Source organism: Nocardia bhagyanarayanae (assembly GCF_006716565.1).
Classification (GTDB): domain Bacteria; phylum Actinomycetota; class Actinomycetes; order Mycobacteriales; family Mycobacteriaceae; genus Nocardia; species Nocardia bhagyanarayanae.
In genome coordinates this window covers 4,077,309-4,192,651 of the sequence record NZ_VFPG01000001.1, presented here as the reverse complement: position 1 = coordinate 4,192,651, position 115,343 = coordinate 4,077,309, and the positions used below count along the sequence as shown (strand labels likewise).

General features: G+C 69.1%; 107 protein-coding genes (2 of these 107 cut by a window edge). 47 read left to right on the top strand and 60 right to left on the bottom strand.

All coding sequences use genetic code 11. The annotated features are described in order from the left end of the window. From tkt to FB390_RS17915, 7 genes are all read left to right on the top strand, one after another. Positions 1–2,108: the 3' portion of a transketolase gene (gene tkt, locus FB390_RS17945; protein WP_141809964.1), read on the top strand. It extends 34 nt beyond the left edge of the window; only the last 2,108 of its 2,142 coding nucleotides appear in the window; the start codon falls outside the window, past its left edge; the stop codon is at positions 2,106–2,108. Between the two features lie 6 nt (positions 2,109–2,114). Further along, entirely contained in the window at positions 2,115–3,254 is a 1,140-nt protein-coding gene (gene tal, locus FB390_RS17940) for a transaldolase (protein WP_141809963.1), read from the top strand. 5 nt (positions 3,255–3,259) lie between these two features. Continuing rightward, entirely contained in the window at positions 3,260–4,825 is a 1,566-nt protein-coding gene (zwf, locus tag FB390_RS17935) for a glucose-6-phosphate dehydrogenase (protein ID WP_141809962.1), read from the top strand. Continuing rightward, positions 4,822–5,730, top strand: a complete 909-nt coding sequence (opcA, locus tag FB390_RS17930) for a glucose-6-phosphate dehydrogenase assembly protein OpcA (protein ID WP_141809961.1) — start codon at positions 4,822–4,824, stop codon at positions 5,728–5,730. Before zwf ends, opcA begins: the two co-directional genes overlap by 4 nt. Next, positions 5,723–6,463, top strand: a complete 741-nt coding sequence (gene pgl, locus FB390_RS17925; RefSeq protein WP_141809960.1) for a 6-phosphogluconolactonase — start codon at positions 5,723–5,725, stop codon at positions 6,461–6,463. Before opcA ends, pgl begins: the two co-directional genes overlap by 8 nt. Before the next feature lie 178 nt (positions 6,464–6,641). Further along, positions 6,642–8,981 (top strand): thiamine pyrophosphate-dependent enzyme, encoded by a 2,340-nt coding sequence (locus FB390_RS17920; protein ID WP_141809959.1) that lies wholly within the window; start codon positions 6,642–6,644, stop codon positions 8,979–8,981. A gap of 96 nt (positions 8,982–9,077) precedes the next feature. Further along, complete coding sequence (locus FB390_RS17915) at positions 9,078–9,557, top strand: SRPBCC family protein (protein WP_141809958.1); 480 nt, start codon at positions 9,078–9,080, stop codon at positions 9,555–9,557. A gap of 34 nt (positions 9,558–9,591) precedes the next feature. Here FB390_RS17915 and FB390_RS17910 read toward each other — a convergent pair whose 3' ends face one another. Further along, entirely contained in the window at positions 9,592–10,143 is a 552-nt protein-coding gene (locus FB390_RS17910) for a hypothetical protein (RefSeq protein ID WP_141809957.1), read from the bottom strand. A gap of 216 nt (positions 10,144–10,359) precedes the next feature. On the opposite strand from FB390_RS17910, the gene FB390_RS17905 reads away from it, so the two are divergent. Further along, positions 10,360–11,181 (top strand): bestrophin-like domain, encoded by an 822-nt coding sequence (locus FB390_RS17905; RefSeq protein ID WP_141809956.1) that lies wholly within the window; start codon positions 10,360–10,362, stop codon positions 11,179–11,181. A gap of 73 nt (positions 11,182–11,254) precedes the next feature. Beyond that, positions 11,255–12,268, top strand: coding sequence for a hypothetical protein (locus FB390_RS17900; protein WP_141809955.1), 1,014 nt, complete (start codon positions 11,255–11,257; stop codon positions 12,266–12,268). Between the two features lie 10 nt (positions 12,269–12,278). Here FB390_RS17900 and FB390_RS17895 read toward each other — a convergent pair whose 3' ends face one another. Beyond that, positions 12,279–13,271 (bottom strand): alpha/beta fold hydrolase, encoded by a 993-nt coding sequence (locus FB390_RS17895; protein ID WP_425465911.1) that lies wholly within the window; start codon positions 13,269–13,271, stop codon positions 12,279–12,281. Between the two features lie 51 nt (positions 13,272–13,322). On the opposite strand from FB390_RS17895, the gene FB390_RS17890 reads away from it, so the two are divergent. Further along, positions 13,323–14,171 carry an SDR family NAD(P)-dependent oxidoreductase gene (locus FB390_RS17890; RefSeq protein ID WP_141809954.1) on the top strand — a complete coding sequence of 283 codons (849 nt, stop codon included), beginning with the start codon at positions 13,323–13,325 and terminating at the stop codon, positions 14,169–14,171. 25 nt (positions 14,172–14,196) lie between these two features. Continuing rightward, complete coding sequence (locus FB390_RS17885; RefSeq protein WP_342780412.1) at positions 14,197–15,375, top strand: YbfB/YjiJ family MFS transporter; 1,179 nt, start codon at positions 14,197–14,199, stop codon at positions 15,373–15,375. Here FB390_RS17885 and FB390_RS17880 read toward each other — a convergent pair. Then, a complete protein-coding gene (locus FB390_RS17880) occupies positions 15,350–16,039 on the bottom strand; it encodes a DUF8020 domain-containing protein (RefSeq protein ID WP_141809953.1) in 690 nt (229 codons plus the stop codon). The genes FB390_RS17885 and FB390_RS17880 overlap by 26 nt on opposite strands. 192 nt (positions 16,040–16,231) lie before the next feature. On the opposite strand from FB390_RS17880, the gene FB390_RS17875 reads away from it, so the two are divergent. Genes FB390_RS17875 through FB390_RS17855 form a run of 5 tightly spaced genes read left to right on the top strand, consistent with a single transcriptional unit; the run spans position 16,232 to position 21,360 of the window. Next, on the top strand, positions 16,232–17,353 hold the full coding sequence (locus tag FB390_RS17875) for an ABC transporter ATP-binding protein (RefSeq protein ID WP_141809952.1): 1,122 nt from the start codon (positions 16,232–16,234) through the stop codon (positions 17,351–17,353). 40 nt (positions 17,354–17,393) lie between these two features. Beyond that, complete coding sequence (locus FB390_RS17870) at positions 17,394–18,758, top strand: ABC transporter substrate-binding protein (RefSeq protein ID WP_141811858.1); 1,365 nt, start codon at positions 17,394–17,396, stop codon at positions 18,756–18,758. Beyond that, the gene (locus FB390_RS17865) at positions 18,755–19,603 is read left to right on the top strand and encodes a metallophosphoesterase (RefSeq protein ID WP_141809951.1); all 849 of its coding nucleotides are present in this window, start codon (positions 18,755–18,757) and stop codon (positions 19,601–19,603) included. The genes FB390_RS17870 and FB390_RS17865 overlap by 4 nt, the downstream gene beginning before the upstream one ends. Before the next feature lie 4 nt (positions 19,604–19,607). Further along, positions 19,608–20,558, top strand: coding sequence for a carbohydrate ABC transporter permease (locus FB390_RS17860; protein WP_141809950.1), 951 nt, complete (start codon positions 19,608–19,610; stop codon positions 20,556–20,558). After that, the gene (locus tag FB390_RS17855) at positions 20,551–21,360 is read left to right on the top strand and encodes a carbohydrate ABC transporter permease (protein ID WP_141809949.1); all 810 of its coding nucleotides are present in this window, start codon (positions 20,551–20,553) and stop codon (positions 21,358–21,360) included. Before FB390_RS17860 ends, FB390_RS17855 begins: the two co-directional genes overlap by 8 nt. Position 21,361: 1 nt before the next feature. Here the strand turns inward: FB390_RS17855 and FB390_RS17850 are convergent, their stop codons facing one another. The 4 genes from FB390_RS17850 to FB390_RS17835 form a co-directional block, all read right to left on the bottom strand. Beyond that, positions 21,362–22,270 (bottom strand): LysR family transcriptional regulator, encoded by a 909-nt coding sequence (locus FB390_RS17850; RefSeq protein WP_141809948.1) that lies wholly within the window; start codon positions 22,268–22,270, stop codon positions 21,362–21,364. Positions 22,271–22,372: 102 nt separating this feature from the next. Continuing rightward, positions 22,373–22,606, bottom strand: a complete 234-nt coding sequence (gene secG / locus FB390_RS17845; protein WP_141809947.1) for a preprotein translocase subunit SecG — start codon at positions 22,604–22,606, stop codon at positions 22,373–22,375. An 81-nt stretch (positions 22,607–22,687) separates the two neighbouring features. After that, positions 22,688–24,298, bottom strand: a complete 1,611-nt coding sequence (locus tag FB390_RS17840) for an MFS transporter (protein WP_141809946.1) — start codon at positions 24,296–24,298, stop codon at positions 22,688–22,690. A 140-nt stretch (positions 24,299–24,438) separates the two neighbouring features. After that, positions 24,439–25,008, bottom strand: coding sequence for a DUF3841 domain-containing protein (locus tag FB390_RS17835; RefSeq protein WP_246124078.1), 570 nt, complete (start codon positions 25,006–25,008; stop codon positions 24,439–24,441). A 212-nt stretch (positions 25,009–25,220) separates the two neighbouring features. Between FB390_RS17835 and FB390_RS17830 the strand changes: the two genes are divergently transcribed. After that, positions 25,221–26,015 (top strand): META domain-containing protein, encoded by a 795-nt coding sequence (locus FB390_RS17830; RefSeq protein ID WP_141809945.1) that lies wholly within the window; start codon positions 25,221–25,223, stop codon positions 26,013–26,015. Here FB390_RS17830 and FB390_RS17825 read toward each other — a convergent pair whose 3' ends face one another. From FB390_RS17825 to gap, 4 genes are all read right to left on the bottom strand, one after another. Further along, the gene (locus FB390_RS17825; RefSeq protein ID WP_185757071.1) at positions 26,016–26,657 is read right to left on the bottom strand and encodes a DUF1579 family protein; all 642 of its coding nucleotides are present in this window, start codon (positions 26,655–26,657) and stop codon (positions 26,016–26,018) included. It abuts the gene before it with no gap. Between the two features lie 180 nt (positions 26,658–26,837). Next, positions 26,838–27,623, bottom strand: coding sequence for a triose-phosphate isomerase (gene tpiA / locus FB390_RS17820; RefSeq protein WP_097244446.1), 786 nt, complete (start codon positions 27,621–27,623; stop codon positions 26,838–26,840). 3 nt (positions 27,624–27,626) lie between these two features. Beyond that, complete coding sequence (locus FB390_RS17815; RefSeq protein ID WP_141809943.1) at positions 27,627–28,841, bottom strand: phosphoglycerate kinase; 1,215 nt, start codon at positions 28,839–28,841, stop codon at positions 27,627–27,629. 5 nt (positions 28,842–28,846) lie between these two features. After that, a complete protein-coding gene (gene gap / locus FB390_RS17810) occupies positions 28,847–29,866 on the bottom strand; it encodes a type I glyceraldehyde-3-phosphate dehydrogenase (protein ID WP_141809942.1) in 1,020 nt (339 codons plus the stop codon). Between the two features lie 388 nt (positions 29,867–30,254). On the opposite strand from gap, the gene FB390_RS17805 reads away from it, so the two are divergent. Next, on the top strand, positions 30,255–30,881 hold the full coding sequence (locus FB390_RS17805) for a GNAT family N-acetyltransferase (protein ID WP_141809941.1): 627 nt from the start codon (positions 30,255–30,257) through the stop codon (positions 30,879–30,881). A 100-nt stretch (positions 30,882–30,981) separates the two neighbouring features. Here the strand turns inward: FB390_RS17805 and whiA are convergent, their stop codons facing one another. From whiA to FB390_RS17780, 5 genes are all read right to left on the bottom strand, one after another. After that, the gene (whiA, locus tag FB390_RS17800; RefSeq protein WP_174555562.1) at positions 30,982–31,959 is read right to left on the bottom strand and encodes a DNA-binding protein WhiA; all 978 of its coding nucleotides are present in this window, start codon (positions 31,957–31,959) and stop codon (positions 30,982–30,984) included. Beyond that, positions 31,956–33,002 (bottom strand): gluconeogenesis factor YvcK family protein, encoded by a 1,047-nt coding sequence (locus tag FB390_RS17795; protein WP_141809940.1) that lies wholly within the window; start codon positions 33,000–33,002, stop codon positions 31,956–31,958. The genes whiA and FB390_RS17795 overlap by 4 nt, the downstream gene beginning before the upstream one ends. Next, the gene (gene rapZ / locus FB390_RS17790; protein ID WP_246124077.1) at positions 32,999–33,940 is read right to left on the bottom strand and encodes an RNase adapter RapZ; all 942 of its coding nucleotides are present in this window, start codon (positions 33,938–33,940) and stop codon (positions 32,999–33,001) included. The genes FB390_RS17795 and rapZ overlap by 4 nt, the downstream gene beginning before the upstream one ends. Positions 33,941–34,106: 166 nt before the next feature. Continuing rightward, the gene (uvrC, locus tag FB390_RS17785; protein ID WP_141809939.1) at positions 34,107–36,245 is read right to left on the bottom strand and encodes an excinuclease ABC subunit UvrC; all 2,139 of its coding nucleotides are present in this window, start codon (positions 36,243–36,245) and stop codon (positions 34,107–34,109) included. A gap of 185 nt (positions 36,246–36,430) precedes the next feature. Further along, the gene (locus tag FB390_RS17780) at positions 36,431–37,126 is read right to left on the bottom strand and encodes an HAD family hydrolase (RefSeq protein WP_141809938.1); all 696 of its coding nucleotides are present in this window, start codon (positions 37,124–37,126) and stop codon (positions 36,431–36,433) included. Between the two features lie 271 nt (positions 37,127–37,397). Between FB390_RS17780 and ggt the strand changes: the two genes are divergently transcribed. Then, positions 37,398–39,350, top strand: a complete 1,953-nt coding sequence (gene ggt, locus FB390_RS17775) for a gamma-glutamyltransferase (protein WP_141809937.1) — start codon at positions 37,398–37,400, stop codon at positions 39,348–39,350. Between the two features lie 26 nt (positions 39,351–39,376). Here ggt and FB390_RS17770 read toward each other — a convergent pair whose 3' ends face one another. The 5 genes from FB390_RS17770 to FB390_RS17750 all read right to left on the bottom strand — a co-directional run bounded on the left by FB390_RS17770 (position 39,377) and on the right by FB390_RS17750 (position 42,947). After that, complete coding sequence (locus tag FB390_RS17770) at positions 39,377–39,916, bottom strand: GNAT family N-acetyltransferase (protein ID WP_141809936.1); 540 nt, start codon at positions 39,914–39,916, stop codon at positions 39,377–39,379. A gap of 46 nt (positions 39,917–39,962) precedes the next feature. After that, positions 39,963–40,481: a PH domain-containing protein gene (locus FB390_RS17765; RefSeq protein ID WP_141809935.1), complete on the bottom strand. Its 519-nt coding sequence runs from the start codon at positions 40,479–40,481 to the stop codon at positions 39,963–39,965. A gap of 2 nt (positions 40,482–40,483) precedes the next feature. After that, positions 40,484–40,963, bottom strand: coding sequence for a 6,7-dimethyl-8-ribityllumazine synthase (gene ribH, locus FB390_RS17760; RefSeq protein ID WP_141809934.1), 480 nt, complete (start codon positions 40,961–40,963; stop codon positions 40,484–40,486). A gap of 28 nt (positions 40,964–40,991) precedes the next feature. Beyond that, positions 40,992–42,236, bottom strand: a complete 1,245-nt coding sequence (locus FB390_RS17755) for a bifunctional 3,4-dihydroxy-2-butanone-4-phosphate synthase/GTP cyclohydrolase II (protein WP_141809933.1) — start codon at positions 42,234–42,236, stop codon at positions 40,992–40,994. Between the two features lie 87 nt (positions 42,237–42,323). Then, complete coding sequence (locus tag FB390_RS17750; protein ID WP_141809932.1) at positions 42,324–42,947, bottom strand: riboflavin synthase; 624 nt, start codon at positions 42,945–42,947, stop codon at positions 42,324–42,326. 692 nt (positions 42,948–43,639) lie between these two features. Here FB390_RS17750 and FB390_RS17745 point away from each other — a divergent pair. Beyond that, the gene (locus tag FB390_RS17745) at positions 43,640–44,110 is read left to right on the top strand and encodes a hypothetical protein (RefSeq protein WP_141809931.1); all 471 of its coding nucleotides are present in this window, start codon (positions 43,640–43,642) and stop codon (positions 44,108–44,110) included. A gap of 58 nt (positions 44,111–44,168) precedes the next feature. Here the strand turns inward: FB390_RS17745 and rpe are convergent, their stop codons facing one another. Further along, positions 44,169–44,822 (bottom strand): ribulose-phosphate 3-epimerase, encoded by a 654-nt coding sequence (gene rpe, locus FB390_RS17740; protein ID WP_141809930.1) that lies wholly within the window; start codon positions 44,820–44,822, stop codon positions 44,169–44,171. 124 nt (positions 44,823–44,946) lie between these two features. On the opposite strand from rpe, the gene FB390_RS17735 reads away from it, so the two are divergent. Continuing rightward, entirely contained in the window at positions 44,947–45,369 is a 423-nt protein-coding gene (locus tag FB390_RS17735) for an ATP-binding protein (RefSeq protein ID WP_141809929.1), read from the top strand. Then, positions 45,369–46,229 (top strand): RNA polymerase sigma factor SigF, encoded by an 861-nt coding sequence (locus FB390_RS17730; protein ID WP_141809928.1) that lies wholly within the window; start codon positions 45,369–45,371, stop codon positions 46,227–46,229. Before FB390_RS17735 ends, FB390_RS17730 begins: the two co-directional genes overlap by 1 nt. Before the next feature lie 3 nt (positions 46,230–46,232). Here the strand turns inward: FB390_RS17730 and FB390_RS17725 are convergent, their stop codons facing one another. The 6 genes from FB390_RS17725 to FB390_RS17700 form a co-directional block, all read right to left on the bottom strand. Further along, positions 46,233–46,577: an MmcQ/YjbR family DNA-binding protein gene (locus FB390_RS17725; RefSeq protein ID WP_141809927.1), complete on the bottom strand. Its 345-nt coding sequence runs from the start codon at positions 46,575–46,577 to the stop codon at positions 46,233–46,235. Positions 46,578–47,185: 608 nt separating this feature from the next. Then, positions 47,186–48,481, bottom strand: a complete 1,296-nt coding sequence (locus FB390_RS33560) for an RsmB/NOP family class I SAM-dependent RNA methyltransferase (protein ID WP_185757255.1) — start codon at positions 48,479–48,481, stop codon at positions 47,186–47,188. A gap of 725 nt (positions 48,482–49,206) precedes the next feature. After that, positions 49,207–50,130 carry a methionyl-tRNA formyltransferase gene (fmt, locus tag FB390_RS17715; RefSeq protein ID WP_141809925.1) on the bottom strand — a complete coding sequence of 308 codons (924 nt, stop codon included), beginning with the start codon at positions 50,128–50,130 and terminating at the stop codon, positions 49,207–49,209. Beyond that, positions 50,130–50,687 carry a peptide deformylase gene (gene def, locus FB390_RS17710; protein WP_141809924.1) on the bottom strand — a complete coding sequence of 186 codons (558 nt, stop codon included), beginning with the start codon at positions 50,685–50,687 and terminating at the stop codon, positions 50,130–50,132. Before def ends, fmt begins: the two co-directional genes overlap by 1 nt. Positions 50,688–51,265: 578 nt before the next feature. Further along, positions 51,266–53,065 (bottom strand): NACHT domain-containing protein, encoded by a 1,800-nt coding sequence (locus FB390_RS17705; RefSeq protein ID WP_141809923.1) that lies wholly within the window; start codon positions 53,063–53,065, stop codon positions 51,266–51,268. A gap of 640 nt (positions 53,066–53,705) precedes the next feature. Further along, positions 53,706–53,942: a hypothetical protein gene (locus FB390_RS17700; protein WP_141809922.1), complete on the bottom strand. Its 237-nt coding sequence runs from the start codon at positions 53,940–53,942 to the stop codon at positions 53,706–53,708. An 18-nt stretch (positions 53,943–53,960) separates the two neighbouring features. Here FB390_RS17700 and FB390_RS17695 point away from each other — a divergent pair, with 18 nt between their 5' ends. Both FB390_RS17695 and FB390_RS17690 read left to right on the top strand, forming a co-directional pair. Next, positions 53,961–54,608: a hypothetical protein gene (locus tag FB390_RS17695; RefSeq protein WP_141809921.1), complete on the top strand. Its 648-nt coding sequence runs from the start codon at positions 53,961–53,963 to the stop codon at positions 54,606–54,608. 167 nt (positions 54,609–54,775) lie between these two features. Continuing rightward, entirely contained in the window at positions 54,776–55,648 is an 873-nt protein-coding gene (locus FB390_RS17690) for an alpha/beta hydrolase (RefSeq protein ID WP_141809920.1), read from the top strand. A gap of 161 nt (positions 55,649–55,809) precedes the next feature. On the opposite strand, the gene FB390_RS17685 is transcribed toward FB390_RS17690, so the two are convergent. The 5 genes from FB390_RS17685 to FB390_RS17665 all read right to left on the bottom strand — a co-directional run bounded on the left by FB390_RS17685 (position 55,810) and on the right by FB390_RS17665 (position 64,554). Then, on the bottom strand, positions 55,810–56,034 hold the full coding sequence (locus FB390_RS17685; protein ID WP_141809919.1) for a hypothetical protein: 225 nt from the start codon (positions 56,032–56,034) through the stop codon (positions 55,810–55,812). A 203-nt stretch (positions 56,035–56,237) separates the two neighbouring features. Next, entirely contained in the window at positions 56,238–57,167 is a 930-nt protein-coding gene (locus FB390_RS17680; RefSeq protein ID WP_141809918.1) for an anti-sigma factor RsbA family regulatory protein, read from the bottom strand. After that, entirely contained in the window at positions 57,164–57,520 is a 357-nt protein-coding gene (locus FB390_RS17675; protein ID WP_221639289.1) for an STAS domain-containing protein, read from the bottom strand. The genes FB390_RS17680 and FB390_RS17675 overlap by 4 nt, the downstream gene beginning before the upstream one ends. 129 nt (positions 57,521–57,649) lie before the next feature. Further along, on the bottom strand, positions 57,650–60,025 hold the full coding sequence (locus FB390_RS17670) for a SpoIIE family protein phosphatase (protein ID WP_141809917.1): 2,376 nt from the start codon (positions 60,023–60,025) through the stop codon (positions 57,650–57,652). Continuing rightward, positions 60,025–64,554, bottom strand: coding sequence for a HAMP domain-containing protein (locus tag FB390_RS17665; RefSeq protein WP_141809916.1), 4,530 nt, complete (start codon positions 64,552–64,554; stop codon positions 60,025–60,027). The genes FB390_RS17670 and FB390_RS17665 overlap by 1 nt, the downstream gene beginning before the upstream one ends. Before the next feature lie 301 nt (positions 64,555–64,855). Here FB390_RS17665 and FB390_RS17660 point away from each other — a divergent pair, with 301 nt between their 5' ends. After that, positions 64,856–66,208, top strand: a complete 1,353-nt coding sequence (locus FB390_RS17660; RefSeq protein ID WP_185757070.1) for an aminotransferase class I/II-fold pyridoxal phosphate-dependent enzyme — start codon at positions 64,856–64,858, stop codon at positions 66,206–66,208. 45 nt (positions 66,209–66,253) lie between these two features. Here FB390_RS17660 and FB390_RS17655 read toward each other — a convergent pair whose 3' ends face one another. The 3 genes from FB390_RS17655 to FB390_RS17645 are packed head-to-tail and all read right to left on the bottom strand — an operon-like array spanning position 66,254 to position 69,394. Beyond that, the gene (locus FB390_RS17655) at positions 66,254–67,222 is read right to left on the bottom strand and encodes an LLM class flavin-dependent oxidoreductase (protein WP_141809914.1); all 969 of its coding nucleotides are present in this window, start codon (positions 67,220–67,222) and stop codon (positions 66,254–66,256) included. Further along, positions 67,219–68,523: an NtaA/DmoA family FMN-dependent monooxygenase gene (locus FB390_RS17650; protein ID WP_141809913.1), complete on the bottom strand. Its 1,305-nt coding sequence runs from the start codon at positions 68,521–68,523 to the stop codon at positions 67,219–67,221. Before FB390_RS17650 ends, FB390_RS17655 begins: the two co-directional genes overlap by 4 nt. A 16-nt stretch (positions 68,524–68,539) precedes the next feature. Continuing rightward, positions 68,540–69,394 carry a sulfurtransferase gene (locus FB390_RS17645; RefSeq protein ID WP_141809912.1) on the bottom strand — a complete coding sequence of 285 codons (855 nt, stop codon included), beginning with the start codon at positions 69,392–69,394 and terminating at the stop codon, positions 68,540–68,542. A 181-nt stretch (positions 69,395–69,575) separates the two neighbouring features. On the opposite strand from FB390_RS17645, the gene FB390_RS17640 reads away from it, so the two are divergent. Genes FB390_RS17640 through FB390_RS17610 form a run of 7 tightly spaced genes read left to right on the top strand, consistent with a single transcriptional unit; the run spans position 69,576 to position 77,230 of the window. Then, entirely contained in the window at positions 69,576–70,424 is an 849-nt protein-coding gene (locus FB390_RS17640) for a sulfurtransferase (RefSeq protein WP_185757069.1), read from the top strand. 3 nt (positions 70,425–70,427) lie between these two features. Next, positions 70,428–71,375, top strand: a complete 948-nt coding sequence (locus tag FB390_RS17635; protein WP_246124076.1) for an ABC transporter permease — start codon at positions 70,428–70,430, stop codon at positions 71,373–71,375. Further along, positions 71,372–72,226, top strand: coding sequence for an ABC transporter permease (locus FB390_RS17630; RefSeq protein WP_141809910.1), 855 nt, complete (start codon positions 71,372–71,374; stop codon positions 72,224–72,226). The genes FB390_RS17635 and FB390_RS17630 overlap by 4 nt, the downstream gene beginning before the upstream one ends. Next, positions 72,223–73,836 carry an ATP-binding cassette domain-containing protein gene (locus FB390_RS17625; protein WP_141809909.1) on the top strand — a complete coding sequence of 538 codons (1,614 nt, stop codon included), beginning with the start codon at positions 72,223–72,225 and terminating at the stop codon, positions 73,834–73,836. The genes FB390_RS17630 and FB390_RS17625 overlap by 4 nt, the downstream gene beginning before the upstream one ends. Then, positions 73,829–75,532 (top strand): ABC transporter substrate-binding protein, encoded by a 1,704-nt coding sequence (locus FB390_RS17620; protein WP_141809908.1) that lies wholly within the window; start codon positions 73,829–73,831, stop codon positions 75,530–75,532. The genes FB390_RS17625 and FB390_RS17620 overlap by 8 nt, the downstream gene beginning before the upstream one ends. A 40-nt stretch (positions 75,533–75,572) precedes the next feature. Further along, on the top strand, positions 75,573–76,568 hold the full coding sequence (locus FB390_RS17615) for an AfsA-related hotdog domain-containing protein (RefSeq protein ID WP_141809907.1): 996 nt from the start codon (positions 75,573–75,575) through the stop codon (positions 76,566–76,568). Continuing rightward, entirely contained in the window at positions 76,565–77,230 is a 666-nt protein-coding gene (locus tag FB390_RS17610) for an HAD family hydrolase (protein ID WP_141809906.1), read from the top strand. Before FB390_RS17615 ends, FB390_RS17610 begins: the two co-directional genes overlap by 4 nt. An 8-nt stretch (positions 77,231–77,238) precedes the next feature. Here FB390_RS17610 and FB390_RS17605 read toward each other — a convergent pair whose 3' ends face one another. Next, positions 77,239–78,660, bottom strand: coding sequence for an FAD-dependent monooxygenase (locus tag FB390_RS17605; RefSeq protein WP_141809905.1), 1,422 nt, complete (start codon positions 78,658–78,660; stop codon positions 77,239–77,241). Between the two features lie 144 nt (positions 78,661–78,804). On the opposite strand from FB390_RS17605, the gene FB390_RS17600 reads away from it, so the two are divergent. Together FB390_RS17600 and FB390_RS17595 are read left to right on the top strand one after the other, a co-directional pair. Beyond that, complete coding sequence (locus FB390_RS17600) at positions 78,805–80,133, top strand: MFS transporter (RefSeq protein WP_141809904.1); 1,329 nt, start codon at positions 78,805–78,807, stop codon at positions 80,131–80,133. Then, positions 80,130–81,341, top strand: coding sequence for a cytochrome P450 (locus FB390_RS17595; RefSeq protein WP_141809903.1), 1,212 nt, complete (start codon positions 80,130–80,132; stop codon positions 81,339–81,341). The genes FB390_RS17600 and FB390_RS17595 overlap by 4 nt, the downstream gene beginning before the upstream one ends. Here the strand turns inward: FB390_RS17595 and FB390_RS17590 are convergent. Together FB390_RS17590 and FB390_RS17585 are read right to left on the bottom strand one after the other, a co-directional pair. Next, positions 81,331–81,675 (bottom strand): ArsR/SmtB family transcription factor, encoded by a 345-nt coding sequence (locus FB390_RS17590; RefSeq protein ID WP_141809902.1) that lies wholly within the window; start codon positions 81,673–81,675, stop codon positions 81,331–81,333. The two genes, FB390_RS17595 and FB390_RS17590, sit on opposite strands and share 11 nt — an antisense overlap. A 117-nt stretch (positions 81,676–81,792) precedes the next feature. Beyond that, a complete protein-coding gene (locus FB390_RS17585) occupies positions 81,793–82,260 on the bottom strand; it encodes a hypothetical protein (RefSeq protein ID WP_141809901.1) in 468 nt (155 codons plus the stop codon). A 337-nt stretch (positions 82,261–82,597) separates the two neighbouring features. On the opposite strand from FB390_RS17585, the gene FB390_RS17580 reads away from it, so the two are divergent. Then, positions 82,598–83,455, top strand: a complete 858-nt coding sequence (locus FB390_RS17580; RefSeq protein ID WP_141809900.1) for a helix-turn-helix domain-containing protein — start codon at positions 82,598–82,600, stop codon at positions 83,453–83,455. A gap of 45 nt (positions 83,456–83,500) precedes the next feature. Then, positions 83,501–83,902 (top strand): hypothetical protein, encoded by a 402-nt coding sequence (locus tag FB390_RS17575; RefSeq protein WP_141809899.1) that lies wholly within the window; start codon positions 83,501–83,503, stop codon positions 83,900–83,902. A 25-nt stretch (positions 83,903–83,927) separates the two neighbouring features. On the opposite strand, the gene FB390_RS17570 is transcribed toward FB390_RS17575, so the two are convergent. Continuing rightward, a complete protein-coding gene (locus FB390_RS17570) occupies positions 83,928–85,175 on the bottom strand; it encodes a PucR family transcriptional regulator (RefSeq protein ID WP_246124075.1) in 1,248 nt (415 codons plus the stop codon). Positions 85,176–85,511: 336 nt separating this feature from the next. Here FB390_RS17570 and FB390_RS17565 point away from each other — a divergent pair, with 336 nt between their 5' ends. The 4 genes from FB390_RS17565 to FB390_RS17550 all read left to right on the top strand — a co-directional run bounded on the left by FB390_RS17565 (position 85,512) and on the right by FB390_RS17550 (position 89,144). Beyond that, positions 85,512–87,479, top strand: coding sequence for a TerD family protein (locus FB390_RS17565; RefSeq protein WP_141809898.1), 1,968 nt, complete (start codon positions 85,512–85,514; stop codon positions 87,477–87,479). A gap of 221 nt (positions 87,480–87,700) precedes the next feature. Continuing rightward, positions 87,701–88,048 (top strand): DoxX family protein, encoded by a 348-nt coding sequence (locus FB390_RS17560; RefSeq protein ID WP_141809897.1) that lies wholly within the window; start codon positions 87,701–87,703, stop codon positions 88,046–88,048. Positions 88,049–88,160: 112 nt separating this feature from the next. Further along, positions 88,161–88,787 (top strand): TetR/AcrR family transcriptional regulator, encoded by a 627-nt coding sequence (locus FB390_RS17555; RefSeq protein WP_141809896.1) that lies wholly within the window; start codon positions 88,161–88,163, stop codon positions 88,785–88,787. Positions 88,788–88,835: 48 nt separating this feature from the next. Beyond that, positions 88,836–89,144: an antibiotic biosynthesis monooxygenase family protein gene (locus FB390_RS17550; RefSeq protein ID WP_141809895.1), complete on the top strand. Its 309-nt coding sequence runs from the start codon at positions 88,836–88,838 to the stop codon at positions 89,142–89,144. Positions 89,145–89,146: 2 nt separating this feature from the next. Here the strand turns inward: FB390_RS17550 and FB390_RS17545 are convergent, their stop codons facing one another. Next, entirely contained in the window at positions 89,147–89,545 is a 399-nt protein-coding gene (locus FB390_RS17545; protein ID WP_141809894.1) for a MerR family transcriptional regulator, read from the bottom strand. A gap of 50 nt (positions 89,546–89,595) precedes the next feature. On the opposite strand from FB390_RS17545, the gene FB390_RS17540 reads away from it, so the two are divergent. Both FB390_RS17540 and FB390_RS17535 read left to right on the top strand, forming a co-directional pair. Beyond that, complete coding sequence (locus tag FB390_RS17540) at positions 89,596–90,519, top strand: NAD(P)-dependent oxidoreductase (protein WP_141809893.1); 924 nt, start codon at positions 89,596–89,598, stop codon at positions 90,517–90,519. After that, complete coding sequence (locus tag FB390_RS17535) at positions 90,516–90,947, top strand: PPOX class F420-dependent oxidoreductase (RefSeq protein ID WP_141809892.1); 432 nt, start codon at positions 90,516–90,518, stop codon at positions 90,945–90,947. Before FB390_RS17540 ends, FB390_RS17535 begins: the two co-directional genes overlap by 4 nt. A gap of 38 nt (positions 90,948–90,985) precedes the next feature. Here the strand turns inward: FB390_RS17535 and FB390_RS17530 are convergent, their stop codons facing one another. From FB390_RS17530 to FB390_RS17520, 3 genes are all read right to left on the bottom strand, one after another. Beyond that, positions 90,986–91,972, bottom strand: a complete 987-nt coding sequence (locus FB390_RS17530) for an esterase/lipase family protein (protein WP_141811852.1) — start codon at positions 91,970–91,972, stop codon at positions 90,986–90,988. Between the two features lie 120 nt (positions 91,973–92,092). Next, positions 92,093–92,755 carry a PadR family transcriptional regulator gene (locus tag FB390_RS17525; protein WP_141809891.1) on the bottom strand — a complete coding sequence of 221 codons (663 nt, stop codon included), beginning with the start codon at positions 92,753–92,755 and terminating at the stop codon, positions 92,093–92,095. Positions 92,756–92,900: 145 nt separating this feature from the next. Further along, positions 92,901–93,467 (bottom strand): TetR/AcrR family transcriptional regulator, encoded by a 567-nt coding sequence (locus tag FB390_RS17520; RefSeq protein ID WP_221639288.1) that lies wholly within the window; start codon positions 93,465–93,467, stop codon positions 92,901–92,903. 72 nt (positions 93,468–93,539) lie between these two features. Here FB390_RS17520 and FB390_RS17515 point away from each other — a divergent pair, with 72 nt between their 5' ends. Next, on the top strand, positions 93,540–94,385 hold the full coding sequence (locus FB390_RS17515) for an SDR family oxidoreductase (protein WP_141809890.1): 846 nt from the start codon (positions 93,540–93,542) through the stop codon (positions 94,383–94,385). Positions 94,386–94,486: 101 nt separating this feature from the next. On the opposite strand, the gene FB390_RS17510 is transcribed toward FB390_RS17515, so the two are convergent. The 15 genes from FB390_RS17510 to FB390_RS17440 form a co-directional block, all read right to left on the bottom strand. Next, positions 94,487–95,290 (bottom strand): tachylectin-related carbohydrate-binding protein, encoded by an 804-nt coding sequence (locus tag FB390_RS17510; RefSeq protein ID WP_141809889.1) that lies wholly within the window; start codon positions 95,288–95,290, stop codon positions 94,487–94,489. 213 nt (positions 95,291–95,503) lie between these two features. Further along, entirely contained in the window at positions 95,504–97,882 is a 2,379-nt protein-coding gene (locus tag FB390_RS17505; protein WP_484213832.1) for a primosomal protein N', read from the bottom strand. 66 nt (positions 97,883–97,948) lie between these two features. After that, positions 97,949–99,160 (bottom strand): methionine adenosyltransferase, encoded by a 1,212-nt coding sequence (metK, locus tag FB390_RS17500; RefSeq protein ID WP_141809888.1) that lies wholly within the window; start codon positions 99,158–99,160, stop codon positions 97,949–97,951. A 256-nt stretch (positions 99,161–99,416) separates the two neighbouring features. Then, positions 99,417–100,646, bottom strand: coding sequence for a bifunctional phosphopantothenoylcysteine decarboxylase/phosphopantothenate--cysteine ligase CoaBC (gene coaBC, locus FB390_RS17495; RefSeq protein ID WP_067780293.1), 1,230 nt, complete (start codon positions 100,644–100,646; stop codon positions 99,417–99,419). Between the two features lie 74 nt (positions 100,647–100,720). Continuing rightward, entirely contained in the window at positions 100,721–100,996 is a 276-nt protein-coding gene (gene rpoZ, locus FB390_RS17490) for a DNA-directed RNA polymerase subunit omega (protein WP_067780290.1), read from the bottom strand. A gap of 106 nt (positions 100,997–101,102) precedes the next feature. Next, complete coding sequence (gmk, locus tag FB390_RS17485; RefSeq protein ID WP_141809887.1) at positions 101,103–101,684, bottom strand: guanylate kinase; 582 nt, start codon at positions 101,682–101,684, stop codon at positions 101,103–101,105. Between the two features lie 8 nt (positions 101,685–101,692). Then, positions 101,693–102,013, bottom strand: a complete 321-nt coding sequence (gene mihF, locus FB390_RS17480) for an integration host factor, actinobacterial type (RefSeq protein WP_040708330.1) — start codon at positions 102,011–102,013, stop codon at positions 101,693–101,695. 634 nt (positions 102,014–102,647) lie between these two features. After that, a complete protein-coding gene (gene pyrF / locus FB390_RS17475; protein ID WP_141809886.1) occupies positions 102,648–103,472 on the bottom strand; it encodes an orotidine-5'-phosphate decarboxylase in 825 nt (274 codons plus the stop codon). A gap of 117 nt (positions 103,473–103,589) precedes the next feature. Further along, positions 103,590–106,922: a carbamoyl-phosphate synthase large subunit gene (gene carB / locus FB390_RS17470; RefSeq protein ID WP_141809885.1), complete on the bottom strand. Its 3,333-nt coding sequence runs from the start codon at positions 106,920–106,922 to the stop codon at positions 103,590–103,592. Continuing rightward, positions 106,922–108,034: a glutamine-hydrolyzing carbamoyl-phosphate synthase small subunit gene (gene carA / locus FB390_RS17465; RefSeq protein WP_141809884.1), complete on the bottom strand. Its 1,113-nt coding sequence runs from the start codon at positions 108,032–108,034 to the stop codon at positions 106,922–106,924. Before carA ends, carB begins: the two co-directional genes overlap by 1 nt. Then, positions 108,031–108,528 carry a PH-like domain-containing protein gene (locus FB390_RS17460; RefSeq protein ID WP_141809883.1) on the bottom strand — a complete coding sequence of 166 codons (498 nt, stop codon included), beginning with the start codon at positions 108,526–108,528 and terminating at the stop codon, positions 108,031–108,033. Before FB390_RS17460 ends, carA begins: the two co-directional genes overlap by 4 nt. Next, positions 108,529–109,836 carry a dihydroorotase gene (locus tag FB390_RS17455; RefSeq protein ID WP_141809882.1) on the bottom strand — a complete coding sequence of 436 codons (1,308 nt, stop codon included), beginning with the start codon at positions 109,834–109,836 and terminating at the stop codon, positions 108,529–108,531. Between the two features lie 25 nt (positions 109,837–109,861). Further along, entirely contained in the window at positions 109,862–110,821 is a 960-nt protein-coding gene (locus FB390_RS17450) for an aspartate carbamoyltransferase catalytic subunit (protein ID WP_141809881.1), read from the bottom strand. Further along, on the bottom strand, positions 110,818–111,459 hold the full coding sequence (gene pyrR, locus FB390_RS17445; protein WP_246124073.1) for a bifunctional pyr operon transcriptional regulator/uracil phosphoribosyltransferase PyrR: 642 nt from the start codon (positions 111,457–111,459) through the stop codon (positions 110,818–110,820). Before pyrR ends, FB390_RS17450 begins: the two co-directional genes overlap by 4 nt. 348 nt (positions 111,460–111,807) lie before the next feature. Beyond that, positions 111,808–112,179 carry a winged helix-turn-helix transcriptional regulator gene (locus FB390_RS17440; RefSeq protein WP_246124072.1) on the bottom strand — a complete coding sequence of 124 codons (372 nt, stop codon included), beginning with the start codon at positions 112,177–112,179 and terminating at the stop codon, positions 111,808–111,810. Between the two features lie 49 nt (positions 112,180–112,228). Between FB390_RS17440 and FB390_RS17435 the strand changes: the two genes are divergently transcribed. The 3 genes from FB390_RS17435 to FB390_RS17425 all read left to right on the top strand — a co-directional run bounded on the left by FB390_RS17435 (position 112,229) and on the right by FB390_RS17425 (position 114,386). Continuing rightward, positions 112,229–112,585, top strand: coding sequence for a DoxX family protein (locus tag FB390_RS17435; protein WP_185757068.1), 357 nt, complete (start codon positions 112,229–112,231; stop codon positions 112,583–112,585). A gap of 167 nt (positions 112,586–112,752) precedes the next feature. Beyond that, the gene (locus FB390_RS17430; RefSeq protein WP_141809878.1) at positions 112,753–113,379 is read left to right on the top strand and encodes an alpha-ketoglutarate-dependent dioxygenase AlkB; all 627 of its coding nucleotides are present in this window, start codon (positions 112,753–112,755) and stop codon (positions 113,377–113,379) included. A 293-nt stretch (positions 113,380–113,672) separates the two neighbouring features. Continuing rightward, complete coding sequence (locus FB390_RS17425; protein WP_141809877.1) at positions 113,673–114,386, top strand: HD domain-containing protein; 714 nt, start codon at positions 113,673–113,675, stop codon at positions 114,384–114,386. Positions 114,387–114,404: 18 nt separating this feature from the next. Here FB390_RS17425 and FB390_RS17420 read toward each other — a convergent pair whose 3' ends face one another. Further along, positions 114,405–114,992: a TetR/AcrR family transcriptional regulator gene (locus FB390_RS17420; RefSeq protein ID WP_141809876.1), complete on the bottom strand. Its 588-nt coding sequence runs from the start codon at positions 114,990–114,992 to the stop codon at positions 114,405–114,407. 88 nt (positions 114,993–115,080) lie between these two features. Here FB390_RS17420 and FB390_RS17415 point away from each other — a divergent pair, with 88 nt between their 5' ends. Further along, positions 115,081–115,343, top strand: partial view of a quinone oxidoreductase family protein gene (locus FB390_RS17415; RefSeq protein WP_246124071.1) — the 5' portion only. Its footprint extends 712 nt past the window's final position; only the first 263 of its 975 coding nucleotides appear in the window; it begins with the start codon at positions 115,081–115,083; its stop codon lies off the right edge, out of view.

The window sequence follows — 115,343 nt, the reverse complement described above, 5'->3', positions numbered from 1 at the left end:
AGCCGAACTACCCGGACGACTGGACGGATCTGGACACCAAGGCCGTCGACACCGTCCGCGTCCTAGCCGCCGACGCGGTGCAGAACACGGGCAACGGTCACCCGGGCACCGCCATGAGCCTGGCCCCGCTGGCCTACACCCTGTACCAGCGCGTGCTGCGCCACGACCCGAGCGACCCGAGCTGGGTCGGCCGGGACCGTTTCGTGCTGTCGTGCGGCCACTCCAGCCTCACCCAGTACATCCAGCTCTACCTGACCGGCTTCGGTCTGGAACTGGACGACCTGAAGAACCTGCGCAAGTGGGGCTCGCTCACCCCGGGCCACCCGGAGTTCCGGCACACCGACGGCGTCGAGATCACCACCGGCCCGCTTGGCCAGGGTCTGGCCTCCGCGGTCGGCATGGCGATGGCGGCCCGCCGCGAGCGCGGCCTGTTCGATCCGGCCGCCGCGCCGGGCACCAGCCCCTTCGACCACTTCATCTACGTGGTGGCCTCCGACGGCGACCTCGAGGAAGGCGTCACCTCCGAGGCGTCCTCGCTCGCGGGCACCCAGCAGCTGGGCAACCTCGTGGTGATCTACGACGACAACCGGATCTCCATCGAGGACGACACCACCATCGCCTTCACCGAGGATGTTGCCGCGCGCTACGAGGCCTACGGCTGGCACGTGCAGACCGTGCAGGGCGGCGAGGACGTCGTCGCGATCGAGGCCGCCATCGAGGCCGCCAAGGCCGAGACCGGCAAGCCCTCGATCATCGTGCTGCGCACCGTGATCGGCTACCCGGCCCCGAACAAGATGAACACCGGCGCCTCGCACGGCGCGGCGCTCGGCGCGGACGAGGTGGCCGCCACCAAGAAGATCCTCGGCTTCGATCCCGAGCAGAGCTTCCAGGTGGACGATGCCGTCATCGCGCACACCCGCAAGGCCGTCGAGCGCGGCAAGGCGGCGCACGCGGCCTGGCAGCAGCAGTTCGACGCCTGGGCCGCCGCCAACCCGGAGAACAAGGCGCTGTTCGACCGCCTCGTCGAGCGCAGGCTGCCGGAAGGCTGGACCGCCCACCTGCCGGTGCACGAGCCCGACCCCAAGGGCATGGCGACCCGCAAGGCGTCCGGCAAGGTGCTCGCCGCGCTGGCCGACGTGCTTCCCGAGCTGTGGGGCGGCTCGGCCGACCTCGCCGAGTCCAACAACACCACCATGCCCGGCCAGCCGAGCTTCGGCCCCGAGTCGATCTCGACCGGCATGTGGAAGGCCAACCCGTTCGGCCGCACCCTGCACTTCGGTGTGCGCGAGCACGCGATGGGTTCGATCCTCAACGGCATCGCGCTGCACGGCCCGACTCGCCCCTACGGCGGCACCTTCTTGGTGTTCAGCGACTACATGCGCCCGGCGGTCCGCCTCGCGGCGCTGATGCGGGTGCCCGCGATCTACGTGTGGACCCACGACTCCATCGGCCTCGGCGAGGACGGCCCGACCCACCAGCCGATCGAGCACCTCGCCGCGCTGCGCGCGATTCCGGGCCTGAACGTGGTGCGTCCCGGTGACGCCAACGAGACCACCTACGCCTGGCGCACCATCCTCGAGCGTGAATCGGCCGAGAACGCCTCGCACTTCTCGGTGTCGGAGATGCCGCACCAGGACGGCCCTTCCGCGTTGGCGTTGACCCGTCAGGATCTGCCGATCCAGGAGGGCACCAGCTACGAGGGCGTCGCCAAGGGCGGCTACATCCTGGCCGAGGCGTCCACCGGAACCCCGCAGGTGATCCTGATCGCCACGGGCTCGGAGCTGCAGCTCGCCGTGGCCGCGCGCACTACGCTGGAGGCGCAGGGCATCGGCACCCGGGTGGTCTCGATGCCGTGTGTGGAGTGGTTCGACGCGCAGGACAAGGCTTACCGGGACGAGGTGCTTCCGCCCGCGATCCGCGCGCGCGTCGTCGTCGAGGCCGGTATCGCGATGCCGTGGCACCGGTTCGCCGGTGACGCGGGCGAGATCGTGTCCATCGAGCACTTCGGCGCCTCGGCCGATTACAAGACCCTGTTCCGCGAGTTCGGTATCACCGAAGACGCGGTCGTTGCCGCCGCGCAGCGCACGCTCGACAACGTGAAGGGATAAGACCTCATGGCACAGAACGAAAACCTCGCCGCGCTGGCCGCGGCGGGCGTCTCGGTGTGGCTCGACGATCTGTCGCGGGACCGGATCCAGTCCGGCAACCTGGCCGAACTGGTCGCGACCCGCAGCGTCGTCGGCGTCACCACCAACCCGACGATCTTCCAGGGCGCGCTCAGCCAGGGCCACGCCTACGACGCGCAGGTGAAAGCGCTTGCCGCGCAGGGCGCGGACGCCGACGCGGCGATCCGCACCATCACCACCGACGACGTGCGCGCGGCCTGCGACGTGCTGGCCGGGGTGTACGAGTCCTCCGGCGGCGTGGACGGCCGGGTCTCCATCGAGGTCGACCCGCGGCTGGCCTTCGACGCCGAGAAGACCGTCGCACAGGCCATCGACCTGTGGAAGACGGTGGACCGCCCCAACCTGTTCATCAAGATCCCCGCGACCGAGGCGGGCCTGCCCGCCATCACCGCGGTGATCGCCGAGGGCATCAGCGTGAACGTCACGCTGATCTTCTCGGTGGCGCGCTACCGCTCGGTGATGGGCGCCTACCTGGACGGTCTGCGCAAGGCCAAGGGCGCGGGCTACGACCTGGCCAAGATCCATTCCGTCGCTTCGTTCTTCGTGTCCCGGGTGGACACCGAGATCGACAAGCGGCTGGAGGCGATCGGCTCCGAGGAGGCGCTGGCGCTGCGCGGCAAGGCCGGTGTGGCCAACGCCCGCCTGGCCTACGCCGAGTACCAGGACGTGTTCGCCGGCGGCAAGCACACCTCCACCTACTCGCACCTGGCCTCGGTCGGCGCGAACCGGCAGCGGCCGCTGTGGGCGTCGACCGGCGTCAAGAACCCGGACTACCCCGACACCCTCTACGTCACCGAGCTGGTCGCCCCGAACACCGTGAACACCTTGCCGGAGAAGACGCTCGAGGCGGTCGCCGACCACGGCGAGGTCCGCGGCGACACCGTCAGCGGCACCGCGGCGGAGGCCAAGGAGGTCTTCGACAAGCTCGCCGCGGTGGGCGTCGACCTGGACGACGTGTTCGACGTGCTCGAGCGCGAGGGCGTCGACAAGTTCGAGAAGTCCTGGGAGGAACTGCTTTCCGCCACCGCCGAGGAGTTGGGCGCAGCGTCGTCGGCCGGGGGCAACTGAATCCCATGGCAGGCACGGCCACAACGTCGGCAGTCTGGAAGAACCCACTCCGCGACGAGCGGGACAAGCGGGTGCCGCGGATCGCGGGACCCTGCAGCATGGTCATCTTCGGTGTCACCGGTGACCTGTCCCGCAAGAAACTGATGCCCGCCATCTACGACCTGGCGAACCGGGGGCTGCTGCCCCCGGGTTTCGCGCTGGTCGGTTTCGCGCGGCGCGACTACGCGGACGAGGACTTCGCCGCGGTCGTGCTCGACGCGGTGAAGGCGCACGCCCGCACGCCCTTCCGCCAGGAGGTCTGGGACCACCTGGCGGAGGGAATCCGGTTCGTGCAGGGCACCTTCGACGACGACGCCGCCTTCGCCAAGCTCGCCGACACCCTCGGCAGGCTGGACAAGGAGCGCGGCACCGGCGGCAATCACGCCTTCTACCTGTCGATTCCGCCGAACATGTTCCCGGTGGTGCTCGACCAACTCTCCGAGCACAAGCTCGCGCAGCCGACCACCACCGACATCGCCGGGCGCAAGCCGTGGCGGCGGGTGGTGATCGAGAAGCCGTTCGGGCACGACCTGGACAGTGCCGTCGAGCTCAACGCGCTGGTCAACCGGGTGTTCCCGGAGGAGACGGTGTTCCGCATCGATCACTATCTCGGCAAGGAGACGGTGCAGAACATCCTGGCGCTGCGCTTCGCCAACCAGCTGTTCGACCCGATCTGGAACGCCAACTACGTCGACCACGTCCAGATCACCATGGCCGAGGACATCGGCCTCGGCGGCCGCGCGGGCTACTACGACGGCATCGGCGCGGCCCGCGACGTCATCCAGAACCATCTGCTGCAACTGCTCGCGCTCACCGCCATGGAGGAGCCGATCAGCTTCGAGCCCAAGCAGTTGCAGACCGAGAAGATCAAGGTGCTCTCGGCGACCAAACTGGTGGAGCCGCTGGAGGAGACCACGGCGCGCGGGCAGTACTCGGAGGGCTGGCAGGGCGGCGAGCACGTCGTCGGCCTGCTCGACGAGGAGGGTTTCGACCCGCAGTCCAAGACCGAGACCTACGCGGCGATCACCCTCGAGGTCGACACCCGGCGCTGGGCGGGCGTGCCGTTCTACCTGCGCACCGGAAAGCGCTTGGGCCGCAGGGTGACCGAGATCGCGGTGGTCTTCAAGCGGGCGCCGCACCTGCCCTTCGATCAGACCATGACCGAGGAACTGGGTCAAAATGCACTCGTGATCCGTGTGCAGCCGGACGAGGGCATCACCATGCGCTTCGGCTCGAAGGTGCCGGGCTCGGGCATGGAAGTGCGCGACGTCAACATGGATTTCAGTTACGGCGAGGCGTTCACCGAGTCCTCCCCCGAGGCCTACGAACGCCTGATCCTCGACGTGCTGCTCGGGGTGCCGTCGCTGTTCCCGGTGAACGCGGAGGTCGAATTGTCCTGGCGCATCCTGGATCCGGTGCTCGAGCGGTGGGCGGCGGACGGCACACCCGATCCGTATCCCGCGGGCACGTGGGGTCCGGCCTCGGCCGACGAGATGCTCGAGCGCACCGGCCGGGAATGGCGGCGCCCGTGATCATCGACATGCCCGACACCACGACCGGCGCGGTCACCAAGCGCCTGGTGCAGCTGCGCGAGAGCAACGGCGTCATCACCATGGGCCGGGTGCTCACCCTGGTGGTGTGCACGCTGGACAGCTCCGAAGCCGAGGACGCCATCGACGCGGCCAACGACGCCAGCCGCGAACACCCTTGTCGCGTGGTGGTTCTCGCGCGCGGCGACCGCGAGGCCGAGACCAAGCTCGACGCCCAGATCCGGGTGGGCGGTGACGCGGGCGCGGCCGAGGTGATCGTGTTGCGTCTGCAGGGCGAGCTGGTGAGCCACGAGAGCAGCGTCGTCATCCCGTTCCTGCTGCCCGACACCCCGGTGGTGGCGTGGTGGCCGCGGGGCGCGCCGGAGTTCCCGTCCAAGGACTCGGTGGGACGACTGGCGACCCGGCGCATCACCGACGCCACTTTCGCCGCCGACCCGCAGGCGACGATCAAGAAGCGGCGCGGCTCCTACGCCTCGGGCGACACCGACCTGGCGTGGAGCCGGATCACCTACTGGCGGGCGCTGCTCGCCGCCTCGCTGGACGAGCCGCCCTTCGAACCGGTCGAGTCGGTGACCGTGTCGGGGCTGCGCGACGAGCCCGCGCTGGACATGCTCGCCGGCTGGCTGGCCGCCCGGCTGGGCTGCCCGGTGCGCAGGCGCACGGGCGCCCTGCGGGTGGAGGTGAACCGACCGTCGGTGTCCATGGCCATCGAACGCCCGCAGACCGGGCGCACCGCGACGCTCACCCGCACCGGTGATCCCGATCAGCGAATCGCCTTGGCGCGGCGGGAGACTCGCGACTGCCTCGCCGAGGAACTGCGTCGGCTCGACGCCGACGAGATCTATCACGAAGCCCTCGCCGGAATCGAGAAGGTGACCTATGAGTGAGACTCCCAGCGACACCGTAGAGGTCCACCCAGACGCCGACACGCTCGTCGCCGCGGCGGCCGCCCGCTTCGTGCAGGTGGTGACGGCCGCGCAGGCCGAGCGCGGCTCCGCGTCGGTGGTGCTGACCGGTGGCGGCACCGGCATCGCGATGCTCGAGCAGGTGCGCAAGTCGCCCGGCGACATCGACTGGTCGCGGCTCGACATCTTCTGGGGGGACGAGCGTTTCGTTCCCGCGGGTGATCCCGAGCGCAACGAGTTGCAGGCCAGGCAGGCGCTGCTCGACCATGTGCCGGTCGATCACGCCAGGGTGCACCCGGTGGCGACGTCCGACGGCGAGTACCCCGATCCGGTCGAGGCCGCGGCCGAGTACTCGGCGGCGGTGCACGCCCACCTCGCCGAGCACGGCGCGTTCGACGTGCACCTGCTCGGCATGGGCCCCGACGCGCACATCAACTCGCTGTTCCCGGGCACCGACGCGGTGCGCGAGGAGCACGAACTCGTTGTCGCCGTGACGAATTCCCCCAAGCCGCCGCCGGTCCGCGTCACGCTGACGCTGCCCGCCGTGCGGCGCTCGCGGCACGTGATGCTGGTCGTCGCCGGGGCCGGCAAGGCCGAAGCGGTCGCCGCGGCGGTCGGCGGCGCCGAGCCGATCGACATTCCCGCCGCGGGCGCGGCCGGGCAGGAATCCACCACGTGGTTACTGGATAGAGAAGCCGCGAGCGCGCTGCGCTGAGTACATTCGAACGCTGAGTACGTCGAACGCCGAGCGCGTTCATCGCACTCAGCGCTTTCGACAACGGAGGTCGGGTGCCGCACCTGCTCGTCGACGACCCCACCGGTGGCTCGACGCACCGGCGGCGTGGCCGCGCGGCCCGCGCCGGTCACCCCTGCTCGCCGCGCACGGGGCAGCGATGAGCGGGGTGTCGCCGGAATCCGGCGCGAATCCGGCACGAGCTTTGGACGAGCGGTTCCGCGCCGAGATCGGCACGCTGGCGCCGCGGCATGTTCGCGACGAGAACCTCGGACCCGGCATCTCCCCGGACATGCTGTGGGAGCTCTTCGACGCGCAGGCCACGAGCAGGCATCTCGATCTGGCGGCGCGCGCGCTCGGCGTGGCCAAGCGCGGCTACTACAGCATCGGCTCGTCCGGCCACGAGGGCAACGCGGCGCTCTCGGTCGCCACGCGGGCCACCGATCCGGCGCTGCTGCACTATCGGTCGGGCGCGTTCTTCGTGCACCGCGCGCGCCGGGTGCCGGGGCTGGATCCGATCCGCGACGTGCTGCTCGGCGTTGTCGCCGCGGCGGTCGACCCCATCTCCGGCGGCAGGCACAAGGTCTTCGGCAGCAAACCGGCGCACGTGATCCCGCAGACCTCCACCATCGCCTCACATCTGCCGCGGGCGGTCGGGCTGGCCTTCGCGATCGACCGGGCGGCGCGGCTCGGCATCCCCTCGGAATGGCCGCGGGACTCGGTGGTGCTCTGCACTTTCGGCGATGCCTCGGCCAACCACTCGACGGCCGCGGGAGCCGTCAACACCGCGATGCACACCGCGCACCAAGGGATTCCGGTGCCGATCCTGTTCGTCTGCGAGGACAACGGTATCGGCATCAGCGTGCCGACGCCGCCGGAGTGGATCGAGCACGCGTACGGTACACGACCCGGCCTGGCCTACTTCGACGCCGACGGCTGCGATCCGATCGACGCGCTGACCGCGTCCGAACGCGCCGTGCGCTGGGTGCGCGAGCAGCGCAAGCCCGCGTTCCTGCGGCTGCGCACGGTGCGGTTGCTCGGCCACGCCGGTTCGGACATGGAGACCGCGTATCGCCGTCCCGCCGACATCGCGGCCGATCTGGTGCGTGACCCGGTCGTCGCGACGGCCCGGGTGCTCGTCGAACGGGGGCTGTCCAAGCCGGACGAGGTCGTCGCGCTCTACGACGAAATCGGGCACCGGGTGACCGCCATGGCCGAATTGGTCTGGCGCGAACCCAAACTGACGTCCGCGGCGGCCGTCACCGCGCCCTTGGCGCCCGCGCACCCGGAGGCGGTCCGGGCCGACGTGCTGCGCGCCGGGACGTCCGGGGCGCCGCAGCGCGCCGACCACGCTTCCGATGCACCCCCTGGCCGGACGGCGGTGCACGACCAGGCGGATTCGCGGTCCGAGGCGCCCGGCACGGCATCCCGGTACGGCGCGCGTCTCACGGGTCCGGACCGTCGCACGACCCGCACCACCGCGTCCGCGAGCGAACCCGCGACGACCGTCGCGCAGGCGATCAATCACACCCTGGCGGACCTGCTCGCGCGCGACCCCGACGTGCTGGTGTTCGGCGAGGACGTCGGCCGCAAAGGCGGCGTGTACGGCGTCACCAAGTGCTTGCAGAAGCGTTTCGGCGCGCGCCGCGTCTTCGACACGCTGCTCGACGAACAGAGTGTGCTCGGCACCGCGCTCGGCGCCGGGCTCGCCGGTTTCGTCCCGATTCCGGAGATCCAGTACCTCGCCTACCTGCACAACGCGGCCGACCAGTTGCGCGGCGAGGCGGCCACCCTCCAGTTCTTCTCGCACGGCCGCTACCGCAATCCGATGGTGGTGCGGATCGCGGGGCTCGCCTACCAGAAGGGCTTCGGCGGACACTTCCACAACGACAATTCCGTTGCGGCGCTGCGTGACATCCCCGGGCTGGTGATCGCGGTGCCGTCTCGCGCCGACGACGCGGCGGCGCTGCTGCGCACCTGCGTCTCGGCGGCGCGGGTGGACGGACGGGTGTGCGTGTACCTCGAACCCATCGCGCTGTACCACACCAAGGACCTGCATCCTGGAGACGGTGCGTGGTCGGCCCCCGCCGCCGGGCCGCACGTGGAGATCGGCCGCGCCCGCGTCTACGGCGACGGCGGCGACCTCACGATCGTGAGCTTCGGCAACGGCGTACCGATGAGCCTGCGGGTGGCGGACCGGCTCGCGTCGCGCGGTGTCCGAGCCCGCGTGCTCGACCTGCGTTGGCTGAGCCCGCTGCCGGTCGCCGATCTGCTCGCGCACGCCCGCGCGACCGGCCGCGTCCTCGTCGCCGACGAAACCCGCCACAGCGGCGGCGTTTCGGAATCGGTGTGCACCGCGCTGATCGACGCCGGTTTCGCCGGTCGCGTCGCGCGGGTGACCAGCACGGACAGCTTCGTCCCGCTCGGGCCCGCGGCGGACACCGTCCTGCTGGACGAGACCGGCATCGAGAAGGCCGCGGCGGAGCTGCTCGCCGACTAGACAGGTTCCGGGCGGATCCGCGTGTTCGCGGTTCGACTGGCGGCGGCGGGAAATACCCTGGACAAAGCAATGGTGACCGCGGCGAAAGGCAGGACGATGACCACGATGTCCATCCTGGGCGAGGTGCGACCCGAGCACGACGCGACCGAGGGCGACGATCGCGTGCTGCTGCACTACCTGCGGTCCTACCGTCAGCCGGTGCTGGACGTGTGGTCGGCGTGCACGTCGCGGAGCCAGCTCGAGCGTTGGCTGGGCGCGGTGTCGGGCGGCAACGGCAACTACACGATCGAGCCGGTGGACGGTCCCGTCGCTGGTCCGATCGCGGTCCGTGTCGAGCACTGCGTGGCGCCCCACGAACTCGTCGTGCACATCGACGGCTGCATCGTCGAGCTGCGCCTGACCCAGGTCGGCGTCGTCACCAATCTGGAACTCGTCCGCCGCCACCTCTGTCACCCCGAAGCGAGTTCCGTCGGGCCGCGCTGGCAGTACCTGCTGGACCGGCTCACCGCCTACCTGGAGTACCGGCCGCTGCCGAACTGGGCGGACTATCCGGAACTCGCGGCGGAATACCGCTGAACGACCTGCCGTTCCCCAACGCCGGACCGCTGATTCAGTACCGGTACCACGGACCGTCGTACGGTTCGAAGCGATAGTCGTACTCGCCCTTCGGCTGCGGCGCTCCGTTCGGCATGTAGGCGAAGCCCTTCTTGGTGAGCCAGCCGCGCCCCGTGCTGAACAGGCAACCGCCTTCGTACGGCTCGACGCTGACGACCGTGTACGTGCCATAGCGCGCGCTCGTTTCGGATGGGACGCATTCCGTGGCCGCCCGGTCGAGGCTGCCCTTCGACAGCCACCACCCGAGGTGTGCCGGTAGCTCCCCCCAGAACAGCGCGACCGCGAGAGCGACAACCAGCGGCGCGATCAGGCTCAGTCGCGCGTTGTCGTAGGCGATCAATCCGATCACGCCGCAGACCATCCACAGCACTCCGGCCGTGAGCAGCCCCAACAGTAGAAGCATCGTGCCGTCGTCGCTGTCGCTGTCGGTCACCTCCTGGACGACCAGACCGAGACAGCAGACCGCGGCGAGCCCCGCGGTGCCGAGCGCCGTGACGACCCACCACCGTGGCGCCCCACGCCGCCAATCGATTCCCCCGATTCTCATGAGGCCACAGTACCGACCGCTCGGCCCGGTCGGTGAGCGGACGACATTCCGAAAACCCGGTCGCCACACCGCGACTCACCGAATGCGCGACACGCCAAGGGATCTCATCCTTCCGGAGCACCGCCCCGAATCACTGACGATCGCTGCTGTCCGCGATCACGCCACACGCCGGGGTGTCACCCCGGCGGCCCAGTTGTGCGGAAGGCGGTGCCCGATATGGCCTTGGAATTGATCTTTCCGGTTGCCGCGGCGGTCTCGGCGCTGACGGTGTTCGTGGTGGGCGACCGTCTTCGCCCGGAATCGTGGCGGCAGACCAGCGACGAGGCGTCCGGAACCCTGGTGCTCGACCTCATCAAGACGTTCTTCACCGCTGTCGTCGCGTTCGTCGTGGTGATCTGCTGGCAGCAGTACCAGAACGCGCACAATCACACCGTCGCGGAATCGAAAGCGCTGGTGGACACCTACCTGGCCGCGGAGGGGCTGCCCGACGACGACCGGCAGCGCGTCCAGGGTCTGGTGCGCGCGTACACCGAACAGGTCGTCACCGGGGAGTGGGCGGTGATGGACGCCGAACGCAAGCTGAGTCCGGTCACCCAGGATACTTTCGACACGCTGCGCGCCAGCGTCACCGCGGTGCCCTCGAGCGATACCGCGACGAGCGATACGCGCGCGGCGGCGCTCGCCGGACTCGACCAGGTCGCCCAGTCACGGCACGACCGGGCCGTCGACGCCGACCGCAGCGTCCCTCGATTCCTCTATGTCGCATTGTTTTTCGGCACGGTTCTGCTGCTGCTCAGCCCGGTGCTGTCGGGCCTGCGGGTGACCAGGCGCAGCGTCGCGATGACCGTGCTGCTCGGCGTGGTGGTCGGCGCCGCTGTGCTCGCCATCCACAATCTGGACCGCCCGTTCTCCGGCGGCAACGTCGTCCCGAGGGACGCCTACGAATACGCGCAGTCCCGCTTCGAGCAGATCGGTGATCGATCGGCGAGTTCCGCACCGGCCACGGCGATCGGCGCAGGCGATGTTCCGCACCGGTAGATCGGGTCGCGCCGGCGCGACAGGGAACGATCCCGGCGCGAAAAGGCGTTGCGCGAGGGCAGGACTCGCCATTGTGCCGGTAGCCGCGGCACTGTTGACACAACCGGTCCCGGCGCTCGCCGAGCCGCTGGTGCCGCCCGGCATCGCCACCGGCAGCACAGGCGGAGCGCTTCGCGTCGGCGAACAGCCCGCAGTCGAGCCCGATCAGCCGCTCGTGCCGCTGGGCCTCGGCGCCGGTGGCACCGCGGGCGGATCGCCGATCGGCAGCGGCAGCGCCTCTGCCGGGCCGCTCGCGGCGCCGAGGACCCACTCGGGTAGCGCCATCACGGATCTGACGGCGATCGATACCGGAAGCGCTTACGCCGCAATACCTTTGGCTCTCACGCCGAAGGACTCGCGCGAGTCCGCTGCTGTCGCGGGCGCGCCGGGCCACGAGCCGGAGCCGGTTTCCGGCACGGACACCGACTTGGCCCTCGAACCGGCCGCCACCACCCCCGCGGAAGCCCTCGGCCTCGACGTCGGAAGCGTCCGCACGGCCTGCACCGGCAGCGCGGCGGCGGGCAGCGCGGCACTCGCACTGGGCAGCGCGACAGGAAGTGGTCTGCTCGGTCCCGGCTCGAGCGGGTCCGCTCTGGGCAGCGGTCTGGTGGGCCCCGGTCTCCTCGGCTCCGGCTCGGCGCTCGGCAGCGCCACGGGCAGCGGCCTCGTCGGACCAGGTTCCAGCGGTTCGGCCCTCGGCAGCGCCGCGGGCTCGGCACTCGGTGGCAGCGCACTGCTCACCTGCCTCCTGCTGCTCCCGATGACACCCCCGACGCCCGGCATTCCGCTGCGACTCGAGCCGCCGCTGCCCGCCCCGTCACCGCAGGCCGCGCCCGAACCCCTTCCGGCGCAAGCCCGTACACCGGAGCCCGTGCCGCAGCCGCTCCCCGCGCGACCACCGAAAGCGGCGGATCCGCAGCCCGTCGAACCCACCGTCGACCCGCTCGCCTGGAACCTCCTGGAGCTCATGACGGTCTTGGTGATCACGGTGCTCGCCGCCGTCCGCACCCGGGTCGTCGCGACTCGCGTCCCGAGGCTGCCGGGATGACGTCGCGGTGTCAGACCGGGACGTCGGCGGTGGCCGACGTCAGGTCGGCCAGGTGCGCGGTGATCAGCGCGTTCACCTCGTCGGCGCGCTCGAGCTGGACGAGGTGGCCCGCGTCGGGAATCTTGGTCACCGCGCGCAGGTCCGGCACATACGCGCGTAGGGTGCCCAGCGGATCGCGCCCGCTGAAGCCCTCCATATCCGGATCGCGGTCACCGTAGAGGAAGTACGTGGGCACGCTCACCTCGGCGTCCGCGTAGTCGGCGGTCAGCGTCCAGTTCCGGTCCAGGTTGCGGTACCAGTTGAGGCCGCCGGTGAAGCCGGTGCGCTCGAAATCGGCTGCGAGCGTAGCGAACTCGTCCTCGGACAGCCAGCGCCACGGCAGCGCCGGAGCCTCGGGAAGCACGTCGAGATAGCCGGTGCCCTCGGCGGGGAAACGCCAGGTGTCGAGGTAGTGGTAGTCGGCGCTGAGCGAATAGTAGACGCGGGCGAGGAATTCGCGCGGACGGGCCGCGAGCTCGGCATCCGCGACACCGGGCCGCTGGAAATAGTCCAGGTGCAGGAAATGGCGCGCGGCCGCCTTGGCCCACAGCTCGGAGGGCGCCCGCGGCGGGCGCGGCGCGTAGGGGTTGTTCAGCACGATGACGCCCGCCACCCGCTCGGGTGCGCGCAACGCCAGCTCCCACACCAGCGCGGCGCCGAAATCCAGGCCGACGAACACCGCGCGCTCGGCGCCGATGTCGTCCAACAGGCCGAGAAGATCGCCGATGACGGCGCGATTCGTGTACTCGGCTGGATCATCGGGAGCCTCGGTCCGGCCGTATCCGCGCAGGTCCGGGGCGATGGCGTGATGCCCGGCGGCGGCGACCGCGGCGAGCTGCCGATGCCAGACGAACCAGGTGTGCGGGAAGCCGTGACAGAACACCACGGGATGGCCGCTACCCTGTTCGGCGATGTGCATCCGGATGCCGTTGGTGGTCAAGAACCGATGCGTCAGCTCCACTATCGCCTCCAAATCTAGAACGCGTTCTACAAGTAACGGTAATGTCCGAGAGTCGTGAGCGGAATACCTCGAGAACTCCACGGCCGGGTCGCGGTCGTCACCGGCGCGAGCCGCGGCATCGGCAAGGGCATCGCGCTGGAATTGGGCGCGGCGGGCGCGACGGTCTACGTCACCGGGCGGTCGGCGACGGCGGGCCGACTACCCGGCACCGTGCACGACACCGCGGCCGAGATCGACGCGCTCGGCGGGCAGGGCGTCCCCTTCGTCTGCGATCACCGCGACGACGACGCCGTGCATCGCCTCTTCGAGCGGGTGCGCGCCGAACACGGCCGCCTCGACGTGCTGGTGAACAATGTCTACAACTCCCCCGCCGCGGCCCGCTGGCTCGGCAAACCGTTCTGGGAGGTGCCACCGAGCGCCTGGGACGAGACCTTCGACGTTGGCGTCCGATCCCATTACGCGGCAAGCTTCTACGCCGCGCCACTGCTGATCGGCTCGGGCGGGCTCGTCGTCAACGTCTCGTCGCCGGGAGCCCGGCGTTACATGCACAACGCGGTCTACGGCGTGGCCAAGACCGCGCTGGACCGGCTCACCGCCGACATGGCCAACGAACTCGCCGACACCGAGGTCACCGTGGTCTCGCTGTGGCCGGGGATCGTGGACACCGAACTGCTTCAGCTGGTCCCCGCCGACGCCGAGGGACGCCGCCTGGTCACCCTGCCCGGCGAGGGCACCTTCGATCTCGGCGCCGCGGAGACGCCGCGCTTCCCGGGTCGCGCCGTCGTCGCGCTGGCCGCCGATCCGCGGCGGCGCGCACGCACCGGAATGGCCTGGCGAGTGGCCGATCTCGCCGACCAGTACGGGTTCACCGACGTCGACGGGCGGGTGCCGCGCAACGACTGACCGGAGCGCGGTACCGTCAGGTCACGTGACCAGTTGCGCCGTCGCCGCCCCGCCCACCTCGCTGCGTCCCGCGCTCGCCGCCGCCGCGGGCCTGGCCGCCGCGATGGGCGTCGGGCGTTTCGTCTACACGCCGCTGCTGCCGGTCATGGTCGACGCGCACCGCATCAGCGCGAGCGACGGCGCGGTCATCGCCACCGCCAACTACGCGGGCTATCTGCTCGGCGCGGTACTGCTCGCGCGCAGGCCGCAGGGCAGCAACCCCCGATCCTTCCGCGCGGCCGCCGTAGCCCTCGTCGCGAGCGAGGCGCTGATGGCGGTGCCCGCGCCGACACCGGTCGCCGCCGCGCTGCGGCTGATCGCTGGGGTCGCGAGCGCCGTCGTCTTCGTCGGCTGCGCAGGCGCCATGGCCAGGCACGACGGGTCCGGCCGCGCCGCCGGAATCGCTTTCGGTGGTGTCGGTTTCGGCATCGCGCTGACCGGCGTCCTGGTGCTCGCGGCGCGGCCCGTGCTGTCCTGGCAGGGCATGTGGCTCGGCGCGGCCGCGCTCACCGCGATCCTGCTCGCGCCCGCGCTGCGCCTCGACATCCGTCCCGGCCGAGCCGCGGGACTGGCCGCGGCGGCGCCGAGCCGGGCGTGGCGGGCGCTGCTCCCGGCGTACTTCCTCGAGGGGCTCGGTTACATCGTCATCGGCACCTTCCTGGTGGCCGCGGTGAGCGAGCAGCGCGGTCCGGTGCTCGGCTCCTCGGTGTGGATCGTGGTCGGCGCCGCCGCCGCGCCCGCCACGGTGCTGTGGGCGGCGGCCGCGCGCCGCGTGACACCCGCCCTCGCGCTGCCGATCGCGTTGCTCGCCCAAGCCTTCTCGGCGCTGCTACCGGCGGTGACCGGCGCGACGTGGGCGGTGCTGGTCTCGGCCGCCCTGTTCGGCGCCACCTTCATGGGCATCGTCATGCTCGCCATGCGCGTCGGCGGCGAGCTGTCCGGCGCGGACGCCGCCGCACCGCTCACCGCCGTCTACGGTGCGGGTCAGATGCTCGGCCCGCTGGTCGTCGCGCCGGTGCTCGGCGAGGGTTACCGAGTCGCGTTCGCCATCGCCACGGCGGTGCTCGGCCTGGCCATCGCCGCGGCGCTGGTCGTGACGCGCGAGCGGGCGCGCGCCACGACGCGCCGCGGCGCCGAAATCACTTCCGGGGGAACGGAGTGTTGATCGTCGTGAAGTACTGGGTCGCGGCCAGGACTGCGACGGGGGCGGTCACCAGCAGCTGACCGGCGACGGTGCCGAGCGCGCCGATGGCGACGATGCCGCCGAGGCAGCCCACGGCCGCGGCCGGGATGAACGGACCGAACAGCCCGAGGATGGTCGCCGAGGCAACGGTCGCGCCGACGACACCGCCGAGCACGCAGCCGACGGCCGCGCCGCCGAGCCCGCCGACCAGCGTTCCGATGGTGGCGCCCATCGAGATGGTGGAGGTCATCCGGCTCCACGCCGCCTGCTCGCGCTCGTACTCCGTCTTCCACGGCGCCTGATCCTCGAAGGGCAGCGCGACCGGCCGGTAGACGGCGTGCGCGAGGTCGAAGCGCGGGGTCAGCGTGGCCGAGCGTCCGGCGATCTCGGCGGCGATGGGGAACACGAAATCGTCTACCCGAAAGGACAATTCGGTGCCGGCGAGCACCGTTCCGTCCGCGGCCCTGATCTCGAACTCGCCGTCGTCGACCACCATCGAACCCGAGTCGACGGTGATCACGGCGGACGTTTCGGTGGCGGTCGCGGAAAATCCGACCGCGCCGGATTCCGGCGCCGCGCTCGCCGTTGCCGCGCCGAAAGCGAGCGCGGCGGTCAGTAGCGCGCAGGTCGCGATGGTGCTTCGCATGGAGGTCTCCTCTGTTCGTCGGGTCGGCGCCCGGCGCGCCGACGTCGGCGAGAAGACCGTCCCGTCGCGGCGCGCCCTGGACGCGGTCGATGGCGGGACATGATTCGCGCGATCGGCGTTTCCTATCGCCCGCCGCGACGCCCGCCCCGCCGCCCGACACTCGACAGGTCTCGGTGCGAGAGGAGGATCCGGATGGCCCGGCTGCAGATCGACGCGGTGACGAAACGTTTCGGCGCTACCGACGCGGTGCGCGAGGTGTCCCTGGACATCGCCGACGGCGAATTCATGGTGCTGCTCGGTCCGAGCGGCTGCGGCAAGTCGACGCTACTGCGGCTGATCGCCGGACTGGAGACGCCGACCTCCGGACGCGTCCTGCTCGACGGCCGCGATATCACCGGATCGGCGCCGCAGCAGCGGGATCTGGCCATGGTCTTCCAGAGCTACGCGCTGTACCCGCATCTCACGGTCGAACGCAATATCGCGTTCCCGCTGCGGGCCAGGCGCCGGTCCCGCGCCGAGATCGCCGAGCGGGTGGCGGAGGTCGCCGCGGCACTGGAGCTGACGCCCCTGCTGCGGCGGCGCCCCGCCGCGCTCTCGGGCGGTCAGCGGCAACGAGTCGCGTTGGCGCGCGCCATGGTTCGAGATCCGGGGGCCTTCCTCATGGACGAGCCGCTGTCGAACCTGGACGCGAAGTTGCGCAGCGCGACGCGCGCCGAACTCATCGCGCTGCACCGCAGGCTCGGCGCGACCTTCCTGTACGTCACGCACGACCAGGTGGAGGCGATGACGATGGCCACCCGCATCGCGCTGTTCGAGGACGGCAGGCTGGCGCAGGTCGGCCCGCCCGAGGAGCTCTACGACCGGCCCCGCTCGACGTTCGTCGCGGGGTTCCTCGGCGCACCGCCCATGAATCTGCTGTCCGCCACCGTCACCGAGCGCGACGGTCGACTGCGTGTGGTCGCGGAGGGGCTCGACGGCGCGCTCGGCATCGCGGGCGCGCACGGTGACGTCGCGGTCACCGTGGGCGTCCGCCCGGAGCGGTTACGTGTGGTCGCGGAGCGGGGCGCGCTGCGCGGCCGCGTGACGATGGTCGAGAACCTCGGCAGCGAGGAGTTGCTGCACGTGGACCTCGGCGGACAGTCGGTCTGCGCGCGCGTCGCCCGGCCCGCCGCGGTCCGCCCCGGGGATGCCGTCGAACTCGACGCCGCGCCCGCCGATCTGCACCTCTTCGATCCGGACTCCGGGCTGCGGCTGAGTTGGCGAGAGCCACAACCTCTTTCGACCACCGAGACCACCGCGCTGTCGGCGGTCTGACGCGACGAACACCGAACACGAGGAGCGACCCGTGAAACGCATGATCTCCGCCCTGGGCATCGCCCTGGCGACCACCCTGGCGGCCGGCGCCTGCGGCGGACTCGGGAGTACGGCGTCCGACGCGCCGTCGCCTATCGGTCCCGTCCCGGAACTGGCGCCGGATCAACAGGTCTCGATCGTCTTCGAGTCCTACAACTACGGCATGGCGGGTGCGTGGACCGACACCTTCGACGCGCTGCTGACCGAATTCCGCGCCGCGCACCCGAACATCTCGGTGACGGCGCAGAAACCGCAGGGCAACAGCCCGAATCCGGCCACCGACACCATCTCCAGCATCCAGAACCAGCTCGTGGCGGGAGCGCCGCCGGACGTGGCTCAGCTGGGTTTCAGCGATCTGGATTTCACCGTCAACGCATTGCGCGCCAAACCGCTCGACGCGCTGGTCGGCAGGGACGCGGTGCGGCGGAACTTCGACGGCGCCGAGCACGGCTACGCGCCGCGTGCGCGCACCCTCGCCGACTGGAACGGTCAGACCTACGGCGTCCCGTTCGTCTTCTCCACGCCCGTGTTGTATTACAACGCCACGCTTTTCGCGCAGGCCGGGCTCGACCCGGACCGCCCGCCCACGACCTGGCGGCAGGTGGCCGAGGCGGCCGAGGCGATCACCGCGGCGACCGGCAAGGACGGCGTGTACATCGATTGCCTGACCAAGACGGCCAAGGACTGGTGCTTCCAGTCGCTGGTGCGGTCCAACGGCGGCCGGGTGCTCACCGAGGACCGGCGCACCCTCACCTACGCGGAGGATGCCGCGGTCGAGGTGACGAAGATGGCGCAGGACCTGGTCCGCGGCGGCGCCATGCCCGCGCTGAACCAGAAGCAGGGGTACGAGGCGTTCGGCCGCGGCGAGATCGGCATGATTCTGGAGACCAGCGCGATCCAGGGGCAGTTCGTGAAGGGCGCGCAGGATCGCTGGGATCTGCGTTCGGCCCCGATGCCGAGCTTCGGCGACAAGCCGACCGTGCCAACGAATTCCGGTGCCTCCCTGTACATTCTGTCCGACGACCCGGCCAAGCAGCGCGCGGCATGGCAGCTGATCGAATTCCTCACCAGCGAGCGCGCCTACGTCCGTATCGCGCAGGGCATCGGGTATCTGCCACTGCGCACCGGCCTGCTCGACGACGAGGACGGCCTGCGGGACTGGGCGCGCCGCAATCCGCTGCTCGCGCCGAACGTCGCCCAGCTGGCGACGATGGAGCCGTGGATCTCCATGCCGGGCAACAACTATCTCCAGATCCGTGACGGCATGATGGACGCGGTCGAGGCCGTCGTCTTCCACGGCGCCGATCCGAAGTCCACCCTGACGGCCGCGCAGGAGCAGGGCCGCAAACTGCTCCCGGTCGCATGAACGCCGTCACGGTCGTCCAGCTCACCGATCTGCACCTGCGTGCGGAGGGTGAGCTGGTGCACGGCACGGTCGACACGTTCGCGACTGTGCGCCGGACCCTGTCCCAGCTGGTCGCCGCGGGCCGTCCGATCGACGCGCTGGTGCTCTCCGGCGACCTCGCCGACAACGGCGCACCCGAGGCGTACCAGCGGTTGCGCGCGGTGGTCGCGCCCGCGGCCGCCGCGCTCGGCGCCGAAATCGTCTACGCCATGGGCAATCACGACGAGCGTGTCGCGTTCGCCGCGGGGCTGCTCGATCGGACCGTGGATCCCGAGACCACGATCGATCATGTCATGCGGGTGCGTGGGTTGCGAATCATCGTGTTGGACAGCACCGTTCCCGGCCGGCACCACGGCGGGCTGACCGGACCGCAGCTCGACTGGCTGGCATCCGAGCTGAGCGCGCCCGCGCCGCGCGGAACGCTGCTGGTGTTGCACCACCCGCCGATTCCCTCTCCCGTCGCCGGTCCCGACCTGCTGCGCCTGCACCGGCCGGAACTGCTGGCCGAGGCGGTCCGCGGTTCCGACGTCCAGATGATCGTGTGCGGCCACAACCACGCGACAGCGGCCGGTGCGCTGGCGGGCGTTCCGGTGTGGATCGGCCCCGCGCTGGCGTATCGGGTCGACCCGTTCGCGCCCGCGGGCAGGCACCGCGGCTTCGCCGGGTCCGGTTTCAGTCGTATCGATGTGATGGACTCCGGCACGGTGGCGACGGCGGTGGAGACCACTCCGGCGCCGTCGGTCTACGACCGCGACGAGCGGGAGGTGCTCGATCAGCTCGCGGCGCTCGGCGCCGGGCGAGGGTGAGGCGATGTTCGTCGTCGAGTCGCCGTCGGCAGCTCCGGCGGTCGATCAGCCGCCGGTCCGCCGCCGGTCCCGGGAAAAGATCCGCACCGCAACGCGTTTCGCCGTCCCCTATCTGTATCTGCTGCCCGCCCTGGTGCTGCTCGTCGTGTGGACCTACCATCCGCTGGTGCAGGCGGTCGAATTGTCCACGTACTCCTGGAATCTCCTGCCCACCTCCCCGATGCGGCCGGTGGGCACGGCCAACTACGAGCGGCTGGTCGAGCTGCCCGCCTTCCGGGATTCGCTGGCGCGCACGGTGTTGCTGATCGCGGGACTGCTGCCGTTCACGGTCCTGCTGCCGCTGGCGCTCGCCATGACCGCCCGGCGGGTCGGGGTCCGGGCGCGCACGGTCTACCAGGCGCTGGTCTTCCTGCCGTTCCTCGTCGCCCCGGTCGCGGCGGCGGCGGTCTGGCGCTGGCTGCTGCATCCCGGCGGCGGTGCGATCGACCGGATGCTCGGTTCGGGGCACAATTGGGTCTACGACGCCGCGACCGCGCACCCGGTGATCATCGTCATCACCGGGTGGCAGCTGCTCGGCTTCGCGACGCTCGTGGTCTCGGCGGGATTGGCGGGCATCGATCCGGACTACACGGAAGCCGCTCAGGTCGACGGCGCGAGTCCGCGGCAGATCCGCCGGTGGATCACCATGCCACTGCTGTCGCCGACGCTGCTGTTCCTGGTCCTCACCACCGTCCTGCTCACGCCGACGCTGACTTTCCCGCTCATCGACTCGATGACCCAGGGTGGTCCGGCGCAGGCCACCACGAATGTCTATTACCTGCTGTGGGATTACGCCTTCCACAGTTTCGACGCCGGGCTCGGCGCGGCGGCGGGCGTGCTGCTGTTCACCGGTTTCGCCGCCGTCGCGGGATCGCTGGTGTGGCTATCGGAAAGGCTTGCTTATCACGATGATTGAGCGTCTGCGCGGCGTCGGCCGCCATCTGCTGCTCGGCGGCATCGCGACGGTCTGCGCGTTCCCGGTGTACTGGTTGTTCGCGACGGCGCTGCGCCGACCGGCCGACGTGATGTCACTTTCGCCCATCCCGTGGCCGCTCTCGCTGGACAGCTACGCCGACGCGGCCGAGAAGGTCGATCTGGCGGGGCTTTTCGTCAACACCGCCGCGGTGGCGCTGTGCTCGGCGGCGGCGCAATTGCTCGTCGCGCTGCTCGCCTCCTACGCCTTCGCCATGTACTCCTTCCCGTTCCAGCGGGTGCTGTATCTGGCGTTCGTCGGCACCTGGCTGGTGCCCTTCCAGGTGACCATGCTGCCGAACTATGTGCTGCTCAACCGTTTCGGGCTCATCGACACGTTGATCGGTGTGGTGCTGCCGACGCTGTGCTCCGCGCTTGCGGTGCTGCTGCTGCGCCAGCACATGGCGAGCTTCCCAGCCGAGCTGGTCGCCGCGGCGAAGCTGGACGGCCGTTCGTCGTGGTCGATCCTGTGGACCGTCGTGGTGCCGAATCTGCGGCCCGCACTGGCAGCGCTCGGCATCCTGTTGTTCGTCAACGCGTGGAACGAGTACTTCTGGCCGGCGGTCGTGCTGCGCCGCTCCAACGGCGTGCTGCAACTGGGCCTGCGCAGCTTCATGGGCACCGAGGGAGAGGACTGGGGACCGATGATGGCGGTGGCGAGCCTCGCCTGTCTGCCGGTGCTGCTGCTGTATCTGGTGTTGCAGCGCCAGATCACGAACGCGTTCGTACGCTCCGGGCTGAAATGAGCTAGACCGGCACCGTCTGCGATGCCTCGATCGCGTCGAGGAACAGTCCCACCGCGGGGTTGGTCTCCTCGGCGCGCCACACCGCGAACAGATCGAGGGTCGGCACCGGATCGAGCAGCTTGACCGCCACGGCGCTGCTGTCGGGGCCGCCCATGTTCATCGACTGTGCCCTCGGCAGCGAGGCGAATCCGACGAACGGCCGCACCGAGACCATGTGCGCGGTCGCGCCGGGATCGTCGGCGGTCTGCGCCACATCGAGACCGATCCGGTTGTCGGCGGCCGCACGAAAGATCGAGTCGTACATCGCCGGGCACTGCTCACGGGCGAAGAGCACGCACCGCTGCTCGGCGAGTTCCGCGAACCGGACCCCCGAGCGCCCCGCCCAGCGGTGCGTCCGCCCCACCACGGCCACCAGCGGAATGCGTTGCAGCAATGGGCGATAGCGGAACGCGGCGGTGTGCGGATGGCCGTAAACCAGGCCGACGTCGAGCGTCCCGTCGCTCAGCGCGGCCAGCTGCGGACCGGTGCGCTTCTCCCACAGCGAGACCGTGACATCCGGGTGGTCGCGCGCCATCCTCGCCAGCGCGTCGGGCAGCACGTGCCTGCTCGCGGGCAGGTTGTATCCCACATTCAGGCTGCCGGAATGCCCCGCGGCGGCGGCTTTGGTGACCTCGGCGGCGCGATCCAGTTGCGCGACGATCAGCCGGGCCTGTCCCTCGAACTCGCGTCCGGCCGGTGTCAGCTTCACTTCGTGCGAGTTCCGGGACACCAGTTGCACGCCGAGGGATTTCTCCAGTTTCCGCAGTTGCGCGCTGAGGCTCGGCTGGGTCAGATGCAGCCGCTGCGCGGCGCGACCGAAGTGCAGTTCCTCGGCGAGCGCGAGGAACGACATCAGATGCCGGAGTTCCATACCGACTCCTTCCCGTGCTCGTCACGCTAACGGTGTCGAGTAACGGGAAGTGAATCGCGCGCCAACGTTCGCGGCAGGCCCGATGACCGGGCCGTTGCCCGCTCAGGCGAACTTGATCTCCAGGCCGATGCCGAGGATGGCGATGACCCAGATGAGGCCGGTGAAGATCGTCACGCGGTCGAGGTTCTTCTCGACGACGGTGGAGCCGGACAGGCTCGACTGCACGCCGCCGCCGAACAGGCTGGACAGGCCTCCACCCTTGGCGCGGTGCAGCAGCACCAGCAGCACCAGCAGCACGCTGGTGACGATCAGGAGGATATCCAGGAACATCCGCATGGCGACCATCCTATGGGGTGCGCGGATCCCGCGCCTAATGGGGCTCGGCGGTGATCGACGCGGCCGGGATGCAGGGCCGCGTCATCGACGGTCCATCGCGACCAGATGGGTGATCTGATCCTCGCCCGCGTCGAACTCCGCCACCGCGTGCTCGCGGATCCGGTCCTGCGCGGTGAGCCGCACCTGATGCTGCTGCATGTGCTCGGCCCAGGAGCGCACCACGAAGGCCTCGACGTACCGATCGACCACGCCGACGTCGCGATACAGCCGCCATTCCATCGCCCCCGTGCGCTGGCGTGAGCGGCCGACGTACGCCATCGCGCCGAGGAATTCCTCGACCTTGTCCTCCGGCACGTCGTAGCCGCGCAACACCAGCACGGGCCCGTCGTCGGGCTCCGGTTCGACCACCAGCTGCGGCTCCGGCCAGAACGCCGACGGGGTGAGATCGAGTTCCTCGGCGTTGTGCCGGATCGGCAGCCACACGCTGCTCACCGCGCTTGCGGCCAGCAGCGCCGCGGCGACGAGCAGCGCGGTGACCGGGGCGAGCGCACCGGCGACCAACCCCCAGAGCAGCGAGCCGATGGCTTGCCCGCCCATGAAGACCAGCATGTAGACCGAGAGCCCGCGGGCGCGCACCCAGGCGGGCAGCAGCAGCTGCATGGTGGAGTTCATCGTCGACATGGCCAGCAGCCAGGCCAGACCCGCGCCGACGAGCAGCACCAGCACCACGGCCACGTTGTGCAGCAGTGCCGCGCCCGCCGAGGCGATGCCGAACAGCACGGCGGCCGCGGTCAGCCGCTGCGTGGGCGTCAGCAGCGCGCGGATCCGCGACAGGCCGAAGGCGCCGAGCACGGCGCCGACGCCGAGCGCGCCGAGCATCAGGCCGTAGCCCGAGGAGGACAGGCCGAGCGAGTCCCGCGCGATCACCGGAAGCAGCGCCCACAGCGCGCTGGCGGGGGCGATGAACAGGATGGACCGCAGCAGCACCCGCCGGATCGCGGGCGCGGCGCGGATGAACCTGGTGCCGGCCTGGAGTGCCGCCAGCGGTCGCTCGGTGGGCAGCTGCCGGTCGGTGACCGGCCTGCGCCACACGGTCAGCACGGCGACGATCCCGGCGAAGGACACCGCGTTGAGCGCGAACACCAGCGTGGGCCCGGACAGCGAGACCAGCACGCCCGCGACCGCGGGTCCCACCGCGCGGCCGATGTTGATGTTCATGCTGCCCAGTGCCGCGACGGACGGAATCTGTTCGCGCGGTACCAGTTCCGGCTGGATCGCCTGCCACGCGGGCGCGGTGAGCGCCTGTCCGCAACCGAGCAGGAACAGCAGGGTGAGCAACACCGCGGGCGTGGTGTGGCCCGTCGCGGTGGAGATCGCCAGCAGCGTGGCCAGCACCGCCATCGTGGACTGCGCGCCCAGCAGCAGGCGGCGGCGGTCGACCAGGTCGGCGAGCACGCCGGAGGGTATGGACAGCAGCATGACCGGCAGCGTGATCGCGGTCTGCACGAACGACACCAGCGTCGCCGCGTTCGGCTCGTCCACCAGAATCCACTGCGCGCCGACCGTCTGCATCCACGTGCCGAGATTGGACACCAGCTGCGCGATCCACAGCGCCCGATAGATCGGCGACCGCAGCGGCGCCCAAGTGGAGAGGGGGGTCGTCGCGTCGGCGGTGGTCACTCGGCACAGCATATCGCCGAGCGCCGGCCCCGCTCCGCCAATACGTCGGCGGCCGACGCCGCCTGGTCACCGCAGCCGGCGCGGTCCGGCTCTCGCCGACACCACCATTCGCATCGAGGAACTGTCGTCCTACGGCACAGCGCAGCCCCGGACTACGCGAGTCCGGGGCCGTGGGACCCAACACCCGCGGATTCGATGCGCGCCACGGTTTCGGCTCCCGGCGGGTAGCGACGGACGTCGATCAGCCATTCGCGGCGCAGCTCCGGGAGAACGATTTGTGTGGCGTCCCATGCGTCGACTGGGACGCCGCGCCAATCCATCGCCGCCTCGTCGGGCCCGGACGCGGGACCGTCCGATCGTCCCGCCGCCGCGAGCAGGGCCATCGTCTCCCCCAGGTAGTCGTTCCAGCGGGCGTAGGACGTCGTCAGTGTCGCCGAGGGCGGAACGGTCAACCGCAGCAGGCACACGCCGTGCGCCCATTGGTCGTCGCCGAGCAGCAGGTCCGCGGTCGTGCGCACCCGGCTGGGGCGCAGCGCCCGCCCCGGCCAGCACCAGACCGGCGGAGCGCCGCCGCAGGCGATGCCGTTGCGCTCCATCTGCGCCACCATGGCGCGATAGGCGGGCCGCCAATTCACGATCACCCGCTCCCACGACGCCCGATACCGCCCCCGGTCCCGCAGCGCCGCAACGACTTCCGGCGCCTGCAAGGTCCAGACTCGCACCCACACCCTCCCCGCATCGTCGACTCCGAGCGGCTCGGCGATCACGTCGCCCGGTCAATGGAATTGTGCCCATCCCGCCGGAAAAGCCGAAGTCGATTTCGGCGGCGGCCCCGCTGAAGCGGGCAATCGCCGGCCCCGGACGCCGCGTGAAGGGCCGACCGGCCGGAATGGGTTGCCGCGCTGCGGGACGGGATCTCGGTAGCATCGCGCGCATGCCGTCCTCACTCGTGCGCTTGGTTCCGGTGTTGCTGCTCGCCTTCGGTGTCGCCGCCTGCGGGAACGGAGACGAGAGCGGGCCGAGTGAGCCGGAGGCGACGCCGATGGGGCGGACCTTCCTGTCGACCGAGGTGGAAGGCGCGCCGATTCCGGGTGGCGGGCCGCTCAGCTTGCGGTTCGCCGACGGCATCGTGACCGCCTACGCGGGGTGCAACACCATTTCCGGAGCGGTGACGCTGACCGAGCACGTGCTGCGGGTGGACGAACTCGCGAGCACGCTGATCGGCTGTCCCGGCGACCTCGCGGACGCGGATCAGTGGGTGGATACCCTGCTGACCTCCGCGCCGACCTGGCAGCTCGAAGGCGACACCCTGACGTTGAAGAACAACGAGCAGACCGTCACGCTGCTGGACAAGAAGGTCGCGCAGCCGGACAAACCGTTGCGCGGCACCACGTGGGTGGTGAACGGGCTGATCACGCCGGACGCGCAGATCCAGTCCCAAGCCATCGTCGACGCGAAGCCGACGCTGGTGATCGCCGAGGACGGCTCGGTCTCCGGTTCCGCGGGCTGCAACCGGCTGACCGGAACGGCGACCGTCGAACCGAGCCAGGACGCCGCGAACGTCACCTTTCAGGTGGCCACCACCAAGATGATGTGCCCGCCCGAGGTGATGGAGGTCGAGGCCGCGGTGCTGCGGGTGCTCGACGGCCAGACCACCGCCACCATCGACGCCGACGTGCTCACCCTGCGCAACGCGAACGGGCACGGCCTGACCCTGACGGCCCGGTAGTCACTTCCTGGTGAGAATCACCCGGTCGGCGATCATCTCCGCCTCGCCCGGCGGGGTGAAGTAGAGCTCCATCACGACCCGGTCCGCCGATTCCAGGCGAATCGTGGTGCGCATCGGAATCGTCTTGCCGACGAAGCGTTCGCCGAGCACGCCCGGGTCGGTGAACTCGCCGAGCACGGTGATTTCGGTGTCGCTGCCGCCGCTGTCCTTGGCGCCCTTGTAGGTCATCATCATCGGTGTCACGCTGTCCACGGTCGACCACTCGTACCGGTTGTCGGTCGGCGAGTAGCCGAGGGTGCCCTGCCGGTAGTAGGGCCGGTCGCCGAAATCGCCCGTGGCGACCTCGCGGAGGAAGTTGTTGCCGGTCTCGGCGATCCACTGCCACCGGGAGACGATCTCGGTCCGGAGCGGCTTGTCCGGCGTGCCGCCCGCGACGTAGGTCGACTTGTCACCGCGCCATTCGCCGACCAACTGGTTCAGCCTGCGATGGCCCGGGTCCTGGGTGCTCGGGTCGATGGTCGCCGCGGACGTCGTCGGCGACGCGGCCGCGGTGCTGGTCGTATCGTCGGAACACCCGGCGCCGAGCGCGGCGACGGCGACCAACGCGAGGGAACTCAGGGCACGGGAAAGAGTGGAGCGCACGGAAATCCTTGTCGGCCTTGGTGATCGGAATCAGCCCATCATCACACAAGGCGCCGTGCCATCATCCGGCGCGCGGTTTCGCCTTGAACGAAACAGGCGCCGCCGAAACGGAAGCGGCCCGGTATCGCACGCGCGATACCGGGCCGTTCATGCGGCGTCAAAGCGACGCCGTCGACCAACTCAGGGCAGCGGACCGCCCGCGGCGATCGCCGAGAGCGTGGCGAACTCGTCACCCTTAAGCGACGCGCCGCCGACCAACGCACCGTCGATGTCGGGCTGAGCGACCAGCTCGCCGACATTCTTGGCATTGACCGAACCGCCGTAGAGCACCCGCACCTCCATGGCGACCTCGGGCGAGGCCAGCTCGCCGAGCTCGGCGCGGATGGCGCCGCACACCTCCTGCGCGTCGGCGGGGGTGGCGACCTTGCCGGTGCCGATGGCCCAGACCGGCTCGTAGGCGATGACGACCTTCGAGATCTCCTCGGCCGTCAGGCCTTTCAGCGAACCGCGCAGCTGCTCGAGGTTGTACTCGACGTGCGTGCCCGCCTCCCGGACGTTCAGCCCCTCGCCGATGCAGACGATCGGCGTGATGCCGTGCTTCAGCGCCTGCTTGGCCTTGGCGAGCACGGTGGCGTCGTCCTCGTTGTGGTACTGCCGCCGCTCCGAGTGTCCGACCACCGCGAAGGTGCAGCCGAGCTTGGCGAGCATGCCGCCGCTGATCTCACCGGTGTAGGCGCCCGAGTCGTACATGGAGACGTCCTGCGCACCGTAGGTGATCAGCAGCTTGTCACCCTCGACGAGGGTCTGCACGCTGCGGATGTCGGTGAACGGCGGGATGACCGCCACGTCCACCTTGGCGAAGTACTTCTCCGGCAGCGCGAAGGCGATCTTCTGCACCAGGGCGATGGCCTCGAGGTGGTTGAGGTTCATCTTCCAGTTGCCCGCGATGAGCGGTTTACGTGCCATGGATCAGTCCTCCAACACGCTGATGCCGGGGAGTTCCTTGCCCTCCAGGTACTCCAGCGACGCGCCGCCGCCGGTGGAGATGTGCGAGAAACCGTCCTCGGGCAGGCCGAGCGCGCGCACGGCCGCGGCCGAGTCGCCGCCGCCGACCACGGTGAACGCACCCTTGCCGGTCGCGGTGACGATGGCCTCGGCGACCCCGCGGGTGCCCGCGGCGAAGTTCGCGAACTCGAACACGCCCATCGGGCCGTTCCAGAACACCGTCTTCGCCTCGGTGAGCAGCGCCGTGAACCGGTCGACCGACTCCGGGCCCACGTCGAGACCCATCCAGCCTTCGGGGATCTCGTTGGCGGGCACGATCTTGGAGTCGGCGTCGGCCGCGAACTTGTCCGCCACCACGATGTCGCGCGGCAGGTGGATGACGTCGCCGAAGCGCTCGAGCAGGCCCTTGCAGGTCTCGATCATCTCTTCCTGCAGCAGCGAGGAGCCCACCGAAAGGCCCTGTGCGGCAAGGAAGGTGAAGCACATGCCGCCGCCGATCACCAGGGTGTCGACCTTCGGCGCCAGCGCTTCGATGACCGCCAGCTTGTCGGAGACCTTGGAACCGCCGAGCACGACCGCGTACGGCCGCTCGGGGTTCTCGGTCAGCTTGGCCAGCACGTCGACCTCGGCGGCGACCAGCGTGCCCGCGTAGTGCGGAAGCAGCTTGGCCACGTCGTAGACCGACGCCTGCTTGCGGTGCACGACGCCGAAGCCGTCGGAGACGAACGCGCCGTCCTCGCCGACCAGCTCGACGAGCGCCGCGGCGAGCTTGCCGCGCTCGGCGTCGTCCTTGCTGGTCTCGCGGGGATCGAAGCGCACGTTCTCCAGCAGCAGCACGTCGCCGTCGGTGAGGCCTTCCGAGCGCGAGAGCGCGTCGTAGCCCACCACGTCACCGGCCAGCTGGACGTTGCGGCCGAGCAGCTCGGCCAGCTTCGCGGCGACCGGAGCCAGCGAGAACTTCGAGTCCGGCTCGCCCTTGGGACGGCCCAGGTGCGCGGTGACGACGACCTTGGCGCCGGCCTGTACCAGCGCCTCGATGGTCGGCACCGACGCGATGATGCGGCCGGGGTCGGTGATCTCGCCGTTGTCGTCGAGGGGGACGTTCAGGTCGGAGCGCACCAGCACGCCCCGGCCCTCGACGCCTTCGTTCAGGAGATCCTGGAGTGTCTTGACTGCCATGCCGGTCAGAGGGACTTGCCGACGAGGCCGATGAGGTCGGCGAGGCGGTTGGAGTAGCCCCACTCGTTGTCGTACCAGGACACGACCTTCACCTGATCGTCGATGACCTTGGTCAGCGGCGCGTCGTAGATCGACGAGTGCGGGTCGGTGACGATGTCGCTGGACACGATCGGGTCGGTGTTGTACTTCAGGATGCCCTTCAGCGGGCCCTCGGCGGCCGCCTTGTACGCGGCGTTGATCTCGTCGACGGTGGCCGACTTGCGCAGGGTCGCGGTCAGGTCGGTGACCGAGCCGGTCGGGACCGGAACGCGCAGCGCGTAGCCGTCCAGCTTGCCCTGCAGTTCGGGCAGCACCAGGCCGATGGCCTTGGCGGCGCCGGTGCCGGTGGGCACGATGTTCAGCGCGGCGGCGCGGGCGCGGCGCAGGTCGCTGTGCGGGCCGTCCTGCAGGTTCTGGTCCTGGGTGTAGGCGTGGATCGTGGTCATCAGGCCACGCTCGATGCCGAACTCGTCGTTGAGGACCTTGGCCAGCGGGCCGAGGCAGTTGGTGGTGCAGGACGCGTTGGAGATGATGTTCTGGCTGCCGTCGTACTGGCTGTCGTTGACACCCATGACCACGGTCAGGTCCTCACCCTTGGCCGGGGCGGAGATGACGACCTTCTTGGCGCCCGCCGCCAGGTGGCCCTTGGCCTTGGTGGCGTCGGTGAAGATGCCGGTGGACTCGACGACCACGTCGACGCCCAGGTCGCCCCAGGGCAGGGCCGCCGGGCCTTCCTTGATGGCCAGGGCCTTGATCCGCTGGTCGCCGACCACGATGGTGTCCTCGCCGTCCAGCGAGACATCCTGCGGCAGACGGCCGAGGATCGAGTCGTACTTCAGCAGCGTGGCCAGGGTCGCGTTGTCGGTGAGGTCGTTGACCGCGACGATCTCGATATCGGTGGTGCCGAGCGCCTTCTGCGCCTCCACCGCCCGGAAGAAGTTACGTCCGATACGACCGAAGCCGTTGATGCCTACCCGGACTGTCACGTTATCGCTCCTCAGCTTTCAAGCGGATTCATTCCGATGCCTTACTCACACTAGTGCCCTGTGGTCACCTCTCCGACACGCACCTGGCATGGTGAGGACCGCCCGAGGGCCGTGACCGGTCACGATCCGGCGCCCGACGGCCCAGCACCGGGCCACGTCGCAGCCGATACGAACGACTTCCGCCGGGCGTGCCGTCCAGAGCCGATCATCGACAAGCCCCCTCGACGGAATACCGCGTGTCGCGAAAGCGCAGCGCCGCAAAGCCTTTCGCCATCGAGCCACCCGAAAACGCGCCGACGCCCCCGTCCCGCACCGGCCGAGGTGGCCGACGGGCGACCGCTCGGGCGGGGCCGAATATTCGCTGGCGAATCCCGCGTGGCGCGGCAGGATGGATCGAGTGCGTACCGAACAGTCGTCTCAGCCCGCTCCCCCGACCGTGCGATCGGCGACGCCCGCGGACATCCCTCGTGCCACCCGGACCTTGGGCCGGGCCTTCGCCGACTACGCGTGGACCCGCCACACCATCGACGCTCGCGACCACGAGCAGCGGGTTCGCGGCATGCAGGAACTCTTCCTGACCCACATCGGCCTGCCACACGGCCGGGTCTGGATCGCCGACGAGGGCGCGGCCGTCGCGGTCTGGACCACGCCGGCCACCGACGCCGGCCCGGCCTTCGCCGAACTCGCGCCTCGGTTCGCCGACCTCGCCGGCGATCGCGCTGCGGCATATGCCGCAGCGGACGCCGCGCTCGCGCCGCACCGCCCGGTCGAACCCGTCTGGTTCCTCGGCACCGTCGGCGTCGACCCGGACAGTCAGGGCCGCGGGCTCGGCGGCGCGGTGATCCGGCCCGGTCTCGCGGCCGCCGATCGCGCTGGCGTGCCCGCTTTCCTGGAGACCTCCGAGAAACGCAACGTCGGCTTCTACGAGCGGCTGGGCTTCCGCGTCACCGCGACCGTGGACCTGCCGGACGGCGGCCCCACGACTTGGGCCATGCTTCGCGATCCCGGCGCGTGAACTCCGCGCGGACGAAGAGCTCCCTCGGACACCTGAGAACACGCAACACGCCCCGAGCGCCGGAGGTCGGCGCTCGGGGCGTGTGGTGAACCGAAGGCCGTCAGGCCTCGTCGAGAAGCTCTGCGGTCACGGCGGATTCGGTGTCGGGCACGCCGAGTTCCTTGGCGCGCCGGTCCGCCATCGACAGCAGACGCCGAATGCGGCCCGCCACAGCGTCTTTCGTCATCGGCGGGTCGGCGAGCTGGCCGAGTTCCTCCAGCGACGCCTGGCGGTGCTGCACGCGCAGCTTGCCCGCCGCGGCCAGGTGATCGGGCACTTCGTCGCCGAGGATCTCCAGCGCGCGCTCCACCCGGGCGGCCGCGGCGACGGCGGCCCGCGCCGAGCGGCGCAGGTTGGCGTCGTCGAAGTTGGCCAGCCGGTTGGCGGTGGCGCGCACTTCGCGGCGCATCCGGCGCTCCTCCCAGGTCAGCCGGGTGTCCTGGGCGCCCATCCTGGTCAGCAGCGCGCCGATGGCCTCGCCGTCGCGCACCACGACGCGATCGGTGCCACGCACCTCGCGCGCCTTGGCCGTGATGCCGAGCCTGCGGGCCGCGCCGACCAGCGCCAGCGCCGCCTCCGGGCCGGGGCAGCTGACCTCGAGCGCGGACGAGCGACCGGGCTCGGTGAGCGAGCCGTGCGCGAGAAACGCTCCGCGCCAAGCGGCTTCGGCGTCGGCGATGCTGCCGCCGACCACCTGGGCCGGCAGTCCGCGCACCGGACGGCCGCGCACGTCGAGCAGGCCGGTCTGCCTGGCCAGCGCCTCGCCTTCCTTGGACACCCGCACGACGTAGCGGGAGGTCTTGCGCAAACCGCCCGCGCCGAGCACGTGCACGTCGGAGCCGTAGCCGTACAGCTCGAAGATCTCCCGGCGTAGCCGTCGGGCGATGGATCCCATGTCCACCTCGGCCTCGACGATCACCCGGCCCCCGACGATGTGCAGGCCACCCGCGAAACGCAACAGGGCGGAGAGTTCCGCCTTGCGGGAACTCACCTGGGACACCGTGAGCCTGCTCAGCTCGTCTTTCACTTCGGCTGTCATCGCCACGAGACGCGCTCCTTTCCACCCAACCCGGACCGCACATCCGCGCCCATGTGCCGTCCCTCGACTCGAAGCCCTGCCATTTGCGGCCGAGGTTGCCGGATCATCTGATCCAGGGCGGCGGCAAGCTTTCCGGGGTGATGCCGGTCAGTTCCCGCTTCGGCGACATCGGAGAAGGTTACTCGCGCCCGCAACTGTTCGGCAGCCCTGGCCACATGTTCGCGTTCCCGGCCCTCCGGCACCGAGCCGGAATCGACCAACACCTCGTCGACGACGAATTCCGGTGCGTGCTGGGACAATACATGCAGATGACGCTCGGCGGAGAAACCGGCCGTTTCCCCCGGTTCGGCGGCCAGGTTGAGCACGAGCACCTTCCGCGCCCTGGTGTAGACCAGCGCGTCGCGCAGTTCCGGCACGAGGACGTGCGGAATCACGCTGGTGAACCACGAGCCCGGCCCGAGCACCACCACGTCGGCGTGTTCGATGGCCGAGGTCGCCTCCGGGCTGGCGGGCGGATCGGACGGGATCAGCCGCACCCGCCGCACCTTGCCCGGCGTCGTGGCGACCGCGACCTGGCCGCGGATGCAGCGGCTGACCCGCGGGTCCGCTTCCAGACCCGAGACATCGGCCTCGATGTCGAGCGCGATCGGCGACATCGGGAGCACCCGGCCGCTGGCGCGCAACATCTTGGCCACCTCGTCCAGCGCCGCGACGGGATCACCGAGCACCTCGGTGAGCCCCGCGAGAACGAGGTTCCCCACGGAATGGCCCGCGAGCGCGCCGGTGCCGCCGAAACGATGCTGAACGGTCTGCGTCCACACGCCTTCGGGGTCCGCGGCCAGGGCCGCCAGCGCCATGCGCAGATCCCCCGGCGGCAGCACCCCCAGCTCGGCGCGCAGCCGGCCCGAGGACCCGCCGTCGTCGGCGACGGTCACCACCGCGCAGATCTTCCTGGTCAGCCGCCGCACCGCCGTCAGCGTCGCGTACAACCCGTGCCCACCACCCAGTGCGACGATGGCGGGATTCGATTCCCACCCGGTCATTCGCGCCCCAGATCCCGGTGCACGACCCGCACGACGTCGGCGGAGCCGTCGGACTCCGGCCCGATGAGTTCGCCCAGCGCCTCGGCGATCGCCACGCTGCGGTGCTTGCCCCCCGTGCAGCCCACTGCCACCGTCATGTATCGCTTCCCCTCTTGGCGGTAACCATTCGTCGTCAGGTCGACGAGGTGGCGGCAGGTGTGCAGGTAGTCGGTCGCCCCGGGGCGCGACAGCACGTACTCGCTGACCACCGTCTCCTGTCCCGTGTGTTCCCGCAGTTCCGGTATCCAATGTGGATTGGGTAGAAAACGCACATCCAACACCATGTCGGCGTCCAACGGAACCCCGTACTTGAAGCCGAAGGACTGCACGGTCAGCTGCAACGCGGCGGGCGCGCCGCCGCCGTACGCCTCCTCCAGCTTGCGGTGCAGCTGGTGGATGGACAACTCGGTGGTGTCGATCACCAGGTCGGCGGCCGTCTTCACCGCCGAGAGGCGCACCCGCTCAGCGGCGATGCCCGCGGACAGCGTGCCGTCCGCGCTCTCGCTCTGCAGCGGGTGGCGGCGGCGGGCGAACCCGAAGCGGCGGATCAGCACGTCGTCGGAGGCCTCGAGGAAGAGCACCCTGGTCCGCACGCCGAGCGCGCGCAGCTGTTCGGTGACGACCGAGAGATCGCCGGTGAAGAACCTGCTGCGCACGTCCATGACCAGCGCCAAGCGCCGGATCGGCGGCTCGGCGGACGCGCCGAGTTCGACGAGTCTGCCGATCAGCTCGGGCGGCAGGTTGTCGGCGACGTACCAGCCGAGATCCTCCAGCACCCGCGCGGCGGTGCCGCGGCCCGCGCCGGACAGGCCGGTCACGATGACGACCTCGACCTGCTGACGCAGCTGGTTGCCCGCGCGCTGGCCGCCCGCACTGTTGTTCGATTCGACGCGTGTCATGTCCTACCGGAATCCGTGTCTAGGTGCCTCTCGATCATCCCGCACCGGATTCGGTATCGGGCACGCACGCTCACCCTCCGTGGTGCACGAGGACGGTTCACGAACATGTGGAAACGCTAACGAGGATATATGCAGGTCGGACCGGAGCCGGAGATTTCGAGATCACTCACTCGTCCCGCAGCGCGGCGAGCACGGCTTTCGCGGTGGCCACGCCGATGCCGGGTACCTCGGTGATCTGCTCCACCGTCGCCTCCTTCAACTTGGCCACCGAACCGAAATGAGTGACCAGCGCGGTCCGGCGCGCCGCGCCGAGCCCGCGCACCGAATCCAGCGCCGAAGCCGTCATCCGCCGCGAGCGTTTGCTGCGATGGAAGGTGATGGCGAAGCGGTGCGCCTCGTCGCGGACCCGTTGCAGCAGGAACAGCGCCTCGCTGTTGCGCGGCATGATCACCGGATCGGGTTCGCCGGGCACCCACACCTCCTCCAGGCGCTTGGCCAGGCCGATCACCGCGACATCGGTGATGCCCAGCTCGTCGAGCACTTCGGCGGCGGCGGCGACCTGCGGCGCGCCGCCGTCGACGACGTACAGGTTCGGCGGGTAGGCGAACTTGCGCGGGCGCCCGGTGCGCGGGTCGATGCCGGGCCGCGAGGTCGGTTCCATCTCGTCGGCGTCGTCCAGCGGCATCGTGGCCACCGCGGAGGCTTCGACGACGACCGTCGAGTCGCCCGCGCCTACCGGCGACGCCCCGGCTTCGGTCCCGGCCGACGGTGCCGATCCTTCGGTTCCGACCAGCGGCACGGCGACGCTCGCACCGTCGAGTTCTTCGCGCTCGGCCTCGTCCCGCTCCTTGCGCAGCCGGTAGAACCGACGCCTCGTCACCTCCGCGATGCTGCCGACGTCGTCGGAACGTCCGCCGCCCGCGGCCTCCTTGATCGCGTAGTGCCGGTATTCGGACTTGCGCGGCAGTCCGTCCTCGAAGACGACCAGCGAGGCCACCACGTCGGTGCCCTGCACGTGGCTGATGTCCACGCACTCGATGCGCAGCGGCGCGGTGTCCAGATCGAGCGCGTCCTGGATGTCCTGCAGGGCCGCCGAGCGCGAGGTCAGGTCGCCCGCGCGTTTGAGTTTGTGCTGGGCGAGAGCCTCCATGGCGTTGCGCTGCACGGTCTCGGCCAGTGCCTTCTTGTCGCCGCGCTGCGGGACGCGCAATCGCACGGCCGAACCGCGCAGCTTGCTCAGCCACTCCTGGATCTGCTCGTGGTCGGCGGGCAGCTCGGGGACGAGCACCTCGCGCGGGACGACGGTGGCGGGCTGCTCGTCGGGGCTCTGGTCGGCGTAGGCGACCTGTTCGCCGTAGAACTGGGTGAGGAACTGCTCGACCAACGCGGCCATTTCGCCGCCGGAGTCCGCGGTGTCGACGGCGTCGCCGGACTTGTCCACCACCCAGCCGCGCTGACCGCGCACGCGGCCGTCTCGGACGTGGAAGATCTGCACCGCCACCTCCAATTCGTCGGTGGCGAAGGCGATCACGTCGGCGTCGGTGCCGGTGCCGAGCACCACGGCCTGCTTCTCCAGCGCCCGGCGCAGCGCCTGCACGTCGTCGCGCAGCCGGGCCGCGGTCTCGAAGTCCAGGTCCTCGGCGGCCTCGTGCATGCGCCGCTCCAGCTCGCGCACCATCCGGTCGGTGCGCCCGGCGAGGAAGTCGCAGAAGTCCTCCACGATGCGGCGGTGCTCGTCGGCGGTGACCCTGCCGACGCACGGCGCGGAGCACTTGTCGATGTAGCCGAGCAGGCACGGACGGCCGATCTGGTTGTGCCGCTTGAAGACTCCGTTCGAGCAGGTACGGGCTGGGAACACCCGCAGCAGCAGGTCCAGCGTCTCGCGGATCGCCCAGGCGTGCGCGTACGGGCCGAAGTACCGCACGCCCTTCTTGCGCGCGCCGCGGTAGACGAACAGGCGCGGGTATTCCTCGTTCAAGGTCACCGCGAGCACCGGGTAGGACTTGTCGTCCCGGTAGCGCACGTTGAACCGCGGATCGAATTCCTTGATCCAGTTGTATTCCAGCTGCAGCGCCTCCACCTCGGTGGAGACGACCGTCCACTCCACGCTCGCTGCGGTGGTGACCATCTGCTTGGTGCGCGGGTGCAGCGAGGCGACGTCGGCGAAGTAGGAATTCAGCCGACTGCGCAGGCTCTTGGCCTTGCCGACGTAGATGACCCGCTTGTGCGCGTCCCGGAATTTGTAGACGCCGGGTTCGACGGGGATCGTACCGGGGGCGGGCCGGTACCTCGCTGGATCTGCCACTCGAACAGCCTATCGACTCTGTCGGACACAGTCCGTCCGCAGCCGCGCCTGGCCGAGCGCAGGCAAGGCAGCCGCCTATCGAGGCGGGGCGACAAGGTTGGTGTCCGTCCTGGGCGTGCGCCGGGCAGCGGCGCGGCAACCACCTGGAGCCGGGTTCGTGTCGGTCCTGCGGTGAGGACCGGCGCTCACCTGGGAACGGCCAACCCGTGCGCCCGTAGCGCGTCGACGAGTGCGTCGGGCCGCTCCGCGGTGGGCAGCGGATCGACGAGAGCGAAACGCGAGCCGAGCGCGGTCGCGCCGCCGTCGGCCTGTGCGCTGTCGCCGACCATCAAGGCGCGCGCCGGGTCGACGCCGAGTTCGTTCAACGCGGCGAGGAAGATCCCCGGCTCCGGTTTGATCACGCCCACCTCGAACGAGAGCGCCACCGCGCCGACGAGCCGGTCCCAACCCCTGGTGCGGAACGCCGGGCGCACGTCGAACGCGATATTGCTCACCACGCCCACCGGAACGCCCTGTGCCGCAAGGAACTCCAGCACAGGACCGGTATCGGGATACGGCGTCCAGGCGAGCGGATCGATCAGCCTGCCGTAGAGCCGTTCGGCCTGCTCCTCGGTCGGCACGCCGGAGGAACGCAGCACCTCCAGGTACGCGTGCCGGTGCAGCGCCGGGTCCAAATCCCTGTTGTCCCAAGCGTGCTGGCCCGCGGCGTCGAAGGTCATGAACTGCTCGACCGGCGCCGTCATCCGCCGCAAGATCTCGGCCTTGGCCTCGACGTCGAAATCGGCGCCGTCGGCGCCGACCAGCTCATCGCCCCACGACTCGTCTTCCTCCAATCGAAAGATCGTCCCGGAGAAGTCGAACAGCACGGCCTCGATATCCACCCGACCAGCGTACCGACGCCGAGGCGAACGGTCCGGTCGAGCGCGGGCGGGCCGCGCGTCGTAGATTTGCCGAGCGCCGGCCACGGCGGCGCCGGATCCGTTGGCAGGCAATGTGATCTACCACTACCGCTTCGCCTACGACTGCGGGGCCGGCTTCCGCTACGACCTGGCCGACTGTCGGAGCCGGTCAGGGTGGACTGATCGCCGAGCCGACCGACGGCCTCGCCCGAAAGCCGCACCGCTGTCGGCCCCGAGGGCTACAGTCCAGGCCATGACGCGCGCGCGACACATCTGGAGCGGAGCCGCCGCGGCCACGATGCTCACGGTCGGACTTCTCACCGGATGTACCTCCACCGACGAGACGACCACCGCCGAATGCACCAGCGCCCCCAACGGCACGCCGGTCGTCGCGGCGCCGCCGACCGCGGCGGGCACGGCGACCACCCAGAACCTCAGCACCAACCCCGAGATCGCCTCCGGCTACCGCAGTGGGATGACCGCGGTGCGCACCGGCTCGTACGCCGTCTCCACCGCGAATCCCCTTGCCACCGAGGCGGCCTGCCGGGTGCTGCGCGACGGCGGCACCGCGGCCGACGCGCTGGTCACCGCGCAGCTCGTGCTCGGCCTGGTGGAGCCGCAGGCGTCCGGCATCGGCGGTGGCGCGTTCCTGCTGTACTACGACGGCGCCACCAAGACGGTCGAGGCCTACGACGGCCGCGAGGTCGCGCCGGCCGCGGCCACCGAGAACTATCTGCGCTGGATCAGCGACACCGACCGCACCGAGCCGCAGCCGAACGCGCGCGCCAGCGGACGCTCGATCGGCGTGCCCGGCGTGCTGCGGATGCTGGAGCTCGCGCACCGCGAGCACGGTAAGACCGGCTGGCGGGAATTGTTCGATCCGGCCGTCGCGATGGCCGACGAAGGTTTCACGATCAGCCCCCGGCTCGCAGGACAGATCGCGGAATCGGCGCGGGATCTGGCCAGGGACGAGGCCGCGAAACAGTACTTCCTGAATCCGGACGGCTCCCCGAAACCGGCAGGCACCAAGCTGACCAACCCCGCGATGTCGAAGACGTTGAGCGCCATCGCCTCCGAGGGCGCGGACGCCTTCTACACCGGCGCCATCGCCGAGGACATCGTCGAGGCCGCCACCGCGGGGTCCGGCGGGCGCACTCCGAGCCTGCTCACGGCCCAGGACCTGGCGAATTACCAACCCAAGAAGCGCGCCGCGCTGTGCGGCGGCTACCGCGGGCACGAGATCTGCGGCATGCCCGCACCCTCCTCGGGCGGCAGCACCGTCGCGGCAACGCTGGGCATTCTGGAGAATTTCGACCTGGCCGCACTGAAGCCGGACTCCGTCGATCGCAACGGCGGCAAGCCGCGAGCCGAGGCGGTGCACCTGATCTCGGAGGCCGAGCGGCTCGCCTACGCCGACCGCAACAAGTACGTGGCCGACACCGATTTCGTTCCGCTGCCCGGCAATTCGGCGCAGACCCTGATCGACGAGAACTACCTGAAGCAGCGCGCGTCCCTGATCGATCCCGGCCGCAGCATGGGCACCGCGAAACCGGGCGACTTCGGCCCGGTTCCGGTGGGCGTCGGTCCGCAGCCGCCCGAGCACGGCACCAGCCACATCTCGGTGGTGGACGAGTACGGCAACGCCGCGGCCATGACCACCACGGTCGAGTCCGCGTTCGGTTCCTTCCACCTCGTCGACGGCTTCGTGCTGAACAACCAGCTCACCGACTTCGCCGCGGACCCGATGGACCCGGACGGCACGCCGGTGGCGAATCGGGTGCAGCCCGGCAAGCGTCCGCGCAGTTCGATGGCGCCCACCCTGGTGTTCGATCGCGCGCCCGACGGCGCACGCGGCGAGCTCACCCACGTCACGGGCTCGCCGGGCGGTTCGGTCATCATCCAGTTCGTGGTGAAAACGCTGGTCGGCATGCTGGACTGGGGCCTCGACCCGCAGCAGGCGGTCTCGGCGGTCTCGTTCGGCGCGGGAAACACCCCCACGACCGGCGTCGGCGGCGAACACCCGGCCATCGACGCGAGGGACAACGGCGACCACGACCCGCTCGTGCTACGTCTGCGAGAACTCGGCCATCAGGTATCCGTGGCGCCCCAATCCAGCGGGTTGAGCGCGCTGCGCCGCGACGGGACCGGTCTGATCGGCGGTGCGGACCCGAGGCGCGAGGGCGCGGTCCTCGGCGACACCCGCTGATAGCGGCGGCAGGTGCGTCCGTCCGGTCAGCGCGACAGCGTCATCGGATACAGCACCGGACCGCCCGGCAAGCGCAGGTCTTCGTCCCGCGCGAAACCGAAACGCTCGTAGAACGCCACGTTCGAGAATCGGGTCGCGACCAGGAAGACGCGCTCAGCGTCGGATCCAAGCCGCTGCTCGAGCAAGCCGGTGGCGTATCCCTTCCCCTGCGACTCGGGCCGGGTGCCGATGGCGGCGAGGTAGAGGTGCGGTTCGGCGGGCCTGGTCGCGTCGATCCTGCGGACCGCGGGCAGCGCCTTGACCAGACCACGCCCGAGCGCGCGCACCAGGGTGAACGGCTTCGCGATCGGTGACTCGACACCCGCGGGCTCCCAGAGCGCGACAGCCGCGATCTCCCCGGCCTCGTCGTGCGCGAGATCGACCAGACCGCGCCGGTGCCGGGACGCGATGCGGGAATCCCAGAAGCGCGGCAAGGCTTCTCGGCGGCGCACGGGATCCGGCCAGAACAGGCTCATGAGGGGATCGTCGGCGAAGGCGGCGGCGAGGACGTGCGAACCCGGCGTCATGCCGCGAGACTACCGGCCCGCCGCGGGGGGCGACGGGTGGCGAAAGTCAGTCTCGCTCGGGCTCTTCCGATCCCGTGTACTTCGCGCCGAGTTCGCGCAGCCGATCCATCGCGCGCCCGGCGTGGGCCTTGTCGTTGGAACGGATCGCGAGCAGCGGCACGTAGTCGTCGTCGACCAATTCCAGTCGCGCCCAGGACTTCTTGTCCGGGAAGGTCACGCCACGGATGTGCTCCCAGGCGAACAGATGGTCGCCGAGAATGTTGCGCACCGAGACTCCACGGTGCCCGACCCGCAGTCGCGGCCGGGTCAGCATCAGTACTCCGCCCGCGATGAGCACGCCGATGGTGACCATCGCGATCTGGTCGGCGAGCCGGAAGTTCACGCCGGTCGAGCCGGTGCGCAACCAGATGCCGCCCACCGCGAACATCACCACGATCACGGCGGCGACGATCCGCGCGGTCAGCACCGACCGGCGCGGGCGCACCTCGAAGTCCCAGTCGCCCTCGGCCGGGGCACCGGCCGGCGGCGCGCCGTCGTTTCTCCTCCAGATGCGGACGACCGGCATGACTACACGGACTGCCGCAGCGCGCGCAGGGTGAGTGCGGCGTCCAGCGCCGCCGCGCAGGCCTGCTCGCCCTTGTCCTCGGCCGAACCGGGCAGCCCGGCGCGATCCAGCGCCTGTTCCTCGGTGTTGGTGGTCAGCACGCCGTTGGCGACCGGGGTCGCGGCATCGAGCGAGACCCGGGTCAGGCCCGCGGTCACCGCGTCGCAGACGTACTCGAAATGCGGTGTGCCGCCGCGGATCACGACCCCGAGCGCCACCACCGCGTCATGGGTGCGGGCCAGCTCCTGGGCGACCACCGGCAGCTCCATGGCGCCCGCGCACCGCACCACCGTCACCTCACGGACACCGGCCTGCTTGGCCACGCGCTCCGCGTTGGCCACCAGCGTGTCGCAGATCTTGGTGTGCCAGCGCGAGGCGACGATGCCGAGCTTCAGGTCCTTGGCATCCGACAGTTCGAAGCTGGGTACGCCGGTGCCGCTCATCGTGTTCCGCCTTTCCGAAGGTGGTGGTTCACTGCGCCGTCTCGCCGAGATCGAGTTCGTCGAGACCGATCAGGTCGTGGCCCATGCGGTCGCGCTTGGTGCGCAGGTAGCGCAGGTTCTCGGCGTTGGCGCGCAAGGGCATCGGGACGCGCTCGGTGATGCGCAGGCCGTAGCCGTCGAGGCCGACGCGCTTGGCCGGATTGTTGGTGAGCAGGCGCATGGAGCGGATGCCCAGGTCGACCAGGATCTGCGCGCCGGTGCCGTAGTCGCGGGCGTCGGCGGGCAGGCCGAGTTCCAGGTTGGCGTCGACGGTGTCGTGCCCGGAGTCCTGCAGCTGGTAGGCCTGCAACTTGTGCATCAGGCCGATGCCGCGGCCCTCGTGACCGCGCATGTACAGCACCACGCCGCGGCCCTCCTGGTCCACCATCTCCAGCGCGGCGTCCAGCTGCGGGCCGCAGTCGCAGCGCAGCGAACCGAACACGTCGCCGGTCAGGCATTCCGAGTGCACCCGCACCAGCACGTCCTCGCCGTCGCTGATGTCGCCGCGCACCAGCGCGACGTGCTCGACCTCGTCGTAGATGCTCTGATAGCCGACAGCCGTGAAATTGCCGTGCGCGGTGGGGATGCGCGCCTCGGCGACCCGCACGACCTGCTTCTCGTGCTTGCGCCGCCAGGCGATCATGTCCGCGATGGAGATCAGCGCCAGCTCGTGCTCGTCGGCGAAGACGCGCAGCTCCTCGGTGCGGGCCATGTGGCCCTCGTCCTTCTGGCTGACGATCTCGCAGATGACGCCCGCCGGACGCAGACCGGCCATCCGGGCCAGGTCGACGGCCGCCTCGGTGTGACCGGGGCGGCGCAGCACGCCGCCTTCCTTGGCGCGCAACGGCACCACGTGGCCGGGGCGGGTCAGGTCGTCGGCCTTGGCGTCGGCGTCGGCGAGCAGGCGCATCGTGGTGGCGCGGTCGGCGGCCGAGATGCCGGTGGTGATGCCCTCGCGGGCGTCGACGGACACGGTGTAGGCGGTGCCGTGCTTGTCCTGGTTCGTCGCGTACATCGGCGGCAGGCCGAGACGGTCGCAGTCGTCGCCGGTCAGCGGCACACAGATGTAACCGGAGGTGTAGCGGATCATGAAGGCGACCAACTCGGGGGTGGCCTTTTCCGCGGCGAAGATGAGGTCGCCCTCGTTCTCGCGGTCCTCGTCGTCGACGACGACTACGGCCTTTCCGGCCGCGATGTCGGCGACTGCGCGCTCGATGGTGTCGAACCTGGTCACGTCTGCTGTGCTCCATCTCGAATTAGGTGCCTCACTACAGTAAGGCCTGTCCCGTGCGCCCCCGGCGGCGCACCCGCACGCGTGGGCTCAGCCGCGCTGCTGGAGGCGTTCGACGTACTTGGCGATGACGTCGACCTCGAGGTTCACGGTGGTCCCGGCGGCCGCGAAGCCCAGATTCGTCAGTGAGAGCGTGGTCGGGATCAGCGACACCTCGAACCAGTCGCGGTTGCCGTCGGCGGCGGGCTCGTCGGCGATGCCGAGGCCCGAGACGGTCAGCGAGATGCCGTCGACGGTGATCGAGCCCTTCTGCACGACGTAGCGGGCGATCGAGTCGGGCAGCGAGATGCGCACGACCTCCCAGTTCTCCGAGGGCGTGCGCGAGAGCACGGTGCCGGTGCCGTCGACGTGGCCCTGTACCAGGTGTCCGCCGAGGCGGCTGTTCAGCGCGGCGGCCCGTTCGAGATTGACGCGCGAGCCCGCGCCGAGCCCGCCGATCGAGGACCGGTTCAGCGTCTCCTGCATGACGTCGACGGTGAAGGAGTCGCCGTCGACGACCTCGACAACGGTGAGGCACACGCCGTTGACCGCGATCGAATCGCCGTGTCCGGCATCGGAGGTGACGAGCTTGCCCCTGATGGTCAGTCGCGCGGCGTCGGCCAGCTGCTCGGTGGCGACGATCTCGCCCAGCTCCTCGACGATGCCTGTGAACATGCGTGACTCCCTGTCGCGTGTGTACGTACGGTTGCGGAACAGCCGTGACCCCGGCCGCTATTCCCGCGTCCGGCGCCCCCCAGGGTAACGACGCAGGTCGTAGCGAACCCGGCGCGGCTGGTCTCCCGGCAGGTGCTCATGTGCGTAGCAGGCGCACGGAGAACCCGGTCTTATCCGTTGGCAGGTACTCACGCCGAGAACCACACCATGAGCAGGCACACCTGCTCCCGGCATCGGAAACCGCAATTCTGCGACACACCGGGAAAACATCCCGGCGGACTTTTCCGGTCGACCTCCGGACCGTATGACGACATTATTCGCAAACAATTCTGTACGGTCATACCGGAATTTCCCGGTTTCCCCGTAGACGACAATTGTTCAGTCGGATTTTCCGGGTATCCCCCGGTCCTTTCAGGCCCGTCCGCGTAACCTCGAACTCGGCCTGATACCCAGCTCGCAACACAGATACACCAACTCTTGCGCGCGGCCGAAGATGGAACCAATATTGTTATGTAGCTGATTCCTACCGTTCAACTTCTGTTCCGAGCAGTTCGCCGTCGAAAGCCTCGATCAGGCCGACGCCCGCGTCGCCTGGTAGCGCTCGAGGAGTTCGACACCGGGAAATCCACCACTCGAGGAAGTCGGAACAACACAGTGGGTCAACACGAGTTCGACACAGATGGGGGTACCGCGTGACCACGCTTCTCGATTCGACACTGGAAGTCCGCTGCGTGCAGTACCGGCGCGAGTTCCACATGCCCGCATCGATCGATCCCACGTCACGCCGCATCCTGCTGCACATCGGCACCCATTTCGGCGCCATCACGATGCCCGCCGATCTCGGCGAACAGGTGCAACTCGAGCTCAGCCGTGCGCAGATCGCCGCGCCGGTCGTCCACCATCCGCGCGCCCGACGCTGGACGTTCATCACCGGCCCCGCCCGGCCCGATTCGCTCACCGTCGCCGTCTCAGCCGAACTCTTCCGGCTCTACGCGACGGTCGCCTGCACCGGAAGCCAGGTCGTGCTGCCTTCGCCCGACGACGAGCGCACCGGCTACCGCGTCTGGGTACGGCCGCCGGAGAGCGCGACGACGCTGCCGCCGCTGAACGTCGTCATCGAGTCGACGCGGGCCCTCGGAGCCCCGAAAACCCGAATGTCATAAGCGAATTCGACCAAGCGGCACTTGCCCACAGGTGACGCGAGTGCCGCGGCGTCCGCTCTCAGTGCCAGACAGCGGCCGCCTGCCGCCGCAACTTCTGCACCGTGGCGCCGGGATCGGCGGTGTTGTAGACCGCGGAGCCCGCGACGAAGCAGTCGATGCCCGCCTCGGCCGCCTGCTCGATGGTGTCGGCGTTGATGCCGCCGTCGATCTCGACGATCAGCCGCAGCTCACCGGCATCGACCAGTCTGCGCACCGTGCGCGCCTTGTCCAGCACGTGCGCGATGAACGACTGGCCGCCGAAGCCCGGCTCCACGCTCATCACCAGCAGGGTGTCGAACTCGCGCAGAATCTCCAGGTACGGCTCGATCGGCGTGTTCGGCTTCACCGAGAGGCCGGCCTTCGCGCCCGCCGCGCGGATGTCACGAGCCACGGCGATCGGGTCGTCGGTCGCCTCGGCGTGGAAGGTGACGTTGTGCGCGCCCGCCTCCGCGTACGGCGGAGCCCAGCGGCCCGGATCCTCGATCATCAGGTGGCAGTCCAGCGGGATGTCGGTCGCCTTCAGCAGGCTCTCCACCACCGGAAGGCCCAGCGTGAGATTCGGCACGAAATGGGCGTCCATCACGTCGACGTGCAGCCAGTCCGAGCCTTCCACCCGGCGGGCCTCGTCCGCGAGATGAGCGAAGTCGGCGGACAGGATCGACGGTGCGATCATCGGCTGGACAGGGCGGGAAAACGTCGGAGAGGACACAGCCCGGGAGTGTACCGAGCCCGGATCACATGCCGTACCGCAGGGAATCGTTGATTGTCGGCGGCCTCCAGTGGGTAGCCTGGGCAGAGTGATCAACATTTCGGCGGAACAGGGGCTCTACAGCACCCCGGTGGAGATTCGGGTGGCCGCATCGGTCACACAGCTGCCCATCGTTCGCGGGCTCGCCGAAACTCTAGTGCTGCTCAGCGATTTCACCCTGGACGAAGTGGCCGACATCCGGTTGGCCGTTGACGAGGTGTGCTCGACCCTCATCGCGCTCGCCGCGCCCGGCACCAGCCTGGACTGCCGATTCACCATCGGGGAGACCGAACTGCGGGTGGAGGTCACCGGCGTCGCCGGGTCCGAAGGGATGCCGGACCAGCGCAGCTTCGGCTGGCATGTGCTGCGGACGCTCACCGACGCGGTGGAGGCGACACAAAGTTCGTACGATTCGGCGGTCTCCGGATATCCGACGACGGTGGAGTTCCGTCGGGTCCGGGGGAAGGCGTAGTGGCGGACGAGGACACCGTGTTCGACCAGGAACGTGATGAGGACGCCGAATCCGAGCCCACCGACGCCGCCGAGGACGCGGAGGCGGTCGCCGAGGCGGGATCGGTCACCGGATACGACGATCTGAACGCGCTGTTCGAGCGGCTGGCCGGGTGTGAGCCCGGCACGGCCGAGCACGCCGCGACGCGCGCCGAGCTGATCAGCCGCTGCATCCCGCTCGCCGACCACATCGCGCGCAAGTTCAGCGGCCGCGGCGAACCGTTCGACGACCTCACCCAGGTGGCGCGAGTCGGGCTGGTGCACGCGGTGGACCGTTTCGACATCTCACGCGGATCGAACTTCCTGTCGTTCGCGGTGCCGACCATCATGGGCGAGGTCCGCCGCTATTTCCGCGACAACACCTGGGCCATGCGAGTGCCGCGCCGGGTGAAGGAAACCCACCTGCGCATCGGCGCGGCCATCGACACCCTTTCGCAGACCCTCGGCCGCTCCCCCACCGCCAAGGAGATCGCGGCCGAGCTGGACGTGGATCCCGACGAGGTGACCCAGGCGGTCATCGCCGGCAACGCCTATCAGCCCAGCTCCATCGACGCGGCGGCGCTCGGCCGCGACACCGAGGCCTCGCTTTTGGACACGCTCGGCGAAGAGGAATCACAGTTCGACCGGGTCGAGGAGTACGTCGCCATCCGGCCGCTGCTCGCCGGGCTGCCGGAACGCGAACGCCGGATCCTCACCATGCGGTTCTTCGAATCCATGACCCAGACCCAGATCGCCAAGCAGATGGGCATCTCCCAGATGCACGTCTCCCGGATTCTGGCGAAAACCCTTGCCCGCCTGCGGGAGCTGTCGAGCCGGGACTGACGGTCAGCCCGCCGCGCGCTGTTTGCGGACCTTCGCGGGCGCCGAGAGCCACCAGGCGGCATCGATCAGTTCGCGCAGGTGATCCGGCGCGACCCGGTCGAGATCTATGAGGATGTACGGATAGCCGTCGTAGTGCGGCGTGGTGTAGAAGGCGGGATCGCCCGAGGCGAGCAACGCCTCCTTCTCCACCATCTCGCACAGCAGCACGAGCCCGCCCTCGGCCTCCGAACGCAGCCGCGCGAACCCCTTGCCGCCGACCTTCAGCGCCGGGCTGCGCCACCAGGTCGACTCCTCGACCGCCGGGAGTTCGGTCGCGATCGTCACCACGTCTTGCCACGTCAGGGTCATGCGAACAGTGTGCGCCGGTGGGTGGCGCCGTGGATTGGACGGATGGAACCGCTCGGCTCCACCAGGACCACGGTGCCGCCGCCGGGAACCGTGCTCAGGTCGGTGCGGGCAGCTCCGCTCGACCCGAGACCACCGTGCCACCGCGCTCACGTAGCCACCGCAGCTGCATCGGCGGCCGTCGCGGACCATCGCGATTACTTGGCCGGGCACATAGCGATCGCGATTACGAGGTAGCCGGGCGCGGGCCACCCTGATCCCGTCCCCGCCGGACGCGGGCCATCCCGATCGCGAGGCGGTCGGGGGCACCCATCCCGGATTGCGAAGCGCTAGGCGCGGACCGTCCCGAGCCGGTTGGACGGGCGGGCTGGACACGGCCTACGCAACCGGCTCGGCGGACGTTCAGCTCGGCTTACCCAGCGCCGCCATAAACGTGGTTCGGGGCCGTGGCGGCCGCCCGCCTTCGGGCACTGTGCCGCCACGCAGCTCGGTGCCGGACGGCACGGACCGGGACTGCGCCGCCTCGGTTGCCCGGCGGCCGCTCGCGAGCGTCGCCGAGCCGGTCGCGCTGACGCGTTGGCCGCAGTCGACGCAACCGGCTCGGCGGACGTTCAGCTCGGTTTGCGCAGCGCCGCCATGAACATGGCGTCGGTGCCGTGGCGGTGCGGCCACAGCTGGGCGGCGGGGCCGTCGCCGACGTCGGTGACGCCGGGGAGCAGGTCGCGGGTGTCGAGTTCGACCGCGCCCGTGCGACGGACGTGGTCGGCCACGATCGACACGGTCTCGGCCAAGTGCGGCGAGCACGTCGAGTACACCACCACGCCGCCGGGGCGGAGCAGATCCCATGCGGCGGTGAGCAGTTCGCGTTGCAGCACGACCAAGTCGCGCACGTCGGCGGGGCTGCGCCGCCAGCGGGCCTCCGGCCTGCGCCGCAGTGCGCCGAGGCCGGTGCACGGTGCGTCGACCAGGATGCGGTCGTAGCCGGGCTCGAGTCCGCTGTCGCGGCCGTCGACGACGTGCACCCGCACCGGCAGGTCGTGGGTGGCTTTGCGCACCAGTTCGGCGCGGTGTTCCGCGGGTTCGACGGCGTCCACCTGGAAGCGGTCGATCGCCGCGAGCGCGCCGAGCAGCGCGGCCTTACCGCCCGGACCCGCGCACAGGTCGAGCCAGCGGCCACCGTCGGGCCCCTCCAGCGGTGCCCGCGTCAGACTCAGCGCGACCAGCTGACTGCCTTCGTCCTGCACCGCGGCCATGCCCTCGCGGACCGGCTCCAGCTTGCCCGGATCACCGCCCTCGAGGTACACCGCGTAGGGCGACCAGCGCCCCTCCTCGCCGCCCGTGACCAGTGCCAGCTCCTCGGCGGTGATCTCGCCCGGCCTGGCGACCAGGTGCACGACCGGCCGGTCGTCGTCGGCGGCCAGCAAGTCGCGCAGTTCACCCGCGCGGGCGCCGAGCGCGTCGGCGAACGCCTGGGCGATCCACGTCGGGTGCGCGTACTCGAAGGCCAGCCGTCCCACCGGATCCTCCGGCGCCAGCTCCTCGACCCATTCCTCGGCGGTCTTCTCCCCCGCGCGCCGCAGCACGGCGTTCACGAAACCGGACTTGCCCGCGCCGAATTCGGCTCTGGCCAGCGCCACGGAGGTATCGACCGCGGCATGCGCGCCGATGCGGGTGCGCAGCAGCTGGTAGACGCCGAGGCGCAGCACGTCGAGCAGCGGTCCGTCGATCTCCTCGACCGACCGGCCCGCACCGTGCGCGATCACCGCGTCGAGCAGACCCTGGGTCCGGCAGGCGCCGTAGGCCAGCTCGGTCGCCAGCGCGGCGTCCCGTCCGGAGACGCGCCGGTCGCGAAGCAGGCCGGGCAGAACGAGATTCGCGTATGCGTCGCGTTCTCGCACCGCGCGCAGGACCTCGAGCGCGACCTCGCGTGCGGGGTCGACCGAGCCGGTGCGGCGGGCCCGCTTGCCGGAGGTCTTTTCCGCCCCAACGGGTTTCGCCGCACTCCGGGCGGACCGCTGTGCGCTCGACGGCCGCTCGGGGCGCCCGCCGACGTCGTCCGCTCCCCGCCTGCGGTGCGATCCCGAACCCGGGTCCGCGCCACGGCCGGAGGCGTCGGACCGGTATCCGCCGCTGGAACGCCCCGCGTCGCTCGACCGGCGGCCGCCGAACGAGTCCCCCTCCGACGACCGGCGACGGCCGAAGTCCTCCGCGTCGGACTTGTACCCGCGCCCTTCCGGCCGTCCTGTCCGCTTGTCGTCCCAAGCCCGGGCGCCCTTACCGCCGGGCGCCTGCGCCGACCGGTCGGCGCGACCGTAGCCGGTCCGACCCGACTCGGAACGCCCTGCGCCATAGCCGGATTCGCGTGACGTGCGATCGACCGGCTTCTCCGTCCGCCGCGGTTTGCCCTCGAAGCGGCGGTCGGCTCGTCCCCGGTAGCCAGTCGTATCCCGATCGGAACGGTACGGCTGGCGTGACTCCGAATTCCCTTGTCCGCCACGGTTTCCGGCCGACGCCGAGTCTCGGTCGGCCGACTTCCCCGACGCGGCGTCGCGCCGGGTCTCCTGCTTGCGGGCGGCGCGTTTGGCCCACCCGCCGTCGATGTCGTCGGATTTACGCGGGCGATCCGCGGGGCTCATTCGACCACCGCGCCGGGCTGCAGACGGGCGCCGCGCGCCCAGTCGAGAGCCGCCATCATCCGCTTGCCTTGCGGCTGCACCTGATTCAGGCGCACGGCGGTGGTCGCGGTGCCGACGAAGACGCCGGTCTTTCGCACCTCGATCACGCGTTCGGGCAGCACCTCCTCCACCATCTCGACGGGGCCGAGCTTGAGGCGGGTGCCGTTCACCTCCGTCCAGGCGCCGGGCGCGGGGGTGACGGCGCGGATGCGCCTGCTGATGGCCAGCGCGGGCAGATCCCAGCGGATGTGACCGTCCTCCGCGGCCACCTTCGGCGCGTACGAGACGCCATCGGTGGGCTGTGGCACGGCGTGCAGGGTGCCGTCCTCCACGCCGTCCAAGGTGGTGGCGAGCAGGTGGGCGCCGGTCTCGGCGAGCTTGGCGAGCAGCGAGCCCGCGGTGTCGGTCAGCGCGATCTTCTCGGTGACCACTCCGAACACGGGCCCGGTGTCCAAACCCGCCTCGATCTGGAAGGTGGATGCGCCCGTGATCTCGTCACCCGCGTCGATGGCGGCCTGCACCGGCGCCGCGCCGCGCCAAGCGGGCAGCAGCGAGAAGTGCAGATTGATCCAGCCGAAGCGCGGGATGTCGAGCACTTGTTGCGGCAACAGCGCGCCGTAGGCCACCACCGGACAGCAGTCGGGCGCCAATTCGGTGAGCTGCTCGATGAATTCGGGTTCGCTGGGGCGGCGCGGGGTGAGCACGGGGATGCCGTGCTCGTCGGCGAGCATGGCGATCGGCGACCGCGTCACCTTGCGGCCGCGGCCGGCGACCGCGTCGGGCCGGGTCACCACCGCGACCACCTCGTGGCGTTCCGACTCGATCAGCTTGCGCAGCGAGGGCACGGCGGGTTCGGGGGTGCCTGCGAAGACGACGCGCATCAGCGACCCCGTCCGAACGGTCCGGCCTGACCCGCACCGCGCGACTCGCGCACGGTGACACCCGCGTTGAACCAGTCGGATTCCCGAATGGTGCGCATCGCCTCCTTGCGGGACGCCGGGTCGAGCCGGTCGATGAAGAGCACACCGTCGAGGTGATCGGTCTCGTGCTGCACGCAGCGCGCCAGCAGCTGCTCCGCGACGAACTCGACGGGTTCGCCGTGCATGTCCACACCGGACGCTCGCACCCGCAGCGCGCGGCGGGTGTCGTAGCGCAGCCCGGGAATGGACAGGCAGCCCTCCGGACCGACCTGCTCCTCGTCACCCACCACGGTGTAGGTCGGGTTCACCAGGTGCCCCGCGGCGTCGCCGGTGTCGTAGACGAACACCCGCAGCCCGACGCCGATCTGCGGCGCGGCCATGCCGACACCGCCGTCGTCGTGCATGGTGTCGGTCAGGTCGGCGACCAGCTGGCGCAGCTCACGATCGAATTCGGTGACCTCCGCCGCACGGGCGCGCAGAATCGGATCGCCGAACAGGCGAACGGGCTGAATGGTCACGGCGGCTCCCCGAAGCGGATGAATACGGTCGATTCATTCTAGAGAGCGGCGCCGATCACCCCGATCTCCCCGACCCAACCCGCCCGACCTGGTACAACTCACATGCGGACCGGGCGGGGTGTTCAGTCCCCCCGCCCGGCCGCCCGGAAAGGTCTGGTCAGCACTCGACGACTACCCTGACCCGCTGCTCAGCCGCCGATTCAGGACACATCGTTGCATTCACGGCCGAATGCAGCCGTTCTCTGCGACCCCGTCTCGACACGCAGGTCACTGGAGGGCACACCGACGGATTAGTGACGGCGTCACCACCAAAACTGCAGGTCGTCAGGAATGGGTGGCGCCCTGCCGCCCCTGCGAGGTCTTGAAGTCGCCGTACTACTTCGTCCGTCGCGGTGGTCAGCAGCCTGGTTGCCAAGGAAGTCAATCGGTCTTGGCCGGGTGAGGCGCGCCGTGGGGCGGCACACACCATGAGGAAATGGCACAGCGAAACCCGCGCCAACCCGCGGGCAGCGTTTGCGCCTTCACTCGCCGCGCTTTGGTCGGGGCGTGGCGGCCTACCTCGGTTACGGCTGGACTGCTTATCGTTTGGTGTCGCCAGCCGCCTTCTGGAGAAGCCAACGGTGGTAGGTTTCGTGCCGGAACTGGTAGGCGGCACCGGTCACGCGTAGCAAACCGCTGCGGCGGGCCCAGTCCAGGAACAGCGCGGGGCGACCAGGAAACGCTTTCGTCACACGAAAAACCAGCGTGGCAACGAAATGTCGCTGCCACACCACGCCGCGGATGATTCCGTAGATCAATCCGCCGATGAGTCCTATAGACATGGTCGGGAGCATCACAGCCAACTCTCCGCTGAAAAGCTCTGGTCGTGCTGGTGCTCCGTCGATCGATACCCATACGACCATCGGTAGCACCAGGCAGGCCCCGAATCCGGTGATGAGGCTGTTCACGACAGTGGACTCGAGATCGTGGCGAATCAATCTGGTCTCGTTGGTGACGAGACCGAGCTGGGTGCGAGTGCTGACGTTGAGCCATGCGGGTAGCCCGATCCATAGACCGACCACCACTGCGCCCAACAGCGCACCGGGAACAACGCCAAGCAATCCGCCGAGCGTCCACCCGGAAAGACCGCCGATCAGCGCGCCGACACCGACAGCAGCGCCGGCTCTGTCGTCGCCTACTACCAGCTTCAACCTCTTGAACGCGGAAAGCTCGGGGACAATCCACGCCATCCGCTTCGCGGTCAACACGCGACTCGAGATATCAGAGGATTGGACGACGAAGCCGATCACTACCGCTGCACAGGCCAGTCCCCCTATCGAGCTGCCGATCCCGCGATCCGGACCGGTTGTTGCGGAGTCCACTACCACCGCCAACCCGATTGTCAGTAGGAAGGTAACTGCGACGGTGTGCAGCATCCGACACAACCGTGAGCCCGCGATCTCCCAGACTTCATCGAGACGAACCGCAGTTTCCCCGTCTGGGTTCCCATGTCGCCGTTCGATGCCGACGGCAAGCGATTTCATCCATTTCTCTACGTTCTCGACAGTGTAGTCTTCGTATCGGTCGATTCCTTTGCTACTCTCCACCGCTGTTCGTATTTGAGCGTCGAACAACAACTCGGTGACAGAGCCCTCGTCGGTGCAATCGGCAAGTCGTCGTGCGGTACGAGGGTCATGTTGCAGCGTCGTCATTGCCAGTCCCAACAGCCACGGAGTGGCGAGAGCCTTGGCGAGAGGGCCATCGGGTTGGTCGGCGATCCGATCGAGGACCACAGACCAGGCGGGTCCGGGATCGCCGAGGCGATCCCTGCGCTCGGTGAGGTGATCCAAGATCTGCGCAGGATCGAATGCGTGCAATGCGATCGCTGCTGATCCATGCAGCCCTCTATCGCCGGTAAGGCGCACCAGTTGATCGAATACTTCGCTGCGAGATACAACGACTACCGGTCGATCACGCCAAGGGCCTTCGTTGAGACGATCCAACATCGCACGAGCCCTCGATACCCCGGTCTCGACAGTGTCCATTTCATCGAGTCCATCGATCACCGGCAGGATGAGTCTGGCGTCGACCAATGCTTGCGCCAGCCGAGTGTTCACGCCGTAGTCGTAGCCCAGACGGTTCGTCAGCCACTGGCGGAAATCTCGCCTGCCGTCCCACCCTGCCGCGTTGACCCGCACGGGCACTGGCTCCTCGGACCGACGTCCGCGAGCCAAATCGCGACGCGCCCGCAATCTCCCCAGAACCAAAGTCGCGGCGGCCACGGTCTTGCCGCTGCCCGCCCCACCGATCATCACCATCCTCTGCGGCAATTGCGCGAGCTGACCGTAGTAATCGGGAATATCCGCGATCGGGATGAGGCGAGGCTCGCCTCGATCCATTGTGCGACATTCCACGTTCATCAACGAGGATCGACCGGCTCCTAACCCTTCGAGGAGACGCTGCTCACCAACTCTGACCTGTTCGGCTAGTTGATCTGCCGCGACCGCGAGTGCCGCCTTGTCGGTACTAGGCCTCCACCACCGCCACAACGCCGTCAACGGGGTAACCACCGCTGCACCCGCACGCACTGCTCCAGCAGCTTCGAAACCTGACACATGAATAGACTGCCAGCCCGTACATCTCGACATGCGGTTGTCGACAGAACGACCGCAGAAGAACCAGCCACCGGTCGTGTGGCCAACTCGGCAGATCTCTGACAGAAGTCGACCAACGGTCCAGATAGGTCCGCGCCAAACCGCATCCACGCCCACTCCGATGACCGAACGGCCGCATCCAGTGACAACGAGGTCGCCGAATTGGTGACAGTAGCGCTGCCGCGCTACCAGAAAATGCCAGTTCGGCGCCGCCTATCGGTGAAAGGTATGGCGCTTTGTCACAGACATTCCTATCCCGAGTCTGTGGTGGAGGGCGCCTGCGCGCAGGTCGGAATCCTGGGCCCCGCTATGGAACTGGCGGCCTACTCCATCGTGGTGGAGAGGCAACATCGACGCGATCGCTGGCCGTTCTCCCCCGCTGTGATCAGCGTCGAAACAAACGGCGGATGCGCCCGCGGATGCCGAGGGCGTCCCGAGATTCTGGCGCGGCGGTTTCGGCGGCCGCTTCGGACGAGGTCGCCTCCGCGAGTCGCCTGTGTAGTTGTTCGCGGACCTGGTCCGGAGTGTAGGCACGGCGACGGCGCTCGGCGCGCACGATCACCACACCGGTCGCGACCACACCGGCCGCACCCGCCAATCCCACTGCCTTCCACCACCTCATGCCGAATAGGCTACGTCCATGACGGGTACGAGCATCAGTCTCGATCGAGCGCTCGAGATCACCAGAACCGGCGACATCTGGCTGTTCCGCGGCCATTCGGCAGCCGACCGTGCGATTCGCATGACGACGAACAGTCCGGTGAACCATGTCGGCATGTCGGTCGTGCTCGACGATCTGCCCGCGCTGATCTGGCACGCGGAACTCGGCCGATCGCTGCCCGACATGTGGACGGGGGCCGCGCACCGCGGCGTCCAGTTGCACAACCTGCGCGACGCGGTACTGGTGTGGGCACACCGCTACGGTCAGCAGGCCTGGTTGCGCCAATTGAACCGTCCGGCAACCAGAGAGATGGAAGACAGCTTGCTGCGTACCATCGCCCGGCTCGACGGAACGCCGTTCCCTTCCACCGCGGGTCTCGCCGGTCGCTGGCTACGCGGCCGAGTACGGCTCCCGCGACGCCGATCGAGCCGAGCGGCCGCCCCGAATCTGGAAAGCGCGTACTGCGCGGAGATCGTGGCCGCGACCTACCAGTCGATGGGACTGCTGCCACCATACCGAAGCCCCAATTGGTATGACCCGGGTCGGTTTTGGAGTGGTGACGGACTGCAGCTGAGCGGCGGCTACGAACTCGGCGGCGAAATAGCCGTGCAGACTCCTGCGGGATGAGTGATTCGCGTCATATGTTGTCATGTTTCTCGGTTCCCCGGTGTCTTGTGGTCGAGCGCTTCCATCCCTGTGACAGTGATGGATTCAGCGCCACGGACAGCTTCGACATCACCGACGGCCCGATCACGCGGGCCGGTCGGCAGCGCCCCTGAGGAGGAGCCACGTTCATGAAGGTTCGATTCGACAGCGACGGTGTGGAACTCACCGGCAATCTGTTCCTGCCCGCCGATCGCGACCGGGCGCCGGGTGTGGTCGTGGCCGGGACGTGGACCAGTGTCAAGGAGTTGATGGCCGACCGCTACGCGCAGCGGCTTGCCGAGCGCGGGTACGCGGCATTGTCGTTCGATTTCACCGGCTTCGGTGAATCACAGGGCGAGCCGAGAGATGTCGAGAACCCGGCCCGCAAGGTCCGCGACATCCACCACGCGGTGAGTTTTCTGGCCGGACATTCCGCAGTCGACGGAAATCGGCTCGGCGCGCTCGGTATCTGCGCGGCGGCGATGTACATGTCCGGCAACGCCGCGACCGACGGACGGGTGAAATCCCTTGCGCTGGTGGCACCGTGGCTGCACGACGCCGCCATCTGCGAGCAGGCGTACGGTAGCGCCGACGCGGTCGCCGACAAGATGAAGATCGGACGCGAGGCGCGCTCACGGTTCGACGAGACCGGCGAGGTCGACTATGTGCCGGTGGTCAGCGCCACCGACGAGCGCGCGGCCATGCCCTACGACATCGACTTCTATCTCAATCCCGCGCGCGGCGGAATTCCCGCCTGGCCCAATCGTTTCGCGCTGATGTCCTGGGTCGACTGGTTGACCTACGACTCCATCGCCCTGGCCCCGAGCATCACCCAGCCCACCGTCCTCGTGCACAGCGAGGAGGCGGCGATTCCCGACGGTGCGCGTCGTTTCCACGCGGGACTGGCCGGGCCCAAGGACATCGTGTGGACGGAGGGCACTCAGTTCGACTTCTACGACCGAGAACCGCAAGTCACCGTCGCCCTCGACACCGTCGCCGCGCACTTCGCCAGGACCCTGTGAAACCCGCGCGACGACAGCGAGAGGAATCGACGCGACGTTTCTCGTGACCGGATCGACCGGCAAAGGTCGGCGCCGAAGTCGTCCCGGCCTTGGCCGCGACCGGAGAACCCGTGCGGGGAATTGGTGCGCGACCCGTGAAACGCCACAGAACCGCCTCCGGTTCAGCGCGCGATCGAAGTCATCGGCCTGGACAAGCAGATCGCACTGCGGTCGACCGTGGCAGAGGCGCTCGAGACCTTGCCCGAGCGACTCGGCTGAACCGTCACGGCCGGTCGCGGCGCATTGCGCAGCTCCCACCAGCAGGCGAGCAAGATGGCGGAGTACGCGGCGGTGGCCGCCGCGAACGGTAGCCCGACCACGATCATCAACAGCGGCAGCAGCGACATCAGCGTTCCCCTTCGTCGATCGACAAGCCGTCCCGAGCTCGTTCACGTCGCTGTGCACCGCAGCCCCCGGCCGGATGCGGCATTACCCAGAACCGCGGCGTTGTAACGCGGTTCGATCGAACACGTCTCGCCGACTCGACCACTTTCCCAGCGGTCGGCTTCCCAGGCGTCGTCGCGGCCCTCGGCCATCGAAGCGACCGATGTCAAAGACCGAGATAGAACCGAATCGCCGTGCCGCCGCCACCGGTGTGCACGCGCACCAGATCCGCCATGTAGTGGACCAGAATCAAACCACGGCCGCCGACCTGTCCGGGCCGCGGTGGCCTGCGACCGGCCAGCGGATCGGTCAGCCGCCCGCCATCGCGAACCTCGCACACCAGCTGTCCATGCTCGGCCCAGATCGCGCAGGTCCCGCTGCCGCCGCCGTGCACCACGCTGTTGGTCGTCAGCTCTCCGACCGCGAGCTCGGCATCTTGCAACCGTTCTCCCCGCAAGCCCAGCCTCCCGGCCTGCTCGACGGCGAAGTGCCGGACCGCCCGAAGCTCGTCCACGCCGAAGGGAAAGACGGCGGCATCCGGCGCCACCGGCAGTGACTCGTTGTAGCGGGCGACGATCGCCTGCCAGTCGTAGACGTCGCTGGCCGCCTCCCGCCCGTCGCTGATGAGGGTGGGGTGCGTGATCCGGGCGTCGGCCAGCACACCCGCGTCCAGCCGGACCTCGTCGTAAGGGCACAGGATCGTCACCGCCCGGCCCTCGAAGGCCGCGTTGATCAACGCTTCGTGCTGCGCGCACGCGGGGTACTCGACCGCGCTCCGCCCAGCCCAGATCGGCTCGCCGATGATGCGCACCCGTCCCTCGGGGTGCGCGTCGGCGAAGCCCCTGAGCACCTTGGGAATGATCCGTCCCGGATTGCGACCGGCCTCGGTCATGTCCAGGAACAAGATGCCCTCGGCGTCCGCGCCCAAGCCGTTCCTGATCAGTTCCAGGTTGGGGCCGGGTACCGCGACTGCCATCGGCTCGCCCGCCGCGATGCCCGCCCGCAGGAACGACACCGTCTGCTGGGTGTACTCATGTGCCGTGCGATAGAACAGGGCGGGATGTTCGAACGCCTCGGTTGCGGCCACTGCGCTCATCGCGGCGTCACCTCGATTCGGTTCAGGTTGGGCCAGAACATCTCCAGTACCCGCGGCAGCGACGGCGGTGGGGATTCCACCACCACCCGCCCGGCGGGCAAGCGCATCGCGGTCACCGCGAGCGCCGTCGCTCCGGACACATCGATGTAGGCCACATCCGACAGCTCGACGTAGGAGACATCCGTGTGGCGCCGCGCCAGCTCGGCCAGGGCATCTTCCCAGGACGAGAGCGTGACCGCGGTGATCTCGCCGGAAGCGCGTACCCCGGGCCGATCTGGTAGCGGGCTCACGTCCAGCTCGGTCGTTCCGGCCGGCGCTCCATTGGACTCACCCACCGCGAGTGGGGCATCCACGTGCGGACTCCTTCGTCACCGTCGGCCGCCTGCTGACCGTCACAGCCAGGACCAGCGGAAGGACGATCCTTCCAGCGGCACAGTGTATCCGGTTGGGACAGGCGGCGGGCATTCCCCTGCTCGCGACGATCAGGCGCTGTCGTGTGCGGTGCCATGGCTCACTTGGATGCCGACCACGCAGGTGTCGTCGTCGGTGTTGGCGTCGCTGCCGTCGAGCAGGTGGTCCAGGCGGTCGTCCAGGGTTCCGGTGAACTCCGCCGAGATCGCGAGCAGTCGTTCCACGCAGTCGTCCAGATACCGGTCGCGGCGCTCGATGAGACCGTCGGTGTAGAGCAGGAGGGTGTCGTCCGGTTCCAGCTGGAGTTCGGCTTCCTCGTAGGCCGCCTCCGCCACCGCGCCGAGGATCATGCCCTTGATGGTGGGCAGGGACGAGGCTCGGCCCGCGCGGATGAGCACCGGGGGGAGGTGCCCCGCGCGAGCCCAGCGCAGCACCTGTGTCTGCGGGTCGTAGAGACCGCAGACGGCGGTGGCGAAGATGTTGTCGGTGAGATGGTGGGCGACCAAGTTGAGCCAGGTCAGCATCTGGCCCGGCCCGGCGCCCGTGGCGGCCAGACCGCGCAGAGCGTTGCGCAGCACCACCATGCCGGTGGCCGCTGCGATGCCGTGACCGGTGATGTCGCCGACCGAGACCAGAATCTTCTTGGACGGCAACACGATCGCGTCGTACCAGTCGCCGCCGACCAGATGGTCTTGCTCGGTCGGCTGGTAGCGCACCGCGATCCGCAGACCGAATGCCTCGGTGGACGGCTGCGCCTCGGGCATGATCGCCTGCTGGAGTTGCCGCGCGAGGCGGCTCTGCTCGGCGGCGTGCTCTTCGGTGTGTGTGAGCCGGTCGCGCGTGGCCGACAGCGCGATCTCGGTCCAGTGTTGCGACGAGATGTCCTGGTAGGCACCGCGAATTGCGAGCAGGTGCCCGGCCGCGTCGGCCACCGGTTCGGCGATGATCCGGATGTGCCGAATCACGCCGTCCGGCCGGATCAGGCGGAACGCCGCGGAAGCCGGGCGGCGATAGCGCAGCAGGGTCCGCAGGAACCGTCGCACCGCTTCGGTGTCGGCGTCATCGACGTGCCCCGGCAGCTGCGCCAGCGGGATGGGGTCCGCCGTCGGCGCCAGCCCGTGCAGGGCGAAAAGCTGGTCGCTCCAGGTGATTTCGCCGGTGGCCGCGTTCTCCTCGAACCCGCCGACCCGGCCGAGACGCTGGGCGTGCTGCAACAACGCCGCCAGCCGCGCCGCCTCGTCCTCCACCCGCCACACCATCAGCACGGCGTCGCCGTGCCTGCTGATACTGAGCGCGGCCGAGACGGTCAGCGGTACCTGGTCGACCAGTTCGGTCAGCGTCATGCGCTCGGCGCGGTAGGTCTCGCCGGTGGCGAAGACGTGCTCGATCCGCTCGAACAGCTGCCCCTCGCTCGCGGACATCGGGTACGACTCGAGCAGCAACTTGCCCCTGATCAGGCCGCGGGCTCGACCGGCCGGGTCGACGAAGCAGGTGTTGACGTGGTGGACGCGGAAATCGGCGAGGGCGCCGTCGTCGTCGAGATGGGGCAGCAGCACCAGCGCGGGGTCGAACAGGCCGTCGGACAGCCGCACCAGATCCGCGATGTCAGGCCGGTCCGACGCGTGCACCGCGGCCAGATCCGATTCCAAAGTGTGCGCGCACAGCTCGGCAAGCGCTTCCAACTGCCGGTGCACCTGGGGCGGCTGCGCCTCGAGCGGCTGCGGCCAGCACACCTCGAGCACGCCGAGCAATTTGCCGCCCGCACCCACCGGGATCGCCGCCCGGCCGCCGCCGCGATGGCCGATCGACGGCAGACCGGCTTCACTCAGGTTCTCGATCCACTGCGCGGCGCGATTCACCAGTGCCTGCCGGGCCGGGGTGGCCAGACCGGGCGGCACGTAGCGCCACCGCTGGGCCTCGTGCGGGCTGATCCCGGCGAAAGCAACCAGTGTCAGCGACGCGTCGGTGCCCGCCGCCCAGATCGCCACGGCCGCGGCGCCCAGCGGCGCGACGGCGTGCTCGAGCACCGACTCCGCCACGCGCTGGGTGTCGCCAGCCGCGAGCAGTCCGCTCTCGGCCGTGCGCAGTCGCACGGCCGCCGTCGGCTCCCCCGCTGTGGCGGTGCTCAGCAGGAACTGGCCCACCGCCGCGCTGACCTTGTCCTGCGCCGCCTGGTTGACCAGGTCGGCGGCCAACTCCAGTGTCGTCACACCGGCTTGCTCGGCCAACGTGTCCAGCTGCCGCGCCGCCTGCGCGGGCCCGCACCGAAGCCGTTCGATCAGAACGCCTTTGGCCATCTCGATCAGCGCCCGCCCGTCGGCGGTGGCATGGGCCCGCTGGACCTCCTTGCTCAGCCGCTCCACGGTGGCCGCGAGGCGGGTGACGGTGGGCTGCTCGGCCGGACGACCGTCCTGGATCACGGAGTCGCTGATGTCCGATTCGGTCATCAGGCACGCAGCCAGTGCTGGATGCGGGCGAGCAAGGCGTCCGCGTCGACGGGCTTGGTGACGTAGTCGTTGGCGCCCGACGCGAGGCTCTTGTCCCGATCGCCCAGCATGGCCTTGGCCGTCACCGCGATGATCGGCAGGTTCGCGTACTGCGGCATCTCGCGGATCGCCGCGGTCGCGGTGTAGCCGTCCATCTCCGGCATCATCACGTCCATCAGGATCAGATCCGTCTCCGGGTGGGCGAGCAGCTTGTCGATGCCCTCGCGCCCGTTCTCGGCGTGCAGCACGCCGATTCCGTGCAGTTCCAGAATGCTGCTGAGCGCGAACAGGTTACGGGCGTCGTCGTCGACGATGAGCACGGTGCGTCCGGCGAGTTCGCCGAGCGGCTGGTGCGGCGCGGCGGCCGGTGTCTCCTCGCGGCGCACGAGGGCCAGCACGTCGCCGGGCGCTTCCGCGGTGACGTGCAACGCGATGCGCTCACGCAGCTCGTCGAGACTCGACAGCAGCTCGAGCGGTTGACGCGAGATGCGCTCGTGCAGCAGGCGTTCCTGTTCGGCGTCGAGCCTGCGGTTGTGGGCGAGCACCGGGACGCTGCTCAGCGCGGCGTCCCCGTCCATCGTCTCCAGGAACTGCAGCGCGGCGCCGCCGGGCATGTCCAGCTCCAGCACCACGCAGTGGAACGCCTCTGCGGCCATCGCCGCCGCCGCTTCCTCCACGCCGTTGGCGCTGACGATCTGGACGGGACCGCGCGGATCGTTGCCCGCGGCGAGGTCGGCCACCGCGCTCTGCGCGACCAGCGACAACAGGCCCTCCGGGCGTTCCTCCACGACCAGCAGCCTGCGCTGCGACTGCGGCGTCGTGGAGTTCGGCGTGTGCTCGGGGCGGCTGCCGTCCGGCTGCGTGTCCTCGCGGTCGTGGTAGGGCGCCTCCTGGAAGTCCGGGCGGGCAACCGGCAGATACAGGGTGAACGTGCTGCCCTGGTCGAGCTCGCTGTCCGCGATGATGGCGCCGCCGAGCAGGTAGGCGATCTCCCGGCTGATCGACAGACCGAGCCCGGTGCCGCCGTATTTGCGGCTGGTCGTCCCGTCGGCCTGCTGGAACGCGCCGAAGATCGACTCCAGCTGGTGCGCGGCGATGCCGATGCCGGTGTCGATCACCCGGAAGGCGATGGCCGGGCCGTGCCTGCGCACGGCGGCGGGCAGTTCCCGCGCCTCCGACGGCTCGATGCGCAACTCGACCGATCCGGTCTCGGTGAACTTCACCGCGTTGGACAACAGATTGCCGAGCACCTGGCGCAACCGCGAATCGTCGGTGAGCAGGTCGAGGGGCAGGCCGGGCGCGGTGGTGATCCGGAACCCGAGGCTCTTCTGCGTCGTCATCGGCCGGAAGGTGGCCTCGACGTAGTCCAGCAGTTTGCGCAGCGGCACCCGCTCGGGCGTGATGTCCATCTTGCCCGCCTCGACCTTGGACAGGTCGAGGATGTCGTTGATCAGCTGCAGCAGGTCCGAGCCCGCCGAGTGGATGATGCCCGCGTACTCGACCTGCTTGGACGTGAGGTTGCGAGTCGGATTCTGGGCGAGCAGCTGAGCGAGGATCAACAAGCTGTTGAGGGGCGTGCGCAGCTCGTGGCTCATGTTGGCCAGGAACTCCGACTTGTACTTCGACGCGAGCGCGAGCTGCTGGGCGCGGGTCTCGAGTTCCTGCCTGGCCTGCTCGATCTCGAGGTTCTTGGCCTCGATGTCACGGTTCTGCCTGGCCAGCAGCGCCGCCTTCTCCTCCATCTCGGCGTTGGACGACTGGAGTTCTTCCTGACGGATCTGCAACTCCTCCGAACGGGCTTGCAGTTCGGTGGTCAGGCGCTGGGATTCGACGAGCAGTTCGTCGGTGCGGGCGTTGGCGATGATGGTGTTCACGTTGACGCCCACCGTCTCCATCAGCTGGTCGAGGAAGTCCCGGTGGATGCGGGTGAAGCGGTGCAGTGAGGCCAGCTCGATGACGCCGAGCACTTGGTCCTCCACCCCGATCGGCAACACGAGCAGGTTGACCGGCGCGGTCCGCCCCAGCCCGGAGGAGATGGTGACGTAGTCGCCGGGCACGTCGTCGACGGCGATCGTGCGGCGGCTGCGCGCGGCCTGACCGACCAGCGACTGACCGAAGGTGAACCGTGTCTCCCCGCCCGGCTCGTCCGCACTTCCGTAGGAGCTGATCAACCGCAGCTCGGGCCGCTCGGCAGTGTCGTCGGCCAGGTAGAACGCGCCGAACTGCGCCGAGACCAGCGGTGCGAGTTCGTCCATGATCAACTCGGCCACCACGTGCAGATCGCGCTGGCCCTGCATCAAGCTCGAGATGCGAGCCAGATTGGTTTTGAGCCAGTCCTGGTCCTGGTTGGCCTTGGTGGTCTCGCGCAGCGACTCCACCATCGAGTTGATGTTGTCCTTGAGTTCCGCGACCTCACCGGACGCTTCGACGGTGATGGATCGGGTCAGGTCGCCCTCCGCGACGGCGCTGGTGACCTCGGCGATGGCGCGGACCTGCCGGGTCAGGTTGCCCGCGAGCTCGTTGACGTTCTCGGTCAGCCGCTTCCAGGTGCCCGAGACGCCCTCGACCTCGGCCTGACCACCCAACCGGCCCTGCGACCCGACCTCGCGGGCGACGCGGGTGACCTCGGCGGCGAAAGCCGACAGCTGGTCGACCATCGTGTTGATCGTGGTCTTCAGCTCGAGGATCTCCCCGCGCGCGTCCACGTCGATCTTGCGGGTCAGATCGCCTTGGGCGACCGCGGTGGTCACCTGGGCGATGTTGCGGACCTGGTTGGTCAGGTTGTTCGCCATGGAGTTGACGTTGTCGGTCAGGTCCTTCCAGGTACCCGCCACGTTCGGCACGCGAGCCTGGCCGCCGAGCATGCCCTCGGTGCCGACCTCGCGGGCGACGCGAGTGACCTCGTCGGCGAACGCCGACAGCGTGTCGACCATCGTGTTGATCACGCCGGCGAGTGCCGCGACCTCGCCCTTGGCCTCGACGGTGATCTTCTGGCTCAGGTCGCCGCGCGCCACCGCCGTCGCGACCTGGGCGATCGACCGCACCTGGTTGGTCAGGTTGGAGGCCATGACGTTGACGTTGTCGGTCAGGTCCTTCCAGGTGCCCGACGCGCCGCGCACCGTCGCCTGGCCGCCGAGGTTGCCCTCGGTGCCGACCTCGCGGGCGACGCGGGTGACCTCGTCGGCGAACGAGGAGAGCTGATCGACCATCGTGTTGATGGTCTCCTTGAGCTCCAGGATCTCGCCGCGCGCGTCGACCCGGATCTTCTGGGTCAGATCGCCGCCCGCGACCGCGGTGGTGACCTGGGCGATCGAGCGCACCTGCGCGGTGAGGTTGTCGGCCATGACGTTGACCGACTCGGTGAGGTCCTTCCAGGTACCGGAGACGCCCTTGACGTCGGCCTGCCCGCCCAACCGTCCCTCGGTGCCCACTTCACGGGCGACGCGGGTGACCTCGTCCGCGAACGCCGAGAGCTGGTCGACCATCGTGTTGATGGTGTTCTTCAGCTCGAGGATCTCCCCGCGCGCGTCGACCCGGATCTTCTGGGTGAGATCACCGCCCGCGACCGCGGTGGCGACCTGGGCGATCGAGCGCACCTGCGCGGTGAGATTGCCCGCCATGAAGTTCACCGAGTCGGTGAGATCGCGCCAGGTACCGGAGACGCCCTTGACGTCGGCCTGACCGCCGAGGATGCCTTCGGTGCCCACCTCGCGCGAGACGCGGGTGACCTCGTCGGCGAAGGACGACAGCTGGTCGACCATCGTGTTGATGGTGTTCTTCAGCTCGAGGATCTCCCCGCGCGCACCGACCGTGATCTTCTGGCTCAGGTCGCCGCGCGCCACGGCGGTGGTCACCTGCGCGATGTTGCGGACCTGGTCGGTCAGGTTGCCCGCCATGAAGTTCACCGAGTCGGTGAGGTCGCGCCACACGCCGCCGACGCCGGGGACCTCGGCCTGGCCGCCCAACTGGCCCTCCGACCCTACTTCCCTTGCCACTCGGGTGACCTCGTCGGCGAAGGACGACAGCTGGTCGACCATCGTGTTGACCGTGTTCTTCAGCTCGAGGATCTCGCCTCGCGCGTCCACGTCGATCTTCTGCGACAGGTCACCCTGCGCCACGGCGGTGGCGACCTGGGCGATATCGCGCACCTGGCTGGTCAGGTTGCCCGCCATGGCGTTCACCGAGTCGGTGAGGTCCTTCCAGGTACCGGACACCCCCGGCACCTCCGCCTGACCACCGAGCCGCCCGTCCGTGCCGACCTCGCGCGCGACGCGGGTCACCTCCGAGGTGAACAGCGACAGCTGGTCCACCATGCCGTTGAACACCGTCGCGATCTCGCCGAGCAGCCCGTCGGCGTCGGTGGGCAACTGGGTGCCGAAATCGCCGTCGCGCACGGCCGTCAATCCGGCCAGTAGCTGGCGCAGCTCGACTTGTTCGGTGGCCGTAGCAGCCTGCTTCGGCGCGCGGGCCGGTGCCGCGGTATCCGTCATTGCCATCCTCGCTTCGTCCCGGTTCGGACCGTATGAGGTCCGACTGGGCACGCCGACTCGCGCGGCACCGCACACGGCGGGTCGCTGACGAGCGGCGAGGTGCTGGCTGTTGAACACCCGCCCGGCGGTACTTTACGTCCCCGAGTGCTCGTGGGCGAACCCATTGGCGCACAGTTGATCAGAACCGTCGCCGCGGCGGTGGCCGTCAGCGGGATACATATATCGAGCGAACCGGGAACAAAACCGTTTACCTGAACACATATAGTCGTCATACTGTGGAAATACGACGAGTGGAGTGTCAGTGACGGAGCCGGGTTCTGCGCTGCTGGTGCGGGCGTTGGAGGCGAACGCGTCGCATACCTCCGAGTCGGTGCGGGCGGTGACCGCCCAGCTGATCCGTGAGGGCGCACTCGCGGCGGGTGCGCGCTTGCCGACCATCAGAGAGCTGGCACAGCATTGCGGGCTGAGCACCCGCACGGTCGTCGCCGCCTGGGGTGAGTTGCGCAAGGAAGGTCTGATCGCCACCAACCGGCGCGGTGGCACGGTGGTGGCCGAACTCGACGAGAGACCCGCGGGCCGCGCGCTCGCGGACCGGGACCTGCTGACGGGCAGTCCCGATTACGATCTGCAGCCGGATCTGGCACCGGCGATGCTGGCCGGGTTGCATACCGACCGGCTCAACCGTCCCGGGCGCGATTACATCACCGATCGGCTCCGCGACGCGGTGGTCGACGGCTGGCCCTTCGCGGCCGAGGCGTTCGTGGCGGCGGGTGGCGGTTCCGAGGGATTGTTTCTCGCCGTGGACGCCGCCGCGCCCGCCGGCTCGCTCGTCGCGGTGGAAGAGCCGGTGATGCCGGGCTTTCTCGACACCCTTGCCGATGTCGGATACGAGGTGGCCGGTATCGAATCCGACGAGCACGGCGCCCGTGCGGATTCGCTTGCCTCGGCCCTGCGGCGGGAACCAGCGGTGGTGGTCCTCCAGCCGGAGGGCGGATATGCCGCAGGCGGGGCGCTGTCGGAGCACCGGGCGGCCGAGCTGGCCGAGGTGTTGTCGTCGGCGAAGTCGATACCGTGGATCGTCGAGGACGACGCGGTGGGTCCGCTGGCCCGCACGCAGGCGCCGTCGCTGGGCAGCTTCTTTCCCGAGCGCAGCGTCCGTGTGCGTAGCTATTGCAAGGCCTACGGGATGGACATCAGGACCTGCGTCATCGGTGGGAGCGCGGAGCTGGTCGAGCGAGCCATTCGCGCGCGGGTGCACGGTATCGCCGCCAACAGCCGAATCCTGCAGAACGCGCTGGCGCATTTGATCGGCGACCGCGATACCGCGGCATTGATCGACACCGCGCGCGGGCGCTATGCGGCCAGGCGGGCGGGCTTGCTCTCAGCGCTGCGCGAGCACGGCGTCACCGCACGGTCCGGGGTCAACAGCCTGGTGGTCTGGGTCGAGGTCGCCGACGAGCAGGGTGCGCTGCTCAGGTTGGCACGGCACGGGATCGTCGTCGGGTCGGGCGCGAAATCCCATGTGACGCCGCCGCGGCCGGGCGCGGTGCGAGTGGCGGTACCGCAGCTACCCGACGACGACGCCTCGATCGCCGAGCTCGCCCGCCTGCTCGCCGAAGCCGCCGGCGCCGCGCATCGGGAGTTCCTGGACTGACCGGGCGATCACCGAGTCGGCGGCGAGGTCGACTGGCGAGAGAGATCACGGGGTCGGCAGTGGGAGCAGATGCGGGGCGATCTCGGCGCTGATGCGGTGCAGGCAGTCGAGATAGCGGGGATGGTCGACCGCGAGCGGGACGTAGAACAACACATCGGTGGCGGCGGCGCGGTCCCGGTCGGCGCGTAGCCGATCGACGATCTGCCCGGCCGAGCCGAAGTAGATCCGGTTGTCCGCCAAGAATCGCCGCCGGTCGGATTCGCCGTGCAGCTCCGGGTAGAAGGCAGGACTCGAGCGAATGTCGGTGTCGAGCAAGGCAAGTGCGTCGCGTTCACTGTCGGCGGGCAGCACCGCCACGCTCGACCCGATCCGCGGGGTGGTCCGGCATTCGGCCAGGTAGGCGTCGACGAGCTCGCCGACGCTGCCACCGGCCCGCGCCTGCGAATTCCCGTGTGGCAGTAGGCCATCGCCCGCGGCGCCCGCGCGGCGAGCGGTGTCGATGTTCCCGGTGGACTGCCACATCCGAGAGCGCAGCGTTCCGGGTGGCGGGTACAGGGCGATGTCCTCGGTGACGCGGCCGTCGGCCAGTACGCGTTGCAGGTCGGCTACCCGCTCGGCGTAGAGCGATTCCCGGTCGGTGTCGGGGACACCGAATCCGGCGTGGCTGGCGGCGGAATGCCCGAATCCCAGACCTTTGCCGAGGCCGAGTTCGAGTCGTCCGCCGCTGAGCGCGTCGGTGACGACGGCATCCTCGGCCAAGCGCACCGGGTGCTCGAACGGCAGCGCCACCACGCCGGTGCCGAGCCGAATCCTGGTGGTGTGCTGGGCGGCCGCGGCCACGAACGGGAAAACCGAGGGCAGGGCCGCGTGATGCGCCTCGAAATGGCGAGTCGCGAACCAGATCGTGCGGTAGCCGAGTTGTTCGGCCCGCACGGCGATCTCGATGGTGCGCCGGTAGACCTCGGCGGCCGGTGGGCCGCTGCGCAACTGCACGAACAACGATGGCGCGGTCATAACCCGTAATGCCCTCTCAGCGTGGCGGTTTCGTACTCTGTGCGGACGATGCCGCGCCGCCGCAACAGCGGGACGACGTGATCGACGAATTCGGCCAGCCCGCCGGGCAGTTCATCGATCATCAGATTGAATCCGTCGCAGGCGCCGGACTCGAACCAGTCCGCGATGAACCCGGCCACCTGATCGGGGCCGCCGACAACCTTCGCGTGCACACTGCCGGAGGCGAGCAGCCGTGCGGCGCCCCGTGTATCTGCGCCGCTGGATCGGACGTATTCGAGCAACACCGCGCGCTGCCCACGCGAGCCTGCGTCGGCGTTCTCGTCTGGGATCTTGTCCCACGGGAAGGGAGCGTCGAGATCGAGGGCGTCGGGTTCGACGCCGAGCCGTTCCGCGAGATTGATCAGCTGGACATCGTCCGGGATGAGGTCGATGAGTTCGCGTTCGCGTCGCCGGGCCGCCGCTTCGGTATCGGCGAGCACGATGATCAGCCCCGGAAGCAGTTTCACACTGTCGGGCTGACGCCCAGCGGCCTGGGCTCGACTACGCAGATCGGTACGGCGCCGGGCCGCGGACGCGGGATCGACATGCGCGGAGTAGACCGCGTCGGCGGTCCTGGCTCCTAATTCCACACCGTGTGTGGAGGCGCCCGCTTGGATCAGCACCGGCCTGCCGTGGGTCAGCGGCGGTGTCTTCAACGGCCCGGCCACTCGAAAGAACTTGCCGTCGTGATCGATCGGCCGCACGATCGCCGGATCGAGGTAGCGACCGGTCGTCTTGTCACCGGCGATCGCGTCGGCGGGCGCCGAATCCCACAGCGCGGTGACCACATCGATGAACTCGGCGGCACGGGCATACCGCTCGGATTTCGGCAAAGCCTGATCCATCGAGTAGTTGCGCGCCGCGGCGTCGCCGCCGGTGACCACGTAGTTCCAGCCCACCCGTCCGCCCGATACCGCGGACAGTGCCGCGAACGAGCGGGCCAGATTGTAGGGGTCGTTGTAGGACGTGGTCGCGGTGACGATCAGGCCGATATGGCTGGTGTTCGCCGCGATGACAGCTTGGGCGACGAAAGGGTCGAGCAGCCTGCTCGGCGCATTCCAATCCTTGGCCTGGAGATCCGGCGAATCGGCGAGGAACACGGCATCGAGCAGGCCCCGTTCCGCGGTGCGCGCCACATCGAGATAGTGCTCGATGCCGACGAAATGCGCCGCGGGCTCCGGCGCTCGCCGCCAAGGGCTGCCGATCGTGCCGCCGGGTATCAGGTTGGCGTTGAGGATGACATGTCGTGGATGGTCGGCCATCGAGCTCTCCAGGCGATCAGGGTGACGGGACGGGTCGCGGCGCGGCGGATGCGCCGCGGACGAGTGGACGGGCCGGGTCGGCTGCCCATTGCGACAAACCTCCGGGATACAACGCGATGTCGAGGCCGAGGGTCGCGAGGACGAATACCTGCAGGGCCGCGGCCATGGCGCTGCCGCAGTACGTCGCGGCGGCCGTCCCCGCGGTGAGGCCGAGATCCCGGTAGCGGGTGCGCAGGCTGTGCTCGTCGCGCAGTAGGCCACGCTCGTCGAAGTCGTCGAACACCGGTGCGCTGATGGCGTCGGGAATGTGACCGGCGAACTCGCCATCGCCGCGAAAGTGTTCGCGTGGGCGGGCATCCAGGAGCACACCGCGTCCGGGCAGGGCCGCCACGGCCGCGGTATCGACGACCGGGAGTCCGGCCGGTTGTGCCGCCTCGGTCCCCGGTACGGCCGGTTCGGCGCCGGAAACGAGGGCGCCCCCGGCCTCGCGCCACGCCCGCAACCCGCCGTCCAGAATCCGGACATCGGGCAGTCCCGCCCACCTCAGCACCCACCAAGCTCGGGCGGCGGGCACCGCGCGGGAGTCGTCGTAGACCACGACCGTGCTGTCGGAATGGATGCCCCAGCGGCGTAGTGCGGCGGTGAGGGTTTCGGTGTCCGGGAGCGGGCGGGCGCCGGAGTGCCGGGTGGCGGCGCCCGCCAGATCCGCGTCGAGGTCGACGAACCGCGCACCGGGCAGATGTCCGCGCCGGAAACTCGTCCGATCCGGTCCATCCACGCCGACCCGGACATCGAGCAGGACCAGCCGCTCAGGCGGATCGTCGCGCAACCGACGGACGGATATGAGGTGGGCGGCACGTTCGCCGGACATCAGGCCCCTTTCGGCGGATCGGGTGAAGCGCGCTGCCGAGGATATGTATCCGGACGCGGTGAACACATAATTCGAGTCTCGGTGACTTTTTGTGTTCACGGCAGCGTGTTGCCGCTTTTATGTTTTCCCCGCCGGGTCGTCGGACCCGGCATGTTCGAGCGGGAGGGCTGCTGTGGGAGTCGTGACGAGCCGCATAGTCGACGCCGGATGGTTACGGTCCCGTCTGTCGGACCCGGGCGTCGTCGTCATCGAGGTGATCAACACGCCGGGGTTCGAGCCGGATCAGAGCACCATCGCGGGTGCGCGCACCGTGTACTGGAAGGATCTGCTCTGGCATCGCTCGCGCCGCGAGTTCGCATCGTCGCGGGTACTGGCCGACCGTCTGCACGCGCTGGGCGCGAACGCGACGTCGACGGTGGTCTTCGCGGGTGAGCCGACCCAATTCGCCGCTTACGCGATCTGGGTGGCCGCGGCCGTCGGTGTCGGCGGCGACCTCCGGTACTTGGACGGCGGGCTACCGGCCTGGCGCGACAGCGATCCGAAGTTCGCTCCCCTGGCGGCCGTCGCCGGGTCGCATGCGCCCGTCGACGCGCCGCTCCCCCAGATTCCGCCGCGCCATGACGAACTCGTCGTAGGCCGCGACGAGGTGCGCGCCGCGATCGAATCGCCGACCGCGATCGTGGATCTGCGTTCTCCGGAAGAGTATTCGGGCCTGCGCGTCGCGCCGCTCACCGAACCGATCGATCACGGCGCCGAACGGGCCGGGCACATTCCGGGCGCGCTGAGTCTTCCGGTGCGGGATCTGCTCGACGAGCACGGTCTGCTGCGGCCGGTAGCCGAGATTCGCGAGCGTGTGGCGGCGCTCGGCATCGAGCGAGCCGAGGAGATCATCGCCTACTGCAGGTTGTCGCATCGCGCCGCGCTCGGCTGGCTGGTGTTCACCGACCTGCTCGGCGATCACCGGGTCCGCGTCTACGACGGTTCCTGGACCGAATGGGGCAGCCTGGTCGGCGCGCCCATCGAGGACTGAGCCGTGAATACCTACCGGCACATCGTCTTCCGTCGCATCGCGAGTGTGGTCCTGTCCGCAGTGGCGATGATGTGGGCCGCGATCACCTTGGCATTCCTCGCGGTGCATATAGCTCCGGGAGATCCGGTCACCGCGATCATGGGTGAGTCCAGCGATCCGAGCTTGCGTGCGCGAATCGAGCAGGATTGGGGTCTGGATCGCCCGCTGGTCGTGCAGTACGGCCGGCACCTCGCGCGACTGCTGCACGGCGACCTGGGCTACTCGTATGTCCGCGGCGAACCGGTGACCGACATCTTGTTCGGCGAGCAATTGCGCACCAGTGCCCAGCTCGCCGGGTTCGCCTTGCTCATCTCGGTCGTGCTCGCACCGCTGCTGGCCGTCCTCACCGCGGGCCGGCGCGATGTGTTCAGCCGGTCGGTCGCCACGGCGGAGATCGTGGTGGCCTCGGCGCCGCCCTTCTGGACCGGCCTGATCTTGATCTGGGTGTTCGCCTTCACCATGAAGGTACTGCCGGTGACCGCGGGAAACGAGTTCCAGCGCTTGATACTTCCCGCCGTCACCCTGGCCCTGCCGATCGCGGCGGTCCTCGCGCAGGTCATGCGGGAGGGTATCGAGCGCGCGCTCGAGCAGCCGTTCGCGCTGACCGCCCGAGCACGGGGAATCGGCGCCACTCGCCTGCGCCTACGGCACGGACTGCGGCATTCGCTGATACCGGCCGCGACCCTGGCCGGGTGGGCCGTGAGCGGGCTGCTCACCGGAACCGTGGTGATCGAGGAGGTCTTCGGCCGGGCCGGGGTCGGGCGGGTCACCGTCGAGGCCGTCACCTACTCCGATGTCCCGGTGGTTCTGGGTGTCGCGCTGCTGACCGCCGCGGTCTACCTGACAGTCACGGTGATCGTCGATATCGCCTATCTCTGGATCGACCCGCGCCTGCGAGAGGCCGCCGCATGACGACGACAGCCGCGCTGCGGCAACGGTTTACCGCGCCCTCGGCCACATGGCCCGCCGGCGTGTGGCTCGCGGCAGCGGTGCTCGCCTTGGCGGTACTCGCCGCGATCGCGCCCGCGCTGATCGCCTCCGGTGATCCCTTGCAAACCGATCTGGTCTCGGCGCATCGGCCGCCGTCGGTGCCGCACCCGTTCGGCACCGATCGACTCGGCCGCGACGTGTTCACCCGCGTCGTGCACGGCGCGCGGTTGTCGCTGTTCATCGGGGTGTCGGCGACGGCACTGGCCGTGGTGATCGGTGTGACGCTCGGCCTGGTGGCCGGTATCGGCGGACGCGCCGTCGACGCGATCGCCTCGCGCGCCTTCGACCTGCTCGGCGCCTTCCCGGAAATTCTGCTCGCCTTGGTGCTCATCACCTTCACCGGCACCGGCACGCCCAATCTCGTTCTCGCGATCGGGATCGCCGCGGCGCCCCGATTCGCGCGGGTGATGCGCGCGGAAACCCGTGCCGTGCGCGGCAGCGAGTACGTCGCGCAGGCGGGCCTGCTCACCAGGTCGCGGTCGCGGATCGTGATCCGCCACATCCTGCCGAATGCGCTGCGCTCGCTTCCGGTCGTGGTCACCCTCGGCCTCGGCACCAGCATTCTCGGTGCCGCGGCATTGAGTTTCCTTGGTTTCGGACCGAAACCCCCCGAACCGGAGTGGGGATCGATGCTCGCCGAGGCGCACGGCGATCTGCGTATCGCGTGGTGGTCGGTCGTCTTCCCCGGCGCCGCCGTCACTGTCGTCGTCCTGGCGACCACGGTGCTCGGCCGATACGCCGGCCACCGCTTCGAACGAAGGGCACAGCCATGACGCTCACGGCCACCGCCGCGCCCCCGAAGGGCACGGGCACCGACATCGTGCTGCGGGTGCGGAACCTGCGTGTCGGCTTCGCCGGGAGGGCGGGCGACATCGTCGACGGGGTCGGCTTCGACCTTCGGCGCGGCGAGATCCTGGCCATCGTCGGCGAATCGGGATCGGGCAAGTCGGTGACCACGCGCAGTCTCGTCGGGCTCGCCGGCGACGGCGCCAGAGTGCGCGCCGACCGATTCGAATTGTTCGGTAGCTCGGCCCTGGCACTGACCGAACGACAGTGGCGCCGAATCCGCGGCGCGCGAATCGGTTTGGTGCTCCAGGACGCGCTCGTCGCGCTCGACCCGCTGCGCACCATCGCCGAGGAGATCGGTGAATCGCTGCGGGCGCTGCCCCGCGATCGACGCGAGGCTCGGATCGACCAGTTGCTGACCTCGGTCGGTATCGCCGATCCCGAAGCGCGCAGGCGTCAGCGGGCGTTCCAGCTGTCGGGCGGCCAGCGTCAGCGAGCGCTGATCGCGTCCGCGCTGGCCGGTGATCCGGACATTCTCATCGCCGACGAGCCGACCACGGCGCTCGACGTGACCGTTCAGGCGCAGGTGCTCGATCTGCTGGTTCGGCAGGTCGAAGGTGGTAGGTCGATGATTCTGGTCAGCCACGATCTGGCCGTGGTCGCGTCGGTGGCCGATCGCATCCTGGTGATGAAATCGGGTCGCGTCGTCGAGGCGGGACCGGCCAGGACGGTCATCGAGAACCCCGAGCACGAGTACACCAGGCACCTGATCGCCGCGGTTCCGCACGGCCGGGCCGACGCGCCGCCCGCGCCGCCCGGTGACCCGGTTTTCACCGCCACCTCGCTTGCCAAGTCGTATCGGGTGCGCGGTCGTACGGTCCCGGCGGTCACCGGTATCGGGTTCGATGTCCATGCCGGTGAAGTGCTCGGTGTGGTCGGCGAATCCGGTTCGGGAAAGTCGACGGTGGCCAAGATGATCACCGGGCTTGTCGCGCCGGACGGCGGCGAAATGCGTTTCGCCGGAGCGCCGTTGACACGCGCGACGCGCCTGCCCGGCCAGATCGGCTTGGTGGCGCAGGATTCGGTCGGTTCGTTCGACCCCCGCTACCGCGTCGGCGAGATCATCGGCGAGAGCGTCGCGCTCCGCGTCGGCAGGCACGAGCGCCGCGACGAGGTCCGGCGCTTGCTGGCGGCGGTGCACCTGCCCGCCGACAGCATCGACCGCCACCCTCGGGAACTGTCCGGCGGACAGCGCCAACGCGTCAACATCGCCAGAGCGCTCGGTAGCGAACCGCGGCTGGTGGTGTGCGACGAACCGGTCTCGGCACTCGACATTTCGGTACAGGCCCAGATCCTCACGCTGATCGCCGAACTCGCGCGGACCCGCCGGGTCGGCATCGTCTTCATCTCGCACGACCTCGCCGTCATCCGGCAGATCTGTCACCGCGTGCTCGTCCTGCACGACGGCGTGATCGTCGAATCCGGCTCGGCCGACGCGGTTTTCACCGCCCCGACCTCCCCGTACACCCGTGCCCTCCTCGATTCCGTTCCGCGCCTTCCGGCGCGGGCCCCCACAGAAAGCCATTCGCGTGCGTAACCGCATCACTCGACTGTTCACCGTGCTGGTCGCCGGCATGGCCTTGGCCGCAGGCGCCTGCGCGGCGGACCCGGAGCCCGGCAGCGGCAACGGCGGACCGACATCGCCACCGCAATCCGGCGGGACCTTCACCATCGCCTTGCCGAATTACCCTCAGCGCGGCCTCAATCCGCATTACGGAGCCGCCTTCGACGCCTCCCAGGTACTACGCAACAGCTACGACAGCCTGGTCGCCGAGGACCGGAACGAACAGTTCCACCCGTGGCTCGCCACCGAATGGACCGTCTCCCCGGACGGCACGGTCTACGAGTTCACCCTGCGCACGGACGTGACCTTCCACAACGGGGAGAAGTTCGACGCGCATGCCGTCAAGGCGAACATCGACCTCCTCCGTAATCCGGACTCCCCGTCCTGGACCGTGCTCGGCCTGCTCCAGTACTCGAGCGTCAGCTCGGTCGATGTGCTCGACCCCTACAAGGTGCGGATCACGCTGAGCACACCCCGCGCGGACTTCCTGTCCACGCTCGCCGGACTCAGCGGCGCGATCGTCGCTCCCAGCACCCTGACCGCCGACAAGCAGACCGTCACCAGCGGGACCGGGCTGGTCGGTACGGGCCCGTTCATCCTCGACAAGGCGGTTCAAGGCCAAGAGCTCGAATTCCGTAAGAACCCCGACTACCGGTGGGGCCCGGCCACCGCCCGGCACCAAGGCGCCGCATACGTCGACAAAGTCGTCGTCAAATACATCCCCGAGGCATCCACCAGGGCGGGACTGCTGCGCAGCGGGGAGGTCGATGCGATCGGAACCGTCAAGGCCACCGATATTCCGCTGTTCGACGGAATCGACGGCTTCCAGTACGAGCAGATCGGCTCGGCGGCCGCGCCGACGGTGATCATGCTCAACCTCACCAACGGCCCCACCACAGATCTGCGGGTACGGCGGGCCATCGCCAAGGGCGTCGACATCGCCGCGGTGGTGGACAGTCTGACCAAGGGTTCCCAGAAACGCGCATGGAGCCTGATCTCGCCCGACAGCGCCTACTACGACCCGAAATACGAGAACAAAGGAACCGCCGATATCGCCGCTGCCGACGCTCTGCTCGACGAAGCGGGCTGGACCGGCACGGACGCCGACGGGTACCGCACCGACAGCGCGGGCCGCCGGTTGACCATCCGCTTGCTCGCGACCGTGCCGACCTATCCCGAGGACGATTTCCTCGAAGCCTGGCAGGCCGAACTGCGCCAGAACCTCGGTGTTCAGGTCGAACTCCAATTCGTCGAGAACGCCCAGGTCTACGACTTGCTCGCCCGCAACCAGTACGAGGCGTTCCCCCGCCAGGTCGGCGGTCTGGATCTGTCGCTGCAGTTCAACCGCGCCTACGGCTCGACCTCGCCGGATCTGAAGTACGGACAGATCGACGGGATCACCATCGGGTCCATCGTCGCGGGGTCCAAGCTGGCCGATCCGGAAGTGGACCGATGGCTCGTCGAATCGACGAAGGCGACCGACCGGGAACAACGCAAGCAGCTGTTCGACAAGATCACCGGCTACCTGCTCGACAAGGCCGTCGCGATACCGCTGTACACCGACCGCAACAGTGTCGCAGCCAGTTCCGCGATCCACCACGTGACCTCGCTGTTCGATCCGCCTCGCAACAGCGTCAACGCCTGGGCATACGACATCGCCGTCCGCTGACCAGTCTGCCCCGAAAACACCGCCCCAGGAAGGCTCGATCATGACCGCCGCAACGCAAACCCTGACCTTCGATCGCAATATCCCCCGCGGCATAGTGCACCGGGAATCGATCGCCGAGGTGTTCCTCACCGACGCGCATCCGAGACCCGACGGCGCTGTGTTCGCCGCTCAACTACCCCGCAATCACTCGTATTTCAGTGATCACCGGGGCACCTCGACGACCTACGATCCGCTCCTGCTGATCGAGGTCTTCCGTCAGGTGGCGATCTATTACGCGCACACCTTCGTCGGTGTCGCCCGGTCGGAGAAGTTCATCTTCGGTTCGGCGGATTTCGCGATCATCGATCCCGACACGCTGCGGATCGGTAGCTGCCCGGGACACTGCGTCATCGAGGCGCGGGTGATCGGCGAGAAGCGCCGTGACGATCAGATCATCGGGCTCTCACTCGAGATGGTCGCCGAGATCGAGGGCCATCCAGCGGCCAGAGAGGTGATGGTCTACCAGTGGATGCCCGCTCCGGTGTGGAACCGGATCCGGGTACGCGGGCGCGAATCGCTGGGTCTGCCCGCGCAGCACGCGATTCCGGAGCAGTTGCCGGTCGCCCGGATGCGGCCGGGATCGATCGGCAGGCACAATCCGCGCAACGCCATCCTCGCCAACCCGGTGCTGTCGGGGGACGAACTGACGGCGTTGACCATCATCGACACCAATCACCCCTCGCTGTTCGATCACGCCCTCGACCACGTGCCTGGCATGTTGCAGTTCGAGGCGGCTCGGCAGGTCGCGATGGCCGCCGCGAACGCGATCCTCGGATTGGACACCAGCCGCATGGTGATGCATCGGCTCGGCATCGCGTTCAGCAAATTCGGTGAGTTCGAACGCGACACGATTGCCAGGGCCACCGTCGCCGCCGTTCCCGGCAACCTCGGTGGCGCACTGGCACAGGTGAGCCTCGCCCAGGGCGAGGATGTGATCGCCGCCGGTGAAGTGGAGCTGCGGTTCCGCCCGGCCGACGTCTGGACGATGGTTCAGTGAGCGCGGCGGACACGGCGGTCCCGTTCGTCTGGTTCGACTTCGGCGGGGTGCTCTCACCGCCGCTGGATGAGCTGTTTCTCCGGTACGAGCAGGTCGCGGGCATTCCGGTGGATCTGTTCAAATACGCGATCGCCGAGGTGGGAAACCAGTACGGGCTCGCGCCGCTGGCCCCGATCGAACTGGCGTTGCTCGACGAACGCGCCTGGGTGAGCAAGCTGCACGCCGTCCTGCGCGCCAAGGCGCCCGAGCTGGATCTGTCCCGCAGTGAGCCGGATTTCGGCAAGCAGTGGTTCGCCGGCCATCGGGTGAACGACGCGGTGCGCGAGTTCGCGATCGAGCTCGCCGAGGGCGGCACCCGCGTCGGGGTGCTGAGCAACAATGTCGTCGAATGGGAGCCGTACTGGCGCGCCATGATCGATCTGGACGATGTGCTGAGCGCATTGATCGATTCGTGCAAGGTGGGGTTCCGCAAGCCCGATCCGGAGATCTTCGCCATCGCGGCCGAGACCGCGGGCGTCGAGCCCGGCCAGTGCATCCTGATCGACGATCTCGCCGAAAACTGCGCGGCGGCAAAAGAATCGGGATGGACAGCGGTGCGCTTCCGCGATGCCGGGCAGGCGATCGGCGAGGTGCGTGAGGCGCTGGAGCGATGGCCGGGCTGAGCACCGGATCAGAGGGTGGCGGCAAGGTAACCGTCCGGCCGGACCAGCGCGGAGGTCCACGCCTGGTCCGGGGTCACCTTGCCGGTCACCACCACGGCATCGGCCGGACCGTCCGGTGTCGGCGTGTGTTCGTCGGGTCGGATCGCCACGAACCGGCCCGCGCGCAGCAGTTCGGCGAGGGTGTGCTCCCGGCCCCCGGCCTCCGTCACCACCAGATCGTGCTGGAAGCCGCATTGGAACTGGCCACTGATGAGCTGGGCGAGGGCATCGTGGACCACCGGAACCGCGAGCATGGCCACCACCGCGTCCCGCAACTCCGGCGTCCGCGGGTTCATCATCCGCGACTGCAGCACGGTATTGCCGACCACCGCCGAAGCCGCGGCGACGCGTTCGCGCGAATAGTCGTCGAGGATTTCGGGCCGGTCGTGCCCGGTGATCACGCGGGCGAGCCGCCAGCCGAGCGCGAACGCGTCCTGCATACCGGTGTTGAGGCCTTGGCCGCCGAGCGGATAGTGACTGTGGGCGGCATCTCCCGCCAACAACAGTCGTCCGTCCCGCATGCTGGTGCGGAAGCGGCCGTGATCGCTGAATCGAGTGAGGTGGCTGACGCCGCTCAGCGCGGGCGCTGCACCGAGCACGTAGCCCAGGCGCTGCCGGTACTCGGTCACGGAGGGTTCCGGCCGGTGGTCGAGGGGACCGCTGAAATCCATCGCGATGATCCGTGCTGGACCGTACGGGTTCGGATTGTGCATGGTCCATCCGGTGGGCGTCGGGTTCCAGCCCTGTGGTATCTGACCGGGCGTATCCGAAAAGGCCAGGCCCGCAAGGGCATTCATGGTCGCAGGATAGACGCGTGCCGGGAAGTCGCCGGTGCGTGCGACGAGGCTGCGGGCGCCGTCGGCGCCGACGACGTATTCGGCGCGGACGCGAAGCGCACGCTTGCCGTCGAGGGCGTCGACATCGGCGACCACCGCGTGGGCACCGATGTCGAGCGAGGCGACGGTGTGACCACGCAGAATTCGCGCGCCGAGGGCGCGGGCTCGTTCCTCGAATGCCGCCTCCAGCCGAGCCTGCGGAATGCCCGCGATCGGACCGGGCTCGACGCTCGGCGCGCTGATGGTCAGCACCGGCTGCGCCGCGAACTGGAACGGGGTCCGGCGCTTCCCGTGCGGGTCACGTCGAATCACCTCGGGGGCCGTCGCCGGGATGTATCCGCGGCGCGCCAGCAGCGACAGCGAGCGGGCGTGCACGGTGCCCGCGCGCGGACGAATGTCGAGTTCCGTGCGGGTTTCGATCACGACGACCCGAATCCCTTGCAGCGCCAGTTCGGCGGCCACCAACATGCCGACCGGGCCACCGCCGACCACCAGAACATCGGTGTCGACGACGGAATCGGTAGTGCTCGAGTGAGTCCGAGACGCCGTGGTCATCACATTCTCCTGGGGCGAGGTGGTCGGGGGCCGGTCCGCGACAGCGGTTGTACGACAAGCAGCGTAGCTACTAACGTCATAGTATCTACTAGCCGGGTAGTACCTGCCGCAAAAGTCATCTCACCCACCGTCACAGGGGTATTCATGTCGACTGTCACCGCTGAGTTCGAAACCCAGAGCGCACCACCCAGTAGCGCGACGCTTCCCGTGGTGCTCGCCGCTCAGTTCGTCACACCCATGGCCATCGCGGGCACCGCCATCGCGCTACCGCGAATCTCGCACGATCTCGGCTCGAATCCCACCGCTCTGCAATGGGTTGTCAACGGATTCAACATCGCCTTCGCGCTCACCACTCTGCTGTGGGGCGCGGTCAGTGACCGCATCGGGCATCGGCGCACCTTCGAGATCGGCGCCGCGCTCGTCGTCGCGGGCAGCGTCGGTAGTGTCGCGGCTCCGAACTTGCTCGTACTCGACGGGGCCCGGGTGATCGCCGGTGTGGGCGCCGCGGCGATCCTCACCGGCGCCACCGCCTTGTTGTCGACCGCTTACCAAGGAGCGCAACGTATTCGAGCCTTCGCCGTCTTCGGCACGGTGAACGGATTGGGTCTCGCGCTCGGCCCGACCATCTCCGGCGTCTTGATCTCGCTGCTGGACTGGCGGGGTGTGTTCGTGGTGCACGCGGTGATCCTCGCGGCCGCGGGCCTCGGTACGCGCCTGCTGCCCGCGGCGAAGCCCGCCGCCACCGAACACGGCCCGATCCTCGACCTCGGCCTGCTGCGCAATCGGGAATTCCTGGCGATGTGCCTGGTGCCGGTCGCGGGCTCGATCGGCTTCGTCACCCTGCTGACCTACCTGCCCTCGGCGCTCAGCGGCATCACCGATCTGTCGGCGGGCACCTCCGGGTTGCTCATGCTCGCCATGACGATCCCCGTCTTCGTGGCACCGGTCGCCATCGGACAGCTGGTCACCCGCTTCCCGTCGCTGACCATCGGCAAGGTCGTCCATCTGAGCCTGGCCGCCCTGATTCTCGGCAACGCGGGCGTTCTCGCGCTCTCACAGGACCGTCCGGTGGCCTGGATCATCCTGCCGATGGTGCTGCTCGGCCTCGGCTTCGGCCTGCCCATCGGACTGGTCGACGGGCACGCGTTGTCGGTCGTGCCCGCCGAACGCGGCGGGACCGCCGCGGGGGTGCTGAACTTCTTCCGCATCGGCAGCGAAGCGGTCTTCGTCGCCGGATACGCCATCGTGCTTTCCGCGGTCGTCGGCAGCCGGCTCAGCGGGTCCGCCGCCGACGACACCGCCGCGGGCCAATACGGGCACCCCGACGTCTACCGCTCCGCCTTCACCACCACCGTCGGCGTGCTCATCGCCCTGCTCGTCGTGCTCACCATCCTCATCGTCGTGGTGCGCGGCACCGCGCGAGTCACCGAGAACCGGGAAATCGGTTCCACCCCAGAAGGAGTCAGCTCATGACCCACGCACTCGACGCCGTCCGGGTCGATCTCGACGGCATCGCGAACATCGCACCGCCCGCCATGATCCAGCCGCTGCGGCAGCGCTCCGCCGGTGGATTGCCGCAGGTGAGATTGCCCAGCGGACATACGGCCGTGCATGTGACCTCGTACCGTGACGTGCACACGGTACTGACCGACTTGAGTTTCGCGCGCGCGGAGACCAACGTCGAGGACGGACCCAGCTTCCTGCCGACGATCATGCCGACGGAAATGCTGCTCAATCTCGACCATCCGGGGCACGGGCGGCTCAAAGGCTTCGTGGCATCCGCCTACAGCGCCGCCACGATGACCCGCCGGGTGCCCGCGGTCCACCGGGTCCTCGACGACGCGCTCGCCGAGCTGCGTGCGCAGCGAGCGCGGGGGTCGGCGGATCTCGTTCGCGCGCTGCTGGATCCGGTGACCATCGGCGTCAATGTGGACTACCTCGGCATACCGACCGCCGATATCGCCTATTTCCGGCATCTTTCGCGGGAGATGCAGCTGGCCCACGACACCGATATCGACCAACTGCTCGCCGACTTCTGGACGCTCTTCCACTACATCGAGGATCTGATCGCCCGGCGGCGCGAGCTCCGACCCGGCCTGATCATCGACCTGCTCGAGGCGCGCGATTCGGTCTCGCCGCCGGTGTCCGACGCGGAGTACGCGGCCATTCTGCTCGGCTCGTTGGTCGGCGGTGATCAGAACATCCTGTCGGTGATCACCAAGATCGCCTATGTGGCGCTCGCGAGACCGGAGCTGTGGCAGTACCTGGTGCACAACCCGGACGCCATCCCCACCGCGGTGGAGGAGTTCTTGCGGTTGCTGCCGCTTGGCCGGATCTCGACTTTTCCCCGGGTCACCACCCGCGAGGTCACACTGTCGCACGGCGTGTTGCACCCCGGCGACATCGTGTATGCCGACGCGCACGCGGCGAATCGAGACCCCGAGGTGTACCCGGATCCCGCGGTCATCGATCCCGCGCGCAACGGGAAGCGGCACCTGCAGTTCGGGTACGGCATGCACCACTGCATGGGTGCGGCCATGGCGCGGATGGAGATCACCGAGGTGCTGCGTCGGCTGGTCACCGAACTACCGACGCTCGAGCTCGCCGTTCCGGAGCATGAGATCCGCTGGGAGACCGGCGTTCTCGTACACCGCCCGATATCGCTCCCGGTCACCTGGTAGCCGGCTGGGCCGGATGACGACCGCGGTCGGCGTCGAGGATCGCCCCGAGCAGCCCGGGGAACACCCGCTCCATATCCTCGCGCCGCAGCTTCGTCATCCGGCCGTTGCCGACATCCCGCTGCCAGATCAACCCGGCCTTGCGCAAGACCCGGAAATGATGCGTTCGGGTCGAGGGCGCCCAGGGCATCCCGAACACGCTGCAGAATTGCTCGGTGCCGTCCGGCTCGGCGTACAACTGCGCGATCACACTGCGCCGATTGTCGTCCGCGAGAGCAGCCAGCACCGCGGAAAGATCGAATTCCTCGAGATCGGGATGTCCATCGGCATCGGCCACGATCCCATTCCTTTCCGCCGCGGCAGATTTGATAACTGCCATACCTACGGCAGTCATAGTACCTACGTCACAGCCGCGGCCGCACCATGACCTCGCTGTCGGTCATCAGTTGGGTGCCTAGGACCGTTCGGCCGTTCCCCCGCCGTTGTCGCGAGCTTCCACGGCTTTGATCGTCTTGCTGAAGGCCTGCGTCAAAACGGGCCTGCCGAGGGTTCCGACCAGGACTCCGAGGATCCGTCCCTTGAGGTTCTTGCCCTCGCGCACCACTACGACATCCACATCGGTGGCCCCATCGGGCCGGCGCGTGAAGGTATAGGTGTGACCGGAGTGACCGCCCCAGACGTTCGAATCGGTGGTGGTCATGACGACACGGTTGGGGTCCGACCAGTCGTAGTGCAGTCGTTCCCAGATGCCACGGGAGCCTTCGGTGACGTCGGCCTCCTGCCGCCCCCGGTCGTGTACCTCGAGGTATTTGTCGGCGCTGTTGCCGAACAGCTCCGAGCGACCCGGCCCGAAATCGGTGAGCGCCGCCAAGAACTGCTCGGGTGTGGAACTGGTCGTCTCCTGGAAATGGATGGTGGACATTGTGTGCTCCTTCGCTCGAGAGATGACCGCTCGAAGGTGGGCGGTTGAAGGCGCGGATCGGGCGTCGAATCCGTGTGATTCGAGCCCCTGGGCGCCGCAAAGTGCGCTGCCACCGCCCCTGGAACCGTCCGGCCGAGAGAGTCCGGACCGAACGATCGCCCTAGCGCGCTGTGTTCTTCTCGTTGAAGCATGAGCTTCGATGCGCGGCGGCGCAAGGCCCGGCCGCGATCGGCAAACTACGCCACGCGTGACCCCCGTCGAGCTTCGTCGCTGGTCGGCACGGTGGGCGAGCGGGCGAACTCCGGTGCGCGGATACCGCGAGATATACCCTGACCGGGTGGAGGTCAGCCGATTGCTGGAGATCCGGGGCGTCTTCCAGGTGGCCGCCGAGCACGTCGTCCACGCGCCACCTTCCTTGTTCGGGGGGCTGGGGGTCCGGCGTGCGTTCGGGTTCGATGTCGCCGAACCGGAGCCGGTGCGACGCAACAAGATTCCCGGCGGCACTGTGAAGATCGTGTTCGCACTCGACGGCACCGTCGACGGCGTGCGCCGTGATCCGTCGGTGCTGGTGATCGGCATGCACGACCGCGGAACGACCGCCACGCATGTCGGCCGGATGCACAGTGTGCAAGTGCAATTGGGCCCGCTCGCCGCTCGGCGGCTGCTCGGCGTCCCGTTGTCGGAGTTCCGCAACAGCGCGGTGTGCCTGGACGATCTGTTCGGTCCGTCGGCGCGCGGGCTCGCCGAGCGCCTTGCCGAGACGGCGCGCTGGGACGAGCGATTCGCCCTGGTCGCCGACTATCTGCGAACCCACGGCGCGCACGCCGACATCGACCCGATCGTCGCGGCCGCCGTCGACAGCCTGCACGCCACGCGCGGTGCGGCGACGGTGGCGGAGCTCGTCGCCGAGACCGGCTGGAGCCGAAGGCATTTCGCCCGGCGCTTCGGCGACCAGGTCGGGCTGTCGCCGAAAGCCTATGCGTCACTGACCCGGTTCGATACGGCACTGGCGTGGCTGACCGCCGCGGACCGGGATCGGGCACCCGACCTCGGACAGCTCGCCGACCGCCTCGGCTACTACGACCAGTCTCACCTCACCCGGGACTTCCACCGGTTCGCCGGAACGACGCCGGGCCGCCTGCTGTTGCGGCACATGTCCCCTTCGTCCAAGACGACACCGGCCGCGGACTCCTAGCCTTCTCGATCGACAGGAGTAAGCGGTTCGGAAGGGGACGACACGATGCGTGCCTCACCAGCAGCCGTGCGGATCGCCGTGGTCGGCATCGGCATCCATGCGATCAACCACGTGGTCGTGCCACTGCTCCCACCGACGAACTGGAACGTCGGCACCGTCTATCACCTGATCGCCGCACCGGTGTACGCGGCACTGATCCTGCCGCTGCTGGCGGGCAGACGCTGGGCCCGCGTCGTCATCACCGTGCTGCTCGGCTGCCAGTTCGCAGGCCGCTTCGTCGTCTGGGCGCTGTTCCCCGAGACCGGAGCGCGCCTCGCCCTCATCGCGGGCTGGGCGATCTCGGCCACGGTGCTGGCGCTGCTGTGGATTCCCCGCCCGGCCCGGCGGCACTTCCGGGCCTCGGCGGAGCAGCCGTCCGCGCACTCCTCGGCGCCGCTGGAACGGTAACCAGCGCAGGGCATACCGGAGCCCCCTACCGGGCGACCCGTCGCTCGCTGAAGTCGCCGTCACGGTGACTGCGGGCCACCATCGCCGAGCGCAGGTACCAGAGACCCGAGGCCTGGGTCGGGTCGAAGTCGATGAGCTGACCGATCCGCTTGAGGCGGTAGTCGACGGTATTGGTGTGCACGTGCAGCAGGCGCGCGGTTCGCTGGCGATTGAGGTTGGTGGCGATGTACATCTGCAGGGTCTCGAAGAACTCCGGATATTCCTCCAGAGGATCCAGCAGCGACCCGAGGAAATCGCGGGCCGGGCCGGGGCGGGTCAGCTGATATTCCAGCGCCATGTCGTTGAACCGATACAACCCGGAGTCGAAGCGCAATCGCTGCACGATGTCCAGTAGCTCGTGCGCCTCGTCGGCGGCCTCCGGGATCCGGCGAAGGCCGGCCTCCACCGCGGTCGCCCTGATCGGCACCTGGGCCGCGTCCGACAGCCACTTCACAAGGAAGTCCAGTGTGGGGTCGTCGAATTCGTTGGCGGGCAGCAGAATCGTCCCGCCGTCGATACTCAACAGCGACAGCGCGCGTTCCCCGCACCGGGTCGCCAGTTCCGCCTGCACCCGGCGTAACTTGCGCCGCGCCACCACCTTCGGATCCAGCTTGGGATTCGCTTCGTCGCGGTGCGGCGGAATATGCAGCGCCAGAACGTGATAGGCGTCCGCGATCGGGACGCCGCACTCGCGTGCCATGGTGGAGGTGCTGTTGCCGCCGAGCAGGGCCGAGGTGAGCGTGTGCACCGCCGCGTGATGCTCGCTGACCACGGCCTTGAGCTCTCGCACATAGGCGACCGACACGGTCGCGCCGATGGTGTCCAGGATGTCCATCAGCCGCCGTGCCACATTCAGCAGACTCTGCTGGTCGCTGGTCGTCGCGTTGGCCAGGACCAGGTCGAAGCCAAGTTTGACACCCTCGTTGATGGCGTGCTGGATCGTGTCGATCGGGATCCCCTCGCGCGCCCACTGCGCGGCCGCCACGCCGACCCGCCCGATCTCGGCATCGATGTCCTCACCGCCGTCGAGCATCCGTGTCGCCAGCTCGAGACACACGCGCGTCACCGCGGCGACGTCGCCGCCCAGCGCGTCACCTGGCAGCGTGTTGCACGGCGCGACGGTCTCCAGGAAGTGACCGACCATCCGCTCCGAGATCGTGCGAACGTCCCGCAAATGCGTCGATACGGGACGGCCTGACACCGTTAGGTCCTCGGCGACCTGCTCTGCGGACATCGAACCTCCCGCTGGTGGAACACGTTTCCCCACCGTATCCCCGCGAAACCCCGCTCCCCGCACCTCACAACCGACTTTGTGGCAGCTGGGCGACTTCCCGACTTCCTTTGTCCCCCAGGACATATTAGTAGGACGACCAGTCCCAGTAACTGCTTCGGCAAGACACCGCGGGCCAGCGCCGACATATTGAGGCGCACGTAACAAGGCCTGTGCTGGGCCCGAATAGGACTGCAACGCAGTCGATGTCCTGCGTCTACGGTGGCCGGTCTTAGGGGTCTTTACCGACCGGGCCGAGATCTTTGCCGACCATGCAAGTCGAATCATGAGAGGGAGGCCGTGAGTTCGCCGAAGCTGTCGAAAGGACAGAATCTTCCATTGCCGGATGGCTTAGCCGGCATCGACATAATCATCGGGTGGGCGAGGCCGGAGATCGAGGTCGATGCGTCTGCGTTGCTACTCGGCGCCGATGGAAGGGTCGGTTCCGATGGCGACTTCGTCTTCTACAACCAGCCGCAGTCACCGAATGGCTCCGTCCGATTCCTCGGCGTCCGCGCGACCGAAGACGGTGCGGAGGCTCGCATCGCCATCGACCTGTCCGCGATTCCGGCCAACGTTCGAACTGTGGCATTGGCCGGTAGTGTTGTAACCGGGAGTTTCGGCCAGCTAGGCGAACTCACGTTCCGGATCGTCGACCAGGCCGGGCATTTGTTGGCAGTCTATGCGGCTGGCGACGCCGCCTCGGAATCGGCGTTCCTGTTCGGCGAGGTCTACCGCCGGGACGGCAATTGGAAGGTTCGAGCGGTCGGTCAGGGCTGGGCGACCGGCTTGGCGGGTCTCGCAACGGATTTCGGAGTGGACATCGACGATGGTGGCGATGCCGAACCTAGCGAAGAAGGATCCGGAACGGAAACATCGCCTGCGCAGGACTCGAACAGCAATGTCGATCGGGCTCGCGGCACCGGCGCACCCGCAGTCGGCTCGCCGTACCGGCTCTGGACCCAAGCACGAGGGTGGTGCGACTACGAACTCGCCGTCGACAGCGAGCACCTGCCGGCGATTCGAAGCCTTCTGCCACAGGATTTCCTCGACGGCAGCGCTGAGTTGACGCTTGACGTCGAACTGGTTCCGGAGCCGGACGGGACCCGAGGCCCTTGGGCGATATCGGTCCGCGCGCGAGGCCGAACGATCGGGTACATAGGCGCGGAAGATGCGCCGAAATGGGCGGGCGTCGTCCGACGCATCGTCGCCTCCGGATTCATTCCCACAACCGCCGGCCGAATCTGGGTCCGGGAGTACGACGGCTGGGACGGTGTCGACTTCAGCGCGTACGTGCAGATAGCCCTCGGTGAACCCGGCGAAGCGCTTCCGGTGAACGAACCACCCACTGTGCCGTACACCATGTTGCCGAGATCAGCGTTCGTGCAGGTCACCAAGGAAGACGAACACTTCGACGTACTCCTCGACTTCGTACCCGCGGGTGGATACGGCCTGCTGTTCGCGACTCTGCACGAAATCGTTCCGGCAGGAGGTCGGGCGAAGCCCCACGTCGAGGTGCGCATCAATGACCAGAGGATCGGTCAGCTCACTCCGCAGATGAGCCTGCGCTATCTGCCGATGATCCGACACCTGGGACAACGCGGGTTTGTCGCCGCCTGCTGGGGCGACATCAAGGGCTCGACCGTCGCCGCGAAGGTCCGCATCGACGCGATCAAAGCCAACGAGGCCACCACGGACGTACTGGACGGGCCACCTGCCACCATCCCGTCGCTTCGGTCCGCACTGCCGGATCCGCTGGCGTACGACCTGACACCGATGCGGTCGCTGCTCATCCCACTTCCAGAGGTGCGTCCTGCCGCGCGGCTCCGACCGGCGGAGCCGCCGGATGGCTCGGTCGTGCGATTCGACAAGAGCCGGGGCCGCTACAACTACGTCGCGGTGCGTCGAGGCAACCACTGGGAAACCACCGCGTCCGGTGACTGGGGATCGATCGACGAAACGATGTCGTGGACCGACCTGGCAGCGCGCGTCCGCAAGTTCGACATCGCGACCGCATGGGATTCGGTACCGCGACATGGCGACCCGCGAGTTCGCGAGTACCTCTCAGTGGTGCAATTCATGGTGGGACACAGCTACTTGGCGGCTGTGAACATCTGCACCGACGGTAGTCAGCGCGGCGACTGGTACACCACGGTGACCGACCAGAACGGGCGGCAATTGCCCGTCGGAGGCAACGTCGAATGGTCCGAGATAGTGAGTAATGGTGCGGATGTTCAAGTGGCAACCGCGTGGGAGCAACTCACTTAGCGCTGTCGATGAATCTGCAGGTCGAGGCGGTGCTCGGGGTGGTGGCGACCGACCCTGCGGAGATTCGAAAAGGCACGACCGAAAGCCTCCGGCACAGGGAAAGCGGTGGCGCGACGAGCTCGCCGTGCGCGGCGGGCGGCGCTTCGGGACGTGATGTCACACCCGGGGAGGCTGCGTCGTCGATAGGGCAACGGAGCAAGTGAGGAAGGAAAGGGATTGCGATGAACGTCGCGTATCACATCGTCGGAGTCGTTGCCGCGCTGTGGATCGGGTTCTCGGGGTACTCGCTGTTCTCGCGGCAGCAGTTCGTGGTCGAACCGCTCGAGCAGTACGGGGTGCCTCGGTCGTGGTGGAATCCGCTGGCGTTGGCCAAGTCGGCCGGGGCGCTGGGACTGGTGGTCGGATTCTTCGTGCCGGCCGTGGGGATCGCGGCGGCCGTCGGGCTGATCCTCTACTTCCTGGGCGCGGCGGCGACCACCATTCGGGCGCACTCGTACAAGACCACCGTGTTCCCGTTGCTGTACCTGGCACCGGCCGCCGCCACGCTGGCGCTGCAACTGGCGGCGTGAGCAGACCACCGAACGCGAAAAGGGAGCCGCGGGTGCCGCGGCTCCTTTTTCAGCGCTATTGACTTTACGGGTACTCTAATCAATATATGAGGCAGCAGATCGGAGTACACCAGTGACAGATCCACCCGCGCGGCGCACCTACGATTCCCTGCGGAGACACGCGCAGGCACAGCGCACGCGGGTGGAGATCGCCGACGCCGCTCGCCGGTTGTTCGTCTCGCAGGGCTGGGCGCCGACCACCGTGCGCGACGTGGCGCGCGAGGCGGGCGTCTCGGTGCCGACGGTCTATGCCGCGTACGGCAACAAGGCGGGCCTGGTCTGGGCGCTGGTGGACGCGGCCGACCTGTCCGCCGACCTTCCCCGCCTGCTCACCGAATTGGACGAATCCCCCACGCCCGAGCGGCAACTCGCCGCGATGGCGGGTTACGACCGGCGGCTCCTCGAACGCGCCGGTGACCTCGTCGCGCTGATCCGCGAAGCCGGTCGCACCGAGGCCGATTTCGCCACCGTCTACGAGCAGGTACGCCGCGCGGCCGACCGAGTCCGCGCCGAGGTCTTCGAGGCTTGGCCGGAGGACGCCTTGCGTCCCGGCGTCGACCGGTCCACCGCCCTCGACGTCTACGCCGCGCTGTGCAACATCGACGTCTACACCACGCTCACCGTCGAACGCGGATGGCAACCCGACCGAGTCGAACGGTGGTGGAGCGAGGCGCTGACCCGTCAGCTGCTGCGCGAATGACATCCCCTACTTCGACCGAAATCGCCGAACCCGAAAGGACATTCACCCATGCCTGACCAGGGCGTCACCTTCATCAATGTGATCGAACTACCCGCCGACCGCATCGATGAATTCGTCGAGCAGTGGCGCGAACGCGCGTCCCTCATGCGGAAAGCACCGGGATTCCGCGATGTGCGCCTGCACCGAGCGCTGTTGTCCGACACTCGATTCCAGCTGGTCAACGTCGCCCACTGGGACAGCGTCGAGGCGTGCGAGGCGGCCGGGCTGAACAAGACGGTGGTGGCCTCGGTGGCGGAGGCCGAGAAGTTCGCCGACGCGAACCCCGGCCTGTATCACGTTGTCGCCGAATACCTCTGAACTCACCGGCCTGCGGTGGTTTCGCACGCGGGATAGTCGCCCGAGGGTGCGCGTTCCTCGGTGCTCTCGATGTAGTCGAGCAACGCTTGCCGGGTCCGGGTCAGCGTGGCGATCTGCTCGTCGAGTCCGGCGAGGCGGGCGCGCAGGGTGTCGAACAGCTCCGGGCACGGTACGAGATCGGCGTCCGCGCCGGTGATGCACGGCTGCAGGTAGCCGATGTCCTCGGTGGACAGGCCCGCGTCGAGGAGCTTCCTGATCTGCGTCACCGTCACCACGGAGTCGTCGGCGTACTGCCGGTAGCCGTTGCTGCCGCGTTCGGGTTCGAGCAGACCCTGGGCTTCGTAATACCGCAACTGATGGGCGTGGACTCCGGTTCGTCTGCTCAGTTCGCCGATCAGCACGACGCGCGCTCCTTGACCTTCATACCGGTATGAACGTTGAGGATCGTGTCATGACGATCAACTCGACACAAGAGCAGGCGCCGACGAACGAATCCGGCAGCGCGACCGTGACGGTCCTCGGTCTCGGCATGATGGGTCACGCACTCGCGAAATCGTTCCAGCGCAACGGATATCGGACCGTGGTGTGGAATCGTACGGCGGCGAAGGCGGCGGATCTGATCGAGGACGGCGCCACACTCGCGGCGTCCGTCGGCGACGCGGTCGCGGCCGGTCGGCTTCTGATCGTGTGCCTGTCCGACTACGACTCGGTGCACGAGATCCTGGATCCGCTGGACGGAGCGCTGGACGGACGCGTCCTGGTGAATCTGACCTCGGGCACCTCGGCGCAGGCCAGGCAAACCGCCGAATGGGCGGCGCGGCAAGGGTGCGTGTATCTCGACGGCGCCATCCTGGGCGTCCCCGCGGCGATCGGGTCGACGGATGCCGAGATCATCTACAGCGGCCCGCGCGGGGCCTTCGACACGCACGAGGAGACCCTCCAGAAGCTCGGTCGTGCAACCTATCTCGGCGAGGACCACGGTCTGTCGTCGTTGCACGACGTGGCGATCCTCACTCTGATGTGGGGAATCCTCAACGCGTTTCTGCACAGCGCCGCACTGCTGGGCGCCGCGGGTGTGCGCGCTGATGCTTTCGCGCCCTTGGCGACTCGCGGCGTTCGCACCGTCAGCGAGTGGCTGACCGGATACGCGCGGCAGATCGACGCGCGCGACTACCCGGTGCTCGACGCCACCATCCACACCCACCTCGCCACCATGGCGCACGTCGTCGAGGAGTGCGAGGCCGCGGGCGTCAGCGCCGAAATACCCAGTTTCGTCAAGGCATTGGCGGATCGGGCCGTGGCCGCCGGACGCGGTGACGAAGGCTACGCGGCCTTGATCGAGCTGTTCCGCGCCGACTCGGTGACGCCGCGGTGAGCGTCGAACCGTTCGACCCTCGCGCGCTGCTGGCGGAAAGCAAGCTCGGTGTGCTCGCGACCATCAAAGCGTCCGGACGCCCGCAACTCTCGCCCGTGACGCCGTACTACGACCGCGCGGCCGATCGGATCTACATCGCGACCGACGAGGGTTCGGCGAAGACGGTCAACCTGCGGCGCGACCCGCGGGCCGGCCTGGAGGTCACTCGACCGGACGGCTGGGCGTGGGCCACCGCCGAGGGCACCGCGACGCTGACCGGGCCAGGAACGGATCCGCACGGCCCCGAGGTGGAGGCCCTGGTGGAGTACTACCGCGCCGCCGCGGGCGAACATCCCGATTGGGCGGAGTACCGAGCGGTGATGGTCGCCGAGCGCCGGGTGCTCGTCACAATCGCTGTCGATCACATTTACGGCGCGCGACTGCGGTGATCGGGCCGGGCGGTGTGTGAACCGCCCGGCCGACCCGTTCAGGAATTACCCGCGATGATCACCTGCGGGATTCCGGTGCCCAGCGGCACCGCCTCGCAGGTCGGCGTCGGCGCGTGCACGGGATCGAGCGCCCGCAGCACCAGCTGCTGCACGAACGGGTCGTAGACCATGTGGAAATGACCGGTCAGGTTGGCCGGGCACATGTCCTGCACGACGATGTTCTCCGCGCCCGCCCCGCGCAGCGCGATATTGCTGAACGGCTGGATCATCTCGTCGACCCGGCTGCCGATGGTCACGTAGCGGACACCGGGCACGGTGTCGCCGCCCGCGTTGAGTTCGAGCATGATCGGCGAGCCCTGCGCCTGCTGCACCGCCGCGGTCGAGGTGACCCTGGCGAACACCTCGAGCGCGCCCGGGATCACCTGCGCGACCGGCACCAGCCCGTACATCACCCCGCCGTAGCTCGGGGACGCCACGCCGATCCACTGGGCCACCTTCGCGGCGCCGCCGAGCTTGTTGATGTAGAGCCGGGTCACGTTGGCGCCCTGCGAGAATCCGACGATATCCACCTTCGCGGCGCTGGTCGCCTCCAGCACCCGGTCGACGAACTGACCGATCTGGTAGGCGCTCGCGCGCAGGTCCTCGGTGCCGTAGGTGTCGGCGCCCGGCGCGCCGCCGTAGTTGAGCGCGAAGACGCAGAATCCGGCCGCCGCCAACTGCGGGCCGATCGCCGACCAGTCGGAGTAGGCGGTGGAGTCGGTGCCGTGCGCCAGCACGACGGGACGGGGGTGGGCCGCGGTGGGACGGCAACCGAAATCATTGGTGCCCAGCGGCGTGGCGTTCTTGTTCCCCTTCAGATGCCGCGCGGCGGCCAGGTGGTCGGGCTGCGGCGGCGCGTCGACGGTCGGCACGTCGGGCGCCCGGACGACGAGCGGTTCGGCGATGTCCCCCGGTTCGGCGGCGGCGGTGGTCGGCCCGCCGACACCCGAGCCGACCAGCACCCCCGCGACCAGCGCGAACGCCATAGCGCCGCGACAAACCTGTGATCTACCCCAACCCCACATACCAATCGGCTGTTCCATATCACAATGATCTACCCGATCGGCTCGAAAAACGCACGCCCAAGCGATGTTTCGTGATCGTTACTATTCGGTAGCTTCGTCCTCGGCGAGGATTCGGTAGAGCGAACGGCGGGTGTCGTTCAGGATCTCGGCCGCCTTCGCCGCCTGCTCGGGGGTGCCGACGGCGGCCACCTGCGCGACCGCGCCCATCACCCCGCCGACCAATCCGCGCAGGTCGATGGCCTGCGCGCCGACGTCCGCCTTGACCTGCGCCCAGGGGTCCCCGAGCTCCTCACGATGCGCGGTGACGTACTCGCCGCCTGCCTCGGTGAGCTTGGCGGTCTTGCGACCGGCAACCTTCTCGATGAGGACCAAGCCCTCGTCCTCCAGCTGCGCGAGCGCGGGGTAGATCGATCCGGGACTCGGCCGCCAGATGTCGTCGCTGCGCTCGCGGATCTGCTGGATCAACTCGTAGCCGTGCATCGGCCGCTCGGTGAGCAGCAGCAGCACGGCGGCGCGCACGTCACCGCGCCTGCCACGGCCGCCGCGACCGCGTCCACGGCCGAACTGCGGGCCGAAACCAGGTCCGAAACCGGGACCGAAGCCGGGCCCGAACTCTGGGCCGAAGCCGTGCCTGCCGCCGTGGCGGTGCGGTCCGCGACCGGGACCGAACTCTCCGCGGCCGGGCTTACGCCAGCGGCCGCCGCGTCCGAACTCTCTGTTCTGCATGTTCTCGATGTTTTCCATGTCGGCCCTCCTTGGGCTCTCGCGTGTTCATTTCACGTATCGACGATATATCGACAATGCATCTAACGCAAGGAGGTCTCGGACCATTCCCCCGAGAAACGCTTCGGGCGCGCCTGTGCACCACAGGCGCGCCCGAAGCGAGTCGCTACAGCGAGTCGATCCAGTCCTGGAGCCGCTTCCCCTCGGCGGCCATCAGCTCGGGATCGCGAAAGGTGTTGGTGAGCAGTGAGATTCCCTGATAGGAAGCGAGGAGCGCCACCGCGAGGTCCCGCGCGTCGGCGCGGCCGATTTCCACGAACTGCCGCTCGACCCAGTCCAGCAACGTCCGCATCACCTCGGCCGCGCGACCGTCCAGCGGGTCGGCGCGCTTGTGCAACTCGGCGGTCAGGGAACCGAACGGACAGCCGAATCGGACGGCCATCTCGCGCTCGTCGACCCAGCCCTGAATCAGCGCCCGCAGCCGCTCCCTAGGCGTCGGCAGGGCGTCCAAACCGCTGGTCAGTTCGTCGAGGCCATGGGCATGCGCGCCGATGGCCGCCTCGATCAGCTGGTCCTTGGTCTTGAAGTAGTAGTACACGTTGCCGACGGGCACCTCGGCGGTGCGCGCGATGTCGGCGATGGTGGTCTTCTCGACGCCGCGCTCGTAGAACTCGCGCACCGCCGCGTCGACCAGCCGCTCGCGCTTGCCCGCTTTCTCGACTGAGTTAGTCACACAACTGACTATAGACAGCCGCGCCGTTCTCGACTACGTTCGATTAAGTCAGCCAACTAACTAGGAGTGCACATGATCGTGGTGACCGGGGCGACCGGCAACATCGGAAGCTCGCTCGTCCCGCTGCTCGCGGCGTCGGGGGCGCAGGTCACGGCCGTCTCGCGGAGAGCCGGGTCGATGGCCCTGCCGGACGGAGTCCGTCACGTCGCGGCGGATCTCGCCGATCCCGCGAGCCTCTCCCCCGCGCTCGCGGGCGCCGACGCGCTGTTCCTGTTGATCAGCGGCGAGCAGTTGATCGCGGGACCGGAGCCGGAGGAAGTTCTGGGCGTCGTCGCCGAGGCCGGCGTGCGGCGGGTGGTCTTCGTGTCCTCGGTCGGCACACAGACCCGGCCGGAGGCCGCGGGCTACGACCGCCTGCGGGCCTACGAGAACGCGCTTCGCGCTTCGTCTTTGGAGTGGACCATCCTGCGGCCGGGCGGCTTCTTCAGCAACACCTACGCGTGGGTGGAGTCGGTGCGCGGCGAGCAGACCGTCGCCGCGCCGTTCGGGTCGGTCGGCCTGCCCTCGGTGGACCCGGCCGACATCGCGGCCGTCGCCGCCGCGGCGTTGCGCGAGGATGGGCACGCCGGTCGGATCTACACCCTGACCGGACCCGCGCTCAGCACCCCGCGCGAGCAGGCGGCGGCGCTCGGCGCGGCCCTCGGCACCGAAGTTCGCTTCGTCGAGCTTTCACCGGCCCAGGCGCGCGAGGGCATGCTCCGCTTCATGCCCGAGTCCGTCGTCGACCACACGCTGGAGATCCTGGGTTCGCCGACCCCCGACGAACTGCTCATCAGCCCGGACATCGAGAAGGTGCTCGGGAGGGGTGCGGGCACGTATGCCCAATGGGCGGAACGCAATCGGGCGGTCTTCGCCTGAACCGGTACTACGTCGACGCTCCCCCGGGGCAACCCGGGGGAGCGAAAGCGGGAATCGAGTAGGGCCGTGAATCGCCGGACATCGAATCCTGAATGGAACCCTCAGACGAGGTGGAGGTAGGTGTCGCCACTGAACACCGCATCGTAGATGTCCCAACCGCCACTGATCTTCTTCCCACCGGCACCGGCCGTCCACGTGGCGGCGCCGTCCCGCCAGCCATTGTGGCGATACCAGTGCAGATCGCCGTTCGGCTTGATGCCGTAGATCGCGCCGTCGTAGCCGCCGAAGACCGTGTCGTAGATATCCCAGCCGCCACTGATCCTGATGCCGCCCGCACCGGCCGTCCACCTCGCGGTGCCGTCTTGCCACCCGTCGTGGCGATACCAGTGCAGATCACCGTTCGGCTTGATGCCGTAGACCACCCCGAGGTAGCCACCGAACACCGTGTCGTAGATATCCCAGCCGCCACTGACTCTGTTACCGCCCGCACCGGCCGTCCACCTCGCGGTACCGTCCTGCCAACCGTCGTGGCGATACCACTGCAGATCACCGTTCGGCTTGATGCCGTAGATCACGCCTTGGCCGATGCTGAACACCGTGCGGTAGATGTCCCAGCCGCCACTGATCCTGTTTCCGCCCGCACCGGCCGTCCAGAAGGCGCCGCCGTCCTGCCACCCGTCGTGGCGATACCATTGCAGATCACCGTCCGGTTTGATGCCGTAGATGACTCCGCTGTCACGGCCGCTGACCACTTTGCTGTAGATGTCCCAGCCGCCACTGACCTTCTTCCCACCTTCGCCTGCTGTCCAGAAGGCGCCGCCGTTCTGGACACCGTCGTGGCGATACCACTGCAGATCACCATCCGGCTTGATGCCGTATATCGCCGTGCCGACAACCCGAGTCATTTCTGTTTCCTGCCTTGTCTGTCGCGAGATACTTCTGTCGTCATTCGGCCGCTCGGCCGATCTCCTGGCGATGGTTTCAGGACGCTGGATGGGCGACGCCAGTAGTCGACTACTCGTTTTCGGCGCGTAGCTGACGAATTGCCGTATGCGGTGCGCGACCGCGTCGCGGCAGCTCGGCTCCCTGACCGGCCCGTTGGCTCGCGGCCAGCGCGCTCAGCCGATGTCGATGGGGTCGATTTGGACGCGGAGGGGGGCGTCGGAGCGGTGGGTGCTGCGGATCGCCTGGGCAGCGGTGAGGGCGCGGGAGAGGGCGGCGCCGGTGCGGCGCGGGACGCGCAGGAGCATGCGTTCCACTTCGGCCGGGGAGTCGCCGGAGAAAGGTTTGCGTGCGGTGGCGGGTAGCGGGACCGGGCCGAGCACCTCGACGTCGGCGGGGAGGTCGGCGGCGGCGAGCAGTTCGTCGATGGCCTCGGTGGCGCCGTCCACGGCGGCCAAACGGACGGCGGGCGGGAAACCGACCTCGGCGCGGGCGTCGACCTCGGAGCGGGCGTGTCCGAGCGGATCCCAGCGGACCAGCGCCTGCACGGTCGGCAACGACGGCTCGGCCATCACCACGACCTGCCCGTGCGGGCGCACCAACGCCGCGGCCGACATCCAGCGGCGCAGCGCGTCCTCGGCGGCGCGCAGGTCGGCGCGGCCGAGCAGCGCCCAGCCGTCCAGCAGTAGGGCGACGCCGTACCCGCCGCGCACCACAGGTTCCGCGCCGACGGTGGAGACGATCACCTGCGGCCCCGGCTCGACCGTGTCGAGCACCGCGCCGCCGCCGGAACCGCGGATCGGCACCCCCGGAAAGGCGCGGCCCAGTTCCTCGGCGGTGCGAACGGCGCCGATCACGACGGCGCGCAGGGCGCGGGAGCCGCAGGCCGAGCAGCGGAACGCGGTCTCGGTGATGCCGCACCACCGGCAGCTCGGACTGTGCGCCTCGTTGGCGCCGCCCGGCGCGCTTTCCGGAAGTGCCAGCGGGCCGTTGCAGTGCCTGCACCGCGCGGGCGTGCGGCATTTCGCGCAGGACAGCGCGGGGACATAGCCGCGGCGCGGTACCTGCACCAACACCGCGGCACCTTCCTTCAGCGCGGCTCGCGCGGCCGCGAACGCGACGCCCGGGATGCGGACCGCGCGCGCCACCGGATCACGCTCCATCGCCATGTCGCTGTCGCCGGGAGCGCTGATCCGGGGCGCGGCCTTGCGGAGCACCGAGCGATCGGCGACGAGGTCGTGCGCCCACCCGGAATCCACCACCGCTTGGATCTCCGCCGTGCGGGCGAACCCGGCCGCGACGAACGCCGCCCCGGTCTCGTGCGCTCGCAACATCGACACCTCCCGCGCGTGCGGGTAGGGCGCGCGGGGCTCGGCGTAGGTGTCGTCGCCGTCGTCCCAGATCGCGATGAGACCCAGATTCGCGGCGGGTGCGAACACGGCGCTACGCGTGCCGACGACGACCCGCGCGCTGCCACGCAACACCGCCAACCATCGCCGGTACCGCGCGGCGGGCCCCAACCCCGCCGTCAACCCGACCGCTGAATCCCCAATCAGCCGAACACATTCCGCGAGGACGCGATTCAAGTCCCGTTGATCGGGCACCATCAGAATCGCACTGCGCCCGGCCCCGACCACTGTCGCGGCGAGTTCCGCGAGTCGCCGGGCCCAGTCCTCGCCCGGCATCGCCTGCCAGGCCGCCCGCACCCCCTTGCCCTGCCCGAGCGCCGCGAGGAACGCCTCGCCGTGGACGTAACGCCCCCACGGCGCGGCATCGAAGTTCAGCTCCGAATGCACCCCGGATGCGCGCTGCGGCAACGTCTTCGGACCGGATGCGTCGTCCGCATCCGGGACCGCTGCGGCCGCGGCCGCACGGGGCGCGGCCTCGCCACTACGGCCGCCCGTTTCGCCGTCGCCCGCGTCCGCTCGGCTGACCGCGGCAACGGCCTCGTCCGCGCCGCTTTCGGCCACGTCATCCGCCGGTGCGGCGCTGTGGGGCGCAGCGCCGACATCGTTTGTCCCGCCTTCACTTTCGTCTGTACCGCCTTCGGCGGGTGCCGCATCCTGCACCGCGCCGCTCGCAGCCGCAGCGAAGGCATCGTCTCCGGCCGCGGCCATCGCCGATCGTGGAGTGCGAGAATCATTCTCGCCGACGGACGAACGAACTGCCCCCTTCTTCGTTCCACCGTTCTCCGTCCGCGCGTGCCGCGGCGGGATCGCCAACCGCAGCACATCCGCGCGGGTCCCCGCGTAACGGGCGGCGATGGCGGTGGCGAGATCCAGGATCTCGGGGGTGAGGACACGTTCCGCGGAGACGACGCGCTCCAGCTCGACGAGTTTGCCGCCGTGCTCGCTGTGCGTGAGGCGGGCGAGCAGATAGCCGTCGACGAGGCGGCCCGCGAAACGGACGCGCACCCGCACGCCCGGTTGGGCGATCTCGTCGAACTCGGGCGGCACCAGGTAGTCGAAGTCGCGGTCGAGGTGCGCGGGCGTCAACAGCGGAAGCACCCGCGCGATGGGTCGCGCGGATGCTTCCGCTGTTGTCGTCGGTTCCACGGACACATCATCCGTGGGAGGGGCGGACGAGTCCGCCGCGGGTCGGCTCACTCCGGCCCGGTCGGCCTACAGGCCGGCGGCCGCGCGCAGCTTGTCGGCGCGGTCGGTGTGCTCCCAGGGCAGATCGACGTCGGTGCGGCCGAAGTGGCCGTAGGCGGCGGTCGGCGCGTAGATCGGGCGCAGCAGGTCCAGGTCGCGGATGATGGCGCCGGGACGCAGGTCGAAGACCTCGGTGATCGCGGTCGAGATGCGCTCCGGGTCGACCTTCTCGGTGCCGAAGGTCTCGACGAACAGACCGACCGGGGCGGCCTTGCCGATGGCGTAGGCGACCTGTACCTCGACGCGGTCGGCCAGGCCGGCGGCCACCACGTTCTTGGCGACCCAGCGCATGGCGTACGCGGCCGAGCGGTCGACCTTCGACGGGTCCTTGCCGGAGAACGCGCCGCCACCGTGCCGGGCCATGCCGCCGTAGGTGTCGACGATGATCTTGCGGCCGGTGAGGCCCGCGTCGCCCATCGGGCCGCCGAGCACGAACTTGCCGGTCGGGTTGACCAGCAACCGGACGTCGGAGATGTCCAGGGTGGGCAGGTTCAGGTCGGCGAGCACCGAGTCCAGGACCTTCTCGCGGATATCCGGCGCGAGCAGGTTGTCCAGGTCGATGTCGGCGGCATGCTGGGTCGAGATGACCACGGTGTCGAGCCGAACCGGCCGGTGGCCGTCGTATTCGATGGTGACCTGGGTCTTGCCGTCGGGACGCAGGTACGGCAGCACGCCCGTCTTGCGGACCTCGGTCAGGCGGCGCGAGAGCCGGTGCGCGAGCGCGATCGGCAGCGGCATCAGCTCCGGGGTGTCGGTGTTGGCGTAGCCGAACATCAGGCCCTGGTCACCCGCGCCCTGCTTGGCGATCTCGTCGTCGGAGCCGCCGACGCGCGCCTCGTGCGAGGTGTCGACACCCTGCGCGATATCGGGCGACTGGGCGCCGATGGCGATGTTGACGCCGCACGAGTTGCCGTCGAAACCCTTTGCGGACGAGTCGTATCCGATCTCGAGGACCTTCTCGCGGACGATTCGCGGGATGTCGGCGTAGGCGGAGGTGGTCACCTCGCCCGCGACGTGCACCTGACCGGTGGTCACGAGTGTCTCCACCGCGACCCGGCTGCGCGGGTCTTCCGCCAGCAACGCGTCGAGGATGGAATCGCTGATGGCGTCACAGATCTTGTCCGGATGACCCTCGGTCACGGACTCACTGGTGAATAGGCGGCTGCCAGACGTGCGCACAGTTGTTCCCTCTCCCTCAACGGGTTTCTCGTATCGGATGGCCACAGCGACAGTAATGCGATACCGCCGTCGCGCAACCCTTCATCTCAGACTATTCCAAACCCACGACGCGACGAATCCGCCGGTTATCGCCGTCCCAGATTATCCGCACCCGCGGCGGCAGCGGCGCACATTCGCGCACCGCACCGCGGTCGGCGTCCGGATCGAGCGGCACGCCGATCGCTCGGCGCGGCAACGGAATTCGATCGGGCCAAGGTTACCCGGCGCGCAGCAGCGGGCCGAGCGCGTCCAGCACACGGCTGGCGAGCAGCGCCTTCGACCCGTGGTCGAGGGCCTGTTCGGTGCCGTCGGCGCCGAGCAGCCAGCCGTCGTTGGTGTCGACCTCGAAGGCCTTGCCCTCGCCGACCGCGTTGACCACGAGCAGGTCGCACCCCTTGCGGGCCAGCTTGGCGCGCGCGTGGGTGAGCACGTCGCCGTGCTCGTCACCGGTCTCGGCGGCGAAGCCGACGATGGCGGTGCCCGCCAGCTGGCCGTCGCGCCGCGACTGCACCAGACCGGCCAGGATGTCGTCGGTCTTGGTCAACGGGATGACGTCCGGCTCGCCCGCGCCCTTCTTGATCTTGGCCGCGGCCACGTTCGTCGGCCGGAAATCGGCCACAGCGGCGGCCATGATCACGGCGTCGGCGCCGACCGCGTGCTTCTCCACCGCCGTCTTGAGCTGTTCGGCGGTGGTGATGTGCACCAGGTCGACGGCCGCCGGAGCGGCCATCTCGATCGTGTTGCCCGCGATCAGCGTGACGTGGGCGCCGCGCTGCGCGGCGACCCTGGCCAGCGCGTAGCCCTGCTTGCCCGAGCTGCGATTGCCCAGGAAGCGCACCGGATCCAGCGGTTCCCTGGTACCGCCCGCGGTGATCACCAGGCGGCGGCCGACCAGGTCGCGCGGGATGGCGTCGGCGCGCTCCAACAGCAGGGCGGCGAGCCCGAAGATCTCCTCGGGCTCGGGCAACCTGCCCGGACCGGTGTCGGCGCCGGTGAGGCGTCCGGAGGCGGGCTCCATGACGGTCGCGCCGTGCCTGCGCAGCGTCTCGACATTGGCGATGGTGGCCGGGTGCTCCCACATCTCGGTGTGCATCGCGGGCGCGAAGAGCACGGGACATCGCGCCGTCAGCAGCGTGGCGGTGAGCAAGTCGTCGGCGCGGCCGTGCGCAGCGCGCGCCATCAGGTCCGCGGTGGCGGGGGCGATGACCACGAGGTCGGCCTCCTGCCCCAGGCGGACGTGCGGGACCTCCGGCACGTCCGTGAACACGTCGGTGTGCACCGGGTTCCCGGACAGCGCCTCGAAGGTCGCCTTGCCGACGAATTGCAGAGCCGACTCGGTCGGGATCACCCTGACCTCGTGCCCCGTCTCGGTGAAGCGCCGGACGAGCGCACAGGCCTTGTAGGCGGCGATCCCTCCGCTGACGCCGACGACGATGCGTGTGGTCACTACGCCTCCGTGGGCTCGTCCCCGGCCACGCGGGGAGTTCGATACTGCGGCATCACGCGCGGACGCGGGATGGGTTACTCGCCCTCGGAGTGCTCGAGCAGGTCGGAGTGGATTTCACGCATGGCCACCGACAGCGGCTTCTCCTGCAGGCCCGGCTCGACCAGCGGACCGACGTACTCGAGGATGCCGTCGCCGAGCTGGTTGTAGTAATCGTTGATCTGGCGGGCCCGCTTGGCGGCGTAGATGACCAGCGCGTACTTGGACGACGTGCGCTCGAGCAGTTCGTCGATCGGCGGGTTGGTCAGGCCGACCGGGGTGTCGTACGCGGGCGCGGTCTTGGTGTCGCTCACTGGTGAGGCTCCTGCGGGTTGTCGTGGAAAAATCAGCGGGCAATCGAGCGTGCGCTACCGCCGCCCTGGCCCCGGCCGCGATGACCGGGACACGGGTGTTCGGCGGCTACCTCGAATTTGTGCTAACGAACAACGATACCAACTGCTCACAGGCGCTGGTCACCTCGTCGTTCACGATGACGATGTCGAACTCGTCACATGCCGCCAGCTCGGTGCGCGCGGTCTGCAACCTGCGCTCGATCACCTCCGGCGATTCGGTGCCGCGCGACGTGAGCCGGAAGACCAGTTCGTCCCAGCTCGGCGGGGCCAAGAAGACGAGGAGAGCCTCCGGCATCGCCTTGCGCACCGAGCGTGCGCCCTCGAGATCCACCTCGACGAGCACGTTCGAGCCCGCGTTCAGCGCCTCGCGCACCGGGCCCGCCGGGGTTCCCGACCGTTGCAGGCCGCCGTGGATGTCCGCCCATTCCAGCAGTTCGCCCGCCTCGATCATGGCGTCGAACTGGTCACGGGAGACGAACCGGTAGTCGAGTCCGTCGACCTCCCCGGGCCGGGGGGCCCGGGTCGTTGCCGACACACTGAAGACCAGTTCGGGCAGACGTTCCCGCACGCACCGCACGACCGTGGACTTGCCTACGGCCGAGGGGCCGACCAGTACAACCAGCCGACCCTTCCGCGTGTGTTCGACCACCCTCGTCGTCAGGCGTCGAAGTCGAACCGGGCGAGCAGCGCCTTGCGCTGCCGATCGCCGAGTCCGCGCAGACGGCGGGTGGGGGCGATCTCCAGCTCGGTCATGATCTCGGCCGCCTTGACCTTGCCGACCTTGGGCAGGGCCTCCAGCAGCGCCGACACCTTCATCTTGCCGAGGATCTCGTCGGTCTCGGCATCCTTGAGGACGCTCTTCAGGTCGGTGCCGCCACGCTTCAAGCGCTCCTTGAGCTCCGCCCGAGCGCGGCGAGCGGCAGCCGCCTTCTCCAAAGCAGCGGCGCGCTGCTCGTCAGTCAGCTGGGGAAGGGCCACGGTTCCTCCGTCTCATCGTTCATTGCTTGATCTACCGCCGGTAACCCGCGCGGTCTCAGCGACCGTACCCACGACGTCCGCCGATTGCGAACCCACCCCCCAGGTCAGCGCATGATTTCGGATGCCGTAGGGGCGAGCCGGGCCGGATGCGCGTCGCGCCACGGGCGCTGCGGTGATCGTACCGCCGAATCGCGGAAACGCCCTGCTACCAGCGTATTTTCGAAGCATTCCAAGGTTAGCGGAGCGGTAGCGGTGGCTCGTCGCGACGTGTCAGCAATCGGTCGGGCTTCCGACCAGGAACTTTCTGGAAATTCCCCGCGTGTCGCACTGTTCGTCCGCGTGTCGGATCGAACACATGTCCCATCGCTTGGGATGCGACACCGCCGAAACGACGAAGACCCCGGACGCGAGGCGTCCAGGGCCGAGCGTGAAAACCGAGGGCACGGCGTGCCGCTGAATCGCCGTCTGCGGGATTCACCACACGTCACCCAGGTTTCCCCGCGCTGGACGCGCGCAAACCCCGCAGAAGAGCGGCCAGACACTACGAAGCGGCCCGCGGGTTCGGCCGGTACCGAACCCGCGGGCCGCTTCGAGGGCGATGTGCCGGGGAATTCCCCGGTTTCGCGGTGAGTTCTCAGCGCCGCAGGAAGGCGAAATCCTCTTGGAGCGCGCTCACCCTGGCACGCAGTGCCGAAACGGACGGGCCTTCGCGCAACACCTCGCGCGACACGTTCGGCACCACCGCGCCCAGCACCGACTCGGGCACCAGGTCGCGCACCGACCCCGGTCCCCCGCCCTGTGCCCCGATGCCCGGCATCAGGATCGGGCCGTTGAGCGCGGACAGGTCGGGTGCCTCGGCGAGGGTCGCGCCGACGACGACGCCGACCGATCCGAAGTCGTGGCCCGCGTTGCGCGCGGCGGCCTCGTCCACCATGGTCTGAGCGATGCTGCGCCCGTCCGCCACGCGGGCCAGCTGGACCTGCGCCCCTTCGGGATTCGAGGTGGCGGCGAGCACGAAGAGGCCGCGATGATTGGCCTCGGCCAATTCGAGCGCGGGTGCGAGCGAGCCGAAACCGAGGTACGGCGAGACCGTCACCGCATCCGAGCCGAGGGGCCCGTCGCCGAGCCAGCTGCGGGCGTATGCGTCCATGGTGGAGCCGATGTCACCGCGTTTGGCGTCGGCGAGCACCAGGGTGCCCGAGGCGCGCAGCACCTCGACGGTCCGCTCCAGCACCGCGATCCCGGCCGAACCGTAGGCCTCGAAGAACGCCACCTGCGGCTTGACGAGGGCGACGGTGCCGTCGAACGCCTCGACGCAGATCTCGGCGAACTTCTCCACACCCTCGGCGTCCTCGGACAGGTCCCAGGCCGCGAGCAGCTGCGGGTGCGGATCGATGCCGACGCACAGCGGGCCGAAGTGGTGCATCGCGTGGCGCAGGCGCTCACCGAACGTCTTCATCGAATCTCCTGTGTTGTCGGCGCGCCGGGGCGCGCGGGTTCGCGGCCCCTGGTGTCTCGCGTCCCGGCGATCGAGACTCGCGCTACGCGCATGCGCTTCGATCGCCGGGCCGCTGCCTCAGCCGCGCAGCGACGAGTGCAGTTCCTGCAGGGATCGCACGCCGATGCCGCCGTTGATGCTGGCCTCGATGCCCTGCACGGCCGCGGCCGCGCCCTGCACCGTGGTGATGCACGGGATGTTGACGCCCACCGCCGCGGTGCGGATCTCGTAGCCGTCCACCCGTGGGCCGGAGTTGCCGTACGGGGTGTTGAACACCATGTCGACCTCGCCGTCGCGGATCTGCTCCACGATGGTCGGCTCGTCGGCCCGGTCCTCGTCGGAGTGCTTGCGCACCTGCTCGCACGGAATACCGTTGCGGCGCAACATTTCCGCGGTGCCCTCGGTGGCCAGGATGCGGAAGCCCAGGTCGTGCAGGCGCTTGACCGGGAACACCATGGCGCGCTTGTCGCGGTTGGCGATCGAGACGAACACCGTGCCCTCGGTGGGCAGCGAGCCGTACGCGGCGGACTGACTCTTGGCGAAGGCGGTGCCGAAATCGGCGTCGATGCCCATCACCTCGCCGGTCGACTTCATCTCCGGCGAGAGCAGCGAGTCCACACCGCTGCCGTCGGCGCGACGGAACCGGTGGAACGGCAGCACCGCTTCCTTCACCGCGACCGGCGCGTCCAGCGCGACGTGCCCGCCGTCGCCCTCGCTCGGCAGCATGCCCTCCTTGCGGAGTTCGGCGATGGTGGCGCCGAGCATGATCCGCGCGCAGGCCTTGGCCAGCGGCACCGCGGTGGCCTTGGAGACGAACGGAACCGTGCGGCTGGCCCGTGGATTGGCCTCCAGCACGTAGAGGACGTCGTCCTTGAGCGCGTACTGCACGTTGAGCAGGCCCTTGACGCCGATGCCCTTGGCCAGCGCGACGGTCGAGCGGCGCACCGCCTCGATGTCGCTGCGGCCCAACGTGATCGGGGGCAGCGCGCACGCCGAGTCACCGGAGTGGATGCCCGCTTCCTCGATGTGCTCCATCACGCCGCCGAGGTAGACCTCCTCGCCGTCGCAGAGCGCGTCGACGTCGATCTCGATGGCGTCCTCGAGGAAACGGTCGACGAGCACCGGGTGTTCGGGGTTCAGCTCGGTGGCCCGGGAGATGTAGCCCTCCAGGGACTTCTCGTCGTAGACGATCTCCATGCCGCGCCCGCCGAGCACGTAGGACGGGCGGACGAGCACCGGGTAGCCGATGCCCGCGGCGATCTTCTTCGCCTGCTCGACCGTGGTCGCCGTGCCGTACTTCGGCGCGGGCAGCCCGGCCGCGACCAGCACCTCGCCGAACTCGCCGCGGTCCTCGGCCAGGTCGATGGCGGCCGCGCTGGTGCCGACGACCGGAACGCCCGCGTCGGTCAGCCGCTGCGCGAGACCGAGCGGGGTCTGCCCGCCGAGCTGCACGATGACGCCCGCGACGGTGCCGGACTCGCTTTCCGCGTGGTAGACCTCGAGCACGTCCTCGAAAGTGAGCGGCTCGAAGTAGAGGCGGTCGGCGGTGTCGTAGTCGGTGGAGACGGTCTCCGGGTTGCAGTTGACCATCACCGTCTCGTATCCGGCCTGCGACAGCGTCTGCGCCGCGTGCACGCACGAGTAGTCGAACTCGATGCCCTGGCCGATGCGGTTCGGTCCGGAGCCGAGGATGATCACCTTCTCGCGCTCGCGCTGCGGCGCCACTTCGGACTCCGCGGCGGGATCGAGCTCGTAGGCCGAGTAGTGGTACGGGGTCTTGGCCTCGAACTCGGCGGCGCAGGTGTCGACGGTCTTGTACACCGGGCGCACGCCGAGCCGGTGGCGCAGCGCGCGCACGCCGGTCTCGCCCGCCAGCTCGGGCCGCAGCGCGGCGAGCTGGTTGTCGGAAAGACCGTAGTGCTTGGCGCGGCGCAGCAGCGGCTCGTCCAGCACCGGCGCGTCGATGATCTCCTGGCGCAGTTCGACGAGACCGGCGACCTCGGCGACGAACCACGGGTCGATGCCCGAGGCCGCGGCCACGTCATCGATGCTCGCGCCGTAACGCAGCGCCCGCTCGACCTGGTAGATGCGGCCCTCGATCGGGGTGCGCAGGTCGTCGAGGATCTTCTCGATCGCGGCCTGCGCGTCACCCTCGACGGGCGCCCACGGGCCGTCGTCCAGGGTCCAGAAGCCGGTGGCCTTGGTCTCCAGCGAGCGCAGCACCTTGCCGAGCGCCTCGGAGAAGTTGCGGCCGAGCGACATCGCCTCGCCCACCGACTTCATGGTGGTGGTCAGCGTCGGGTCGGCGCCGGGGAACTTCTCGAACGCGAACCGCGGCGCCTTGACGACGACGTAGTCCAGGGTCGGCTCGAAGCAGGCCGGGGTTTCCTTGGTGATGTCGTTGACGATCTCGTCCAGCGTGTAGCCGATGGCCAGCTTGGCCGCGATCTTGGCGATCGGGAAGCCGGTGGCCTTGGAGGCCAGCGCCGAGGACCGCGAGACGCGCGGGTTCATCTCGATGACGATCAGGCGGCCGTCGCGCGGGTTCACCGCGAACTGGATGTTGCAGCCGCCGGTGTCGACGCCGACCTCGCGCAGGATGGCGATGCCCAGGTCGCGCAGCTTCTGGTACTCGCGGTCGGTGAGCGTCATCGCCGGGGCGACGGTCATCGAGTCGCCGGTGTGCACGCCCATCGGGTCGACGTTCTCGATCGAGCAGACCACCACGACGTTGTCGCGGCCGTCGCGCATCAGCTCGAGCTCGTATTCCTTCCAGCCGAGGATGGACTCCTCGATCAGGACGTTGGCCGTCGGCGATGCGGCGAGGCCGCCGCCCGCGATGCGGTCGAGGTCCTCGTGGTTGTAGGCCATGCCGGAGCCGAGGCCGCCCATGGTGAAGGAGGGCCGCACGACGACGGGGAAGCCGAGTTCGGCGACCGTCTCGCGCACCTCGTCCATGGTGAAACAGACCCGGGAGCGGGCGCTCTCGCCGCCGACCTTGGCGACGATGTCCTTGAACTTCTGCCGGTCCTCGCCGCGCTGGATGGCGTCGAAGTCGGCGCCGATGAGCTCGACGTCGTACTTCTCCAGCACGCCGCGCTCGTGCAGCGCGACGGCGGTGTTCAGCGCGGTCTGCCCGCCGAGGGTCGCGAGGATGGCGTCGGGACGCTCCTTCGCGATGACCTTCTCCACGAACTCCGGCGTGATCGGCTCGACGTAGGTCGAGTCGGCGAATTCCGGGTCGGTCATGATCGTCGCCGGGTTGGAGTTCACCAGCGATACGCGCAGGCCCTCGGACCTGAGCACCCGGCACGCCTGGGTGCCGGAATAGTCGAACTCACAAGCCTGGCCGATGACGATCGGGCCCGAGCCGATCACCAGGATGTGGTGTAGATCCTCGCGGCGAGGCATCAGGCTCCTTCCATGAGACCGGCGAAACGGTCGAACAGATATGCGGCGTCGTGGGGGCCTGCTGCGGCCTCCGGGTGGTACTGCACGGAGAACGCGCGGCCGTCGAGCAGGCGCACGCCCTCGACGGTGCCGTCGTTGGCGCAGACGTGGCTGACCTCGGCGCGGCCGAACGGGGTGTCGAACTGTTCGCCCCGCTCGCCCTCCAGGGCGAAGCCGTGGTTCTGCGCGGTGATGGAGATCCGGCCGGTCTCGTGCTCGACGACCGGGATGTTGATGCCGCGGTGGCCGAACTTCATCTTGTAGGTCTCGCGGCCGAGCGCGCGGCCGAGGATCTGGTTGCCGAAGCAGATGCCGAACAGCGGCAGTCCCTGCTCGAGCACGCCCTGGGTGATGGCGACCGCCCCGTCCTGGGTGGCCGGGTCACCGGGGCCGTTGGACAGGAAGACGCCGTCGGGCTTCAGCTCCCGGATCTGGTCCACACTGACGGTCGAAGGCACGACGTGCACCCGCATGCCGCGCTGGGCGAACATGCGCGGAGTGTTGGTCTTGATGCCCAGGTCGACGGCGACGACGGTGAAGCGGCGTTCGCCTGTCGGCTCGATGGTGTAGACCGAGTCGGTGCTGACTTCCTCGGCCAGGTCCGCGCCCAGCATGGACGGCTGGCCGTTGACCCGGGCCAGCAGCGTGTCCGCGTCGGCGAGGGCGGGGCCGGAGAAGATGCCCGCCTTCATCGAGCCGCGGGTGCGCAAGTGGCGCACCAGCGCGCGGGTGTCGACGCCCGCGATGCCGACGATGTCCTGCTCGCGCATCGCGTCGGGCAGTGTCGTGGTCGCGCGCCAGTTCGACGCGCGCCGCGCGGGGTCGCGCACCACGTACCCGGCCACCCAGATCTTCGAGGACTCGTCGTCCTCGTCGTTCCATCCGGTGTTGCCGATCTGCGGTGCCGCCGCCACCACGATCTGGCGGTGGTAGCTGGGGTCGGTCAGGGTTTCCTGGTACCCGGTCATCGCGGTGCAGAACACCGCCTCGCCGAGCGTCTCGCCTACGGCGCCGTAGGCCGTGCCGCGGAACACCCGGCCGTCCTCGAGCACCAGCGCAGCCGCTTCATTCACGTTCGTTCATCTCCCGTCGTCGTCCTGGCCCACGCCGGATACACCGTCTTGTCGTCACCTCGGAAACCGGTGTCTATCTCGGTTCCGGTCGGCAGCTTCCAGCGAATTACCAGCACACCATCTTCCGTCATCACTTTGCCCGCGTGACCGCGTTCGGTGCGGACCGCGGTGATGGACTCCTCCGGAATCCAGATCACCGTCGCCCCGTCGCGCTCGAGCAGAATTCCCCGTTCGAACCGCGTGAGTTCCGCTGTGGCACGGAAACCCAGATCGCCGACGGCGATTCGGTCCTGCCAGCTCGGCGCGATCGTGCTGCCGAGATACATCCCGGTCGTCGGCTCGAGCACCTGGGCGCCCAGCTCGGCGGGCACCGGCGGCAGCTCGCCGATCCGCGCCTGCTGACGCGCCGCGCGATTTTGCCAGCCCCGGTACATCAGCCAGACACCCAGCGCGAACAGCGCGAGGCACCCGACCACCCACAGCGTTCTCTCCACCTACGGACCTCCTGTACCCAAGACCGCTTTGCCCTCGCGTGCGGTCACCCGGCCGCGCAGCAACGTCGCCGTCACCTTGGCAGGGAAGGTCATCGCCTCGAACGGCGTGTTGTTCGAGATGCTGGCCAGCTCGGCGGCGCGCACCGTCCAGGTGGCGCCGGGGTCGACCAGGGTGAGGTTCGCGGGCTCGCCCACCTCGAGCGGGCGGCCGTGGTCGTCGAGTCCGACGATCCGCGCGGGCTGCTCGCTCATCACGCGGGCCACGCCGCGCCAGTCCAGCAGCCCCGGTTCGACCATCGTCTGGACGACGATCGACAGCGCCGTCTCCAGGCCCAGCATGCCGGGACGGGCCGCGGCGAATTCGCAGCACTTGTCCTGTTCGGCGTGCGGGGCGTGGTCGGTGGCCACGCAGTCGATGATGCCCTCGGCCAGCGCCTGCCGCAGCGCCGCGGCGTCGGAGGCCTCGCGCAGCGGCGGGTTGACCTTGTTGACCGCGTCGTAGGTCTCCAGCCGCGAGTCGTCCAGCAGGAGGTGGTGCGGCGTCACCTCGGCGGTGATCGAAATGCCTTGGGACTTGGCCCATTTCACCAGTTCCACGGTGCCCGCGGTGGAGGCGTGGCAGATGTGCACGCGCGCGCCCGCGTCCCTGGCCAGCAGCGCGTCGCGGGCCACGATCGATTCCTCGGCGGCCCGCGGCCAGCCCGCGAGACCGAGCCGCGCCGCGGTCGGGCCCTCGTGCGCGACCGCGCCCTTGGTCAGCCGGGGCTCCTCCGCGTGCTGGGCGATGAGCACGCCGAGGGAGTTCGAGTACTCCAGCGCGCGGCGCATGATCAGCGGGTCGTACACGCAGTGGCCGTCGTCGGAGAACATCCGCACCGCGCCGACGCCCGCCGCCATGGTGCCCATCTCCGCGAGCTGCTTGCCCTCCAGCCCGACCGTCACCGCGCCCACCGGGAACACGTCGACGAGGCCGACCTCCTGGCCGCGCCGCCACACGTGGTCGGTGACGACCACCGAGTCGGCGACCGGGTTGGTGTTGGCCATGGCGAACACGGCGGTGTAGCCGCCCAGCGCCGCGGCGGCCGAACCGGTCTCGATGGTCTCGGTGTCCTCGCGACCCGGTTCGCGCAGGTGGGTGTGCAGGTCGACGAAGCCGGGCAGCAGGATCTGGCCCTTCGCCTCGATGATCTCGGCGTCCACGATGCCGAGATCGGTGCCGATCTGCCGGATCTCGCCCTCGTCGACGAACACGTCGACGGGCTCACCCTCGCCGTAGATCAAGGCCCCCTTGATCAACAGCCCACTCATCGCGCCACCTTCCGCTCGTTGCCGTTCATGCCACTGCCTCCTGCGCGCCGACCAGCAGCCGGAACAGCACCGCCATGCGCAGGTGCACGCCGTTGGTGACCTGCTGCAGGATCGCGGCCTTCGGCGAATCGGCCACGGCCGAGGCGATTTCCATGCCGCGCAGCATCGGACCGGGGTGCATGACGACCGCGTGTTCCGCGAGCAGCGCGAGCCTGCGCTCGGACAGCCCGTAGTTCACCGAGTACTCGCGCGCCGAGGGGAAGAACCCGCCGTTCATGCGCTCGGCTTGGACGCGGAGCATGAGCACCGCGTCGGCGCCGGGCAGTTCGGCGTCCAGGTGGTGCGAGACACGGGCCGGCCAGGCTTCGACGCCGACCGGCAGCAGCGTGCGCGGCGCGACGAGTACGACCTCGGCGCCGAGGGTGTGCAGCAGGAAGACGTTGGAGCGCGCCACCCGGCTGTGCAGGATGTCGCCGACGATCACGACCCGCTTGCCCTCGATGTCGCCGAGCCGCTGGCGCAGCGTCAGCGCGTCGAGCAGCGCCTGGGTCGGGTGTTCGTGCATGCCGTCGCCCGCGTTGACGATCGCGGGACCGGACGACCGGCCCTCCGCACGCGCCCAGCCGTCCATCCAGTGCGCGATCTGGTGCGCGGCGCCGGAGGCGGGATGCCGCACGATCAGCGCGTCCGCGCCCGCGGCGTGCAGGGTCAGCGCCGTGTCGCGCAGCGATTCGCCCTTGGACACCGACGAGCTGCTCGCGCTGACGTTGATCACGTCGGCGCTCATCCACTTCCCGGCGACCTCGAAGGACACCCGGGTGCGGGTCGAGTTCTCGTAGAACACCGTCATCACGGTGCGGCCGCGCAGGGTCGGCAGCTTGTGCACCTCGCGACCGAGCAGCGCCTGCTCGAAGCGCTCGGCCTCGTCGAGCAGCTCGGACGCCGCGGCGCGGTCCAGATCGGTGACGCTCAGCAGGTGTCTCACGCCTCGGCCTCCTGGTGCAGATAGACGCCGTCGCGACCGTCGTGTTCGGTGAGCAGCACGGAGATGTCCTCCGCCCGCGAGGTGGGCACGTTCTTGCCGACGAAGTCGGCGCGGATCGGCAGTTCCCGGTGGCCGCGGTCGATCAGCACGGCCAGTTGCACCGAGCGCGGTCTGCCCAGGTCACGCAGCCCGTCCAGGGCCGAGCGCACGGTGCGGCCGGAGAAGAGCACGTCGTCGACGAGCACCACGAGCGCGTCCTCGATGCCGCCCTCGGGCACCGAGGTGCGCTCCAGCGGGCGGTGCGGACGGCTGCGCAGGTCGTCGCGGTACAGGGTGATGTCGAGTGAGCCGAGGGCCGGGCGGACGCCGGAGAATTCCTCGATCTTGTCGGTCAGCCGCGCGGCCAGGGTGGTGCCGCGGGTCGGGATGCCGATCAGCACCACGCGCGGCGAACCGGCCTCGTCGGAGTCGAGCGCGGTCTTCTCGATGATCTGGTGCGCGATGCGCGCGATGGTCCGGCCGACATCGGAAGCCGACAACAGCTCCCGCCCCGTCGCCACCCATTCAGGTGTGTGCCGCTGAGAATGCGTCGTCTCGGCAGCGCCGGACTTGGCGGCCCGATCTCCGGGCACGGCCATGCCGACCTCCTTCCCCGCCTCACCGGACGGTCCGTTAAAGGATGTCTTACGGCTAGCAGCGTAACAGCGCCTCCGACCCCGCTTTCACCAGGCGTATCGGCCTGTGAGCTGCCCCACGAAACCGCTGTGAGCGGGGTCTCGGCGGTCGCCGTCACATGACAGCGGTGGTGTACAGGATGGGATTGAGCTCAGGCGACCCCGGCCCGTCGGGGCCTCGTTCGCACGCTCGAGGCGAGCTGCCCGTCATAGAACGTCCGCTCGTGCCGAGTCGAGAGCGTTCGAACGGGCAACCGACAGCATCGGGGTGAACATTCGTTCGCGAGACGCGAGCTGCAGGCGATCCGGAACCTAGTGCGTCTGATTCGCGGCTGTCGATTCCTGGAAGTCGACGAGTGCTTCTCCGTGCGCCTGCGCCCACTCCGTCAGCATCGCGATCGGCTCCTGGAGCGTCCGGCCGAGCGGGGTCAGGCTGTATTCCACCCGTGGGGGCACTTCGGCGTACCGCTGTCGATCGATGAGGCCGTTGCTCTGCAGGCGGCGGAGAGTCTGGGTCAGCACCTTCCGGGAGATCCCGCCGGACAGAGCGACAAGTTCACTGTGCCGCTTGGGGCCGTCTCGGAGCGCGTACAGGGTGACTACCGACCACTTGTTCGCGATGACCTCGATTGCTGTGCGTGCGGGGCAGTCGGACATGAACATGATTCCGGGAGGGGGACTCACGGTCCAAAGGTTACCAAAGGGTACCTATCGGATTCCTAGCGTTGCCATCATGAACATCGCAGCCCTGATCCTGTCCGTCCTACTCGCCGTGGCGATGCTCCACTCCGGAGTGATGAAGTTCGTCCGCCCAGCGTGGCTACGCCGATTCGCGGAAGCGGTCCACCTCACCTCTTCCCAGCTCACCGCGCTCGGGAGCCTGCAGATCGCCGCGACGATCGGTCTCGTCTGGGGCATCTGGTTCCCACCCTTCGCCATCGCCGCCGCGATCGGGCTGGTGCTCTACTTCGGCGGCGCGATCGTCGCCCACATCCGCGGCGGAGACCGGAACCTCAGAGGAGCCGCGCTTTTTCTCGCGTTCTCGATCGCGACGTCGGTCGTGCTCGTTCTCGATGTTCTCCTCGCCTGAGCCCGTGTTTCCACCTCGGCGGCCGGCTGAAGTCGCGCAGACGCGCTCCACGGGAAGCGACAGAGCCATGTGCTCGCGAATCTTTCCGGGAACCAAAGGCATGGAGCTTCCGATGACGTAAGGCAACCGAGTAGCACGTATGTTCGAATTGGAGTAGGGTCAGGCGGGTGACCGCTTGGCTGCAGGGTTCGCTGTTCGACGGGTCCGGGGATGTCTGCCTCGGCTCCCTCGACAACACGCACCGCACGCCGCTCTCGGACGGCGCGTGGGTCGATCTGCGGCCCGGGTGGCTGACCGGTGCGGACACCCTGTTCGACCGGCTGGCGCGGGAAGTCCCGTGGCAGGCCGAGCGCAGGCCGATGTACGACCGGGTCGTGGACGTCCCCCGGCTGCTGCACTTCTACGACGAGAACGCGACGCTGCCGGATCCGATTCTCGACGAGGCGCGCGACGCGCTCAGCCGCCACTACGCGACCGAACTCGGCGAGCCGTTCCGGACAGCGGGCCTGTGCTACTACCGCGACGGCCGCGACAGCGTCGCCTGGCACGGCGACACCTTCGGCCGCGGCGCGAAACACGACACCATGGTGGCGATCCTGTCCATCGGCGCCCCGCGCGCCCTGATGCTGCGGCCGCGGCGCGGCGGCGCGAGCATCCGGTATCAGGTGGGGCACGGCGACCTGCTGGTGATGGGCGGTTCCTGCCAGCGGACTTGGGAGCACGCGGTGCCCAAGACTCGCAAGCCGGTCGGTCCGCGGATCAGCATTCAGTTCCGCCCGCGCAACGTGCGCTGACGAACCTTTTTCGCTCGTCACCGTGGCGTCGACAGGAGCATTGGCCGACCATGATGGAGCTCCCCCGAGAGGCGCGTTCGCGAGGGCTCCGTGCGCTAGCCGCGAGTGCCGGTAGAGACACCGAGATCACGTGCTGGGATCCATATAAACCATTGGCGTCGAATCGGATTCGCGGCATCGACAAGTCGAGCACGCATCCGGCAAATCGACTCGGAGCCGATTTTTGGAATCCGGTAGGTGAACAAGTGTCGCAGGGCACAGCGCGCGGCCGAAATGCCCGATAGATTGGCGTTATGCGTAACCCTGGGGCGGGAGTCTTGGCCGTGATGCCGCTGCACACGATCAGCGAGGTCTATGGCGAGGCGGGGCTGCGCGAACGGCTGCTGCTGGAAATCGCGGAACTACCCGACGGCGAGCGGCTGACCCAGGCGCTGGACCTGGCCACCGAACTGCACCGCGACGACCGCTACGGCCGCGAACCGTATCTGAATCACCTTCTGCGCGTGGCGATCCGGATCGTCAGCCACTACGAGGTCCGGGACAGCGACGTGGTGGCGGCGGGCCTGCTGCACGATGCCGTGGAGGACCACCCCGCCGAGCTCGCGGGGGTCCGCGACGGATCCCCCACCGACGCCGCGCTCACCGAACTGTCCGAACGCTTCGGCCGCCGGGTCGCCGACCTCGTCGCGGCAGTCACCAACCCGGAGCCCGATCCGGACCGCGACCGTCACGAGCAGTACCGCGATCACGTCGCGACGACCTTGGATCGCGCGCCCTGGGCGCGGGTCGTCAAGCTCTCGGACTTCACCGACAACGGCGTCGGCATCCTCTACGCCGAGAAGCCGATCATGCGCAAGCTCGCTGTGAAATACCGCCCGCTCACCGACGTCTACCGCGACCTGGTGAGCAGGCCGGACACGCCGCTCGCGGATCACGTCAAACAGCACATCCTCGGTCAGCTCGACCGCGCCGACGAACGCTTCGAAGCCATCCTCTCGCGAGGTTGACCGGCGGCCGCTCGGACTTCACGTTTCCGACGCGGGCGCTCGCAGCACCGACGCGACGAGATCGTGCACCGCGGCCCGCAGGCGATCCGCCTCACCCGCGCGCACCATCCGGGACGCCAGCTCGCCGCCCAACGGTGCGAGCAGCAGCGCGCCGACCACTTCCGCGTCCAGATCCGGACGCGCCCCGCGCAGCATCGCGGTGATGTGCGCGGCCCAGAAGGCATGGAACTCTTCACGTCTGGGATGCGGCGGAACCGCGTTGTAGGCGACGACGAGTTCGATGTTGTCGATCACCAGGTCGGTCATCGCCGCGAAGTAGGCCAGCAGACGCTCGGCGGCGGGCGCGCCCGGTCCCAACGGCGGCGGTCCGCTGGAGACGGCCTCCATCAGGGCGACGGCTGGCTCGGCGACCAGCTCGTGCAGCAGCCCGGCCCGGCTGCCGAAGCGGTGGAAGATCGTCCCCTTGCCCACGCCCGCCGCGGCGGCGACCCGCTCCATGGTGACGCCCTCGGCGCCGTGCTCGGCGAGCAATGCCCTGGTCGCGTCCAGAATGGCGCGCCGGTTGCGTGCGGCGTCGGCCCGTTCTCGCGTGCGCCCGTCGGACATGCCACCGCCTTCGTTCGTTGACAAAGTTGACCGACGGTCCATATCGTGGCGAGATATCTGGACCGACAGTCAACTTATGGAGTTCTCGATGCGGGCAATCGTAATGACAGGTGTGGGCGGGCCCGAGGTGCTGGTTCCGTCCGAGACGCCGCGGCCGACGGCGGGCGCGGGCGAGCTGGTCGTCCGGGCGGAGGCCGTTCCGGTGCTGTATCCGGAGGCCGCGATCCGCGCGGGCACCTTCCCCCCGCCCGCCGAACCGCCGTTCGTGTTCGGTTTCCAGGCGGCGGGCACGGTCGTGGAAACCGGACCGGACGTCGACCCTGGTTTCGTCGGGTGTCGAGTCGCAGTGGC

What these genes read in the sequence shown, in the direction of transcription:
- FB390_RS17705 (WP_141809923.1), bottom strand. Translation starts at nt 53,065, where the DNA reads ATGGATCGAGGCGAGCCTCGCCTCATCCCGATCGCGGATATTCCCGAT.
- FB390_RS17540 (WP_141809893.1), top strand. Translation starts at nt 89,596, where the DNA reads ATGACGATCAACTCGACACAAGAGCAGGCGCCGACGAACGAATCCGGC.
- FB390_RS17805 (WP_141809941.1), top strand. Translation starts at nt 30,255, where the DNA reads ATGGATCGAGTGCGTACCGAACAGTCGTCTCAGCCCGCTCCCCCGACC.
- FB390_RS17685 (WP_141809919.1), bottom strand. Translation starts at nt 56,034, where the DNA reads ATGTCGCTGCTGCCGCTGTTGATGATCGTGGTCGGGCTACCGTTCGCG.
- rapZ (WP_246124077.1), bottom strand. Translation starts at nt 33,940, where the DNA reads ATGACACGCGTCGAATCGAACAACAGTGCGGGCGGCCAGCGCGCGGGC.
- pgl (WP_141809960.1), top strand. Translation starts at nt 5,723, where the DNA reads ATGAGTGAGACTCCCAGCGACACCGTAGAGGTCCACCCAGACGCCGAC.
- FB390_RS17695 (WP_141809921.1), top strand. Translation starts at nt 53,961, where the DNA reads ATGACGGGTACGAGCATCAGTCTCGATCGAGCGCTCGAGATCACCAGA.
- pyrR (WP_246124073.1), bottom strand. Translation starts at nt 111,459, where the DNA reads ATGGCCGTGCCCGGAGATCGGGCCGCCAAGTCCGGCGCTGCCGAGACG.
- FB390_RS17855 (WP_141809949.1), top strand. Translation starts at nt 20,551, where the DNA reads ATGATTGAGCGTCTGCGCGGCGTCGGCCGCCATCTGCTGCTCGGCGGC.
- FB390_RS17425 (WP_141809877.1), top strand. Translation starts at nt 113,673, where the DNA reads ATGCGTAACCCTGGGGCGGGAGTCTTGGCCGTGATGCCGCTGCACACG.
- FB390_RS17915 (WP_141809958.1), top strand. Translation starts at nt 9,078, where the DNA reads ATGACCACGATGTCCATCCTGGGCGAGGTGCGACCCGAGCACGACGCG.
- FB390_RS17515 (WP_141809890.1), top strand. Translation starts at nt 93,540, where the DNA reads ATGATCGTGGTGACCGGGGCGACCGGCAACATCGGAAGCTCGCTCGTC.
- pyrF (WP_141809886.1), bottom strand. Translation starts at nt 103,472, where the DNA reads ATGAAGACGTTCGGTGAGCGCCTGCGCCACGCGATGCACCACTTCGGC.
- FB390_RS17665 (WP_141809916.1), bottom strand. Translation starts at nt 64,554, where the DNA reads ATGACGGATACCGCGGCACCGGCCCGCGCGCCGAAGCAGGCTGCTACG.
- FB390_RS17815 (WP_141809943.1), bottom strand. Translation starts at nt 28,841, where the DNA reads ATGGCAGTCAAGACACTCCAGGATCTCCTGAACGAAGGCGTCGAGGGC.
- FB390_RS17655 (WP_141809914.1), bottom strand. Translation starts at nt 67,222, where the DNA reads ATGACCGCGCCATCGTTGTTCGTGCAGTTGCGCAGCGGCCCACCGGCC.
- tal (WP_141809963.1), top strand. Translation starts at nt 2,115, where the DNA reads ATGGCACAGAACGAAAACCTCGCCGCGCTGGCCGCGGCGGGCGTCTCG.
- tpiA (WP_097244446.1), bottom strand. Translation starts at nt 27,623, where the DNA reads ATGGCACGTAAACCGCTCATCGCGGGCAACTGGAAGATGAACCTCAAC.
- FB390_RS17770 (WP_141809936.1), bottom strand. Translation starts at nt 39,916, where the DNA reads ATGACGCCGGGTTCGCACGTCCTCGCCGCCGCCTTCGCCGACGATCCC.
- FB390_RS17630 (WP_141809910.1), top strand. Translation starts at nt 71,372, where the DNA reads ATGACGACGACAGCCGCGCTGCGGCAACGGTTTACCGCGCCCTCGGCC.
- FB390_RS17830 (WP_141809945.1), top strand. Translation starts at nt 25,221, where the DNA reads ATGCCGTCCTCACTCGTGCGCTTGGTTCCGGTGTTGCTGCTCGCCTTC.
- FB390_RS17750 (WP_141809932.1), bottom strand. Translation starts at nt 42,947, where the DNA reads ATGTTCACAGGCATCGTCGAGGAGCTGGGCGAGATCGTCGCCACCGAG.
- FB390_RS17765 (WP_141809935.1), bottom strand. Translation starts at nt 40,481, where the DNA reads ATGCCGGTCGTCCGCATCTGGAGGAGAAACGACGGCGCGCCGCCGGCC.
- FB390_RS17615 (WP_141809907.1), top strand. Translation starts at nt 75,573, where the DNA reads ATGACCGCCGCAACGCAAACCCTGACCTTCGATCGCAATATCCCCCGC.
- FB390_RS17595 (WP_141809903.1), top strand. Translation starts at nt 80,130, where the DNA reads ATGACCCACGCACTCGACGCCGTCCGGGTCGATCTCGACGGCATCGCG.
- FB390_RS17435 (WP_185757068.1), top strand. Translation starts at nt 112,229, where the DNA reads ATGAACATCGCAGCCCTGATCCTGTCCGTCCTACTCGCCGTGGCGATG.
- FB390_RS17725 (WP_141809927.1), bottom strand. Translation starts at nt 46,577, where the DNA reads ATGACCCTGACGTGGCAAGACGTGGTGACGATCGCGACCGAACTCCCG.
- zwf (WP_141809962.1), top strand. Translation starts at nt 3,260, where the DNA reads ATGGCAGGCACGGCCACAACGTCGGCAGTCTGGAAGAACCCACTCCGC.
- FB390_RS17560 (WP_141809897.1), top strand. Translation starts at nt 87,701, where the DNA reads ATGAACGTCGCGTATCACATCGTCGGAGTCGTTGCCGCGCTGTGGATC.
- ggt (WP_141809937.1), top strand. Translation starts at nt 37,398, where the DNA reads ATGACGCGCGCGCGACACATCTGGAGCGGAGCCGCCGCGGCCACGATG.
- FB390_RS17645 (WP_141809912.1), bottom strand. Translation starts at nt 69,394, where the DNA reads ATGTCCGGCGAACGTGCCGCCCACCTCATATCCGTCCGTCGGTTGCGC.
- whiA (WP_174555562.1), bottom strand. Translation starts at nt 31,959, where the DNA reads ATGACAGCCGAAGTGAAAGACGAGCTGAGCAGGCTCACGGTGTCCCAG.
- FB390_RS17910 (WP_141809957.1), bottom strand. Translation starts at nt 10,143, where the DNA reads ATGAGAATCGGGGGAATCGATTGGCGGCGTGGGGCGCCACGGTGGTGG.
- FB390_RS17585 (WP_141809901.1), bottom strand. Translation starts at nt 82,260, where the DNA reads ATGTCCACCATCCATTTCCAGGAGACGACCAGTTCCACACCCGAGCAG.
- fmt (WP_141809925.1), bottom strand. Translation starts at nt 50,130, where the DNA reads ATGCGCGTCGTCTTCGCAGGCACCCCCGAACCCGCCGTGCCCTCGCTG.
- FB390_RS17690 (WP_141809920.1), top strand. Translation starts at nt 54,776, where the DNA reads ATGAAGGTTCGATTCGACAGCGACGGTGTGGAACTCACCGGCAATCTG.
- FB390_RS17605 (WP_141809905.1), bottom strand. Translation starts at nt 78,660, where the DNA reads ATGACCACGGCGTCTCGGACTCACTCGAGCACTACCGATTCCGTCGTC.
- FB390_RS17525 (WP_141809891.1), bottom strand. Translation starts at nt 92,755, where the DNA reads ATGGAAAACATCGAGAACATGCAGAACAGAGAGTTCGGACGCGGCGGC.
- FB390_RS17570 (WP_246124075.1), bottom strand. Translation starts at nt 85,175, where the DNA reads ATGTCCGCAGAGCAGGTCGCCGAGGACCTAACGGTGTCAGGCCGTCCC.
- FB390_RS17840 (WP_141809946.1), bottom strand. Translation starts at nt 24,298, where the DNA reads ATGCTGTGCCGAGTGACCACCGCCGACGCGACGACCCCCCTCTCCACT.
- FB390_RS17860 (WP_141809950.1), top strand. Translation starts at nt 19,608, where the DNA reads ATGTTCGTCGTCGAGTCGCCGTCGGCAGCTCCGGCGGTCGATCAGCCG.
- FB390_RS17625 (WP_141809909.1), top strand. Translation starts at nt 72,223, where the DNA reads ATGACGCTCACGGCCACCGCCGCGCCCCCGAAGGGCACGGGCACCGAC.
- FB390_RS17920 (WP_141809959.1), top strand. Translation starts at nt 6,642, where the DNA reads ATGAGCGGGGTGTCGCCGGAATCCGGCGCGAATCCGGCACGAGCTTTG.
- FB390_RS17670 (WP_141809917.1), bottom strand. Translation starts at nt 60,025, where the DNA reads ATGACCGAATCGGACATCAGCGACTCCGTGATCCAGGACGGTCGTCCG.
- FB390_RS17870 (WP_141811858.1), top strand. Translation starts at nt 17,394, where the DNA reads ATGATCTCCGCCCTGGGCATCGCCCTGGCGACCACCCTGGCGGCCGGC.
- secG (WP_141809947.1), bottom strand. Translation starts at nt 22,606, where the DNA reads ATGCGGATGTTCCTGGATATCCTCCTGATCGTCACCAGCGTGCTGCTG.
- FB390_RS17510 (WP_141809889.1), bottom strand. Translation starts at nt 95,290, where the DNA reads ATGACTCGGGTTGTCGGCACGGCGATATACGGCATCAAGCCGGATGGT.
- FB390_RS17650 (WP_141809913.1), bottom strand. Translation starts at nt 68,523, where the DNA reads ATGGCCGACCATCCACGACATGTCATCCTCAACGCCAACCTGATACCC.
- FB390_RS17880 (WP_141809953.1), bottom strand. Translation starts at nt 16,039, where the DNA reads ATGCGAAGCACCATCGCGACCTGCGCGCTACTGACCGCCGCGCTCGCT.
- FB390_RS17850 (WP_141809948.1), bottom strand. Translation starts at nt 22,270, where the DNA reads ATGGAACTCCGGCATCTGATGTCGTTCCTCGCGCTCGCCGAGGAACTG.
- FB390_RS17905 (WP_141809956.1), top strand. Translation starts at nt 10,360, where the DNA reads ATGGCCTTGGAATTGATCTTTCCGGTTGCCGCGGCGGTCTCGGCGCTG.
- FB390_RS17865 (WP_141809951.1), top strand. Translation starts at nt 18,755, where the DNA reads ATGAACGCCGTCACGGTCGTCCAGCTCACCGATCTGCACCTGCGTGCG.
- carB (WP_141809885.1), bottom strand. Translation starts at nt 106,922, where the DNA reads ATGCCTCGCCGCGAGGATCTACACCACATCCTGGTGATCGGCTCGGGC.
- FB390_RS17680 (WP_141809918.1), bottom strand. Translation starts at nt 57,167, where the DNA reads ATGAGCGCAGTGGCCGCAACCGAGGCGTTCGAACATCCCGCCCTGTTC.
- rpe (WP_141809930.1), bottom strand. Translation starts at nt 44,822, where the DNA reads ATGATCGCACCGTCGATCCTGTCCGCCGACTTCGCTCATCTCGCGGAC.
- FB390_RS17795 (WP_141809940.1), bottom strand. Translation starts at nt 33,002, where the DNA reads ATGACCGGGTGGGAATCGAATCCCGCCATCGTCGCACTGGGTGGTGGG.
- FB390_RS17420 (WP_141809876.1), bottom strand. Translation starts at nt 114,992, where the DNA reads ATGTCCGACGGGCGCACGCGAGAACGGGCCGACGCCGCACGCAACCGG.
- FB390_RS17875 (WP_141809952.1), top strand. Translation starts at nt 16,232, where the DNA reads ATGGCCCGGCTGCAGATCGACGCGGTGACGAAACGTTTCGGCGCTACC.
- FB390_RS17700 (WP_141809922.1), bottom strand. Translation starts at nt 53,942, where the DNA reads ATGAGGTGGTGGAAGGCAGTGGGATTGGCGGGTGCGGCCGGTGTGGTC.
- FB390_RS17550 (WP_141809895.1), top strand. Translation starts at nt 88,836, where the DNA reads ATGCCTGACCAGGGCGTCACCTTCATCAATGTGATCGAACTACCCGCC.
- ribH (WP_141809934.1), bottom strand. Translation starts at nt 40,963, where the DNA reads ATGAGCGGCACCGGCGTACCCAGCTTCGAACTGTCGGATGCCAAGGAC.
- FB390_RS17600 (WP_141809904.1), top strand. Translation starts at nt 78,805, where the DNA reads ATGTCGACTGTCACCGCTGAGTTCGAAACCCAGAGCGCACCACCCAGT.
- FB390_RS17455 (WP_141809882.1), bottom strand. Translation starts at nt 109,836, where the DNA reads ATGAGTGGGCTGTTGATCAAGGGGGCCTTGATCTACGGCGAGGGTGAG.
- FB390_RS17530 (WP_141811852.1), bottom strand. Translation starts at nt 91,972, where the DNA reads ATGGCGTTCGCGCTGGTCGCGGGGGTGCTGGTCGGCTCGGGTGTCGGC.
- FB390_RS17575 (WP_141809899.1), top strand. Translation starts at nt 83,501, where the DNA reads ATGCGTGCCTCACCAGCAGCCGTGCGGATCGCCGTGGTCGGCATCGGC.